Annotated in this window: 87 protein-coding genes and 1 pseudogene (2 of these 88 running past the window's edge); 47 read left to right on the forward strand and 41 right to left on the reverse strand. The window is 52.4% G+C overall.

Annotation, left to right across the window (positions count from 1 at the left end; translation table 11 throughout):
- From E2566_RS05210 to E2566_RS05240, 7 genes are all read right to left on the reverse strand, one after another.
- On the reverse strand, nucleotides 1-833 hold the 5' portion of the coding sequence (locus E2566_RS05210) for a 4-hydroxy-tetrahydrodipicolinate synthase family protein (RefSeq protein ID WP_107171150.1). It extends 85 nt beyond the left edge of the window; only the first 833 of its 918 coding nucleotides appear in the window; the start codon lies at nucleotides 831-833; its stop codon lies beyond the left edge, outside the window.
- A gap of 73 nt (nucleotides 834-906) precedes the next feature.
- The gene (locus E2566_RS05215) at nucleotides 907-1,599 is read right to left on the reverse strand and encodes a TetR family transcriptional regulator (protein ID WP_107171149.1); all 693 of its coding nucleotides are present in this window, start codon (nucleotides 1,597-1,599) and stop codon (nucleotides 907-909) included.
- Between the two features lie 113 nt (nucleotides 1,600-1,712).
- The gene (locus E2566_RS05220; protein WP_420892586.1) at nucleotides 1,713-2,915 is read right to left on the reverse strand and encodes a M20 aminoacylase family protein; all 1,203 of its coding nucleotides are present in this window, start codon (nucleotides 2,913-2,915) and stop codon (nucleotides 1,713-1,715) included.
- A 49-nt stretch (nucleotides 2,916-2,964) separates the two neighbouring features.
- Nucleotides 2,965-4,692: an ABC transporter ATP-binding protein gene (locus E2566_RS05225; RefSeq protein ID WP_107171147.1), complete on the reverse strand. Its 1,728-nt coding sequence runs from the start codon at nucleotides 4,690-4,692 to the stop codon at nucleotides 2,965-2,967.
- Entirely contained in the window at nucleotides 4,689-5,624 is a 936-nt protein-coding gene (locus E2566_RS05230; RefSeq protein WP_107171146.1) for an ABC transporter permease, read from the reverse strand. The genes E2566_RS05225 and E2566_RS05230 overlap by 4 nt, the downstream gene beginning before the upstream one ends.
- 1 nt (nucleotide 5,625) lies before the next feature.
- Nucleotides 5,626-6,612, reverse strand: a complete 987-nt coding sequence (locus E2566_RS05235; RefSeq protein ID WP_107171145.1) for an ABC transporter permease — start codon at nucleotides 6,610-6,612, stop codon at nucleotides 5,626-5,628.
- A gap of 53 nt (nucleotides 6,613-6,665) precedes the next feature.
- On the reverse strand, nucleotides 6,666-8,252 hold the full coding sequence (locus E2566_RS05240) for an ABC transporter substrate-binding protein (RefSeq protein WP_107171144.1): 1,587 nt from the start codon (nucleotides 8,250-8,252) through the stop codon (nucleotides 6,666-6,668).
- Between the two features lie 537 nt (nucleotides 8,253-8,789).
- Here E2566_RS05240 and E2566_RS05245 point away from each other — a divergent pair.
- The gene (locus tag E2566_RS05245) at nucleotides 8,790-11,048 is read left to right on the forward strand and encodes a molybdopterin-dependent oxidoreductase (protein WP_107171143.1); all 2,259 of its coding nucleotides are present in this window, start codon (nucleotides 8,790-8,792) and stop codon (nucleotides 11,046-11,048) included.
- 66 nt (nucleotides 11,049-11,114) lie between these two features.
- The gene (gene tcdA, locus E2566_RS05250; RefSeq protein ID WP_107171142.1) at nucleotides 11,115-11,927 is read left to right on the forward strand and encodes a tRNA cyclic N6-threonylcarbamoyladenosine(37) synthase TcdA; all 813 of its coding nucleotides are present in this window, start codon (nucleotides 11,115-11,117) and stop codon (nucleotides 11,925-11,927) included.
- Between the two features lie 42 nt (nucleotides 11,928-11,969).
- On the opposite strand, the gene csdE is transcribed toward tcdA, so the two are convergent.
- Both csdE and csdA read right to left on the reverse strand, forming a co-directional pair.
- Nucleotides 11,970-12,425, reverse strand: coding sequence for a cysteine desulfurase sulfur acceptor subunit CsdE (gene csdE / locus E2566_RS05255; RefSeq protein WP_107171141.1), 456 nt, complete (start codon nucleotides 12,423-12,425; stop codon nucleotides 11,970-11,972).
- A 3-nt stretch (nucleotides 12,426-12,428) separates the two neighbouring features.
- A complete protein-coding gene (gene csdA / locus E2566_RS05260) occupies nucleotides 12,429-13,634 on the reverse strand; it encodes a cysteine desulfurase CsdA (RefSeq protein WP_107171140.1) in 1,206 nt (401 codons plus the stop codon).
- A gap of 183 nt (nucleotides 13,635-13,817) precedes the next feature.
- Between csdA and E2566_RS05265 the strand changes: the two genes are divergently transcribed.
- From E2566_RS05265 to rlmM, 4 genes are all read left to right on the forward strand, one after another.
- Nucleotides 13,818-14,039, forward strand: coding sequence for a YgdI/YgdR family lipoprotein (locus tag E2566_RS05265; protein ID WP_005975888.1), 222 nt, complete (start codon nucleotides 13,818-13,820; stop codon nucleotides 14,037-14,039).
- A gap of 525 nt (nucleotides 14,040-14,564) precedes the next feature.
- Nucleotides 14,565-15,488: a transcriptional regulator GcvA gene (locus tag E2566_RS05270; protein ID WP_107171139.1), complete on the forward strand. Its 924-nt coding sequence runs from the start codon at nucleotides 14,565-14,567 to the stop codon at nucleotides 15,486-15,488.
- Between the two features lie 74 nt (nucleotides 15,489-15,562).
- Nucleotides 15,563-15,958 (forward strand): DUF423 domain-containing protein, encoded by a 396-nt coding sequence (locus tag E2566_RS05275; protein ID WP_107171138.1) that lies wholly within the window; start codon nucleotides 15,563-15,565, stop codon nucleotides 15,956-15,958.
- The gene (gene rlmM / locus E2566_RS05280; RefSeq protein WP_107171137.1) at nucleotides 15,951-17,051 is read left to right on the forward strand and encodes a 23S rRNA (cytidine(2498)-2'-O)-methyltransferase RlmM; all 1,101 of its coding nucleotides are present in this window, start codon (nucleotides 15,951-15,953) and stop codon (nucleotides 17,049-17,051) included. Before E2566_RS05275 ends, rlmM begins: the two co-directional genes overlap by 8 nt.
- Before the next feature lie 45 nt (nucleotides 17,052-17,096).
- Here rlmM and xni read toward each other — a convergent pair whose 3' ends face one another.
- From xni to queF, 3 genes are all read right to left on the reverse strand, one after another.
- The gene (gene xni, locus E2566_RS05285; RefSeq protein WP_107171136.1) at nucleotides 17,097-17,891 is read right to left on the reverse strand and encodes a flap endonuclease Xni; all 795 of its coding nucleotides are present in this window, start codon (nucleotides 17,889-17,891) and stop codon (nucleotides 17,097-17,099) included.
- Nucleotides 17,892-17,956: 65 nt separating this feature from the next.
- On the reverse strand, nucleotides 17,957-19,321 hold the full coding sequence (gene ppnN / locus E2566_RS05290) for a nucleotide 5'-monophosphate nucleosidase PpnN (RefSeq protein WP_107171152.1): 1,365 nt from the start codon (nucleotides 19,319-19,321) through the stop codon (nucleotides 17,957-17,959).
- 509 nt (nucleotides 19,322-19,830) lie between these two features.
- On the reverse strand, nucleotides 19,831-20,679 hold the full coding sequence (gene queF / locus E2566_RS05295; protein ID WP_107168755.1) for an NADPH-dependent 7-cyano-7-deazaguanine reductase QueF: 849 nt from the start codon (nucleotides 20,677-20,679) through the stop codon (nucleotides 19,831-19,833).
- A gap of 74 nt (nucleotides 20,680-20,753) precedes the next feature.
- Between queF and syd the strand changes: the two genes are divergently transcribed.
- The 6 genes from syd (at nucleotide 20,754) to E2566_RS05325 (ending at nucleotide 26,203) form a co-directional block, all read left to right on the forward strand.
- Complete coding sequence (gene syd, locus E2566_RS05300; protein WP_107168756.1) at nucleotides 20,754-21,302, forward strand: SecY-interacting protein; 549 nt, start codon at nucleotides 20,754-20,756, stop codon at nucleotides 21,300-21,302.
- A gap of 816 nt (nucleotides 21,303-22,118) precedes the next feature.
- Nucleotides 22,119-23,795: an amidohydrolase gene (locus E2566_RS05305; RefSeq protein ID WP_107168757.1), complete on the forward strand. Its 1,677-nt coding sequence runs from the start codon at nucleotides 22,119-22,121 to the stop codon at nucleotides 23,793-23,795.
- Between the two features lie 222 nt (nucleotides 23,796-24,017).
- Nucleotides 24,018-24,464, forward strand: coding sequence for a MarR family winged helix-turn-helix transcriptional regulator (locus E2566_RS05310; protein ID WP_107168758.1), 447 nt, complete (start codon nucleotides 24,018-24,020; stop codon nucleotides 24,462-24,464).
- 92 nt (nucleotides 24,465-24,556) lie between these two features.
- A complete protein-coding gene (locus E2566_RS05315) occupies nucleotides 24,557-24,907 on the forward strand; it encodes a YqcC family protein (protein ID WP_107168759.1) in 351 nt (116 codons plus the stop codon).
- Nucleotides 24,900-25,685 (forward strand): tRNA pseudouridine(65) synthase TruC, encoded by a 786-nt coding sequence (gene truC, locus E2566_RS05320; protein ID WP_107168760.1) that lies wholly within the window; start codon nucleotides 24,900-24,902, stop codon nucleotides 25,683-25,685. Before E2566_RS05315 ends, truC begins: the two co-directional genes overlap by 8 nt.
- Nucleotides 25,686-25,747: 62 nt before the next feature.
- Complete coding sequence (locus E2566_RS05325; RefSeq protein WP_107168761.1) at nucleotides 25,748-26,203, forward strand: flavodoxin; 456 nt, start codon at nucleotides 25,748-25,750, stop codon at nucleotides 26,201-26,203.
- A gap of 104 nt (nucleotides 26,204-26,307) precedes the next feature.
- Here E2566_RS05325 and E2566_RS05330 read toward each other — a convergent pair whose 3' ends face one another.
- The 4 genes from E2566_RS05330 to map all read right to left on the reverse strand — a co-directional run bounded on the left by E2566_RS05330 (nucleotide 26,308) and on the right by map (nucleotide 31,226).
- Nucleotides 26,308-26,697 carry a DUF3461 family protein gene (locus E2566_RS05330; protein ID WP_010284811.1) on the reverse strand — a complete coding sequence of 130 codons (390 nt, stop codon included), beginning with the start codon at nucleotides 26,695-26,697 and terminating at the stop codon, nucleotides 26,308-26,310.
- Nucleotides 26,698-26,751: 54 nt separating this feature from the next.
- Nucleotides 26,752-27,579: a 2,3,4,5-tetrahydropyridine-2,6-dicarboxylate N-succinyltransferase gene (dapD, locus tag E2566_RS05335; protein ID WP_107168762.1), complete on the reverse strand. Its 828-nt coding sequence runs from the start codon at nucleotides 27,577-27,579 to the stop codon at nucleotides 26,752-26,754.
- 28 nt (nucleotides 27,580-27,607) lie between these two features.
- The gene (glnD, locus tag E2566_RS05340; protein ID WP_107168825.1) at nucleotides 27,608-30,319 is read right to left on the reverse strand and encodes a bifunctional uridylyltransferase/uridylyl-removing protein GlnD; all 2,712 of its coding nucleotides are present in this window, start codon (nucleotides 30,317-30,319) and stop codon (nucleotides 27,608-27,610) included.
- 112 nt (nucleotides 30,320-30,431) lie between these two features.
- The gene (gene map, locus E2566_RS05345) at nucleotides 30,432-31,226 is read right to left on the reverse strand and encodes a type I methionyl aminopeptidase (protein ID WP_107168763.1); all 795 of its coding nucleotides are present in this window, start codon (nucleotides 31,224-31,226) and stop codon (nucleotides 30,432-30,434) included.
- Between the two features lie 344 nt (nucleotides 31,227-31,570).
- Here map and rpsB point away from each other — a divergent pair, with 344 nt between their 5' ends.
- The 19 genes from rpsB to tilS all read left to right on the forward strand — a co-directional run bounded on the left by rpsB (nucleotide 31,571) and on the right by tilS (nucleotide 53,133).
- Complete coding sequence (rpsB, locus tag E2566_RS05350; protein WP_010284816.1) at nucleotides 31,571-32,296, forward strand: 30S ribosomal protein S2; 726 nt, start codon at nucleotides 31,571-31,573, stop codon at nucleotides 32,294-32,296.
- A 134-nt stretch (nucleotides 32,297-32,430) separates the two neighbouring features.
- On the forward strand, nucleotides 32,431-33,282 hold the full coding sequence (gene tsf, locus E2566_RS05355; protein ID WP_010296401.1) for a translation elongation factor Ts: 852 nt from the start codon (nucleotides 32,431-32,433) through the stop codon (nucleotides 33,280-33,282).
- Nucleotides 33,283-33,434: 152 nt separating this feature from the next.
- Entirely contained in the window at nucleotides 33,435-34,160 is a 726-nt protein-coding gene (pyrH, locus tag E2566_RS05360; RefSeq protein WP_107168764.1) for a UMP kinase, read from the forward strand.
- Nucleotides 34,161-34,285: 125 nt separating this feature from the next.
- Nucleotides 34,286-34,843: a ribosome recycling factor gene (frr, locus tag E2566_RS05365; RefSeq protein ID WP_107168765.1), complete on the forward strand. Its 558-nt coding sequence runs from the start codon at nucleotides 34,286-34,288 to the stop codon at nucleotides 34,841-34,843.
- Between the two features lie 250 nt (nucleotides 34,844-35,093).
- Nucleotides 35,094-36,290, forward strand: coding sequence for a 1-deoxy-D-xylulose-5-phosphate reductoisomerase (ispC, locus tag E2566_RS05370; protein WP_107168766.1), 1,197 nt, complete (start codon nucleotides 35,094-35,096; stop codon nucleotides 36,288-36,290).
- A 196-nt stretch (nucleotides 36,291-36,486) separates the two neighbouring features.
- Complete coding sequence (gene ispU, locus E2566_RS05375; protein ID WP_107168767.1) at nucleotides 36,487-37,248, forward strand: (2E,6E)-farnesyl-diphosphate-specific ditrans,polycis-undecaprenyl-diphosphate synthase; 762 nt, start codon at nucleotides 36,487-36,489, stop codon at nucleotides 37,246-37,248.
- A gap of 9 nt (nucleotides 37,249-37,257) precedes the next feature.
- Entirely contained in the window at nucleotides 37,258-38,115 is an 858-nt protein-coding gene (cdsA, locus tag E2566_RS05380; protein WP_107168768.1) for a phosphatidate cytidylyltransferase, read from the forward strand.
- Between the two features lie 20 nt (nucleotides 38,116-38,135).
- On the forward strand, nucleotides 38,136-39,491 hold the full coding sequence (gene rseP, locus E2566_RS05385) for a sigma E protease regulator RseP (RefSeq protein WP_107168769.1): 1,356 nt from the start codon (nucleotides 38,136-38,138) through the stop codon (nucleotides 39,489-39,491).
- A gap of 35 nt (nucleotides 39,492-39,526) precedes the next feature.
- Nucleotides 39,527-41,959 carry an outer membrane protein assembly factor BamA gene (gene bamA / locus E2566_RS05390; RefSeq protein WP_107168770.1) on the forward strand — a complete coding sequence of 811 codons (2,433 nt, stop codon included), beginning with the start codon at nucleotides 39,527-39,529 and terminating at the stop codon, nucleotides 41,957-41,959.
- 140 nt (nucleotides 41,960-42,099) lie between these two features.
- Complete coding sequence (gene skp, locus E2566_RS05395; protein WP_107168771.1) at nucleotides 42,100-42,597, forward strand: molecular chaperone Skp; 498 nt, start codon at nucleotides 42,100-42,102, stop codon at nucleotides 42,595-42,597.
- Nucleotides 42,598-42,600: 3 nt separating this feature from the next.
- Nucleotides 42,601-43,623, forward strand: a complete 1,023-nt coding sequence (gene lpxD, locus E2566_RS05400) for a UDP-3-O-(3-hydroxymyristoyl)glucosamine N-acyltransferase (protein ID WP_012773639.1) — start codon at nucleotides 42,601-42,603, stop codon at nucleotides 43,621-43,623.
- An 84-nt stretch (nucleotides 43,624-43,707) separates the two neighbouring features.
- On the forward strand, nucleotides 43,708-44,181 hold the full coding sequence (gene fabZ / locus E2566_RS05405; RefSeq protein WP_170309992.1) for a 3-hydroxyacyl-ACP dehydratase FabZ: 474 nt from the start codon (nucleotides 43,708-43,710) through the stop codon (nucleotides 44,179-44,181).
- Nucleotides 44,182-44,185: 4 nt separating this feature from the next.
- Entirely contained in the window at nucleotides 44,186-44,974 is a 789-nt protein-coding gene (gene lpxA / locus E2566_RS05410; protein WP_107168772.1) for an acyl-ACP--UDP-N-acetylglucosamine O-acyltransferase, read from the forward strand.
- Nucleotides 44,975-44,977: 3 nt separating this feature from the next.
- Entirely contained in the window at nucleotides 44,978-46,129 is a 1,152-nt protein-coding gene (gene lpxB, locus E2566_RS05415) for a lipid-A-disaccharide synthase (RefSeq protein ID WP_107168773.1), read from the forward strand.
- A gap of 21 nt (nucleotides 46,130-46,150) precedes the next feature.
- Complete coding sequence (rnhB, locus tag E2566_RS05420) at nucleotides 46,151-46,747, forward strand: ribonuclease HII (protein WP_107168774.1); 597 nt, start codon at nucleotides 46,151-46,153, stop codon at nucleotides 46,745-46,747.
- Between the two features lie 76 nt (nucleotides 46,748-46,823).
- On the forward strand, nucleotides 46,824-50,306 hold the full coding sequence (gene dnaE, locus E2566_RS05425) for a DNA polymerase III subunit alpha (protein WP_107168775.1): 3,483 nt from the start codon (nucleotides 46,824-46,826) through the stop codon (nucleotides 50,304-50,306).
- 12 nt (nucleotides 50,307-50,318) lie between these two features.
- Nucleotides 50,319-51,278, forward strand: coding sequence for an acetyl-CoA carboxylase carboxyl transferase subunit alpha (accA, locus tag E2566_RS05430; RefSeq protein WP_107168776.1), 960 nt, complete (start codon nucleotides 50,319-50,321; stop codon nucleotides 51,276-51,278).
- Nucleotides 51,279-51,404: 126 nt separating this feature from the next.
- On the forward strand, nucleotides 51,405-51,794 hold the full coding sequence (locus E2566_RS05435; RefSeq protein WP_107168777.1) for a VOC family protein: 390 nt from the start codon (nucleotides 51,405-51,407) through the stop codon (nucleotides 51,792-51,794).
- Nucleotides 51,784-53,133, forward strand: a complete 1,350-nt coding sequence (gene tilS, locus E2566_RS05440; protein WP_107168778.1) for a tRNA lysidine(34) synthetase TilS — start codon at nucleotides 51,784-51,786, stop codon at nucleotides 53,131-53,133. Before E2566_RS05435 ends, tilS begins: the two co-directional genes overlap by 11 nt.
- 128 nt (nucleotides 53,134-53,261) lie before the next feature.
- Here tilS and rof read toward each other — a convergent pair whose 3' ends face one another.
- Both rof and E2566_RS05450 read right to left on the reverse strand, forming a co-directional pair.
- Nucleotides 53,262-53,522, reverse strand: coding sequence for a Rho-binding antiterminator (gene rof / locus E2566_RS05445; RefSeq protein ID WP_012773648.1), 261 nt, complete (start codon nucleotides 53,520-53,522; stop codon nucleotides 53,262-53,264).
- The gene (locus E2566_RS05450) at nucleotides 53,509-53,709 is read right to left on the reverse strand and encodes a YaeP family protein (protein ID WP_015731006.1); all 201 of its coding nucleotides are present in this window, start codon (nucleotides 53,707-53,709) and stop codon (nucleotides 53,509-53,511) included. The genes rof and E2566_RS05450 overlap by 14 nt, the downstream gene beginning before the upstream one ends.
- A 240-nt stretch (nucleotides 53,710-53,949) precedes the next feature.
- On the opposite strand from E2566_RS05450, the gene E2566_RS05455 reads away from it, so the two are divergent.
- On the forward strand, nucleotides 53,950-54,504 hold the full coding sequence (locus E2566_RS05455; RefSeq protein ID WP_107168779.1) for a YaeQ family protein: 555 nt from the start codon (nucleotides 53,950-53,952) through the stop codon (nucleotides 54,502-54,504).
- A 71-nt stretch (nucleotides 54,505-54,575) separates the two neighbouring features.
- On the forward strand, nucleotides 54,576-55,271 hold the full coding sequence (gene nlpE / locus E2566_RS05460; protein WP_205942469.1) for an envelope stress response activation lipoprotein NlpE: 696 nt from the start codon (nucleotides 54,576-54,578) through the stop codon (nucleotides 55,269-55,271).
- Between the two features lie 58 nt (nucleotides 55,272-55,329).
- Here the strand turns inward: nlpE and mutS are convergent, their stop codons facing one another.
- From mutS to fecI, 9 genes are all read right to left on the reverse strand, one after another.
- Nucleotides 55,330-57,894: a DNA mismatch repair protein MutS gene (gene mutS / locus E2566_RS05465; protein WP_205942466.1), complete on the reverse strand. Its 2,565-nt coding sequence runs from the start codon at nucleotides 57,892-57,894 to the stop codon at nucleotides 55,330-55,332.
- A 301-nt stretch (nucleotides 57,895-58,195) separates the two neighbouring features.
- Nucleotides 58,196-58,825: a glutathione S-transferase family protein gene (locus tag E2566_RS05470; protein ID WP_107168782.1), complete on the reverse strand. Its 630-nt coding sequence runs from the start codon at nucleotides 58,823-58,825 to the stop codon at nucleotides 58,196-58,198.
- A gap of 173 nt (nucleotides 58,826-58,998) precedes the next feature.
- On the reverse strand, nucleotides 58,999-59,766 hold the full coding sequence (fecE, locus tag E2566_RS05475; protein ID WP_107168783.1) for a Fe(3+) dicitrate ABC transporter ATP-binding protein FecE: 768 nt from the start codon (nucleotides 59,764-59,766) through the stop codon (nucleotides 58,999-59,001).
- Nucleotides 59,767-60,726 carry a Fe(3+) dicitrate ABC transporter permease subunit FecD gene (gene fecD / locus E2566_RS05480; protein WP_107168784.1) on the reverse strand — a complete coding sequence of 320 codons (960 nt, stop codon included), beginning with the start codon at nucleotides 60,724-60,726 and terminating at the stop codon, nucleotides 59,767-59,769.
- Nucleotides 60,726-61,721 carry an iron-dicitrate ABC transporter permease FecC gene (fecC, locus tag E2566_RS05485; protein ID WP_107168785.1) on the reverse strand — a complete coding sequence of 332 codons (996 nt, stop codon included), beginning with the start codon at nucleotides 61,719-61,721 and terminating at the stop codon, nucleotides 60,726-60,728. Before fecC ends, fecD begins: the two co-directional genes overlap by 1 nt.
- Nucleotides 61,718-62,632 carry a Fe(3+) dicitrate ABC transporter substrate-binding protein FecB gene (locus tag E2566_RS05490; RefSeq protein ID WP_107168786.1) on the reverse strand — a complete coding sequence of 305 codons (915 nt, stop codon included), beginning with the start codon at nucleotides 62,630-62,632 and terminating at the stop codon, nucleotides 61,718-61,720. Before E2566_RS05490 ends, fecC begins: the two co-directional genes overlap by 4 nt.
- A gap of 74 nt (nucleotides 62,633-62,706) precedes the next feature.
- Nucleotides 62,707-65,058, reverse strand: coding sequence for a TonB-dependent Fe(3+) dicitrate receptor FecA (gene fecA, locus E2566_RS05495; protein WP_107168787.1), 2,352 nt, complete (start codon nucleotides 65,056-65,058; stop codon nucleotides 62,707-62,709).
- A gap of 85 nt (nucleotides 65,059-65,143) precedes the next feature.
- A complete protein-coding gene (gene fecR, locus E2566_RS05500) occupies nucleotides 65,144-66,106 on the reverse strand; it encodes a ferric citrate uptake sigma factor regulator FecR (RefSeq protein WP_107168788.1) in 963 nt (320 codons plus the stop codon).
- Nucleotides 66,103-66,624 (reverse strand): ferric citrate uptake sigma factor FecI, encoded by a 522-nt coding sequence (fecI, locus tag E2566_RS05505; protein WP_107168789.1) that lies wholly within the window; start codon nucleotides 66,622-66,624, stop codon nucleotides 66,103-66,105. The genes fecR and fecI overlap by 4 nt, the downstream gene beginning before the upstream one ends.
- Nucleotides 66,625-67,271: 647 nt before the next feature.
- Here fecI and E2566_RS05510 point away from each other — a divergent pair.
- From E2566_RS05510 to E2566_RS05525, 5 genes are all read left to right on the forward strand, one after another.
- The gene (locus E2566_RS05510) at nucleotides 67,272-68,894 is read left to right on the forward strand and encodes an EAL domain-containing protein (RefSeq protein ID WP_107168790.1); all 1,623 of its coding nucleotides are present in this window, start codon (nucleotides 67,272-67,274) and stop codon (nucleotides 68,892-68,894) included.
- A 120-nt stretch (nucleotides 68,895-69,014) separates the two neighbouring features.
- Nucleotides 69,015-69,356 carry a zinc ribbon domain-containing protein YjdM gene (locus E2566_RS05515; protein WP_010285776.1) on the forward strand — a complete coding sequence of 114 codons (342 nt, stop codon included), beginning with the start codon at nucleotides 69,015-69,017 and terminating at the stop codon, nucleotides 69,354-69,356.
- A gap of 138 nt (nucleotides 69,357-69,494) precedes the next feature.
- Entirely contained in the window at nucleotides 69,495-70,565 is a 1,071-nt protein-coding gene (gene mltB / locus E2566_RS05520) for a lytic murein transglycosylase B (RefSeq protein ID WP_107168791.1), read from the forward strand.
- A 79-nt stretch (nucleotides 70,566-70,644) separates the two neighbouring features.
- Nucleotides 70,645-70,767, forward strand: a complete 123-nt coding sequence (locus tag E2566_RS21935) for a hypothetical protein (RefSeq protein ID WP_276308118.1) — start codon at nucleotides 70,645-70,647, stop codon at nucleotides 70,765-70,767.
- Between the two features lie 334 nt (nucleotides 70,768-71,101).
- Nucleotides 71,102-71,827: a sulfite exporter TauE/SafE family protein gene (locus E2566_RS05525; RefSeq protein WP_205942467.1), complete on the forward strand. Its 726-nt coding sequence runs from the start codon at nucleotides 71,102-71,104 to the stop codon at nucleotides 71,825-71,827.
- Here E2566_RS05525 and E2566_RS05530 read toward each other — a convergent pair.
- From E2566_RS05530 to E2566_RS05555, 6 genes are all read right to left on the reverse strand, one after another.
- The gene (locus E2566_RS05530; protein WP_107168792.1) at nucleotides 71,824-72,717 is read right to left on the reverse strand and encodes a LysR family transcriptional regulator; all 894 of its coding nucleotides are present in this window, start codon (nucleotides 72,715-72,717) and stop codon (nucleotides 71,824-71,826) included. The two genes, E2566_RS05525 and E2566_RS05530, sit on opposite strands and share 4 nt — an antisense overlap.
- A gap of 79 nt (nucleotides 72,718-72,796) precedes the next feature.
- Nucleotides 72,797-73,504, reverse strand: a complete 708-nt coding sequence (locus E2566_RS05535; protein ID WP_107168793.1) for a GGDEF domain-containing protein — start codon at nucleotides 73,502-73,504, stop codon at nucleotides 72,797-72,799.
- On the reverse strand, nucleotides 73,491-73,943 hold the full coding sequence (locus E2566_RS05540) for a DUF1987 domain-containing protein (RefSeq protein ID WP_107168794.1): 453 nt from the start codon (nucleotides 73,941-73,943) through the stop codon (nucleotides 73,491-73,493). The genes E2566_RS05535 and E2566_RS05540 overlap by 14 nt, the downstream gene beginning before the upstream one ends.
- A 1-nt stretch (nucleotide 73,944) precedes the next feature.
- Nucleotides 73,945-74,499, reverse strand: a complete 555-nt coding sequence (locus E2566_RS05545) for a SiaB family protein kinase (protein ID WP_107168795.1) — start codon at nucleotides 74,497-74,499, stop codon at nucleotides 73,945-73,947.
- A 13-nt stretch (nucleotides 74,500-74,512) separates the two neighbouring features.
- Nucleotides 74,513-75,757: a SpoIIE family protein phosphatase gene (locus E2566_RS05550; protein WP_107168796.1), complete on the reverse strand. Its 1,245-nt coding sequence runs from the start codon at nucleotides 75,755-75,757 to the stop codon at nucleotides 74,513-74,515.
- Nucleotides 75,758-75,910: 153 nt separating this feature from the next.
- Entirely contained in the window at nucleotides 75,911-77,104 is a 1,194-nt protein-coding gene (locus E2566_RS05555; RefSeq protein ID WP_107168797.1) for an alpha/beta hydrolase, read from the reverse strand.
- A 256-nt stretch (nucleotides 77,105-77,360) separates the two neighbouring features.
- Between E2566_RS05555 and E2566_RS05560 the strand changes: the two genes are divergently transcribed.
- Nucleotides 77,361-78,095: an FCD domain-containing protein gene (locus E2566_RS05560; RefSeq protein ID WP_107168798.1), complete on the forward strand. Its 735-nt coding sequence runs from the start codon at nucleotides 77,361-77,363 to the stop codon at nucleotides 78,093-78,095.
- A 283-nt stretch (nucleotides 78,096-78,378) separates the two neighbouring features.
- Nucleotides 78,379-79,575 (forward strand): mannonate dehydratase, encoded by a 1,197-nt coding sequence (uxuA, locus tag E2566_RS05565; RefSeq protein ID WP_107168799.1) that lies wholly within the window; start codon nucleotides 78,379-78,381, stop codon nucleotides 79,573-79,575.
- 88 nt (nucleotides 79,576-79,663) lie between these two features.
- Here uxuA and pelI read toward each other — a convergent pair whose 3' ends face one another.
- The gene (gene pelI, locus E2566_RS05570; protein ID WP_107168800.1) at nucleotides 79,664-80,707 is read right to left on the reverse strand and encodes a pectate lyase PelI; all 1,044 of its coding nucleotides are present in this window, start codon (nucleotides 80,705-80,707) and stop codon (nucleotides 79,664-79,666) included.
- Nucleotides 80,708-81,284: 577 nt separating this feature from the next.
- Between pelI and E2566_RS05575 the strand changes: the two genes are divergently transcribed.
- The gene (locus E2566_RS05575) at nucleotides 81,285-82,493 is read left to right on the forward strand and encodes a glycoside hydrolase family 28 protein (RefSeq protein ID WP_107168801.1); all 1,209 of its coding nucleotides are present in this window, start codon (nucleotides 81,285-81,287) and stop codon (nucleotides 82,491-82,493) included.
- A gap of 93 nt (nucleotides 82,494-82,586) precedes the next feature.
- Here E2566_RS05575 and E2566_RS05580 read toward each other — a convergent pair whose 3' ends face one another.
- From E2566_RS05580 to E2566_RS22075, 4 genes and pseudogenes are all read right to left on the reverse strand, one after another.
- Nucleotides 82,587-83,756: an HlyD family type I secretion periplasmic adaptor subunit gene (locus E2566_RS05580; protein ID WP_107168802.1), complete on the reverse strand. Its 1,170-nt coding sequence runs from the start codon at nucleotides 83,754-83,756 to the stop codon at nucleotides 82,587-82,589.
- A gap of 11 nt (nucleotides 83,757-83,767) precedes the next feature.
- Nucleotides 83,768-85,906, reverse strand: coding sequence for a type I secretion system permease/ATPase (locus E2566_RS05585; protein ID WP_107168803.1), 2,139 nt, complete (start codon nucleotides 85,904-85,906; stop codon nucleotides 83,768-83,770).
- Nucleotides 85,907-85,945: 39 nt separating this feature from the next.
- On the reverse strand, nucleotides 85,946-87,358 hold the full coding sequence (locus E2566_RS05590; protein ID WP_107168804.1) for a TolC family outer membrane protein: 1,413 nt from the start codon (nucleotides 87,356-87,358) through the stop codon (nucleotides 85,946-85,948).
- Between the two features lie 136 nt (nucleotides 87,359-87,494).
- Nucleotides 87,495-102,123: pseudogene (locus E2566_RS22075) on the reverse strand (Ig-like domain-containing protein).
- A 708-nt stretch (nucleotides 102,124-102,831) separates the two neighbouring features.
- Here E2566_RS22075 and E2566_RS05600 point away from each other — a divergent pair.
- The 5 genes from E2566_RS05600 to E2566_RS05620 all read left to right on the forward strand — a co-directional run bounded on the left by E2566_RS05600 (nucleotide 102,832) and on the right by E2566_RS05620 (nucleotide 109,193).
- The gene (locus tag E2566_RS05600) at nucleotides 102,832-104,478 is read left to right on the forward strand and encodes a multidrug ABC transporter permease/ATP-binding protein (protein WP_107168805.1); all 1,647 of its coding nucleotides are present in this window, start codon (nucleotides 102,832-102,834) and stop codon (nucleotides 104,476-104,478) included.
- Between the two features lie 196 nt (nucleotides 104,479-104,674).
- Nucleotides 104,675-105,724: a type II asparaginase gene (locus E2566_RS05605; protein ID WP_205942468.1), complete on the forward strand. Its 1,050-nt coding sequence runs from the start codon at nucleotides 104,675-104,677 to the stop codon at nucleotides 105,722-105,724.
- Between the two features lie 259 nt (nucleotides 105,725-105,983).
- Entirely contained in the window at nucleotides 105,984-106,505 is a 522-nt protein-coding gene (gene aroL / locus E2566_RS05610) for a shikimate kinase AroL (protein ID WP_107168807.1), read from the forward strand.
- A gap of 140 nt (nucleotides 106,506-106,645) precedes the next feature.
- Nucleotides 106,646-106,930, forward strand: a complete 285-nt coding sequence (gene ppnP, locus E2566_RS05615) for a pyrimidine/purine nucleoside phosphorylase (RefSeq protein ID WP_010298499.1) — start codon at nucleotides 106,646-106,648, stop codon at nucleotides 106,928-106,930.
- Nucleotides 106,931-107,402: 472 nt separating this feature from the next.
- The gene (locus tag E2566_RS05620) at nucleotides 107,403-109,193 is read left to right on the forward strand and encodes a methyl-accepting chemotaxis protein (RefSeq protein WP_107168808.1); all 1,791 of its coding nucleotides are present in this window, start codon (nucleotides 107,403-107,405) and stop codon (nucleotides 109,191-109,193) included.
- 92 nt (nucleotides 109,194-109,285) lie between these two features.
- Here the strand turns inward: E2566_RS05620 and rdgC are convergent, their stop codons facing one another.
- Nucleotides 109,286-110,215, reverse strand: coding sequence for a recombination-associated protein RdgC (rdgC, locus tag E2566_RS05625; RefSeq protein ID WP_107168809.1), 930 nt, complete (start codon nucleotides 110,213-110,215; stop codon nucleotides 109,286-109,288).
- Between the two features lie 289 nt (nucleotides 110,216-110,504).
- Between rdgC and mak the strand changes: the two genes are divergently transcribed.
- Nucleotides 110,505-111,416 carry a fructokinase gene (mak, locus tag E2566_RS05630; RefSeq protein WP_107168810.1) on the forward strand — a complete coding sequence of 304 codons (912 nt, stop codon included), beginning with the start codon at nucleotides 110,505-110,507 and terminating at the stop codon, nucleotides 111,414-111,416.
- A gap of 18 nt (nucleotides 111,417-111,434) precedes the next feature.
- Here mak and E2566_RS05635 read toward each other — a convergent pair whose 3' ends face one another.
- Nucleotides 111,435-115,118 carry an AAA family ATPase gene (locus E2566_RS05635; RefSeq protein WP_107168811.1) on the reverse strand — a complete coding sequence of 1,228 codons (3,684 nt, stop codon included), beginning with the start codon at nucleotides 115,116-115,118 and terminating at the stop codon, nucleotides 111,435-111,437.
- A protein-coding gene (gene sbcD / locus E2566_RS05640) for an exonuclease subunit SbcD (protein ID WP_107168812.1) crosses the window boundary here: on the reverse strand, nucleotides 115,115-115,343 show its end. The gene runs 998 nt beyond the window's last position; 229 of the gene's 1,227 nt are visible here — the last part of the coding sequence; the start codon falls outside the window, past its right edge; it ends in the stop codon at nucleotides 115,115-115,117. The genes E2566_RS05635 and sbcD overlap by 4 nt, the downstream gene beginning before the upstream one ends.

The raw sequence follows: 115,343 nt of genomic DNA on the forward strand, positions 1-115,343 counted from the left end.
CGCAGTGGACGACGCAGGCTACCTGCCGGTAAACCTACCGCCTTCATCAATGATTTCACTGCCACTGGATTGATAGCCGAGTAGGTGTAATGCAGCAGAGGCAATAAATGCTGATAGGCCTTACGGAAGCGTTCCGCATCCTCGCCGTTTTTCCACGGACGAGAAATTTCGGCCAGTTCTGCCGGTGCAATATTGCCCGTCATATTGGCGGTCCCATGGCCTCCCAGCGACATCGTTGGCACCACCAGACCCAGGTTGGGCGAGTCGCAGCACATCACTGAAACATCAGGATTCCCCGCCAGAACCTGTGCGACCTGACCTACGCGAGTCGTGGATTCTTTATGAATGACGTAGTTCGGATGTTTGAAAATACGCAGCAGCGACGTCCAGTGCAGATCCGTTTTCACGCGTGGTGGGTTGTTATAGATCCCCAATGGCAAATCGGTCGCGTCTGCAATTTCCAGAAAGTAGCTTTCGATATCGCTCTCGCTGGCACAGATATAAGCGGGTGCGGCGATAATGGCACCGTCTGCACCGTTGTCATGCGCATAGCGAACATAGTCAATGGTGGTGTCGGTATTGTTACCGGTGCAACCGTAGAACAGCTTCATTTTGCTGCTGCTGTATTGTGCGGTACGGTGGATGATCGCTTTTCTCTCGTCTGGGGACAGCATAGAAACTTCCCCGGTTGAGCCCATAATCAAAACGGCAGCCGTACCGTTGTCTTCCTGGAATTTTAATAACGCCTCAAATGCGCCGAAATCCACACTACCATCGTCATTAAAAGGCGTGATGAGGGCAACAAATGACCCTTCAATTTTTTCTCTGCTCATATCTGTTTCCTGTCGGTTTATGCGTACTACGGATAAATAAAGATCAGAACGATGACTCGCTATCAGTGCGGAGTTAGGAGGCCTCAGTCAGCGGTTCGGCGGTAAAGCCGGCCTCGACAAAACGTAATAAGTGCGACAGCACGCGGTCGTCATCGCGGTTGTCACATAGCCCTTTAGAGAGCAGCGCCAGACGGCCAGAACGCGGATCGGCATCGGTTAGCACGTGCATGGCGGCTCCGCGGGCAAATTCATAGCGCCAGATTACCTCTGAGCGTGACAACGCGGGCAACGCACGCGTAAAGGCATCGATAAAACGGTGGGCGACCTGATCGAACTGCGCCGAAAGCAGGGCGGTGACTTCCAGACCCGGCGTCGCGCGCAGGTGCTGTAATAGGCGCACGACGATGCGACCCCCATCGGGTGTGCGCGCTGTTTTAACCAGCGGGCGCAGTAGCGCATCCAGCAGCGCGGCAACGGGAAGATCATCACCCTGATTGGTTTTCTCTACCTCATCCAGCAGTCGCGTTCTTTCGTCATTTAGCGGGCCGAGAACATGGTCCAGCACGGCACGCAGCAATCCTTCTTTCGAACCAAAGTAATAATTCACCGATGCCACGTTTACGTTGGTGGCTTCGGTGATTTCACGAATAGTCGTCAGTTCACTCCCTTTGCAGGCGAAGATTGTGATGGCTTCACGCAGGATGCGCTGTTTGATGTCCGCTTCTTTTTCTTTGCTTTGCGCTTTGGTTTTCAATAACTCCACCATGATTCATCCTTTTGACTCTCGCTCGACGTCGGGTGCGCAGCCGCCATGCGTTGTTATGTTTAGATCGTGGGGTAATGCGCTGTCGTTCTTGCCTATACCCTGCCTTGATAACCCTAGCTCTTGATAAACCCAGTTCTTGATAAACCCAGTTCTTGATAAACCAGGGTTGCCCAATAGCGGATACCTAATGGGATCAGAGCATCATTAAAGTCGTAGTGTGGGGTATGTAGGTGATGCACGTTGGCCGCACCTTTGTTGCTGTTTCCCAGCATCATGAAGGCGCCGGGGCGCTGCTCCAGCATGTAGGCAAAGTCTTCTGCGCCCAGCAGCGGCGTCATGGCGGTTTCCACCTGTTCGAGTCCAACCACCTGCGCGGCAGCATTAACGGCGAGCTGCGTGGCGTGTGTATCGTTAACTAGCGCGGGATATTGCCGTTCGTAGTGCACGTCGGCCGTGGCACCAAAACCCTGTGCGGTGCTGTGCGCCAGTTCTCGCAGGCGTGTTTCCAGTAGATCGCGAACGCTCGGCGAGTAGCTCCGTCCGGTTCCTTTAAGGATGACGCTATCGGGGATAACGTTCGGGGCATGGATATCGCCGCCCTGAACATGGCCGATGCTGAGCACCGCCGCGTCCATGGCAGGGACATTGCGACTGACGATGGTTTGCAGACCTAGCATAAATTGTGCGGCGGGCAACGTTGGATCGATAGAAAGGTGAACGCCTGAACCGCCGTGTCCGCCGGTGCCGTGAAACGTGACCTGCCAGGTGTCGCTGGCCGCCAGCATCGGGCCGCTGCGAATCGCGAACTTACCGACCTCGATACCGGGCTTGTTATGCAGGCCAAACAGTCGATTGCAGGGGAACGCGGTCAGCAGGCCATCATTTAACATTGCAAGCCCGCCGCCTAATCCTTCTTCTGCCGGTTGGAAAATAAAGTGCACGGTACCTGCGAAATCGGGGTGTAGAGACAAATAGCGTGCGGCACCCAGTAGCATGGTGGTGTGTCCATCATGTCCACAGGCGTGCATTTTTCCAGCATGCACCGAGGCATACGGCAGACCCGTTTTTTCACTGATATACAGCGCATCCATATCTGCCCGCAGGCCGATGCTATCTTCACCGGGATAACGGCCGCGTAAGGTCGCGACCACGCCCGTACCGCCGATGCCTGTAGTGACAGCAAGCCCCCATGCCGTCAGTTTTTCTGCCACCAATTGCGCGGTAGCAAATTCTTCGAAGCCGATTTCTGGGTGTTGATGAATATGGTGACGAATCGCAACCAGCTCAGGTAAAAAATCCTGAATGACCGATTCCATTACCGTTTGGTCAATAAAGGTCGAGGTACTCACTTGTCGTTCACTGTGCTTATCCATGCGCCTGCCTGCTCATCGGCTGTGGGGACACAGACGCTTCGCGCTGCCCGCCGCCGGGGACGGCATCGATCAGTTTGCGGGTATACGGATGCTGTGGCTGATGCCAGATGCTGTGGTGATCGCCGCTTTCCACGCAGCGCCCGTTTTGCATCACCATGACCCGGTCGGCGATATAACGCACCACTGCAAGGTCGTGGGAAATAAACAGCAGCGACAGACCCATTTCGTTTTTTAACTCCACCAGCAGATTGAGAATTTGTGCCTGAATAGAGACATCGAGTGCAGATACGGGTTCGTCGCAAATCACCAATGAAGGACGCACCACCAGCGCACGGGCAATGCCGATACGCTGACGCTGCCCACCGGAAAACTCATGGGGATAGCGATTCAGGCTGCTTTGCGGCAGACCGACGCGATCGATGATCGTGTTGATCGCCTGCTGTCGCTGCGGACGATCGCCAAGGCCGTGCACAATCAGCGCTGTTTCAAGAATATGCTGAATACTGTGGCGTGGGTTCAGCGAGGCGTAGGGGTCCTGAAATATCATCTGTACCCGCTGACGTAACGCTTTCAACCGTGATTCTTTTAGCGTGGTGATGTCTTGCCCATCAAAAACGATCTGCCCGTGTGACGGTGGTAACAGACGCAGAATGGTTTTGGACAGGGTCGATTTGCCACAGCCGGATTCGCCCACCAGACCGAGCGTTTCACCGGGTAAAATAGTCAGTGAAACATCGTCAACCGCCAGCACCTTGCCCTGTGGTGTTGAATAGCGGGTCTGAATATTTTTCAGCGAGAGCAGCGGCTGCTGATTCGTGTCGGTAGCTCGGTGAATCAAGCTGGGTGGCGTCAGCAGTGTAAAATCGGCGCCTCCGTCCGTCGGTGCGTGATGGATTTCCGCCAGCCGATGCGTACGGTAATGCCTGTCCTGATCCATGTGCAGCGATGTTGCTAACAGCCCGTGCGTGTAGCTGTGCTTGGGGGCGAAACGGTGTGTGGATGACTGAAACAGGTCAACTGCCTGTGCTTCTTCTACCTTTTGCCCGGCATACATCACTGCCACACGATCGGCCCATTGTGCAACCAGTCCAAGATCGTGGGTAATCAGCAGCAGGCTCATCGAGAATTCACGCCGCAAATTATCCAGCAGCGCCAGAATTTGTGCCTGAATAGTGACGTCCAGCGCGGTGGTTGGTTCATCGGCAATCAGCAAGCGCGGACGGCACGCCACCGCCATGGCAATCATGACGCGCTGACGCTGGCCGCCAGACAGGTTATGTGGATAGTCATCTACTCGTCTGGCCGGTTCTGGGATCTTGACCAGATCTAACAGTTCGATAGTGCGAGCCCTTGCCTGTGCAGGTGTTAGCGCTTCATGCAGCCGTAGGGTTTCACTAATTTGTTGCCCGATAGAGAGCACCGGATTGAGCGAGGTCATCGGTTCCTGAAAAATCATCGACAGCGCGCTGCCACGCAGTTGACGCATCTTGCGATCCGGCAGGGTAAGCAGATCGTGTCCGTCAAACAGAATGTGACCACTGATTTTTCCCGGTTCGGCGACCAGTCGCATCAGGGACAGCGCCGTTGCGGATTTACCACAGCCGGATTCACCGACCAGCGCCAGCGTTTCTCCGGCGTTAATCGTCAGGTTTAGCCCTCGAACGGCCTGATGGCCGGGAAAATCGACGCGTAAATCTTGAATATCGACCAGCGGCTTCATGCGCTTCTCCCTCGTAAGCGTGGATTCAGGGCATCGTTCAGCGCATCACCCACCAGATTCAGTGACAGTACGGTTAAGACCAGCGCGGTGCCGGGTAGGGCAGTAAGAAACCAAGCGGTACGCAGCGATTCTCGGCCAGCACCGATCATGCTGCCCCAGCTCACGCGGTTCGGATCGCCAAACCCTAAGAAAGATAAAGCGGATTCAATCAAAATGGCCGAGGCGACCATGACTGACGTGGTGACGATGATCGACGGCAGCGCGTTCGGCAGCATTTCCTGAAAGATGATACGCAGGCTGGAAAATCCCTGACTGCGTGCGGCTAACACAAAATCACTTTCACGCAGCGAGCGAAACTCGGCCCGTACCAGACGTGCAATCGTCGGCCAAGCGGCGATACCGATGGCCAGAGAAATCAGCGTTACCGAAGGGGAACCGATGGCGACCAATACCACGACTAGCAAAAAGGTCGGGAAGGTCTGGAATAGCTCGGTGATGTGAACCAGCAGGTCATCCACCCGACCGCCAAAATAGCCCGCCAGCGCACCGACGACGGTGCCAATTAACAGGCTGACCATCACGGCCGAGAAACCGATTTGCAAGGAAACCTGTGAACCATGGACGATGCCAGCAGCAACATCTCGGCCCATCGAATCGGTTCCCAATGGGAAATCAGGATTCTCACCCGGCCACAAGAAAGGCTGGGCGACCATATCCAGCGGATCGCCGGGATACAGTAACGGCGCGAATGTCGCCATCAGAAATACCGTAATCAGCAGCAGCAGACCAGCCATCCCCGCGGGATTACGGATAAATGCACGCACCTCCGGTGACAGGCGAAAAGGCGCTTTTAACGGACGCGTTGATGTTGAACGAGCGCTATCTGCTGCGGCTTTCTTCGGCACCAGGTTTTCAGGAGAAAGGTTATTCATATCAGCGAGCCTTAATTCGGGGATCGAGCCAGGATTGCAATAAGTCCACCAGCACGTTAGCCAAAATGACTAAGAAGGCGGAAAGCAGCAGGACGCCTAACAAGACGTTGAAGTCGCGAGCCATTACCGCTTCCAGCGCCAGACGACCCAGTCCCGGCCAGCTAAAGACCGTCTCGACCACCGCCGCGCCGCCCAGCAGATTGCCGAAGTGCATACCCGCAACGGTCGTGATAGGCAGCAGCGCACAGCGCAGAATGTGCCTGACGGTAACCCACAGCGGCGACAGTCCTTTGGCATGTGCGGTGCGCACGAAATCCTGCTGGGCGATTTCCAGCATGGCCGCGCGGGTCAGACGGGCGTAAATGGCGATAAAAAAACTGCTCAGCGCCAGTACCGGGAGAATGGCATGCTGCAACATATCCTTGAAATACGCCCAGCCAGTCAGGCTTGCGCCGATGGTGATGTTGCCGCCGCTTGGTAACCAATCAAGATGAACAGAAAACAGAATCAGCGTCATCAGGCCGATCCAAAATCCCGGAGTGGAATAGAGCAGCAGCGCGATCAGTGAAAGCAGCCGATCGGGCCATTTGCCCGCCCATACCGCCATTATTGTCCCCAACGTTATGCCGATAACAATGGCGAATACCTGTGATAGCAGCATCAGGAATAGCGTGCCCGGTAGCCGTGATAGGATTAGATCCATCACCGGTGCGTTGTAGCGGGGAGAAAAACCGAGGCTGAACTGCGCCAAGTTACTCAAATAAACCGAGAGTTGTTGCAGTATGGGCTGATCGAGACCGAATTGGGCGCGCAGGTGTGCCATGGTCGCTTCGGTTGCATTGCCTGACTCGCCGGCCAGCACATCAACAGCGTCTCCCGGCACCAACTGCAACAGGAAAAACACCAGAATGATAATGCCAATCGCTGTTGGCAGCGCATGAAGCAGGGTACGCCACAGTACGCGCCCGATTCGTTCTACTTTATTCATCACATACCTTCATGAGAGTCCCCCTGCCAGCGCAGGGGAATGCTGTATTACGATTACTGATCCAGCCACACGTCGGCCAGGCTTCCGTTAACGCCCTGAATATCCGTGACGACGTTATGCACACGCTTGTTGTAAATGGTCTGGCGCTTAATCTGGAGCAGGTTCAAATCAGGAATATCCGTGGCGATGATGCGTTGGAACTGTTTGTATAATTCCACGCGTTTTTCAGGATCGGTTTCCACCGCAGCCTGCTCAAGCAGACGGTCGACTTCCGGGTTGCTGTAATGTGAGCCGTTGCCGAAAGGCACGCCCGGTTGATAGGTTTTTGACCAGTACAGGCGCTGGACACCCACGGCTGGGTCGAACAGGTTCGAGATGGAACCATTGTTGAAGTCAAAGTCGCGGTCGGTATAAACGCGCTTAACGAAGGTGGCGAAATCCTGAGAGCGAATGGTGACGTCAATACCGACTTTAGCCAGCGACGATTTGAGGTATTCCGCGACGCGTTTGAAGCTGTCGCCATAAGGCATGAAATCATGTACCAGCGTGAAGCGGATACCGTTTGCCTGACGTGGGAAGCCTGCTTCGTCCAGCAGCTTGTTCGCTTTGGCAATATCGAAACTGTAAGGTGACGGTGTTGTATCGTGGAACTGTGCCAACTCCGGCGTAATCGGCGTTGGTGAGCTTACCGCATAGCCGTACCACACCACGTTTTTCAACACATCGATATTGATGCTGTGCGCAATGGCCTGGCGAACCTTCAGATTCTTCAGATAAGGGTTATCCAGATTGAATTCGATGCGCGTTTGCGTTGGGCTGTAGCCATAGCCAGCCGTTTCAATACCCAACTTGGGGTTCTTCTTGATGCGTTCAATTTCACTCAGCGGAACGGGAGAGTCACTTCCCAGATCCAATGCGCCGGTTTCAAGCGCAATCGTGCGAGTGGCGGCATCAGGGATGATTTTCACCACCAGTTTATCGACGTATGGCTTGGGGCTGTCCCAGTAGTTCGGGTTGCGTTCATAAAGGATATGGCTGCCACGCACCCATTCCTTGAACACAAACGGGCCAGTACCAATCGGCGCGGTATTGTGAGGATTAGACAGAATGTCTGTACCTTCGTATAAGTGCTTCGGCACGATAGGCGCTTCGTTGGCGGAGAACGCGCTCAGCAGATAAGGCGCGGGTTTTGACAGTTCCAGGATCGCGGTATACGGATCGGGTGTCTTCACTTCGGTGACGTTGGCAAAGGTGCCCTGACCGCGTGAATTGTATTTTTTGACGGTCAGAATGGAAAACGCAACGTCCGCAGACGTGAAGTCTTGCCCATCATGCCATTTCACGCCTTTACGCAAATGGAACGTATATTGTTTACCATCCGGGCTAACTGACCAACTGGTCGCAAGTTGCGGGGTCGGTTTCATATCAAAATCGTAATTCAGTAGCCCTTCAATCACTTTGGCGTTGATCTTCATTACCGCGCCGCTGGTGCTAACCAGACTGGTTAAGACCGGTGGCTCAGGCTCGGCCAGAAAATTCAGCGTGCCGCCGCGCTTGGGCGTCAACGTTTCCGCCTGTGCGGCAAGGCCGAAGAGCGAAGAGGTCAGAATCAGCGCTGACAAGAAGAAATTTTTTTTCATATTTCCCATCCGTATGCAGAGGGCAGAGGTGTGCGCTCCGCCTTTATTTTTTTAATGGCGTGTTTTGAATGATGTGTTTTGGGTGACAAAAAACCGTTCTCTTCAGGAGGAAGAGAAATCAGGCTGAATTAAGTCAACATCGGGGCAGTAATGAAATAACGTCATTACCGTTGCTGTGTGGCGTAATGGTTTTCATGCTGTGTTCCTGGTTTGAATAACGAACAAAGAATAAAATTGCCTGAATTTTAAAGCGGGTCACTTAAGCCTCATTTTAGGAGAAACACGGGGATGGGATTCCCGCAGGGACACCTCGCCCCGTGGTCGCTCCGTGTATCTCGGTTCTTAAACGATCGGCATTATCCTGAACCACCTCTTTATTTTCTGGTTAAACCCTAGCCCAACATGCGTTTTAAACGAACGTTTAAATATGGATAACGAATGCCGAATTATGCATAAGCTATTCACGCTTCTTGCTGTTGGGGAGGTGGATAATTCAGGTTATTATCCACCCTGCTAATTACTTATCCTGAGGTTGTCATGGCGATTAAACGTTATCCACATCTTGCGCATTGGGGCGCGTTTACCGCTGTGGTTGAAGACGGAAGGCTGATTCGATGCGAGCCGTTTGCGGGCGATCCGGCCCCTTCCCCCATGCTTGATTCCATCGTGCCGCTGGTGTATTCCGACCGACGTATTCGTCGTCCGTCTGTACGCCGTTCCTGGCTCCAGAAGCGAGAAAACAGCGATAAAACGCTGCGCGGTCGGGAGGATTTTGTTGAGGTGGATTGGGACGTGGCGCTCGATTTGGTCGCGCAGGAAAATCGCCGTATTCGCGATCGCTATGGTGCAGACGGCCTGTTTGCCGGTTCCTACGGCTGGTCGTCAGCCGGGCGTTATCACCACGCGCGATCTCAGGTGCGCCGCTTCTATTTCTCCGGCGGCGGCGCGGTCGACCAACAGGGAAATTACAGCTGGGGTGCCGCACAGTTCTTCCTGCCTTATGTGATAGGCACCTTCCATCCGCTGACGGGCAAGGTGACTGAATGGCGTAGCGTTGCTGAACACTGTGATATTTTCCTCGCGTTTGGCGGCTTGGCGCTGAAAAACGCGCAGGTAGCCTCCGGCGGTGCCGGGCACCATACGTTGAAGCCTGCATTGGAAGCGCTGGTGGCGAAAGGCATTCCGGTTATTAACATCAGCCCGATGCGCGACGACTGCCCTGAATTTGTGAATGCCGAGTGGATTCCCATCCGCCCGAATACTGATGTCGCACTGATGCTGGCGCTGGGCTATGAAATTCAGCGTTTGGGCGCTGACGATAAGGACTTCCTGCAACGTTACTGCGTCGGTTATGAGCAGTTGAGTGACTATTTGCACGGCCAAGGCGATGGCGTGGTGAAAACCCCCGAATGGGCCAGCGACATCACGGGCATTCCTGCCGATCGTATCCGGCGTCTGGCGCAACAGCTGATTGGCGTACGCAGCTTTATTACCTGTTCTTACTCCGTGCAGCGTGCGCACCGTGGTGAACAGCCGTACTGGATGATGATCGCGTTGTCTTCCATGCTGGGGCAGGTGGGGCTACCGGGCGGTGGCTTCTCCTTTGGACACGGTTCGATGAACAGCGTTGGTAACGAACGGATTTCAACGCCTGCGCCCGCTTCGCCGTCCACGCCGAACGCAGGACGGGCTATCCCCGTGGCGCGTATCGCGGATATGTTACTGCATCCGGGAACGCCTTATACCTTTCAGGGTGAAACCCATACTTATCCCGATGTTCACCTGATTCACTGGGCGGGCGGTAACCCGTTCCACCATCATCAGCAACTGAACCGTTTGGTGGACGGTTGGCGTAAGCCGGATACGGTGATTGTGCAAGATATCGTTTGGACGCCAGCCGCGCAGATGGCCGATATCGTGCTGCCCGTTACCACCACGCTGGAGCGTAATGATATCGGTGGGTCGTCCCGCGATCGTTTTATTTTTGCCATGCATCAGGCGATTGCGCCGCAGCATCAGGCGCGTAACGACGTGGATATCTTCAGCGAGCTGGCGGAGCGCTTGGGATATAACGCCGCGTTCACGCAAAACCGCAGCGAGCAGCAGTGGCTGGAACATCTCTATGACGAATGTCGCTCAAAGCAGCGAGATATCGCTGACAGTTGGCCGTCATTTGAGGCGTTCTGGCAGCAGGGTTATGTGGAAATCCCGATGGATGAAAAGCCGTTTGTATTCTTTGAGGATTTCCGTCGCGATCCGCAGCAGCATGCTTTGAGCACGCCAAGTGGTAAAATTGAACTGTTCAGCTCAGCCATCGCCAGCTATGGATACGCCGACTTTGCGCCGCATCCTGAGTGGCAACCTCCCGTTGAATGGCTGGGAGCAAAAAGTACGGAAGAGTGGCCGCTGCACTTTATTTCCATTCAGCCATCTGACCGTTTGCACAGCCAGTTAGCTGCTACACCGCAGGTTGCCGCGAATAAGACCGCAGGAAAAGAGACGTTGTACATGCATCCGCAGGACGCTGCCGCGCGAGATATCGTCGACCGTTCACAGGTGGAAGTCAGAAATGCGCGTGGTCGTATTCTGGCTGGCGTACAGATTACCGATGGCGTAAAACCGGGTGTAGTGATCATGTCCACCGGTGCCTGGTTTGAGCCCGGTTTCGGCCAGAAAACGTGGCATCCGGTTGAACAATCAGGTAATGCGAATGTACTGACGCTGGATATTGGCACATCGCCGCTGACGCAGGGGCCGAATGCCATGAGCTGTCTGGTGGATGTGGTGCGGGTTTAGCGCTATCCTGAGCCGCTTTTTCGCTGTGTTATTTTCCTGTGATTTTGTTTTCGTAAGGTTGGTTGAATGAATACGCAATTATCCGAAGCCTATTTGCAACGCTTCGGCGGCACCGCGCGGTTATATGGTCAACAGGCGCTGGCGCTGTTTTCTCAAGCTCACGTTTGTGTCATTGGCATTGGTGGCGTCGGTTCCTGGGCGGCTGAGGCACTGGCGCGTACCGGCATCGGTGCGATCACGCTGATCGATATGGATGATGTGTGTGTCAGTAATACCAACCGCCAGATTCATGCCTTGCGTCAACATACCGGGCAGTCAAAAACGGAAGTGATGGCGGAACGTATTCTGGCGATCAACCCGGAATGCAACGTCACCTGCGTGGATGATTTCATCAGTGCGGAAAACGTGGCGGAACTGCTCGACCAAAACTTTAGCTATGTGATTGACGCCATCGATAGCGTGCGCCCGAAGGCGGCGCTGCTGTCATACTGTCGCCGCTATAAGATCCCAGTCGTGACAACCGGTGGGGCGGGTGGGCAGATCGACCCAACTCGGATTGAGGTCGTCGATCTGGCCAAAACGATCCAGGACCCGCTCGCCGCTAAGCTGCGTGAACGGCTGAAGCACGATTTTAACGTGGTGAAAAACAGCAAAGGAAAACTGGGAATCGACTGTGTGTTTTCCAGTGAACCGCTGGTTTATCCGCAGCCTGACGGTTCCGTCTGCGCATCTCGCAGTACGGCTGATGGCGTGATGCGTATGGACTGTGCGTCTGGCTTTGGTGCCGCAACGATGGTTACCGCAACCTTCGGGTTTGTTGCGGTATCCCATGCGCTGAAGAAGATGATCGCGAAAATGGACAGGACAGCTGCGGCGTAAGTGCTAAAGAGCCTCTGCTATGTAGAAATAGCCTGAATGCTTCTACTTGGCGGCGGCCTCTTGTGCTGCAATGTCTCTGATTCTGGCGGCCATCGCTGTCAGCCCGCTTGAACGCGAAGCGCTGAGCTGAGCACGTAACCCCAGCGTATCAAACAGCGCCAATGGATCGTGCTGTAATAGCGTTTCTGGCGTTTTTCCCTCAGCGGCGGTTAATAATACTGCCAGTAATCCCCGCACAATGCGCCCGTCGCTGTCGCCGTAAAAATGTAGCTTGCCATCCTCTTGACGTTGATAACCCAGCCAGACACGATTTTCACAACCGGATAACGCAATATCCTCGGTTTTTAGTGCATCCGGCAGCGCTGGCAGCGCTTTTGCCAGCAAAATGAGCTGCCGATAGCGATCTTCCCATGCGCGGCAGGTATCGAAGCGCGCCTGCAACTCGGCAACGGAGATGTGGTGGCCAAAAGGATGCGTCGTGTTAGTTGATTTGGTCATGGTTTAGTCGATCAGTAATTCAAGGGCGTTGCCCACCGCAGCGATCAGCGCAGCAACATCTTGTTGGTTATTATACGGGGCAAACGAGGCGCGGAGCGTACCGCTGACGCCGAGTGCGTCCATTAGCGGCTGTGCACAGTGGTGTCCGGCGCGCAGTGCGATGCCGCTTTCGGCGAGTAGTGTCACCAGATCGCTGTGGTGTACATCGGCAATGTCAAAGGACAATACGCTGGAATGCGGGTTACGGAAACTGCGAAAACCGGGAAACTGCGCCAGATGTGTTTCGGCAATCTCTGCCAACTGCCGACTGTGCTGCTCTGCGGTGTGCCAATCCAGCGTGGTCAGCCAGTCTAAGGCCGCAGACAGACCGAGCACGCCAGCAATATGCGGCGTTCCCGCTTCAAATCGCTGCGGGATCGCCTGTGGCACGAAGCCGTCAAAGGACACTTGCGTCATCATCTTCCCGCCGCCCTGCCACGGCATCATGCTTTCCAGCAAGGCGGTTTTGCCGTACAGCACGCCGATTCCGGTGGGCGCATAAAGCTTGTGCCCGGAAAACGCGTAGAAATCGATATCCAGCGCCTGTACATCAGGTGGACAGTGGACGATACCTTGTGCACCGTCAACCACCACTACCGCGCCATAGCGATGAGCCAACGTAATTGCGCGCGCCAGATCGGGCTGACCACCCGTCACATTTGACATTTGGCCCAGCGCCAACAGGCGAGTTCTTGGCGTGATCAACGTGGTTAGCAGCTCAATATCCGGTAAGAAGTCTGAACCGATCGGTAACTTCACCACGTTCGCGCCTGTTTGCTGTGCCACCATGAGCCACGGAATAAGGTTAGCGTGATGCTCCGCTTCGCTAACGATAATCTCATCGCCCGGTTGAAGGCGAGGGCGGGCATAGCTCTGTGCGACAAGGTTGATTGCTTCCGTTGTGCCTCTGGTCCAGACAATTGAACGTGGATCGTTTGCATGGAGTAAGGCTGCGACGTGTTCACGAGCGCCTTCAAAACGCTGGGTCAGCGCCTGCGCGCCGCGATGCTGGCTGCGATGCACCGTGCCACTCTCGCTGCAATAAAACTGCTGCACTGCATCAATAACAGGCTGCGGTTTCAGCGCGGTCGCGGCGCTATCAAGATAGACCGTCGAATGTTGGAGTGCGGGAAACTGTTGGCGAAAAGTAGCAGGGTTAAACGGTGTCATTTGCATCCTCTTTTGGAGGGCAGATCCTGTCCCATTTTGTCAGGAGAGACAAGTTTAGGACTATGCCTAATCCGATTTTATGGAAAAAAAAGCAACTATTGCTACGCTTTAAAGTGTTAATTTTCAGGATTTCCTGATGCATAGGGTTAACTAGAAAACATTTAAATTCATTGGGAGCTAACTATGAAGAATAAAATTTCTATTTTTGCCGCCATCGTGATGGCGTTTTCTCTGGCAGCCTGTTCGAGTAATTACGTCATGCATACCAATGACGGACGTACCATCGTCGCAGAGGGGAAACCGAAGGTTGACGATGAGACGGGTATGATCAGCTATACCGACGCTTACGGTCAGCAGCAGCAAATTAACCGAGATAATGTGAAAGAAATGGCGAAAGGGAAGTAGTACTGTTTGCCCGTCACCTGCCAAGCCGAGCCAGATTTAAATAAGGCTATCGTGGCGTTAAGGTGTGAAACGTAAGCAAAAAAAGCACCGCAATTTGCGGTGCTACACAAAAAATCACTTTGGACAGACAGGGTAAATGTACAGGAAGTGAATAGGGTAGACTCGCTACCACATCTGCAAAAGGCAGACAAACAAATAGCAAACACAACATCACAACCACAAGCCAAAAGCACCTCAGGTCACCCATCCGCACTTTTCGTTCCGGCTCAGGAAGTTGCGCTAATATAGGTATTTGCTGGTACATCCTCAATGGACAAATTATAATGTCTCGGATTACAAAAACTAATAGATGTACCCGTCATCTTTTTGTTGCAGAGAGTCTGGTTGTTGCTGATGGTATTCATCGCTTAGCCAGCTAATTGGCTGGCGATCTTTCCCGTCATCGCCTTTCTGCATCTTAAGATTTAATGGGTACGAATGTGCCTGATAAATCGCTGACCTAGCGTAAACAAAAAGATTTCATTCATGTCAAAACGTCTACCTCCGCTCAACGCATTGCGCGTTTTTGATGCGGCGGCTCGCCATTTAAGTTTTACCAAAGCGGCAGAGGAATTGTTTGTCACGCAGGCTGCCGTCAGCCACCAAATTAAATCCCTGGAAGATTTCCTGGGGCTTAAATTATTCCGCCGTCGTAATCGTTCCCTGTTACTGACGGAAGAAGGGCAAAGTTATTACCTTGATATCAAAGAGATCTTCTCATCGTTGAATGACGCCACTCGTAAGCTGCAATCTCGCAGCGCGAAAGGGGCATTAACGGTGAGCCTGTTGCCCAGTTTTGCTATCCATTGGCTGGTGCCGCGTCTTTCGAGCTTTAACTCCGACTATCCGGGAATCGATGTTCGTATTCAGGCGGTGGATCGCGATGAAGATCGTTTGGCGGACGATGTGGATGTCGCCATTTTTTATGGTCGAGGAAACTGGCCTGGGTTGCGGGTGGAGAAACTCTACGCTGAGTATCTCTTGCCGGTTTGCTCACCGGTATTACTGACAGGGGATCACCCGTTGAAGACGCCGGACGACTTGGCGGCACACACACTGCTGCACGATGCGTCGCGCCGTGACTGGCAATCCTACACGCGCCAGCTTGGCGTGCAAATTAATGTGCAGCAAGGGCCAATTTTCAGCCATAGCGCGATGGTGTTGCAGGCGGCGATTCACGGACAGGGCGTGGCGCTGGCGAATAATGTGATGGCGCAGACGGAACTCGAAGCCGGGCGACTGGTGTGTCCGTTTAACGATGTATTGGTGAGCCGGAATGCTTTTTATCTGGTATGTCATGACAGTCAGGCAGAACTGGGTAAAATAGCCGCCTTTCGCCACTGGATTCTGGCGCGGGCGGCCAGCGAGCAGGAAAAATTTCGCTTCCGCTATGACAGCGGTACGCGCTGAGGTCGCATCGTTGACTATCGAAAATTGATGGATCGAATAATTTACGCAGGTCACTACGATAATAGGTAACTACGATGAATAGTCGTTTCATGCTGATGTTTGCCGCTATCAGCGGGTTTATTTTTGTCGCGCTAGGCGCGTTTGGTTCCCATGTCCTCAGCAAAACGCTGGGCGTTACGGAACTAGGGTGGTTGAAAACCGGCCTTGAGTATCAAGCATTTCACACGCTAGCGATTTTGGCGCTGGCGGTTGCGATGCAACAGCGAACCAATCTGTGGTTTTACTGGAGCAGCGTGTTTCTGGCGTTGGGAACGGTACTCTTCAGTGGAAGTTTGTACTGCCTGGCGCTTTCTCATCTGAAACTGTGGGTTTATGTGACGCCGATTGGCGGAGCCTGTTTTCTGGTGGGATGGATATTAATGTTGATTGGCGCACTGCGTCTGAAGATAAAGGCTGAACGCCATGAATAAAGTCATTTTGTATTGCCGCCCTGGATTTGAGAAAGAGTGTGCGGCAGAGATAACCGAAAAAGCCACGCAGCATAATGCCTTCGGCTTTGCGCGGGTAAAAGAAAACAGCGGTTACGTCGTATTCGAATGCTATCAGCATGAAGACGCCGACCGTCTGGTAAAAACGCTGCCGTTCCATGAGCTGATTTTTGTCCGTCAGATGTTTGTCAGCGGTGAACTGTTGCGCGACCTGCCGCCGGAAGACCGTATTACACCGATCGTGGGTATGTTGACCGGAGCCATTGAACGTGCCGGGGAGCTGCGTGTTGAAGTCCCTGACACCAATGAAAGCAAAGAGCTGATGAAGTTCTGCCGCAAATTCACCGTGCCATTGCGCGCCGCGTTACGCGAACATAACATTCTGTTGGGCTATGAAAAAGCCGATCGGCCGGTACTACATGTACTGTTTATTGCGCCAGGCTGCTGCTATGTCGGTTACTCTTATAGCAATAACCATTCACCGTTTTATATGGGCATTCCACGACTGAAGTTCCCTTCTGATGCGCCAAGCCGTTCGACACTTAAGCTAGAAGAGGCGTTTCACGTCTTTATTCCTGCTGATGAGTGGGATGAGCGTCTGGGCAGCGGAATGTACGCAGTGGATTTAGGTGCATGCCCCGGCGGTTGGACTTATCAGTTGGTCAAACGCAGCATGATGGTTTATGCGGTAGACAACGGCCCAATGGCACCAAGCCTGATGGAGACAGGGCAGGTAATGCACCATCAGGCGGATGGCTTCCGTTTCGAACCACCGCGCAACAATGTGTACTGGCTGGTGTGCGATATGGTGGAAAAACCCGCCAAAGTCACGAGCCTGATGAGTGATTGGTTAATTAAAGGCTGGTGTCGTGAAGCGATATTCAACCTGAAGTTACCGATGAAGAAGCGTTACGAAGAAGTGTCGCAGAATCTGGCGCTGCTGCGTGAACGCCTGAGCGAAAATGGGATTAATGCGGAAGTGCGTGCTAAGCATTTATACCATGACCGCGAAGAAGTCACTGTGCATGTGCGTCGTTTTTGGAGCGCGGTGCCAGGCCGTCGCGACGAGCGATAGTCGTGTGCTGATGCGTACCTGGAGCTATTCAGGTGCGCATCCGTATTAATCCTGCCGTGAGTAGGAGTGTGGTTGAGCGTTATTCTGCACAGGTAACCTCAACTGTTGCAGATTACCATTAAGCGTTAAATCGGTACGCAGTGTGGCAACCTGACGGCTGATTAACGCCATTTCTTTATGTTGCTCCAGCTTCTTACGCCACTTCTCTGGCACCGTATCTAACTGCTGATATAGCGACTCCAGACTTCCTGCCTGTTGTAAGAGCTGTGTGGCACTTTTAGGGCCGATACCCGCAACGCCCGGAATCTTGCTGCTGCTAATACCTGCCAGCCCCCAGTAGTCTGTGAGCTGCTGCGGTGAAACACCAAATTCCTGTTCGATAAACGGCAGATCCAGCCAGCGTTTCTGAAAGTAATCTCTGATCTGAATGTGTGGTGCCAATAACTGGCAGTAGCCTTTATCGGTCGACACAATCGTTGCCTGATGACCCGCGGATGACAGCTTGACGGCCAGTGTAGCGGCGAGATCGTCGGCTTCATTACCGGGGCTATGCCAGCTTGCTACACCAATGGTGGCAAATGCCGCTTTAATCTGCGGGAGTTCCTGTTTCAGATTATCCGGCATTGGCGTGCGTCCCGCCTTGTAGTCCGGCAAAAGTTGGTGACGCCAACTGGTATCGCGATCTTCATCATCAAAGACGGCCACCGCGTGGGTAGGCTGGCTATTTTGTATGAGCTGATGCAGCGCATGTTGGCACGCTGTGATACAGGGCGAACCTTGTACCGCATGAATGCGACGTATCAGATTGAGCGCGTCGACAATCAGCAAATGGACGGGCATCGCATCATTCCTGAAAGAAGGGGGGAAGCTAAGCTTCCCCACGTAGGTGTTGGTTGAGCGAACGGTTATGAGCAGATTTCGTAGCAGGGAATATAGGCGCTGCCGGGCAGCTTCATGCGCTGCTGTGCGACAAAGCCCTGTAGCAGGGTATCCATGCTTTTCATCATCTGTGGGTCGCCATGAATTTTGTACGGCCCGCGTTGCTCTATCGCCTGAATACCGACTTCCTTCACATTACCGGCCACAATGCCGGAGAATGCCCGACGTAGCGCGGCAGCAAGCTCTTCTGCGGGCTGATTCGGATGCAGGTTGAGATCGGCCATGTTTTCGTGGCTAGGCTCAAAGGGCAGTTGCAGATCGGGTGCAATCCGCAGTGACCAGTTAAAGCTGTAAGCGTCACCTGTGTGACGACGGCTCTCTTTCACCAGCGGCATGGCTTTCTTCATCTGACGGGCGACTTCTGCGGCGTCATTAATGATGATCGAATAGTAGCGACGTGCCTGACGGCCTAGTGTGCCAACGATGAATTCATCCAACACGCGGAAATAGTCGGCGCTTTCTTCCGGCCCGGTCAGGATAATCGGCAACACCTGCTCGCTGTTTTCTGGGTTCATCATGATGCCCAGTAGATAGAGGAACTCTTCCGCTGTTCCAACGCCGCCAGGGAAAATAATGATGCCATGCCCGATGCGAACAAAAGCTTCCAGGCGCTTTTCGATGTCCGGCATGATGATCAGTTCATTGACCAGCGGGTTCGGCGGTTCGGCGGCGATGATGGAGGGTTCGGTCATGCCGATGAAGCGCCCTTCTTTGTAGCGCTGCTGTGCGTGGCCGACGGCGGCACCTTTCATGGGGGCTTCCATCGCGCCCGGACCGCAGCCCGTACAGATATTCAGTTCACGCAGACCGAGTTGGCTACCCACCTTGCGGGCATACAGATATTCGATCTCATTAATCGAATGCCCCCCCCAGCAGACCACCATGTTCGGCTCTTCGCCGACGTGCAGCGCCTTGGCATTACGCAGGATAGAAAATACCAGATTGGTGATATGGGCGGAATTTTCCAGATTCAGATTCTGATAGCGACCTGCGCTGGCGATTTGGCCGTTGACGAACAAAATGTCGCGCAATACGGCGAATAGGTTAGCTTGCAAGGCTCGAATGATATTGCCATCAACAAAAGCGTCTTCCGGTGGGTTCACCAGTTCCAGTTTAACGCCGCGTTCACGGCGTAGCACGTTGATATCAAAGTCTTCATAACGAGACAGCAGCTCTTTGCTGTTATCTGTCTGGCTACCGGAATTCAGTACGGCGAGGGAACAGTTGCGAAACAAACGGTAGAGGTCGCTGCTGGCCGTGCTTTTCAGCATGTCGACTTCCAACTGCGATAACAAATCCATCGATCCCAATGGGCTGATATGTGTAATCAATTTTGCTCCTTGAAACGCAATATAATCGCGATGCCATGCTGGCTGCCGAGAGCACGATCCGTTGTTGCACGCTCGACGTTTCAGCACCATGGCACGAATGTCATTCATTTAAGCTGCTATGCGAATAAGTTAAATACAGCGAACCTAAATGAAACCTACTTGAGCACCGTTCAGACGTTATGGATCTTGTGTTGTCTGGTATACCACCTTAACGCGCTGCCATCATTTTTTCCAATGTTGACGCCAGTCTCTCCCCTAACTTGCGTGACGCCACGCATATACCCGTCATACTTCAAGTTGCATGTGCGTTGGCTGCGTTCAAATACTCGGCCCGTCGTGGGCCTCGCCCTGAAGGGCCGCTGCAAGCAGCGTTCAAATCTGCTCCCGGCAGATTTGTCACCCGAATCACTTACTTGAGTAAGCTCATCGGGATTCCTTCGCTTGCCGCCTTCCTGAAACTCGAATTATTTAGGGTATCTTATCGTGCGGAGCTGCGATTTATCGGTCGGTTACTGGCGCGGCAGGCGGCCATTTGGTGCATTAAACGGGTAGTTACTGCGCCACGGGTTGATATCCAGCCCGCCGCGTCGGGTATAGCGCGCGTAGACGCTGAGTTTTTCCGGCTGGTAGTAGCGCATGATGTCGTTAAAAATTCGTTCCACACACTGTTCGTGAAATTCGTTATGATGGCGAAATGAAACAATGTAGCGCAGCAGCGCTTCACGATTAATGCGGTTGCCGCGATAGTGAATTTGTACTGAACCCCAGTCGGGCTGATGGGTGATCAAGCAGTTGGATTTCAGTAGGTGGCTGACCAGCGTTTCTTCAACGACAGGGGCATCCTGTTCGTTTGTTGCCAGGTAGTCTGCGCTGAAGTCGTAACTGTCGATCTGAATGTCTTGATCGTCGATGCACTCCCCCGTGAACCCGGCTAACGGTTGGCCTTCAAGCTCACTGAGTTTGAAAAGCGTAACGCTGACGTCACCCTGTGCACAATGTGCCAGATCGTTGGCTAACGTTGTGCGTACACTTTCCCAACTGTCGAATGTCGTCTGGTTAAAGCTGTTCAGATACAGTTTAAAACTTTTTGACTCAATCAAATTCAGGCTTTCTGCATTAAGGTGCATTTCACCAACGGCTACCTGAGGCACGCCGCGGTTGTTCAGCCAGGAGAGCTCGTAGAGTGTCCAGATATCCTCGCCATGAAAAGGCAGGCTATCAGGGTAAATGCCGAGTGGATCGCGGTTCAGGCTACGTGGCACGGGTTGCAGAAGTGCAGCATCATAGTGGTCGTGATAAGGCGTGGGTTTGCCCAGTGTTAGCCCGCTTAGGGCCTGGTGCTTGTCATAAACGGACATGCTGTTACCTTGATGTGATAAGTAAGCGTGATGGCGAATAGTGTAACCTGACTAAAAGAGTGATGAGAAAAATTATGGATCATGAAGTTGTTTCGGCGCTAGCGGCGTTTACCCAGCGTTATGTTGACTGTTGGCAGCAGGAGAAGGGGCATCTGCCTGCCAGTGAAGCACTTTACGGTGTCCCTTCCCCGTGTATTGTCGAAAATCATGAAGATACGGTTTACTGGTCGCCGCAGCCTTTTGTTCCTTCAGCCGCATTGGATGGGGTGGAGCGTGCGCTGGAAATCAGTCTGCATCCAGATGTTCACGCTTTCTACACCGCGCAGTATGCCGGGGATATGGCGGCGCAGTTTGATTCACTATCTTGCCAACTACTGCAAGTGTGGAGTGAAGAGGATTTCACCCGTATGCAGGAGAACCTGATTGGTCATTTGTTAACGCAGAAGCGCCTTAAACTCACGCCGACGCTGTTTTTGGCAACGACGGATTCTGAGATGACAATGGTGTCGTTGTGTAATGTTTCAGGGGAGATCGTTCTGGAAGCGTTCGGCACGAAAAAGCGTCAAATCTTAGCCCCGACGCTGTCGGCCTTCCTTTCAAGCCTTAACCCGTTAGCAGTCTAATGGTTAATCGAATTTCACTTTCTGCTTTGTAAGAGATCTCTTACATTTGCTGTAAGAAATGTCTTATCTTTAATGTTGGAAATACGTTTCATTTTTATTTTTCCATTATTAATTAGCGAATTATAATAAAAAATAGCAGTATTGCTTAGGGTGTGATGAGAAAGATTGTCACTTACCCCTTGCCGAAAGCTGACAATTAATACATCTTATTACTTAAGTTAGTAACCGGTTACAGTGTGTGTAACAGTGACTATCGGTAACAAAATACTGTTACCGCAATCAGATTGTTTTAGGAAGAGACATTGTTTTAGGAAGAAACAGTCGTTTCAGGAAGAAGCACAGTTTTCAGGAAGAAACACGATTTCAGGATGAAATCAGGGACACCTCCAGGAAGGAGACCGAGAGCCGATTAGGAATGTCGGTGGGGCAGGAGCCTAAAGGGATTGAATCACGGAAGATACAGGATGGAAACGTCAGGACGAAAGTGGGACGCCAGCAAGGATTGTGGGTCAGGAAGACCAAAAAGGAAAAGTTTTCACGGATGAGCAGGGATGCAAATGTGTAGCGGGATAGCTATAAAACGAACGGGGGGTACTGAGCAATCAGTACCCCCAATTTTTTGCCTGTAAGACAAGTCTTTCCCTCCCTGAACGCATTGATGCTGCACCCATGCTACGAAGAAAAAATGTTTAAAACGTCATGCCTGAAGGACTGCTGAAGGTTGAGCCTGCGTCCAGAATTTGCAATTAGTCTGAAAATTTACTAATTTAGCTTTTTAGTAATTTATCGGACTATTTAGCAAAGGAAAACGCAGTGATGAAATTCAATGTAAAAATGCTGTCAGTCACGCTTGGCTTGTTTACCAGCCATGCTTTCGCACACACCGTCTATGAAAATGCACGGATTTATACCGTTAACGATCAACAGCCAACGGCCTCAGTTCTGGTCGTGGATCAGGGAAAAATTATCTATGTCGGTGGACGTGATGGTGCGAAGCCATTTAAAGCGACCGCTGCTGAGTCGGTTGATTTAGAAGGAAAAACCGTACTGCCTGGTTTTATTGAGAGTCACGCTCATCCAGCAACGGTAGCTGTGATGGAGGCGGGCGATTTTGTGTATGTTGACGGTGCGGCAACGCTGACGCAGATTCTTAGCCAATTAAAAGATTATTTAACCGCACATCCGAACGCGAACTATTTGTTGGCACAAGGATTTAACGTTGCTTCACTTGGTTTACCACAAGGAGTGCTGCCGACGACTGCTGATTTAGATACGGTGTCCACGCGTGTTCCGATCGTAGTTTATGACAGCGGCATGCATGCGGGGTGGGCGAATAGTGCAGCGTTGAAGGTTGCCCACGTCGATGCGACTACGCCTGACCCTATTCCTGGGAAACACTATTTTGAGCGCGATAACAAAGGTAATCCTACAGGCTTCATGCATGAAAGCGCGATGCACCTTGTTGTCGACGCGCAGCAATTTAACGTGGTAGAAAACGTTGCTGAGAAACTTCAACCAATTCTAAAGACCTACCACTCGCTGGGGTTTACGGCGATTACTGACGTTGGCGATACGTTTAGCACGACAGTGGCTGCCATTGCCCGCTTAAACGAGCAGGGGAAACTGAAGGTCTATTATCAGCGCGGCTATTTTTATGATGCTGCCAAATCGACCGAACAAAATATTGCCAGTCTTAACGTCCTGCGTGAAAAATATCACCAGGGCAATTTGTCGATGAATCTGTATAAGCTATTTATGGATGGCACGATTGAAATGGATTCGGGGGCGATGTACCTGCCTTATCCCAACGGCAAGGTCGTCGAACCCTTTTTAAGCCAGAAACAGATTAACGACAATGTCGCCGCGGCGTTGAAAGCGGGTTTCTCAGTGCATGTACACGCGATAGGCGATAAAGCGCAGCAGTCGATTTTAGACGCCTTTGAGGCTAACAAAAAAATTAACCCGCATTTGGCTCGCGTGATTGCCCATAACCAAGTGTTTGAGCCACAGGGTGTGCAGAAATTTGCCGCAATGAAGGACAACCTATTCCTGCAAACGACACCAAACTGGACGGTGGTCAATGAAAAAGATGAGACCAAATCCAAAATTGGTAATGACGCTTATCACCACCAATATCTGCTCGGGCAAGCTGCGCGTGAGGGTGTCGCGGTAACCTTCGGTTCAGATTATCCCGCCAATACCTTTGATGCAGTGAACCCGTTCAGCCAGATGTATCATGCCATCAAACGCGGCCAGCCAAATGCTGGCTATCTCCCCCCAACTGAGGCGGCAATGACATTCGCTCAAAGCTTGCAGGCTTATACGATTAATGGGGCGAAGCAGCTTGGTATCAGTGAGATAACTGGGAGTCTTGAGAAAGGGAAAAACGCGGACTTTATTATTGTGGATACCGATATTGGCGGTGCAGACTTGGAAAAATTGAAAAATACCAAGGTGTTGGCAACCTATTTCAAAGGGGAAAAAGTGTACTAAGGCACACGGTATCCAATATACTTTGGCCGCGTGGAAAGGCAGCAACCGCATGAATTCCCCGGAAGCTGCCATTTCCCCAATAGCACGAAGCCTATGGATGGGCCGGATAATCATATCAACGCACCTGTAACCCGAAATGTGTCGGGTAGGTCGTGTATGCGGTGATTGGATTTCATTGCCTTGGCGATTGTGAACGATTAGCCCATTTGTAGGATATTTCACATGCATCGATTAGATGAATTAGGCAGACAGCTCAATCACCTCGATAACTTGTTTCAACAATGGATGAAGAAGCTGGGTTTTAATCAGAATGCCTTTGCGGTTCTGCATTCTTTGGCTGTATCTCCAGATGGAAAATGTACGCAAAAATATATTTGTGAGCGATGGAGCTTGCCTAAGCAAACGGTGTTTAGCATCTGCAAGTTATTCAAAGAACAAGGTCTGATTGACATCGCTGAAAGTGAACACGACAAGCGAGAAAAGGTCCTGACGTTAACTGAACTGGGGAAAAAACGCACTCAGCCGATTTTGACGCAATCGCAGATATTAAGTGAACGTGCTTTCGGGGCTTTGGGCCAGGAACAAACGCAGCAGCTTTTCGCCAATTTAGAGGGATTCTGCAGGGTGTTTGAACAAGAAATGGATAATGTTTCAGGGGCTAGTGAGTAGTCGAGCGGCCTTCTTTTACTGGCGATTGGGTCAGCTTGATATCAATGCTATGCTTGCCGCCATTATTGTTGGCTTCAAGGGCGAGAAACCGCATGAGTAGAGAGAATCAGGTTCGTCAGTCATTATTCGATATTGAGCGCGCATTGAGGGAAAGCCCTTTCTGGCAGGTTGTTCCACCGGAAGATGAGGCGTTTAACAGCACTGAGCCCTTCAGCCTTGATACCATGCGTCCTGAAGAATGGTTGCAGTGGGTTTTTTTGCCGCGTATGCACGCTTTGTTGGACAGCGATTTAGCGCTGCCTGCCGAGCTGGCGCTGCTTCCCTATTTTGAAGACGCATTAGAAGGCACCCCAGAACAGACCGCAGCGGTTTTTTTGCGTCTCAAGCAGCTCGATGAGCTATTCAATCCCGATGTACAGGATGGCGCAGTGCACGATGCTTGAGATTATTTATCAGGATGAGCATCTGGTTGCCGTCAACAAACCCAGCGGTTGGCTCGTCCACCGCAGTTGGTTGGATCGCAAAGAGAAGGTCGTGGTGATGCAGACCGTGCGCGATCAGATTGGTCAGCATGTGTATACCATTCATCGCCTCGATAGGCCAACATCCGGCGTGTTGTTGCTCGCGCTGTCCAGCGACGTGGCACGAGCGCTATCTCAGCAGTTTGAATCGCACCAGATGCAGAAAATGTACCATGCTGTTGTGCGCGGCTATGTGATGGATGATGGCGTAATCGACTATGCGCTTACCGAAGAGTTGGACAAGATTGCCGACAAGTTTGCCAATCCTGATAAAGCGCCACAGCCTGCCGTCACGCATTATCGTTCTTTAGCGCAGGCGGAGATGCCGGTTGCCATCGGCCGTTACCCTACGGCGCGTTACAGTTTGATGGAACTGAAGCCGCAGACTGGGCGTAAACACCAGCTACGCCGTCATATGTCACATCTCCACCATCCGATTATCGGTGATACTGCACACGGCGACCTGCGACACAATCGAGGTATGGATACGCACTTCTCCTGCGGCAGGCTCATGCTGCATGCCAGCGAATTACAGTTGAATCATCCCGTGAGCGGACAGCCATTGACGTTGCAGGCACGCTGGGATGCGCCGTGGCAGGGGGTGATGAGGCAGTTTGGCTGGCAAGGGATTCTCCCTGAGTTTGAAGGGGTTGAGTTTCCTGCCGAGTCAGGTCAGGATAGCGAGCATTTTGTTGAGTAATCTCTGTCGAATTACTCTTACTGCCGTATTAAATACATCGAATTAAAAAGGGAGTCAGAAGCATGGCGCAGATTGGTATTTTTGTTGGTACGGTCTACGGGAATGCATTGCTGGTGGCCGAAGAAGCCGAAAATATTCTTAAGGATCGTGGCCATGAGGTTAAGGTCTTTGAGGATGCGACGCTGGAATCCTGGCTGGACTACCGTGAACATGCAGTGTTAGTTGTGACGTCGACGACGGGGCAAGGCCAACTGCCAGATTCTATTGTTCCGCTTTACGCGGCTCTGCGGGACAAAGGCGGCTATCAGCCCACGTTGCGCTATGGCGTCATTGCGTTGGGCGACAGCAGCTACCCGAATTTCTGTGCGGGCGGCCATCTTTTCGATACGTTATTGCAGGAAATAGGTGCTAAGCGCCTGGGCGATGTTTTGGACATTGATGCCGTCGAACATCCTGAACCAGAAGTGATTTCATGCCCGTGGGTCGAAGAATGGGCTGATTTGGTTGATGCACAGTGATGTCACGCTGAGATAAGAAACGGGAGCTAACAAGGCTCCCGTTTTCGTTGCAGCCCATCATCGCAGTGTGTTCTCGCGGCGGTGGAATTTAGAAATGACCGCGCTTAGCGATTCTTGGTCAATTTCTCTAAATCTGCTTCGATTTCGGTGATCTTGTTGGACACGACGCTTTCCAGATGACGCAGATCGTCGAGGATTTTACGTTTCAGATCGACTTCAACTTGCTCCTGCTGACAAATCTTGTCTAGTTCATCAATCACATAGCGCAGGTTTGGGCTGATTTCGTTGATCTCTTTATAGCCCTGTCCGCTGTTGTCGGCCACGATAGTCTTGCGCTGGCGTGGATATTTGAACTTCACGCTTTTAGCAAAAAACTCGCCCTTATCCTTACGGAAATAGATCTTCAGGATGTCGTTGTTGGCTTCCTGACGCAGGCTATAGCGATCGATATCATCGGGATTGGTAATGCCCAGGCTTTTTAGATTGTCATACATAGCGTCACCTTCTCGGTAAAAAAACGGCGGGTTAATTAGCCCGCCGTTTCTAGTTTAGTCGATGGAGCGTAATAACTCATTGATACCCACTTTACCGCGGGTTTTTGCATCCACTTTCTTCACAATGATGGCACAGTACATGCTGTGACTACCATCTTTGGATGGCAGGTTGCCGGAAACCACAACGGAACCCGCTGGTACACGGCCATAGTGAATTTCGCCCGTTTCACGATCGTAAATACGGGTGCTTTGGCTGATGAATACGCCCATGGAGATAACAGAACCTTCCTCAACGACAACACCTTCTACCACTTCAGAACGCGCACCGATGAAGCAGTTGTCTTCAATGATAGTTGGGTTAGCCTGTAACGGTTCCAAAACGCCACCGATGCCGACACCGCCAGACAGGTGAACATTTTTACCGATTTGGGCGCAGGAGCCGACGGTTACCCAGGTATCAACCATCGTACCTTCATCGACATAAGCACCGATGTTGACGTAAGACGGCATCAGCACGGTATTACGTGCGATATAAGCACCGCGACGTACGCTGGCTGGCGGTGCAACGCGCACGCCTTCACGTTGGAAACGCGCTTCATCATAGTCAGCGAATTTCATTGGCACTTTGTCGAAAAAGCGCGTTTCTCCGCCTTCGATAAGTTGGTTATCGTTAATACGGAAAGAGAGCAGCACGGCTTTCTTCAGCCACTGATGGGTAACCCACTGGCCGTCGATTTTTTCTGCAACGCGCAGGGCGCCGCTATCTAACAGACTGATGGCCTGATTAACGGCTTCACGCGTGACGGTGTCTGCGTTTGCCGGAGTGATTTCTGCGCGGCGCTCGAAAGCCGTTTCAATGATGTTCTGTAATTGTTGGTGCATCCTGATTTCTCTTTCCTGATTGTAAAAATTAACTCAATGGTACTTTATCGTTTGGGTTAAGGGCTTCTGTCAACCGTTCTTGCAATTTAAGGCGCAAATCCGGCTTCAATGCTCGCCTGTCGCTGTCGGCCAGGATGAAAAGATCCTCTACCCGTTCGCCGATTGTCGAAATACGTGCACCGTGTAGCGACAGATTAAGATCGGCAAAAATTTCACCGATTCGTGCCAGTAGCCCCGGTTGATCGAGTGCGCTGAGCTCCATATAGCTGCGCCTGTCCGTATGCGTTGGGAGGAAATTGACTTCGGTTGGCACGCTGAAGTGACGCAGTTTAGGCGATGGCCTACGCACCCGTGGATGTTGGTAGTGTCGGTGGGTCAGCGACTGCTCCAGCGCCTGACGTATCATTTCATGCCGATCCTGCGCCAGCGGGCTGCCATCCGGCTCCAGCACGATGAACGTGTCCATCGCCATACCGTCACGGCTGGTAAAAATCTGCGCGTCGTGCACGCTGAGGTTGCGTCTGTCTAACTCACCGGCAACGGCCGCGAACAGATAAGGTCTATCCGGGCTCCAGATGAAAATTTCGGTGCCGCCGCGGCTAGCCTGATGGCTGATCAGCACCAGCGGTTTGTTGGTATCATGTTCCAGCAGATGGCGTGCATGCCAGGCAAGCTGATTTGGCGAATGGCGCAGAAAATAATCGGCCCGACAACGGCTCCAGATATGGTGCAACGCCTCTTCGTCAATGTTATCCATACGTAGCAGCGCCAGCGCCTGTAATCGGTGATGCCGGACGCGTTCGCGTAAATCCGGCGTATTTTGCATGCCGCGGCGTAGCTGTTTCTCGGTAGCGAAATAGAGTTCACGCAACAGGCTCTGTTTCCAACTGTTCCACAGCGTTTCATTGGTGGCGCAGATATCTGCAACCGTCAGACTCACCAGATAGCGTAAACGGGTTTCGCTCTGTACTTCCGTAGCAAATTGCTGAATAACCGCGGGATCTTGAATGTCGCGGCGTTGCGCAGTGACGGACATCAGCAAGTGGCAACGCACTAGCCAGGAAACCAACTGGGCTTCACGTGAGTTCAGCCCGTGCAGCGCCGCAAATTCCAACACATCCTGCGCGCCGAGTTCAGAGTGATCGCCCCCACGGCCTTTGGCGATATCGTGGAACAGCGCAGCCAGCAGCAATAATTCGGGCTGGGGCAGGCGAGGGTAGAGCTCTACGCACAGCGGGTGCTGTGGTCGCGTATCCTCGTCGGCGAAGCTTTCCAGCTTGAGCAGAACGCGAATCGTGTGTTCATCCACCGTATAGGCGTGAAACAGGTCAAACTGCATTTGGCCGACAATGTTCCCCCACAGCGGCATATACGCCCACAGCACGCTATGACGGTGCATCGGCAAGAGTGCACGGCTTACCGCATGTGGGTGGCGCAAAATATTCATGAACAGCTGACGCGCTTCTGGGATAGTGCAAAGCGGGCTGGCGAGATGGCGACGTGCATGGCGCAGTTGGCGCAACGTGGTGGAATAGATGCCGCTGATCTCACGGTTGCGCACCATCAGGTAGAACATGCGCATGATGGCTTCTGGTTTTTTGATAAACAGATTTTCATCACGCAGATCCACCAGATTGCCGCGTAGCTGAAACTCATCGTCAAGCGGGCGCGGTTTTTCACTTGCATCCAGCGCCAGAATCGCTTCGTCAAAGAGCTGTAACAGCATCTGGTTCAACTCGCTGACGCGACGCGTCATGCGGTAGAAATCCTTCATCATGCGTTCGACTGGCGTGTTGCCTTCTCCCTGATATTGCAACAGCTGTGCGACGTTAAGCTGCCTGTCGAACAGCAGTCGGTTGTCGTAGCGCGGCAGGATCAGGTGCAGGGCGAAGCGGATGCGCCACAAAAAGCTTTGGCATTCGTTGAGCTCTTTACGCTCGGCCTCTGTCAGAAAGCCGAAACCTACCATTTCGTTGAGCGATGTCGCGCCAAAGTGGCGTCTTGCCACCCACAGCAGCGTGTGAATGTCACGTAGCCCACCTGGGCTGCTCTTGATATCGGGCTCCAGATTGTAGCTAGTGCTGTGATAGCGTTGATGGCGCTCCTGCTGTTCGACAATTTTTGCCGGAAAAAAGGTGGAGGACGGCCAAAATTCATCGCTGAATACGTGTTTTTGCAGCGTGAGAAACAGGGCAACGTCGCCGCATATCATGCGGGATTCAATCAGGTTGGTCGCGACGGAGATATCCGCACGCCCTTCTTGTAAGCACTCTTCTAGCGTTCTGACGCTATGGCCAACTTCCAGCTTTAAATCCCACAGTAGAGTAATGAATTGGCCGACGCGCTGGGAGTGTTCTTCACTAAGTTCTGTCTGGCTCAATACCAGTACGTCGATATCGGAAAGCGGGTGTAGTTCACCGCGGCCATATCCACCGACGGCGACGAGTGCGGTTTGAGCAATATTTTCAAAACCATGGAAGTACCACAGCCGCTGCAACAGGCGATCGATGAACAACGTTCTGGCATCAATCAGCTTTTCCGCGCTGACGCCGGAGCGGAATTCTGAACCGAGCCAGAGTTGGAAGAGCTCCAACTGCTGTTTTAACGCCTGACAGTTCAACATGTCATCTGCGTAGGTTAGCGGTGAAGCGGGGGGCTGTGCCGCAATAGTGTTTACAGGGCTGTCTGGTGAGGACGCATCAGGTGGCGTATTGTCTGGCGAAAAGCGTTTATCTGTCATAGCGCAGCCCATAAAAAAACGCAGAGCGCGTTTTTCAACGTCGCTTGCGACGGCCCGAAGGGGGCGTGCTTTCTGCACGCCATAAAAAAGCCGGCATCTGCCGGCTTAGTGTTTACTGTTCATGCGTGATGATGTTGGGGATGGTGTCATCCTTTCGCAACGTCATTATTTCGCAGCCGTTATCGGTTACCACAATAGTATGCTCGTACTGTGCCGACAAGCTGCGATCTTTGGTTTTTACTGTCCAACCGTCTTTCATCGTACGGATGCGGTAATCACCTGCGTTAAGCATGGGCTCGATCGTAAATGCCATACCCGCCTGCAACACCACACCGCCGTCATCTGCATCGTAGTGCAGAACCTGTGGCTCTTCATGGAAGCCTTTGCCGATGCCGTGACCACAATACTCACGTACTACGGAGAAGTTATTCCCTTCCGCAAACTGCTGGATCGCTTTACCCAGCGTGCGCAGGCGAATACCCGGCTTAACCATCTTCAGCGCCAGATAGAGGCTTTCTTGAGTGATGCGACAGAGGCGCTCGCCCAGAATGGTAGGCTTACCCGCGATAAACATTTTTGACGTATCACCGTGAAAGCCATCTTTGATTACGGTGACGTCGATGTTGACGATATCGCCGTCTTTCAGGATTCGCTCTTCGCTAGGAATGCCGTGGCATACCACTTCATTGATGGAAATGCAGACGGATTTCGGGAAGCCGTGGTAGCCCAGGCAAGCAGAAATAGCCTGCTGCTTGTTGGTGATGTGATCGTGACAGATTCTGTCCAATTCGGCGGTGCTCACGCCCGGTACGACGTGAGGCTCGATGATTTCCAGGACTTCGGCAGCCAGACGACCAGCTACGCGCATTTTTTCGATGTCTTCAGGGGTTTTGATTGAAATTGCCATTGATAATTGTCCGCAGGTGCCTGTTAAGCACGAAAATTAAGAGCGATAACTAATAACTTATGTTACCAGCCATGCCGCTGGCTTGCCAAATTATCATTCTGATTTGTAGACCATTGAATAACAAATGTTGGTGTCGCGGGGGGATTTATGGTATAAAGCGCGCCGATGATCCGGCTGGATAGCGGTTATACGGTATTCAACCACATCGACTAAACTCACTTTGTGTAAATAACACACACATGTCGGCACGTTCGCCGGGGTGCTCCTGAGGTGTTTCACCGGATGGGGTCGGCGCAATGGGACATGTGGAGGCATAACCCCATACTTAATTAATAGAGGTAATCATGGCAACTGTTTCCATGCGCGATATGCTCAAGGCTGGCGTACACTTTGGTCACCAGACCCGTTACTGGAACCCGAAAATGAAGCCATTCATCTTCGGTGCACGTAACAAAGTTCACATCATCAACCTTGAAAAAACTGTACCAATGTTCAACGACGCTTTGGCTGAGTTGAGCAAAATTGCTTCTCGCAAAGGCAAAATTCTGTTCGTTGGTACTAAGCGCGCAGCAAGCGAAGCGGTAAAAGATGCGGCCAACAACTGCGATCAGTTCTTCGTGAACCATCGTTGGTTGGGCGGTATGCTGACTAACTGGAAAACCGTTCGTCAGTCCATCAAACGTTTGAAAGATCTGGAAACCCAATCTCAAGACGGCACGTTCGACAAGCTGACCAAAAAAGAGGCGCTGATGCGCACTCGTGAACTGGACAAGCTGGAAAACAGCCTGGGCGGTATCAAAGATATGGGCGGTCTGCCAGACGCGCTGTTCGTTATCGACGCCGATCACGAGCACATCGCAATCAAAGAAGCTAACAACCTGGGCATTCCAGTATTCGCAGTGGTTGATACCAACTCCGATCCAGATGGCGTTGACTACATCATCCCTGGTAACGATGACGCAATCCGTGCAGTTAGCCTGTACCTGAGCGCTGTTGCTACTGCTGTCCGCGAAGGCCGTTCTCAAGATCTGGCTGTGCAGGCAGAAGAAGGCTTAGTCGAAGCTGAATAATAAGTCTGGCTCGTCGAGCCCTTATTAACCAGGTAGTACTAGTTTGGTTAGGGGCCTTTTTATGGCCCCTTTTTCACTTTTAAAGCTGTTTGGTCGTGACGACCGGGCAGGACAAATCTTCCGAGGATTTTAGAATGGCTGAAATTACCGCATCCCTGGTAAAAGAGCTGCGTGAGCGTACCGCTGCAGGCATGATGGAATGTAAGAAAGCGCTGGTTGAAGCTAACGGCGACATCGAGCTGGCAATCGAAAACATGCGTAAATCTGGCGCGATCAAAGCTGCTAAGAAAGCAGGCAACGTTGCTGCTGACGGTGTGATTAAAACTAAGATCGACGGTAACTACGCTGTGATCCTGGAAGTTAACTGCCAGACCGACTTTGTTGCTAAAGATGGTGGTTTCCAGGCGTTTGCTGACAAAGTGCTGGATGCTGCGGTTGCAGGCAAAATCACTGATGTTGACGTGTTGAAAGCACAATTCGAAGAAGAGCGTGTTGCACTGGTTGCCAAAATCGGTGAGAACATCAACATTCGCCGTGTTTCTGCTCTGGAAGGCGAAGTTCTGGGTAACTACCAACACGGTGCGCGCATCGGTGTTCTGGTCGCTGCTAAAGGTGCTGACGAAGAGCTGGTTAAACACCTGGCTATGCACGTTGCAGCAAGCAAACCAGAATTCGTTAAGCCAGAAGACGTGTCTGCTGAAGTGGTAGAGAAAGAATACCAGGTTCAGTTAGAAATCGCGATGCAGTCTGGCAAGCCGAAAGAAATCGCAGAGAAAATGGTTGAAGGCCGTATGAAGAAATTCACCGGCGAAGTTTCTCTGACTGGCCAGCCTTTCGTTATGGACCCAGCCAAGTCTGTTGGTCAACTGCTGAAAGAGCATAATGCTGACGTGACTAACTTCATCCGTTTCGAAGTGGGTGAAGGTATTGAGAAAGTTGAGACTGATTTTGCTGCTGAAGTTGCAGCAATGAGTAAGCAGTCTTAATAGTAAAAAAGAGCCGCCAGTTGGCGGTTCCTTTTTATCCAGCCCCAAGAGTTTTAGTTCGCTTGGTTTCCTTCATTCAGATAGGAGCCAAGTGGAACAGTGTTGATTTTACAACCCCCCAATACGACGACAGCCTGTAGGATAAGAACACCATGGCAACCAACGCAAAACCCGTCTATCAACGAATCCTGCTGAAGCTCAGTGGCGAAGCTTTACAGGGAACTGAAGGTTTTGGTATCGATGCGAGCATTCTGGATCGCATGGCTCAGGAAGTGAAAGAACTGGTTGAGTTAGGCATTCAAGTCGGTGTGGTTATCGGCGGTGGTAACCTGTTTCGTGGCGCGGGTCTGGCTAAAGCGGGTATGAACCGCGTTGTGGGCGACCACATGGGAATGCTGGCGACCGTCATGAATGGTCTGGCAATGCGTGATGCGTTGCACCGTGCCTATGTGAACGCTCGCCTGATGTCTGCGATTCCCCTGAATGGCGTCTGTGACAACTACAGCTGGGCGGAAGCGATCAGCCTGCTGCGTAATAATCGCGTGGTGATTTTCTCCGCCGGAACCGGTAACCCTTTCTTTACCACGGATTCCGCGGCTTGCCTGCGCGGCATTGAGATTGAAGCGGATGTCGTATTGAAAGCGACCAAGGTCGATGGTGTCTATTCTGCCGATCCGGTAAAAGATCCTGCGGCGACGATGTACGAAACGCTAACCTATCAAGACGTGTTAGAACGTGAACTGAAAGTGATGGATCTTGCTGCGTTTACGCTGGCACGTGACCATAATTTGCCGATCCGTGTTTTCAACATGAACAAACCTGGCGCACTGCGTCGTGTTGTCATGGGTGAAAAAGAAGGGACGTTAATCAGTCAGTAACTCAAATTATGGGGTAATATATTGTCAGTATTGCGCCATACGCCAGCCTAGCGCTGGTATTAATTATTCACCGGGTCATGCACTGACATGGCCTGCCAGGCAACCAGTTTTCAAGGGTTCACACCGTGATTAATGAAATCAGAAAAGATGCTGAAACGCGCATGGACAAATGTGTTGAAGCGTTTAAAAACCAGATCAACAGAATCCGTACTGGCCGTGCATCGCCTAGTATTCTTGATGGCATTCAGGTTGAATACTATGGCAGTGCAACGCCATTACGCCAACTCGCTAACGTCGTGGTAGAAGACTCCCGTACGCTGGCGATTTCGGTATTCGATCGTACGCTTGGCCCAGCGGTTGAGAAAGCGATCATGGCCTCCGACCTCGGCCTGAACCCGTCTTCTGCTGGTACCGTAATCCGTGTTCCGTTGCCACCGCTGACGGAAGAACGTCGTAAAGATTTGATCAAAGTCGTTCGTGGCGAAGCAGAACAGGGGCGTATCTCTGTACGTAACGTGCGCCGTGATGCTAACGACAAATTTAAAGCTCTGTTGAAAGACAAGGCGATCAGCGAAGATGAAGAACGTCGTGCTCAGGACGACGTGCAGAAATTGACTGACAACTTCATTAAGAAAGTGGACGCCGCACTGGCAGAAAAAGAAGCGGAGCTGATGGAGTTCTAATCAGCTTGCTAGATAGTGCGTCGCAGGAAACGGGGGCTTGCCCTTTTTTCCGGCGGCGCTTTATTTTTAACTATTACCGTAGTTATGCAATGAATGGGTGAAGGCTAGCCCCTCTGGGCAGTAAACAATTTTTTGCTATGCATATGCCTGCAACGATCGTGACTGTGATCAATCGCAGAGATATATCATGGTAATCGTCTCAGACTCGTGTACCTTCCTGTCATCGAATCCGGTTATTCAGAGCATTTTAATGAAGCAACTGACAATTCTTGGTTCCACTGGCTCTATTGGCGTCAGTTCGCTGGCGGTGATTAAAGCCAATCCCGATAAATTTGCCGTACGCGCGCTATCTGCTGGATACAACGTCAAGCTGATGGTGGAACAATGCCTCTCTTTCCAACCTGCTTATGCCTCAATGGCTGATGAAGCTTCTGCAATTGCCCTGCGCCAGCAGTTAGCGGAATACGGTTGCAAAACAGAGGTTTTGGCTGGGGAACAAGCGGCATGTGATCTTGCTGCATTGGATGGTGTCGATCAGGTCATGGCTGCGATTGTGGGTGCCGCTGGGCTATTGCCAACATTGGCTGCAATCCATGCTGGAAAACAGGTGCTGTTGGCAAATAAAGAATCGCTTGTCACCTGTGGACGCCTCTTTATGGACGCCGTGGCGCAAAGTGGCGCACAGCTTTTACCGATTGATAGTGAACATAATGCGATTTTTCAGAGTTTGCCTGAGCAAATTCAACGCCAATTAGGTTACGCTTCATTGTCGCAGCATGGGGTCGAACGTATTATTTTGACCGGTTCTGGTGGACCTTTTCGCGAAACGTCGGTGTCGGTGCTGGCGGACATGACGCCGGATCAGGCGTGTGCGCATCCAAACTGGTCAATGGGACGCAAAATTTCGGTTGATTCTGCCACGATGATGAACAAAGGGCTGGAGTATATCGAAGCGCGCTGGTTGTTTAATGCTTCTGCCGAACAGATGGAAGTGATTATTCATCCGCAGTCGGTCATTCATTCTATGGTGCGTTACCGTGATGGCAGCGTTCTGGCGCAGTTGGGCTCGCCCGATATGCGTACGCCGATTGCCCATGCAATGGCTTATCCTGAACGTGTGACGTCGGGCGTAAAATCGTTAGATTTTTGCCAAATTGGTGCGCTGACATTTTTAGCGCCGGACTATGCGCGCTATCCTTGTTTACAGTTGGCGATTGATGCCTGTAATCATGGTCAGTCGGCCACCACGGCATTGAACGCAGCAAATGAAATTGCGGTAGCGGCATTTTTGCAGTCGCAGATACGCTTTACGGATATTGCGGCGGTAAATCGTCATGTTATTGAACAGCTTACATTGCCAGAACCCGGCAGCGTTGATGATGTTCTGTTCATCGACAACTGGGCCAGACAGGTCGCAACACAGACTCTGACACATTACGCGCGATAGCCCGGATAGACCCGTGGCACGATTTGTTCATGTGCGGTTGAGGTGGTATAGTCTGCGCCACTCAATGGTTGATTATGCGAATGTATAATCGACTGTGATGCTAAGCCGTGATCGTTCACGGCTTTTTTTGCGCTAACGGGGTCTGATGTTACGGAAGGACTGTTGTATTTCTTGCTTGAGGAAATAAGTACGCGTTATGCCGTCCGATAATCAAAAAAATACTCACGATCTGCCACCCGCCGTGCCGCGGCATGTTGCTATCATCATGGATGGCAATGGTCGCTGGGCGAAAAGCCGGGGGAAAATGCGGATTTTTGGCCACAAGGCTGGTGTAAAGGCTGTGCGGCGTTCTGTCAGTTTCGCCGTGAGCCAAGGGCTTGACGCACTGACACTTTATGCATTTAGCAGTGAAAACTGGAACCGTCCAGCGCAGGAAGTCTCCGCACTCATGGAACTGTTTGTTCGGGCGCTGGACAGTGAAGTGAAAAGCCTGCACAAGCACAATGTCCGCCTGCGGGTGATTGGCGATATCGGCCGCTTCAGCCCGCGCTTACAAGAGCGAATCCGTCGTTCAGAGACGCTGACAGAAAAGAATCAGGGGCTCACACTCAATATTGCCGCGAATTATGGCGGCCGTTGGGATATTATTCAGGGAGTACGGCAACTTGCAGAACAGGTGCAGGAAGGCATTCTTCGCCCTGATAGCATTAATGAAGCGTCATTATGTCAGTACATCTGTCTGAATGATCTGGCTCCGGTTGATTTGGTGATCAGAACCGGTGGAGAACACCGCATCAGTAATTTTCTTCTGTGGCAAATTGCTTATGCTGAACTTTACTTTACTGATGTCCTCTGGCCTGATTTCGATGAACAAGTCTTTGAAGGTGCGCTGAATGCTTTTGCACAACGCGAGCGCCGCTTCGGGGGAACAACACCTATCGATGCTGATGCATCCTAGGGGGAACTTTTGCTGAAGTATCGCCTGATTACTGCTTTTATTTTGATCCCGATTGTTATTGCTGCACTGTTCTTGCTGCCGCCTCTGGGGTTCACGCTTGTTACGCTGGCTGTTTGTATGCTGGCTGCATGGGAATGGGGGCAACTGGCGGGTTTTGCCTCTTATGGTCAACGCCTGTGGCTCGCGATCTTGTGTGGTTTCTTGCTGGCGCTGATGCTGTTATCGCTCCCGGCCTACCATTATTCTGTCCATATTCCGCAAATCAGTATCGCACTCTGGTCATCACTGGTGTGGTGGGGTGTTGCGCTGTTTTTGGTTCTGTTTTATCCGGCCTCAGCCTCATTTTGGCGTCACTCACGCGCATTGCGGCTTGTGTTCGGCATCATGACGATCGTGCCGTTTTTTTGGGGTATGGTCGCGCTTCGCCATTACAATTACGCGATTAATCCCTTCGCGGGTGCCTGGTGGCTGCTGTACGTGATGCTGTTGGTGTGGGGAGCAGACAGCGGTGCTTATATGTTCGGCAAACTGTTTGGCAAGCGTAAGCTCGCACCAAAAGTCTCGCCGGGCAAAACCTGGGAAGGCTTTCTCGGCGGTCTGGCAACCTCTGCGCTAATCTCTGTGCTGTTCAGCCTCTATGCGCCGTTAACGGTAGCGCCAGCGACGTTATTGATTTGTTCTATCGCCGCTGCGCTGGCCTCGGTATTGGGTGATTTGACGGAAAGCATGTTTAAGCGTGAGGCTGGCATCAAAGACAGTAGCCATTTGATTCCGGGGCATGGTGGTGTGCTCGATCGTATCGACAGCCTGACAGCTGCGGTTCCTGTGTTCTCTTGCCTGATGCTGCTGCTGTTTAAAGTGGCTTAGAATAAAGCGGTAGAGCTATTATGTTGAGTTTTTTCTGGAATCTTGCCGCGTTTATCATCGCACTGGGTGTGCTTGTCACCGTCCATGAATTTGGACATTTTTGGGTGGCGCGACGCTGTGGTGTGAAGGTGGAGCGCTTCTCCGTCGGTTTCGGTCGCGCACTATGGCGTCGCCGCGATCGTACCGGTACGGAATTTGTGATTGCGCTGATCCCGCTTGGCGGCTATGTGAAGATGCTGGATGAGCGTGTTGACACGGTAGCGCCAGAATTCCGCTATCAATCCTTTAACAGCAAAACGGTCTGGCAGCGTGCAGCTATCGTCAGCGCGGGTCCGATTGCCAATTTCCTGTTTGCCATTGTGGCGTATTGGCTGGTGTTCATTCTCGGCGTGCCGGGCGTACGTCCTGTCGTCGGTGAAATACTGCCCAACTCCATCGCAGCGCAAGCGGAAATGTCGGCAGGAATGGAACTAAAGTCCGTTGATGGTATCGAAACGCCTGATTGGGATACCGCGCGTCTGGCAATGATTGGTAAAATCGGTGACAGCGATGTCGTGATCGGAACCGCTCCTTTAGGTTCTGACCGTATCGTCCAGAAAACCCTGGATTTACGCGAATGGCAGTTTGAGCCGGATAAGCAAGATCCAGCGGCTTCGCTCGGGATTATCCCACGCGGTCCGCAAATCGAACCGGTACTGAATCAGGTGCAGGCTGGATCTGCGGCGGAAAAAGCAGGTTTGCAAGTCAGAGATAGGATCGTTAAAGTCGACGGGCAAGCTTTAGCGCATTGGCGTGATTTTGTCATCGCCGTGCGTGATAACCCCGGACAACCTATCGCTCTGGAGGTGGAACGAAATGGCGCAATAGTGCCGTTAACGTTAACGCCAGACAGCAAATCTGTGGGAAATGGCAAAGTTGAAGGGTTGGCCGGTGTTATGCCAAGCGTGACGCCGCTGCCCGAAGAATACAGGACTGTGCGCCAGTATGGGCCGTTCAGCGCTGTCTATCAGGCAACAGATAAAACCTGGCAACTGATGAAGTTGACCGTCAGTATGTTAGGCAAACTGGTTATGGGTGATGTTAAGCTGAACAACCTGAGTGGTCCCATTTCGATTGCTCAGGGCGCAGGAATGTCAGCAGATTATGGATTGATTTATTACCTGATGTTTTTGGCCTTAATCAGCGTCAATTTAGGGATCATCAATCTGTTTCCTCTGCCGGTATTGGATGGTGGACACCTGCTCTTTCTTGCGGTTGAAAAGCTGAAGGGTAGGCCGGTTTCTGAGCGTGTGCAGGACATTAGCTATCGTATTGGCACAGTATTGCTGATGTTGTTAATGGGACTCGCACTTTTCAATGATTTCTCTCGTCTCTAGGCGCGGGATTAGGTTAGGAAAAACGCATAACAACGATGGCGATCAAAAAGTTGCTCATAGCGTCGCTGCTGTTTAGCAGCGCAACCGTATACGGTGCAGACGGGTTCGTAGTGAAGGACATTCATTTCGAGGGCCTGCAAAGGGTTGCCGTCGGGGCGGCACTACTTAGTATGCCTGTCCGCGTTGGTGATACCATCGGTGACGATGATATCGGAAACACCATCCGTGCCTTGTTTGCGACCGGAAATTTTGAAGATGTTCGTGTCCTGCGCGATGGCGAAACGCTGATTGTGCAGGTGAAAGAACGTCCGACAATCGCCAGCGTCACGTTTTCCGGCAATAAGTCAGTCAAAGACGACATGCTGAAAGAAAACCTGGAAGCTTCGGGCGTTCGCGTTGGTGAAGCGTTAGACCGCACCGCGCTCACTAGCATCGAAAAAGGACTGGAAGATTTCTACTACAGCGTGGGTAAATACAGTGCGTCGGTGAAAGCCGTTGTCACGCCACTGCCGCGTAACCGCGTAGACCTGAAGCTGGTCTTCACTGAAGGCGTGTCTGCCCAAATCCAACAGATTAATATTGTCGGTAACAAAGCATTCAGTTCCGACGAATTGATCTCTCGTTTCCAACTGCGTGATGAAGTGCCGTGGTGGAACGTGGTCGGCGATCGTAAATACCAGAAACAAAAATTGTCTGGTGACCTCGAAACCCTACGCAGTTTCTATCTGGATCGCGGCTATGCACGTTTCAACATTGATTCCACTCAGGTGAGTTTGACGCCAGATAAAAAAGGTATCTATATCACCGTCAATATGACGGAAGGCGAGCAGTACAAACTGTCTGGCGTCTCGGTGAAAGGTAATTTGGCGGGTCACTCTGCGGAAATCGAAGGGCTGACGAAAATCGAACCTGGTGAACTCTACAACGGGACAAAAGTGACCCGCATGGAAGAGGACATCAAGAAACTGCTGGGTCGTTATGGCTATGCCTATCCGCGTGTAGTAACACAGCCGGAAATTAATGACGCAGACAAGACGGTGAGATTAAACATCAACGTTGATGCAGGTAACCGTTTCTATGTGCGTCATGTGCGCTTTGATGGCAACGACACGTCTAAAGATTCTGTTTTGCGCCGTGAAATGCGCCAGATGGAAGGTGCCTGGTTAGGTAACGATCTGGTTGAGCAGGGTAAAGAACGTCTAAACCGACTGGGATACTTTGAAAGCGTTGATGTAGAAACGCAGCGCGTTCCCGGTGTGGCCGATCAGGTTGATGTGACGTATAAAGTCAAAGAGCGTAATACGGGTACATTCAACTTTGGTGTCGGCTTTGGTACGGAAAGTGGCGTGAGCTTCCAGGCGGGCGTTCAGCAGGATAACTGGCTGGGAACGGGGAATTCTGTTGGTATCAGTGGGACTAAAAACGACTACCAGACGTATGTCGAGCTGTCGCTGACTGACCCGTATTTCACCGTCGATGGCGTTAGCCTCGGTGGTCGCGTCTTTTATAACAAATTTGAAGCGTCCGACGCCGATCTCTCTGACTATACCAACGTGAGTTATGGCGTTGGCAGCACCTTGGGTTTCCCGATTAACGAGAATAACTCACTGCGCGTCGGTCTGGATTATGTCCATAACGATCTGTCGGATATGAGACCGCAGGTGGCAATGTGGCGTTATCTGAACTCCGTGGGGGTCAACCCAGACGTTGTGGTGGGTACTAACAATAAATCCAGTGCGGACTTCAAGGCTAACGACTTCTTCCTGAATACCGGATGGTCGTATAACAATCTGGATCGCGGTTACTTCCCGACCAAAGGGACGCGCGCATCGGCGAATGCCAAGATCGCCGTGCCGGGCTCGGACAACGAATACTACAAACTGACGTTTGATTCGGCGAGCTACTATCCGCTAACTGATAGCGGTAAATGGGTGGTAATGGGCCGTACGCGTGCAGGCTTTGCCGATGGCATCGGGAGTAAAGAAGTGCCGTTCTACGATAACTTCTACGCCGGTGGCTCCAGCACGGTACGTGGCTTCCAGTCGAATACGATCGGCCCTAAAGCGGCGTATTATAACTGTACTACGGGCGCAACGTCTTATTCCAATTGCCCAATTGATAAAACCAATTTGGACGATGCCGTGGGCGGTAACGCGATGGCCGTGCTGAGTGCGGAATTGATCGTACCGACGCCGTTTATTAGTGACAAATACGCGAGTTCCGTACGGACTTCCTTCTTTGTGGACGGTGGTACGGTATGGGATACCAACTGGAAAAATACGCAAGCAACGATTGATGCTGGCGTGCCGGATTATAGCAAGGCGACCAACTTCCGTGTTTCCAGCGGTATCGCGTTACAATGGATGTCTCCGCTTGGGCCATTGGTCTTCTCCTATGCCCAGCCGGTTAAAAAGTACGATGGAGACAAGTCGGAACAATTCCAGTTTAACATTGGCAAAACCTGGTAGTGTGACGTCCGTAGGTCGTATGCAGGGAATGTTGCATCGCTGTTCATTGGTGTGAATGCTGGAAATTCAGCTAACGCCATGGCGCGATGCCCACCATTAAAGTGTTAAGACACAAATTAGGTTAGGTTGAGGAGTTTATAGTGAAAAAGTGGTTATGTGCCGCAGGCCTCGGTTTAGCATTGGCTGCTTCAGCCAGCGTTCAAGCTGCTGACAAGATTGCCGTTGTTAACGTTGCTAGCATCTTCCAACAATTGCCACAGCGTGAAACCGTTGGCAAGCAACTGGAAAACGAGTTCAAAGGCCGTGCTTCTGAACTGCAATCGATGGAAAACGACTTACAGACCAAGATGCAGAAGTTGCAGCGTGATGGCTCTACCATGAAAGCGAGCGATCGCAGCAAAATGGAAAAAGACGTCATGGCACAGCGCGAGCAGTTCTCAACGAAAGCACAGGCTTTTGAGCAGGACAACCGTCGTCGTCAGACTGAAGAACGCAACAAAATCCTGAGCCGCATTCAGGATGCTGTGAAAGCCGTTGCAACCAAAGAAGGTTATGATGTCGTGATTGACGCTAACGCTGTTGCGTATGTCGCCAATGCTAAAGACATTACTGCTGATGTGCTGAAACAGGTTAAATAATACATGTATTCAATTCGACTGGACGCGTTAGCTCAACAGTTGGATGCACAATTGCACGGTGATGGCGATATCGTCATCACCGGTGTTGCTTCTATGCATTCTGCAAAAACTGGGCAAATTACGTTTCTTTCCGACAGTCGTTACCGTGAGCAACTGGCCGGGACGCAAGCGTCTGCGGTCGTGCTGACGGAAGCGGATTTACCTTACTGTCAGGTTGCTGCGCTGGTAGTGAAAAATCCTTATCTGACCTACGCTCGCATGGCTCAGCTGTTGGATACCACACCGCAACCAGCAACCGATATTGCCCCGAGTGCAGTCATTGCTCCCGATGCGACGCTGGGTCAACAGGTGTCTGTTGGTGCCAATGCCGTCATCGAATCTGGCGCACAGTTGGGTGATGGTGTTGTTATTGGTCCAGGCTGTTTTATCGGTAAAGATGCCCGCATTGGCGCCGGTACCCGTTTGTGGGCAAATGTAACGATCTATCACCGCGTTGAGCTGGGTGAGCACTGTCTGATCCAGTCTGGGACAGTGATCGGTTCTGACGGTTTTGGCTATGCCAACGATCGCGGCAACTGGGTGAAGATCCCGCAGTTGGGAACGGTCAGAATTGGCGATCGGGTTGAGATTGGTGCGAGCACGACCATCGATCGCGGTGCGTTGGATGATACGGTCATTGGCAATGGTGTTATCATTGATAACCAATGTCAGATTGCGCACAACGTCGTGATTGGCGACAATACCGCGGTAGCGGGCGGCGTCATTATGGCGGGGAGCTTGAAAATTGGTCGTTATTGCATGATCGGCGGTGCTAGCGTGATTAACGGGCACATGGAGATCTGCGATAAAGTGACGGTAACGGGAATGGGGATGGTCATGCGACCAATCACTGAACCTGGGGTATACTCTTCGGGTATTCCTTTGCAACCCAATAAAGTATGGCGCAAAACTGCAGCGCTGGTGATGAATATTGATGAGATAAGCAAACGGTTAAAAGCCGTTGAACGAAAAGTCGATAACGTTTAATCACTCGCGTTTTATTTGCGGCCTGCCTGAAGACACCTAATTTAGGGTCTGCGCAGGCCGTGTTGTTGATGGCATCAGTTTTTTATGGACAGGAAGAGTATTTTGACTACTGACACTCATACTCTGAATATTGAAGAGATTTTAGAATTATTACCGCACCGTTTCCCATTTTTGCTGGTTGATCGGGTACTGGATTTTGAAGAAGGGAAGTTTCTGCGGGCGGTGAAAAACGTCTCTTTCAACGAACCCTTCTTTCAGGGGCATTTCCCGGGCAAACCGATTTTCCCCGGCGTATTGATTCTGGAAGCAATGGCTCAGGCCACCGGTATTCTGGCGTTTAAAAGCGTGGGTAAACTGGAACCAGGTGAGCTGTATTACTTCGCAGCTGTTGACGAAGCGCGTTTTAAGCGCCCGGTACAGCCAGGCGATCAAATGATCCTTGAAGTTGAATTCATTAAAGAGCGTCGCGGCGTTGCGCGCTTTAAAGGTGTTGCCAAAGTTGATGGCGAAGTGGCCTGTGAAGCGTCAATGATGTGTGCTCGTCGTCGGGAGTCCTGATAACGTGATTGATCAAACCGCCTTTATTCACCCTAGTTCGATTGTTGAAGACGGTGCCATTATTGGTGCTGGTGTTCATATTGGCCCTTTCTGCTACATCGGTTCTCAGGTTGAGATCGGTGCAGGGACGGTGCTGAAATCGCATGTCGTCGTCAATGGTGTCACTAAAATTGGTCGCGACAACGAAATCTATCAGTTCACGTCAATTGGTGAAGTGAATCAGGATCTCAAATATGCCGGGGAACCGACCCGCGTTGAGATTGGCGATCGTAACCGCATCCGTGAAAGCGTCACGATTCATCGTGGTACGACGCAGGGCGGTGGGTTGACTAAAGTCGGTAGCGATAACCTGTTGATGATCAACACGCATATCGCGCACGACTGCGTAGTGGGTAATCGTTGTATTCTGGCGAATAATGCTACGCTGGGCGGCCACGTTTCCGTCGATGATTTTGCAATTATTGGTGGGATGACGGCTGTGCACCAGTTCTGCATTATCGGTGCTCACGTTATGGTCGGTGGGTGCTCTGGTGTGGCGCAAGACGTCCCGCCGTATGTCATTGCACAGGGTAACCACGCTACGCCGTTTGGCCTGAACATTGAAGGCTTGAAACGTCGTGGATTCGAAAAAGAAACGCTGCATGCGATCCGTAACGCATACAAACTCCTCTACCGTAGCGGTAAAACGCTGGATGAGGTAAAACCGGAAATCGAAGCGCTGGCGGCTGAATACCCCGCGGTGCAGGCATTTACCGATTTCTTTGCCCGTTCTACTCGCGGCATCATTCGTTAATCCATGACATCACGTCCTTTGACTATTGGGCTGGTCGCCGGAGAAACTTCCGGCGACATCCTTGGCGCTGGTTTGATCCGTGCGCTAAAAGAAAAGGTGCCCGATGCGCGGTTTGTCGGCGTTGCTGGGCCGCGTATGCAGGCCGAAGGCTGTGAAGCCTGGTACGAAATGGAAGAGCTGGCGGTTATGGGCATTGTTGAAGTGCTCGGACGCCTTCCTCGTCTGCTGAAAATTCGGCGGGATTTAACCCAGCGTTTCAGCGAGCTTCAGCCCGATGTCTTCGTGGGCATTGATGCACCTGATTTCAATATCACGCTGGAGGGCAACCTCAAACAGCGCGGTATCAATACCATTCACTATGTCAGCCCGTCCGTGTGGGCCTGGCGTCAAAAACGTGTTTTCAAAATAGGTAAAGCGACCAATCTGGTGCTGGCTTTCTTGCCTTTTGAAAAAGCGTTTTACGATCGTTTCAATGTACCTTGTCGCTTTATCGGCCATACGATGGCTGATGCGATGCCGTTGCATCCTGATAAGCTGGCAGCACGCGCGACGTTGGGTATTGCGCCCGATGTGCATTGTCTGGCGCTGCTGCCGGGCAGCCGTGGCGCTGAAGTTGAAATGCTGAGCGCGGATTTCCTCAATACAGCAGTGCTACTGCGTCAGCGTTTTCCCGATCTGGAAATCGTGGTTCCGTTGGTGAACAACAAGCGGCGTGAACAGTTCGAACGGATAAAAAGCAGTGTGGCACCGGATCTGCGTGTGCATCTGCTGGATGGACAGGCGCGTGAAGCCATGATTGCCAGCGATGCGGCGCTGCTGGCATCCGGTACGGCGGCGCTGGAGTGCATGCTGGCAAAATGCCCGATGGTTGTAGGCTACCGCATGAAGCCCTTTACCTTCTGGCTGGCGCAGCGCTTGGTCAAAACGCCATGGGTGTCGTTACCGAATTTGTTGGCAGGGCGTGAGCTAGTGGCAGAGTTGCTACAGACTGACTGTACGCCGGATAAGCTCGCCGCCGCACTGTTGCCGCTGTTTGCTGATACGGACAAAATGGCTGAGCTACGCACAACATTTGTGGACTTGCATCAGCAGATCCGCTGTAACGCCGATGAGCAAGCGGCTCAGGCGGTGCTGGAATTAGTAAAGCCTTATTAATAAAAGCATGTTAATAAAACCATGAGCGAAATATTTATTTACCCTCAGGCGAACTGTATCGCTGGCGTTGATGAAGTGGGTCGTGGCCCTTTGGTTGGCGCAGTTGTGACGGCGGCGGTGATTCTTGATCCGACCCGGCCAATTGTCGGGCTGGCGGATTCCAAAAAGCTGAGTGAAAAACGTCGGCTGGCGCTCTATGATGAAATCAAAGAAAAGGCGCTGGCGTGGAGTCTTGGCCGTGCCGAACCGGAAGAGATTGATCAACTGAATATTCTGCATGCTACGATGCTAGCGATGCAGCGTGCGGTGGCAGGGTTGTCTATTGTGCCGGACTTTGTTCTCATTGACGGTAACCGTTGCCCGGCATTGTCGATGCCCGCTCAGGCAGTGGTTAAAGGGGACAGCCGTGTGGCAGAAATCAGTGCGGCCTCTATTATGGCGAAAGTTACCCGCGATCGTGAGATGGTTGAATTGGATCAACGCTTCCCCGCTTATGGCTTTGCCCAACACAAAGGTTATCCAACGGCTTTTCATCTGGAGAAACTGGCTGCACTGGGTGCCACTGAGTTTCACCGTCGGAGCTTCGCGCCGGTCAAGCGTGCATTAGGCCTGGCGTAAAACATCATCATTCACTCTCTGTGTTGTGATATGACTATTGCAATGCTGACTAATCGATAAATTCTGGGATCTGGATATGGCCGAACCACGTTTTGTTCACCTGCGTGTTCACAGTGACTATTCCATGATCGATGGGCTGGCCAAAGTCGGTCCGCTGGTAAAAAAAGCGGCGGCGCTCGGGATGCCCGCGCTGGCGATTACCGATTTTACCAACCTGTGTGGGCTGGTTAAATTCTATGGCGGCGCGCATGGCGCAGGGGTCAAACCTATCATCGGCGCAGACTTCTATGTCGAAAGCGATGAATTAGGGGATGAATTGGCGCATCTCACTGTGTTAGCCATGAACAATGAAGGCTACCAGAATCTCACGCTGCTGATTTCCCATGCTTATCAACGAGGCTATGGCGCTGCCGGGCCGACAATTGACCGTGATTGGCTGATTGAGCATCAGGAAGGTCTGATTCTTCTATCGGGTGGTCGCCGAGGTGATGTGGGGCGGTTTTTACTGCGTGGCAATCAGGCGCAGGCCGAGCAGAGTCTGGCGTTCTATCAGGAACACTTCCCTCAGCGTTACTATCTGGAGCTCACCCGTACGTCCCGCCCGGATGAAGAAAGCTATTTGCATGCGGCGGTGGAGCTAGCAACCAAGCACGGTTTGCCCGTTGTAGCGACCAACGAAGTGTGCTTTATCAGCACGGATGATTTTGAGGCTCACGAAATTCGCGTGGCCATTCACGATGGCTATACGCTTGACGATCCTAAACGCCCACGTCATTACAGCCCGCAGCAATATATGCGTTCCGAAGAGGAAATGTGTGAGCTGTTTGCAGATATCCCTGAAGCGCTGGCGAACAGCGTTGAAATTGCCAAACGCTGTAACGTAACGATTCGTCTGGGCGAATATTTTCTGCCGCAGTTCCCGACGGGCGACATGACCACGGAAGATTTTCTGGTTGAGTGCTCGAAAAAAGGGCTGGAAGATCGCCTCGAATTCCTGTTCCCCGACCCGGAAGTGCGTGCTGCGCGTCGGCCGGAATATGATGAGCGTCTGGATATTGAACTGGGCGTTATCAACCAGATGGGATTCCCCGGCTACTTCCTGATCGTCATGGAGTTTATCCAGTGGTCGAAGGATAACGATGTGCCTGTTGGCCCAGGACGTGGTTCCGGTGCGGGCTCATTGGTCGCCTACGCGCTGAAAATCACCGATCTGGACCCGCTGGAATTCGATCTGCTGTTTGAACGCTTCCTCAACCCTGAACGTGTCTCCATGCCTGACTTTGACGTCGATTTCTGTATGGAAAAACGCGACAAGGTCATCGACCATGTTGCGGAAATGTACGGGCGTGATGCGGTCTCGCAGATTATCACCTTTGGTACGATGGCGGCGAAAGCGGTGATTCGTGACGTAGGGCGTGTGCTTGGACACCCTTATGGATTTGTCGATCGCATTTCAAAACTGGTGCCGCCCGATCCGGGCATGACGCTGGAAAAGGCGTTTGCTGCCGAACCGCAGCTGCCGGAAATTTATGAAGCCGATGAGGAAGTTAAAGCCCTCATCGATATGGCGCGCAAGCTCGAAGGAGTCACGCGTAACGCCGGTAAACACGCAGGTGGGGTGGTAATATCCCCCACCAAAATAACCGATTTTGCGCCGCTGTATTGTGATTCGGAAGGGAATCATCCGGTTACCCAGTTTGATAAAAATGACGTGGAATATGCTGGGCTGGTGAAGTTCGACTTCCTTGGCTTGCGTACGTTGACCATCATCGACTGGGCGCTGGAGATGATCAACGCTCGTCGTGCGAAGCAAGGTCAGGAACCGATTGATATCGCCGCGATCCCACTCGACGATAAGAAAAGTTTCGACATGCTGCAACGCTCGGAAACCACGGCGGTATTCCAGCTTGAATCGCGTGGCATGAAAGATCTGATTAAGCGCCTAAAGCCCGACTGTTTTGAAGATATGATCGCATTGGTGGCGCTGTTCCGCCCCGGCCCGCTGCAATCTGGCATGGTGGATAACTTCATTGACCGTAAGCATGGGCGTGAAGCGATCTCGTATCCTGATATTGAATGGCAGCACGAGTCTCTCAAGCCTGTACTGGAACCGACCTACGGCATTATCCTGTATCAGGAACAGGTTATGCAGATTGCGCAGGTTCTGGCGGGCTATACGCTGGGCGGCGCGGATATGTTGCGTCGTGCGATGGGGAAAAAGAACCCGGTCGAGATGGCGAAGCAGCGTGGTGGCTTTGAAGATGGTGCTAAATCGCGCGGCGTGAACGGTGAGCTGGCGGTTAAGATTTTTGACCTGGTGGAAAAATTCGCCGGTTACGGCTTTAATAAATCACACTCCGCTGCTTATGCGCTGGTGTCGTACCAAACGCTGTGGCTGAAAGCGCACTATCCTGCGGAGTTCATGGCGGCGGTGATGACGGCCGATATGGACAACACGGACAAAGTGGTGGGGCTGGTTGATGAATGCTGGCGGATGGGGTTAAAAATCCTGCCTCCAGATATCAATAGCGGTCTGTATCACTTCCACGTTAACGACGATGGCGAGATTGTTTACGGTATCGGCGCAATTAAAGGTGTAGGTGAAGGTCCGATTGAGGCCATTATTGAAGCGCGTAATCAGGGTGGCTATTTTAGGGAACTGTTTGATCTTTGTGCCCGCACTGACATTAAAAAGCTGAACCGCCGCGTGCTGGAAAAGCTGATTATGTCCGGAGCGTTCGACCGTTTGGGGCCGCATCGCGCCGCGCTGATGAACGCATTGGCTGATGCGCTAAAGGCTGCCGATCAGCACGCGAAAGCGGAAGCCATTGGTCAGGTGGATATGTTCGGCGTGCTGGCTGATGCACCTGAGCAAGTTGAGCAATCCTACAGCACTGTGCCACCGTGGCCGGAGCAGGTGGTGCTGGATGGTGAGCGGGAGACGCTGGGGCTGTACCTGACCGGCCACCCGATCACCCAATATATTAAGGAAATTGAACGCTATGCCGGTGGCGTACGTTTGAAAGATATGCACCCGACGGATCGGGGTAAAATGACCACTGCCGTTGGGCTGGTGTTGGCGGCTCGCGTCATGGTCACCAAACGGGGTAACCGTATTGGTGTCTGTACCTTGGACGATCGTTCCGGTCGGCTTGAGATTATGCTGTTTACCGATGCATTGGAAAAATATCAGCATTTACTTGAGAAAGACCGTATCCTTATCGCCAGTGGACAGGTCAGCTTTGATGACTTCAGCGGCGGGCTTAAAATGACCGTCCGAGAGTTAATGGATATCAGTGAAGCGCGGGAAAAATACGCGCGCGGGCTTGCTATCTCGCTGACTGACAGGCAAATTGATGACCAGCTATTAAACCGTCTCCGCCAATCGTTGGAACCCCATCGATCGGGGACGATCCCAGTGCATCTCTATTACCAGCGTGAAGATGCGCGCGCCCGACTACGTTTCGGCGCAGCATGGCGTGTAACGCCTGCCGATGCGCTACTGAACGAGCTGCGCACATTAGTGGGTAATGAGCAGGTGGAACTGGAATTTGACTAATATAGGAATACTATGAGTCTGAATTTTCTTGATTTTGAGCAGCCGATTGCAGAGTTGGAAGCGAAAATTGACTCGCTGACCGCAGTCAGCCGTCAAGACGAAAAATTAGATATTAACCTGGACGAAGAAGTCCAGCGCCTGCGTGAGAAGAGCGTTGAACTGACGCGCAAAATCTTCGCCGATTTGGGTGCCTGGCAGGTTGCGCAATTAGCGCGCCATCCGCAACGTCCTTATACGCTTGATTATATTAAGCACATCTTTACCGACTTTGATGAGTTGGCGGGCGATCGTGCCTATGCTGACGACAAAGCCATTGTCGGCGGGATTGCCCGTTTGGATGGACGCCCGGTGATGATCATTGGTCATCAGAAAGGACGTGAAACCAAAGAAAAGATTCGCCGTAATTTCGGCATGCCTGCACCGGAAGGGTATCGCAAAGCGCTGCGCCTGATGGAAATGGCCGATCGCTTCAAGATGCCGATCGTGACCTTTATCGACACGCCGGGCGCTTATCCAGGCGTGGGCGCGGAAGAACGCGGTCAGTCTGAAGCGATCGCGCGCAATCTGCGTGAAATGTCGACGCTGCGTGTGCCAATTATCTGTACCGTTATCGGCGAAGGCGGTTCCGGTGGTGCGTTGGCTATTGGCGTGGGCGACAAGGTCAATATGTTGCAGTACAGCACCTATTCGGTTATTTCACCGGAAGGCTGTGCGTCTATCCTGTGGAAGAGCGCGGATAAAGCGCCGCTGGCGGCTGAAGCCATGGGCATCATTGCGCCGCGTCTGAAAGAGCTGAAACTGATCGATACCGTGATCCCTGAGCCGTTGGGTTCGGCGCACCGTAACGTTCCGGCGATGGCTGAATCTCTGAAAGCACAGTTGCTGGCCGATCTGCTCGACCTCGACGGCCTGACGGAAGAAGAGCTGTTGAACCGCCGTTATCAGCGTTTGATGAACTATGGTTACTGTTAAGTACTGTGGTTATTGCTGACAAGGTAATTGTCTGATTGATGGGTTATCAATCCGGCGACTCGGGCGTTACTTTGAAAATCCGTTGTCAGAAATGACAGCGGATTTTTTGCTATAGGGGGTTAGAGCATGCTGACACTGCTTGATGTCCATCACATTTCGGTGATTGCCGCTGATTATGCACGTAGCAAGGCATTTTATTGTGATGTGCTGGGGTTTACGTTGAACAACGAGGTTTACCGTGAAGCGCGGCAGTCGTGGAAAGGCGATCTTTCGCTGAATGGGCGTTACACCATTGAGCTATTTTCTTTCCCGCATCCCCCATCGCGAGTCAGCCGGCCGGAAGCGTGCGGTTTACGTCATCTAGCTTTTGCCGTGGCGGACGTTGAACAAGCCATTGCCTCGTTGGGGCAGGCTGGCGTCATCTGTGAACCCGTGCGGATCGATCCTGAAACGCAGAAGCGATTCACGTTTTTCTCCGATCCTGACGGCTTGCCTTTAGAACTGTATGAGATCTGATTCTGTGAACCACACTGAACCTGATGATGGATTGATCCAGACGATTGTGGCGCAGACGGCTGGATGCGGGTCAATCCTGCTAGCCTACAGCGGTGGCCTGGATTCTAGCGTACTATTACATCTGCTGGTGGCCGCGCGCCAGCGTGCTGGGGTGACTCTTCGTGCGGCTTATGTCCATCACGGCTTAAATCCGCTGGCCGATAGCTGGGCCGAACATTGTCGCCAGCAGTGTGAACGCTGGCAGGTGCCGTTTGCCTCGCTGCCTGTGACGGTTGAGGCGCAGAACGGCGGCATCGAAGCCGCAGCCAGAGCCGCGCGCTATCAGGCGCTGCAAACGCATCTGCAAGAGGGGGAAACCCTGCTGACGGCACAGCACCTTGATGACCAGAGTGAAACCTTTTTACTGGCGCTTAAACGCGGCAGCGGGCCTGCCGGATTGTCTGCGATGGCGGCTAACACTATGTTGGGTCATCATCGTCTCATTCGTCCGCTGTTAGGGTTTTCTCGTATCCAGTTGGAAGCCTATGCGCAGCGGCATCAGCTTCATTGGATTGAAGACGACAGCAATCAGGATGAACGTTTTGACCGCAATTTTCTACGCCGCCAGATCTTACCGCGACTGACGCAGCGCTGGCCGCATTTCTCCTCCGCCGTGGCACGTAGCGCCCAGCTGTGTGCCGAACAGGAACAACTGATCGATGAGCTGCTGGAGGAGTCATTGCAGGCGTTATGCCAGCCGGATGGCGCGCTGAGCATTGGTGGTCTGCTGCCGCTAAGCCCGGTACGTCGCTTTGCGCTGCTGCGCCGCTGGCTAGCGCAGCAAGGGGCGATGATGCCAGCACGTGAACAGTTGCAGCGGCTTTGGGATGAGGTGGCGACCAGCCGTCAGGATGCGGAGCCGGTATTGCAGTTGAATCAGATGCAGATCCGCCGTTTTCGCCAATTTCTCTACCTGCTACCGCTGGTGCCGTCGCTAAAAGACCGCATTCTGCCGTGGCAACCGACGTCATGTCCGTTATCTCTCCCTGACAATCTCGGTACGCTGTTGCTGGCTGATGGTGGGATCGCGGTTCGCGCGCCGGAAAACGGTGAGGCGGTGAGTATCCGCTTCTCAACCAGCGGAACTGTGCATATTGTTGGCAGAGCACACGGTCGGCAAATCAAGAAACTCTGGCAGGAGCTGGATGTTCCACCCTGGTGGCGTGACCGGACGCCGCTGGTGTTTTATAACGATCAACTGATTGCCGCTGTGGGGCGATTTGTCACGCGAGAAGGGCAAGTTAGAGAAGATCAGCCTGTGTGGCACATTATGTGGGAAAAACAAGTTTGTGAAAAATAAGCCTAGGGGGAAAAAAGCCTAGGGAAGAAACTGATGTTGGTTAGCATTGAAATAAAAACGGACAACTTGCGTTGTCCGTTTGGGAAGCATTTATTCAGCGTTTGCCGCTCAATGAAAGGGACGGTCCGTCAGGATTCGCTGACAACGACTTTCCCGATTTCAGGATGACTGAAACTGACGATGTGGTCGAGGCGCAGTTCGCGCGTTGCACCGGAGGCTTCAATCACCAGATATTCGACCTGTTTACGTGAGATCATATCACTGGCTTTACCGGTCACAACTTCACCATTGCGTAGTTCCAGCGTCAGCGTCAGATTCTGCTGACAGGTGGCTTCCAGGCTATCGTAATCATCACAGTTGATGGGTTGATATTCATTACTCATTGACATAATCACTCACCAATAAGTTAGCGGCGGCAAAAGCGGCCTGTTCCCTGACGGAGGATGGCAACGCCTCATTCGCGGCAATGCCATCCAGGGTTTTCAAAACACAACCCAGCGAATCGGGTATATAGCCCAGATCGCCACTGGCGATCTCTGCGTATAAGCGACGTACTAATTCACAGTATTCTTGCACTATATCCTCCCTTAAAAGCTTAGCTCGGTAGATATTCATGCATCATCACTTGCCGTGGTGCGCGATGTTGTAAGCCTACGAAGATAAACTCTATTTATCAAACCGACTATAGCATAGGGATTAACAGGATATCAGTAGTCCTTAGATGCCTAATCTATCGGATACGTGGCAGATATCACCTTTACTGTGAGGATGGCGCTAACTCAAGTAAACTAGGAGGGAATAAAAACGAGGTCACTGATGGCATTAAAAGCAACGGTTTACAAAGCAGCAATCAATATCGCCGATATGGATCGGAATTTTTTCCACGATGCGAGCCTGACAATAGCGCAGCATCCCTCTGAAACTGAGCAACGCATGATGCTGCGGCTTTTAGCATGGATCTGCCACGCTGATGAAAATCTGCGCTTTACCAAAGGGCTTAGCGCAGATGACGAACCAGAAATCTGGCGACGTAATGATACGATGGAGCTGGAATTGTGGATTGAGTTAGGCCTGCCGGACGAAAAACGTCTGAAGAAAGCCTGCAATCAGTCCCGTGCCGTGGTGCTGTATGCCTACAGCGAGCGTGCGGCACAGGTTTGGTGGAATGCGATATCGAATAAGGTCTCTGGATACAAGAATCTGGCTGTCCGATTTTTAGATGACAATCAACTGGCTCAGCTTGCCGGACTGGTTCAGCGCACCATGTCACTACAGGCAACGATCCAGGATGGTACGATCTGGTTGTCTGACGATAAGAATAGTCTTGAAATAACATTTTCTGAGTGGAAAATTCCTCAGACTCAGGGATGATAACAAGTTGGGTACGTTACAGCGTATTGAGTAAGAACGGGAAAACAGGACAGAGGGACAGAAAAATAATGATGAAAAAACTGGCTATCGGTGTGCTGTTGATTGCGGGGATTTCTGGGTTGATCGGGTGTCATACCCGTTCACAAGTTCAGGAAGAGCCCCTTAAACCAATGGCGCAAAGCTATCGTGGCGTTTTACCCTGTGCAGACTGCGGAGGGATTGATACGTCACTGTTTTTGGAAAAAGACGGGACTTTTGTTCTGCGTGAACAGTATCAAACGACGAGAGAAGGCAACAACACGTTCGCTTCCTATGGGCAATGGCGGCGCACCGCGGACAAGCTGGTCCTGACGGATAGTGCGGGCGAAAAACGTTACTTCCGCCCAGTTGATAGCGCCCTTGAAATGTTGGATCAACAAGGTTTGCCCATCAATTCATCTCTTCCTCGTCAACTGACAGCAACCGAGCAGCCGCTGCCAAATACGCCGATGGTAATGAAGGGAATGTATCGCTATATGGCGGATGTCGCGACCTTCTCTGACTGCGCGACAGGAAAGACTTTTGTGATGGATGACAGTGCGGAGTTGGAAAGAGAATATTTTCGCGTGAGAGAGAAAGCTGCGGAACCGGTATTACTTGTTCTCACTGCGCATTTTGCCGTTATTCCGTCGATGGAAGAGGGGCAAATGGTGAAGGCAGTTGTCCCTAACGGGGGCGATAAAGTACGTATGAAGGCACGAGAAAACTGCGATACACAGATAGACTGATTCGGCATTTAAAAGAAAAAGGCACTGATTTTCAGTGCCTTTTTCGTTCTGACTCGCGTTAGAGCATTTTCTTTAGCTGATAAAGCCAATCTAGCGCCTGACGTGGCGTGAGTGCATCAGGATCAATGGCTTCCAGCGCTTCTATCGCCGGTGACGGTTCATCATTACTCAACAGCGCTAGCTGCGCGCCATCGATATGGCTGGATGACGCGTTATTCGATAACGTTTCCAGCTCTTTCAGCTTCTGACGTGCACGTTTAATCACTTCTTTCGGTACACCCGCAAGTGCGGCGACGGCTAGACCGTAACTTTTGCTGGCTGCACCGTCTTGTACGCTGTGCATAAAGGCAATGGTATCGCCGTGCTCGCGTGCATCCAGATGGACATTCACCACGCCTTCCATTTTTTCCGGTAGGGTGGTTAGTTCAAAGTAGTGCGTTGCAAACAGCGTCATGGCTTTGATGCGGTTTGCCAGATTCTCTGCACAGGCCCATGCCAGCGACAGACCGTCGTAGGTTGAGGTGCCGCGACCGATTTCGTCCATCAGTACCAGACTGTTTTCCGTAGCGTTGTGCAGAATATTCGCCGTTTCCGTCATTTCTACCATGAAAGTGGAACGGCCAGATGCCAGATCGTCTGCGGCGCCCACGCGGGTGAAAATACGGTCGACGGGGCCAATGACCGCCTGATCCGCTGGCACAAAGCAGCCGATATGCGCCATCAGCACAATCAGTGCCGTCTGACGCATATAGGTACTTTTCCCCCCCATGTTGGGACCAGTAATGATCAACATACGACGCTGTGGCGAGAGCGATAGGGGATTCGAAATAAACGGCTCACGCAGTACTTGCTCGACGACGGGGTGACGACCGCCTGTAATTTTGATGCCGGGTTTGTCACTCAGCGTCGGGCAGACGTAATTTAGCGTATCGGCTCGCTCGGCCAAGTTTGCTAACACATCCAACTCGGCCAGTGCTGCTGCACTTTGCTGGAGTTCCGCTAAATGAGGCAACAGCAAATCAAAAAGTTCATCGTAGAGCGCTTTTTCCAGCGCCAGTGCCTTGCCCTTTGAGGTCAGAACCTTGTCTTCGTATTCTTTCAGCTCGGGAATGATGTAGCGTTCGGCATTTTTCAGCGTCTGGCGACGGACATAGTGGATCGGCACCAGATGGCTCTGGCCTCGGCTAACTTGAATGTAATAGCCGTGCACACCATTGAAGCCGACTTTCAGCGTATCAAGCCCCAGTTTTTCACGCTCGCGAATTTCCAGACGGTCCAGATAATCGCTGGCGCCGTCAGCCAACGCACGCCACTCATCCAATTCGGCATGGTAGCCCGGTGCGATGACCCCACCGTCGCGTACCAGCACCGGCGGTGCTTCGACAACGGCGCGTTCCAGCAAATCACGCAGTTCATCAAATTGGCCAATCAGGCTGACCAAACGGCGAACGGAGTCGGTCTCCAACGGCGCAAGCTGTTCGCGAATATCGGGAAACTGCTGGAAAGCGTGGCGCATACGCGCGAGATCGCGTGGGCGTGCTGTGCGTAAAGCAAGGCGTGCCAGAATACGTTCCAGATCGCCGACCTGCCGCAAATAGGGTTGTAAATCGGGCGTGATCTCCTGTAACGCACTGATGGCCTGTTGGCGCTGTTTGAGCGCATCAACATCGCGGCTAGGCATATGAATCCAGCGCTTCAGCATCCGGCTGCCCATTGCCGTCACGGTGCAGTCCAGCACGGCAGCCAGCGTATTTTCCACACCACCAGACAGATTTTGTGTCAGTTCAAGGTTACGACGCGTCGCCGCATCCATGATGATGCCGTCCTGTTGGCGCTCCATCGTAATGCCACGAATATGTGGCAGCGAAGTACGTTGGGTGTCTTTCGCGTATTGCAGCAGGCATCCTGCTGCCCGCAGCGCGAGTTTTGCCTGCTCGACGCCAAAACCGGTTAGATCGCGAGTACCAAATTGCAGGTTAAGCTGCTGGCGCGCGGTATCGGGTTCAAATTCCCACAGCGGACGGCGGCGGAGTCCATGACGATTTTCGATTAAATCCGTGGACTCAAAGGATTCTGGGTAGAGTAATTCTGCTGGATTGGTGCGCTGTAGCTCGGCTGCCATGGTTTCCCGGTCTGCCGGTTCGCTCACGCGAAAACGCCCAGAGCTGATGTCCAGCGTAGCGTAGCCAAATCCCCGGCTGTCCTGCCAGAGCGCTGCCAGCAGGTTATCCTGCTTTTCCTGCAACAGTGCTTCGTCGCTGATGGTGCCCGGTGTGACGATGCGTACGACTTTGCGCTCAACGGGACCTTTGCTGGTGGCGGGATCGCCAATCTGCTCGCAGATAGCGACGGACTCACCCATTTGCACCAGTCTGGCAAGGTAGTTCTCGACGGCATGATGAGGAACGCCCGCCATCGGGATCGGTTCCCCTGCGGAAGCGCCGCGTTTTGTCAGCGAGATATCCAACAGTTGAGAAGCCCGTTTGGCATCGTCATAGAACAGCTCGTAAAAATCGCCCATGCGGTAAAACAGCAGAATTTCTGGATGCTCAGCCTTTAGCCTAAAATACTGCTGCATCATTGGTGTGTGGGCGGTGAAGTCCTTCTCTGTGGCTTCATTCATATTGATTTTACTCAGTCTTAACGCTTTTGTTCGTTCAGATGATAGCGCAGGGTTGGATGGTCAACCTTCCTGATGGCCCGTCACCTGAGCATTGAAATGGAATGCCAGAAGTATACTGGCTGGCAGATGAAAAACATCACCTGCGAGTGCGCTATCTTACCATTGATAGCCGTTATTTGACGTCAACGCGACGTTACCAGACTGAGACAAGGATGCGTATCCGATTTTTCCACTATTGTTGGAGTGCGCGAGGCGGCTCGCAAGTTTTCCCGACATCGGTGTGATGCCTCGCGCTTATTCCTTATTCTGCGTTTGCTTCGATATCCTGGATTTTCCGCCAGCTAGGCAGATTTTTCAGCCGCTGCGCATAGCGTTGAATATTGGGGAAACGATCGGCTGGAACGAGCCGTTCCACGACGGTATTGATAACGAAACCGAGCATAATATCTGCGCCAGTTAGCGTATCGCCCACGATAAATTCTCTTGAAGACAGTGTGTCGTCTAAAAATGAAAAGACTTTATCGAATTCGTTGTCAGCGTAACGTTCAAGGAAATTCAGTGTGGTGCCAGTGTTCTTTTCAAATTCGCCAAAGATCTTCAATAAAACCGGCAACATGGCGGAACTTTCTGCAAAGTGTACCCACTGAAGATAATCAATATATTCGGCTGTGCTTGCATCTGGGGCTAAGTGTTTTGCGTGGCGATTGATCAGGTATTCAACAATCGCGCCGGATTCTGCGATGATTTTGCCATCTTCTTCAATCAACGGTGATTTACCTAAAGGATGTATCGCTTTCAATGATGCGGGTGCCAGATGCGTTTTCTCATCCCGCTGATATCTGACAAGTTCATAAGGTATCCCGGCTTCTTCAAGTAACCAGAGGATACGAACAGACCGAGAATCATTAAGATGGTGTAATTTTAATCCCATATTACGCTTCCTTAAATTCTGATGATTTGAGCTACTACGTGTATTGATTTCAGGTAATACACGTAGGGTAGCGATTCCGATGATTCACGGCTAACAAGGCTATTTTTGTAGGGGCATAAATATTTTTATAAGGTGGTTGTATCTTCTCTGGTGGATAAGAACATGACCTGCGATTACCGCACCACACACATCGGTTGGCCTGATACCGGCTCGGCGTGGATCTCCGCATCGATGCTGAATACCTGTTGCAGTAGCTCCGGTTTCATCACCTCGTGCGGTGACCCCTGTGCTATCACGCGTCCGCCTGCCAGCATGACCAAATGATCGCAGTAGCGGCTGGCCTGATTCAAATCGTGCAGGACGGTCACGACCGTTTTTTCGGCCTGATTGAGTTCGCGCAGCAGTTTCATTAATTCGACCTGATGATTGATGTCGAGATAGGTGGTGGGTTCATCGAGCAGTACGACGGGCGTATCCTGCGCCACCAGCATTGCCAGAAACGCTCGTTGGCGCTGCCCGCCGGACAAATCGGTCAGCCGTCTTTCTGCCAGATCGACAATGTGTGTTTTCTCCATCGCGAGTTGCACGCGCTGACGATCGTCCTGTGATAACCGTCCCCATAGTGATAGCCAAGGGCTGCGCCCGTAGGCCACCATATCACGTACGGTGATCCCCTCTGGCGTGAGGTGGTGCTGTGGTAACAGCGCCAGATGGCGCGAGAGCTGGCGAGCGGAAAACGCAGAGAGCGGTTTTCCATCAAGCAGGATAGCGCCGGACTTCGGGGTAAGCAGCCTGGCGAAACACTTTAGCAGCGTTGACTTACCGCAGCCGTTAGGGCCGATCAGGGCGGTGATTTTTCCGCTGGGGAGCGATAACGACAGGCTATCAAGAATGCGTTTGTCGCCATAGCCCGCCGTCAGGTTTTGTGTTGTCAGTTCCATTTAGCGCATTCTCATAAGAAGCCAGAAAAACCAAGGCGCACCGATAATCGCGGTGAGTACCCCTGCGGGTAATTCCATCGGCGGATTGATCGTGCGTGCAAGCAGATCGGCAAGCAGTAGCACCAGCGCACCAGCAACGGCGGAAGTCGGAAGAAGCCAGCGGTGCCGTCCTCCCACCAAATGTCGGATCAAATGCGGCACCACGAGGCTGATAAAGCCGATGGGGCCGCAGACGGCAACGCTGGTCGCGGCGAGTGCCACGGCGAGTGCCAATCCCCAGAATTGGATACGTCTGATATTGACACCCAGCGTGCTGGCGCGGTCATCGCCCAGCGCCAGTAAATCCAGATCGCGGCAAAAACGCAGGCTGAGTGGAATCAATACGCAAAGGATGGGCAGTGCAACTATGACGAATGACCCGTCGCGTCCCCATAGGCTACCCGTCAACCACAGCAGCGCATTGTTGATATCCTGCGGGCGGGAGAGAATCAGGTAATCGGTGACGCTTGCCCAGGTGGCGGACAGCGCCACGCCGATGAGTGCCAGCCGCATGGGGGATGAGGCTCCCGCGATAAGGCGCAGAATCAGCAGTCCGGCGATGCCGCCGATGAACGCGAGAAGCGGCAACCAGAGCACGGGCAGTGAAGGCACCAGCATCAGTGTACTGACGGTTGCCAGACTCGCCGCGTGGTTTACGCCGAGAATATCCGGTGAGGCCAGTGGATTACGCACAATCCCTTGCACCAGTACGCCGGAAATGGCCAGCGCTGCGCCGACGAACAGCGCCAGCAGCACACGAGGTAAGCGATACTGTGTCAGCACATAATGATGTTCATTGGCGTTGTGCCAGCCGTTTATCAATGCTGACCACGGTAGCGGAATCGCTCCCATACGTAGTGACAGAATGCAGATGGTGAGCAGTATCAGCGCGATCGAAATAAACACCGTGATGGGGCGCATTATCCTCGTTTCCTTGCGAGCCAGACAAAACAGGGGGCACCAATGAGTGCCAGCACGGCACCGGCAGGGAGTTCGCCCGGCCAGGCAAGCGCGCGAGCAAGCAGATCGGCCAATAACATAAACGCCGCACCCAGCAGCATGCTCATCGGGAGCATTTTTCTCTGATCGTAGCCGATCCAGAAACGTGCCAGATGCGGTATTAGCAAACCGATAAATGCTACCGGGCCCGCTACGCTGACGCAGGCTCCCACGAGTATCAGTACCGCCAGATTGAGGAGCAGGCGCAGACGGCCTAAGTTGGCGCCCAGCGTATGGGCGCTCACGTCACCGATATTCAGCAGGTTGAGCTGGTTCGCCATCAGCAGTACAACCGGAGTGACGATGATGACAAAGGGGAAGAGTTGCCAGAATTCCACCCAGCGTGCGTGGGAGACACCGCCCGCCAGCCAGTAAAAAATACCATAGGCGTGATCTTCCGCCAGCAGAAGCGTAATCCGCGTTAAGGCCATGCACAATGCGGATAGCGCGACGCCAGCCAGAATCAGTCGATTGCGGTCGAGTGTTTGTCGCCAGCCACCGCCTGCGGCCATCACCATTAACCAGCAGAGACCACCGCCGATAGCGGCAACAAAGGCAATAGGGTAACCGGATAGCGAAGACGCAAAAGCGCTAGTCAGTGCCATCGCCAGCGCGGCGCCGCTGTTGATACCGAGTAAAGAAGGGGAGGCCAAAGGATTATGGGTCAGGGTTTGAAGCAGAGAGCCGGACAGCGCCAAACTGGCACCGATCAAGACGGCAACCAGACTGCGTGGCAAGCGCAAGTTGAGTACCAGCGTCTCCGGTAGCGAAGACGGCGATCCCGTCATCAGGACTTTTATGGCACTCAATGCGGGAATGGGGATGGCGGAATAACAGAACAGGCTGAGCCAGAATACGCCCAGCAGTACTGTTATCGGCAATCCCCAACGCCAGAACGGATGGAAATTTCCCCTCATTGCTCGCTGCTGATGCTAACGGGCTGATGTTTAAAAATCTTCACTGTATCGCTGCCGATGCGTTCCGCGGCAAAAATACCGCGCATCCGTGCCCAGGCATTGCTGTCGACGGCCGCAATCTGCTGTTTTTGCTGGGCTTCCAACATGTTCCAGAGCGCATCTTGCTGCCAGCGTTTCACAATACTTTCTTCGCGATAGTGCGTCACAATGAGCCACTGTGGGTTAATCGCCAGCAGTTGTTCCAAATTGATGGAGGCCATCGGAGCATTGTTGATAGGTTTCGGCACGCTCAGACCGAGGGCAGCCAGCACGCTGCCGGTGTAGGCCTCGCTGGAATACAGGTTAAACTGCTGCTCGCGCGAGGTGCCAAAGGCGACGCTCGTTCCTTTTGGAAGCTGGTCGGCGTAGGTTTTCATTGTCTCACGATGCTGGGCGAGGCGGGTCTGCATCGCGCTGTCTTTCCCCAGCACCTTGCCGATGATCTCCGCCGAATGCAGGTTCTCTTCATAGGTTTCGTTACGTGATTTCAGCAGCAGTACCGGCGCGATCGCTTTCAGCGCCGCGTAAATACCGCTATGGCGGCTGCTGTCGGCGATAATCAAATCAGGCTTCAGCGCGCTGATAGCTTCCAGACTCGGCTGTGCGCGCGTTCCCACGGAGTGCCACGGCTTAAGATGTTCACGGACTTCCGCCAGAATTCGGTCAGGATCGTTGTCATCGGCGATACCGACTGGGCTGACGTCTATTGCAGCCAGCGCATCGGCAAAAGAAAGTTCCAGCACCACAATGCGCTGAGGCGGTGTGTCGAGGGTAAAGGAACCCTGTTCATCTTGTACCGTGACGGCATGGGCGCGACCCAATCCGAACAGGCAAAGTGTTGCAATCAGTGCAACGCGAATTAGAGCAGACATAGCGTAACTCCATAATGGTCATTATCGTGAACGAGAGTCAGGCCGGGCATTTGCCCGGCGCGAACGTGTGACTGTCAGAATTTCAGCGAGCCCTGCATGTAGAAAGTGCGCGGCTGGCCAGCATAAATCCCTTTGTTGTTGTCATCGCTGTTCGAGCGCGTGTAGTAATCATGGTCGAACAGGTTTTTCACACCAAAGGCCAGATTGAGATCGGAGAGCTGCGGGCCAAAGTCATAGGCCGCACGCGCGCCCCACAGCATAAAGCCGGGGAGTCGTCCGGCGCTGCCATCGGCGCTTTCGGCAATGGTGTTAGCGTTATTGGCGAATTGGCTGGACTGGAACTCACTGTTTAGGTTGAACGTCCAGTTGCCCGGTTGGTAATCGACGCCGAATCCACCCCGGTGTTTTGAAGAGAAGGGCACCTGATTACCGTAGGTATCACCCGCTTCGCGAATTTCAGCATTTACGTAGGCATAGCGCGCATAAACCGACACCGCCTCTAAGCGGGGCGACAGCTCGGCGAGACTATAGCGTGCCTGCGTTTCCAGCCCGGAATGGCGAGTTTTTCCCCGTGTGGTGACGGTGTTGTTGGTCTGATTGGAATCATACTGGTTATTAAAGTTAACCAGGAAGACGCCCATTTCTGCGGTCAGCGCGCCATCGTCGTAGCGGGTACCCACTTCCCAGGTACGTGCTTTTTCTGGCTCCACTTTGCCGCTTTGAGCAGCCTTGCCAATTCGGCTGTACTGTACGGTGCCGAATGATCCTTCAGTGTTCGCATAAAGATTCCAGCTTTCGTTAACGTGGTAGAGCACGTTCAGGGCAGGCAGCGGCGCGTTGTAGCTGACCGCTTCGCCGGTGCCTTTCAGCGTATTGTCCTGATGAGATTTGATGTGCTCGAAACGCATTCCCGGCGTAATCGTCCAGTTGCCAATATCAACGCGATCGTCAATGTACCAGGCGTGCGCCTCTGTACCCGCCCGGGTTTCGCGGTCGATGGGGCTGTTGGTACTTGGCAGCGTCTTGCTCGCGGTATTGGTGAAGTAACGCACCTCATGGGTGGATTCGCTGACATAGCGGTAGCCGACGCCGACTTCATGCGCTGAGGAGCCGAGGGTAAAACTTTGGCTGTAGCGGGGCTCGATGCCACGTACCCAATATTCACGCGGCGACAGGGTAATGATGGAATTCTGTTCCAGATAGCCACTGCGCAGCGTGCGCGTGTAGAAGCCCTGAATATTGAATTTATGCTGCTGATCCGGCTGGTATTGATAGCCCAGACTGGCAAGCTGACGACGCCCCCAGAAGCGATCGTACGGACGCGTTGACTGCCAGCGGTCGGTATTATAATCGGCACGGGATAGGCCGCCTGGCATATCGGCGCTGCCATCATAATATTGCAGCAGGCTGTTAAAGGTGTGTACCTCGTTCGGTGCGTAGCGGCTTTTTAGCATCACGTCGTCAATACGCGTCGCGCTGTGTTCGCGCCAGTCGCTGCCGCGTGTGCCTGAATAGAGCAACGCCGAACCGAAACCGTTATCTGCCGTGCCGCCAACCAACAGGTTGTGGGTTTCTTTCGGGTTGTGCTGTGAGGACGTCGGGCTGTATTGGCCTTCTACGCCAGCATGAATGCCAAACGCTTTCGGGATCGCCCGAGTGACGAAGTTCACGACGCCGCCGACGCTCTGCGGCCCGTAGCGCACGGCACCGCCGCCGCGTACCACGTCAACGGCATCCATATTGCCCAGGGAGATGGGGGCGAGGGACAGTTGTGGCTGGCCGTAAGGTGCAAACGGCACCGGAATACCGTCCATTAGAACGGTGGAGCGGCTAGCCAGACGCGGGCTGAGACCACGAATACCGAAATTCATAGCTAGATCGTGACTACCCGTACCGTTATTTTCTGGCGCATATACGCCCGGCATGCGATTTAAGACATCGCGCATGGTGGTGGCACCGGTCTTGGCGAAATCTTCACGGCGGATCACATCACGCGCGCCTGCATGTTCAAAGACGTCATTTTCACGCGCTTCCCCCAACCAGTCGCCGACGACTGTCAGCGTTTCTTCTGCTGCTGCTGCCGGGATGGGTTCAAGCGTCCAGGCGTTATCGCCCAGCGCTTTCAGTTGCAGACCGCTCCCCGCAAGTAGGGCTTTCAAACCGCCGTCAACGGTGTAGTCGCCGTGCAGGCCGTTGCTACGTTTTCCCTGCGTCAGGCTGGCATCCACTGACAGCGTAATGCCGCTGCGGGCGGCGTAGTGGTTGAGCGCTTTATCTAAATCACCCGCCGCAATGTCGTAGCGTGCAGTGGCAGGCACCGTTGCGGCGTAGGCTATCCCTGTCGTGATACCGACTGTCGGCAGCAAGCTGAGCTGTATCGCCATCGCTAAAGGGGTTGCTTTGCGAAAGGCGCGTAAGAGCGTCATAACGTCTCCATCATCATTTTTGTTGTATATACCTAAGTCGAACGAGAGGGAGAAAAAGGACAATCAAGAATGATAATTTTTTTCGTTATCGTTTAGTTTGCGGAAGGATGTTGACCCAGTAACGCGTAATGTACTGAATTTTAACCGGAAGGGTTTTCTCAATCACGTGTAGAACGGTGTCGGTATTTTTCAGCGGAAAGGTGCCGCTTAGCCGCAGCGTTGCGACCTCTGGGCTACAGCGCAGTACGCCGTGACGGTAACGCGAGAGCGTTTCCATCACCTCGCCGAGCGGTTTATTGCTGAAGCTGAGAATACCCTGCGTCCAGTTGTTATCTTCTTCATCTGTGGATTGGGTTTCACCCAGTTCCCATGCGTTGAAGCGCAGGCTTTCGCCCTGACGCACGATGCGTGTTTGAGTCGGATTGTCTGCCAGTACCACTTTCACCGCATGTTGTTGCACACTCAGTACCGTACTGCCTTTTTCTTGACGTACTGTAAATTCAGTACCCAGTGCGGTCAGTTGCCCTTGTCGTGTTTGCACGTAGAAAGGACGATTGTTGGAGTCCTGTCCGGTGGTTATCGCGACTTCGCCGTACCAGAGATGAATGCGCCGCTGCTGTGGATCGAAACGAACATCGACGGCGCTGTCGGTGTTCAGCGAGAGTAACGTGCCGTCTTCCAGACGCTGCTGGCGGATCGCACCTTTCGCCGTAGTATAGTCCGCCCGCAGGCCTGTTCCGGCGTCAGAACGCCAAAGCTGCCAGCCGCCGCCCACGCTTAACAGCAGCAGCAGGCCTTTCATCACGCGGCGACGGGTGAGTTGAGTATCCTGAAGCGCGCGGTGGGCGACGTTGCCTGGCACGACGTTCATCTGGCTGCGCAGGCTTTCTACCTGTAGCCAGGCCCATTGATGGTCTTGATTTTGTTCATACCACCGTTGCCATTTCTCGGTTTGCTGCGGGCTCACGCGTTCGTCGCTCAGCACCGCATACCAGTGCGAGGCAGAGTGCAGCGCCTGACGTTGAGAATCGGTCAGTGGAAGACTCACAGCCCGTGCTCCAGACGAAACAGCAGGCAATGCTCCGTGGCTTTGGCAACATACTTTTTGACTGAGCTGACGGAAACACTCAGCCGTGCGGCAATTTCACCGTAGGCCATGCCGTCAAGCTGGGAAAGTAGAAATGCCTGCCGTGCTTTGTGGTTAAGGCCATCGAGCATGGCATCCACCTGCTGAAGCGTCTCAAGCTGCTGTTGCTGGATTTCCGGCGAGGGTACAAGCGCCTCCGGCAACTGCGCCAGCCTATCCAGATAGGCTTTTTCCAGCGCATTGCGACGAAACAAATCGACCATCACGCGTTTGGCAACGGTACACAGGAAGGATTTGGGATCGCGGATTGCAGTGAGAGACTCGCCGTTCATCACGCGCAGGAAGGTATCCTGAGCAATATCATCGGCATCAAAAGAAGATTGGAGTTTGCCCGTCAGCCAGTGCTTCAGCCAACTGTGATGTGAACCGTAGAGCGATTCGAGCGTCAATTCAGCAGAAGTGGTGGCGTGGTCAGACATCATGGTCAGAAAGTAGAAACGCGTATCGGCGGTAAATAATAGACGCTATGTTAATATGATAATGGTTCTCATTACAATTAAATCACGGCGAGATATCGACACGATAAACGGGGTAGAAAGCAACTTGCTGTTTTTTAAAGTAAATAGAGGGTCAAATAAGTCTGTTGGCCTTATGCCGTGGAGGCACACCAAGTCAGACGGCTATCAAGGTCCTGAAATTATATACCCTAAATAATTCGAGTTTCAGGACAAAAACGACGAGGCGTTTTTGAACAGCGCTTGCGCTGATCCCGAAGGGGTGAGGCCTAAGGCCGAATAACGCGGCAAGCGAAGGACAAATTCGTCGGGAACGAATTTGACCAGCCAACGGCTGGCCTCCGGTGAGAGACAGGATGTCTCTCATTTCATCCCGATGAGCTTACTCAGGTAAGTGATTCGGGTGACTGACAAACCTGCCAGAGGCAGGTTTGAACGCTGCTTGCAGCGGCCCCAACGGGGCGAGGTACACGCCAGTGTGCTGAGTAACGCAGCCAACGCACATGCAACTTGAAGTATGACGGGTATAATTATTTAGGATATCCATACATTGTGGGGAAGCGTTGTGTGCTATGTTGGATTTCTCGTGATGATGATACGTCGCTCTCCCTATGAGAAAAAACCTGTTAGCCTATTTTCAAACGCTCTATTTTAAGAAAGGTTTTTTCTTATTATCTGCCAGCCTATTTTTTATTCTGGTTTCGCTTTTTGCGTTGGTACTTGAGCTCCATTCGACTTTCACCCTCAAACAGTTTGAAGAGGATGTGGAGACGTTTTCTGACCTCACGCTTGAACACGCTGGCGAAATAATGGTGCAGGCGACCTCTGCACTCGATAATTTAGAAGAATACCGTTCGCCTTATTGCGATACCCCCCACCTCAATGTGCTCCGCAAGGTGGCTTACGATAATGATTACATCCAGGATATCGTCTATATCGACGGGAATCGGCCTCGCTGTTCTTCGATGCTGAACGACATTAATACGATGTTTCTTCCTGCTCCCGATTTTGTTTATAAAAACGCCTATGGGGTGTGGTATAACGTTGAAAGCCCGCTGAACCGCAATAAGAGAATGATTTATGTTGGCGCAACGCGTCACCTTGTGGTGTTGAATCCGCGCTCATTTCTGGATATTCCCTCCTATAGCCATAATATTCAGAGTGCGTTGCTGGAAAGAAAAAAACAGGATGGGCAGGTTATCTTGTCGGATTCGATCGGTGACGGTGTTTTTTCTCGCCTGATAACGGGAGAAAATCGAACCGATAGATTTTATATTGATAATAAATATTATGTCCTGAAACCGCTATCAAACAGCGATCTTGCTCTGGTAGTGAGTGCGGATAAACCTGTGAGTACCGCACGTTATCTGACGATTTTCTTCTCCGCGTTGCCTCTTTTTCTTCTACTTTCCCTGCTGCTTTCCGCGTTGATCTCCCGACGAACGCTGACTATTCAGAGCCCGCGCTATGTTCTTAATCAGGCGCTGAAGCAAAAAGAGTTTGAATTGTATTATCAGCCGATTATTGCACTGAATACCGCTCAGGTTGTTGGGTGTGAAGCGTTGATTCGCTGGCATCATTCAGACGGACGCGTAATTATGCCGGACTCGTTTATCCCTATGCTGCGTCAGACGGGATTGATGAAAGCACTGACGTTATATGTCATTGATGAGGCGATCCAAACGGCCTGCATACTGAGGAAAACGTACCCTGAGATGTTTGTCTCCATCAATCTTGAGGCCGCGGAATTTGAAGATATTTCCATTTTCAATTATCTCGTGGAGCATATTGCTGCACACGATCTTGAAGGGGCGAATATCAATGTTGAATTAACCGAGTCATCAATGATCGAGCCACAAAAAGCTGGGCTGATGGTGGAGCTGTATCAACAGAAAGGCATTGATGTCGCGATTGATGATTTTGGTACTGGCTATGCCGGGCTGTCGTATCTTGAACGGGTCAAAGCCAATACGCTCAAAATCGATAAGTCTTTTGTCTGGAATATTAATAGCCATTGCCCCACCGACATTGTGTTGTCGCATATTGTCAGCATGGCGCACTGCCTTAACCAACAAATTGTTGCCGAAGGCGTCGAAACCCCGATTCAGGAAGCCTATCTGAAAAGTCTTGGTGTTGCCTATGCGCAGGGCTGGCTGTATTCCAAAGCGCTCACCCAAGAGGGGTTACTCGCGTTTCTGGCAACAAGGCGAGAAACCACGTCAGGCGGGCAGTAAAGTCACGATAAACGCTGCTTCACTATCAAAAATGTGCATGAAAGGGTAAAATATCGAGAATAGGGTAGTTAACTAATGATATCTATTGCTTTTTTATTGTGAATTTTTCAGGAGTTTATCATGCAACAGTTACCTCATTGTCCAAAATGCAGTTCTGAATACACCTGGCAAGAAGGCGAAATGCTTAACTGCCCTGAATGTGGAAATGAGTGGTCGGCGGCGGGTGATGCAGCGGCACAGGATGACGTTTTAGTGGTAAAAGATGCCAACGGCAACCTGCTGGCGGACGGCGATACGGTAACGGTCATTAAAGACCTGAAAGTTAAAGGCAGTTCGACGCCATTGAAGATTGGCACCCGTGTGAAAGGGATTCGCCTGGTGGAAGGCGATCACAATATTGATTGTAAAATCGACGGGTTTGGACCGATGAAGCTGAAATCTGAGTTTGTGAAGAAAAACTGATCCTGATGTGATGACGCGCGCGTCAGTCTCCTCTCTGGTTGGCGCGCGGCACTTTTTCACCTCTGGCTGGTTTTTTCACATCAGACAATCCTTTACCATAGCTGATATTGATTTCTTACCTGGCTATACGGATATCTGATGCGTCATCTGGTTCGTTTTCTCCCTCTGCTTGTTTTGCTCTCGGCCTGTAGCAGTCAGCCGTCCTCCCCTCCGGCAGAAGCACCTTCGGGTAATCCTTTCAGCGGTGGTTTTCTACTTGAACCTGCGCACAATGTGCATCCGCTCGGTGGTGATTTCGCGACCAATCCGGCTACTGCCCGGTTTGTCGATAAAATGGTGCTGGAGCACGGTTTTAATCGTCAGCAACTGCATGATGTGCTGGTTCAGGCGAAAAGCCTGGATTGGGTGATCCGTCTGATGGATAAGCAAGCTCCGACATCGCGTCCCCCTTCGGGGCCGAACGGTGCCTGGAACCGTTACCGCAATCAGTTTATTACGCCAGATAATGTGCAGAACGGCGTGGCGTTCTGGAATCAATATCAGGATGCACTACAGCGTGCCCAGGCCATTTACGGCGTTCCGCCTGAGATCATCGTCGGCATTATTGGCGTTGAAACTCGCTGGGGCAGGGTCATGGGGAAAACGCGCATCATTGATGCCTTGGCTACGTTGGCGTTTGATTACCCGCGACGTGCCGACTACTTTGCGGGCGAACTGGAAACCTTTCTGCTGATGGCGCGTAAGGAAGGCAACGATCCGCTCAGCCTGCGCGGCTCTTATGCTGGCGCAATGGGCTACGGGCAGTTTATGCCTTCATCCTTCAAGAATTACGCGGTGGATTTTGATGGCAACGGGCATACCAATCTGTGGGACCCGGTGGACGCAATTGGCAGCGTAGCCAATTATTTCAAAGCACACGGCTGGGTGAAGGGCGCGCCTGTCGCGGTGCAGGCAAACGGTCAGGCACCGCTGCTTGCAAATGGTTTTAATACCCGCTACTCGCTTACTGAACTCCAGGCCGCTGGGTTAACGCCACAGCATTCGCTGGCGGGATACAGTGAAGCTAGCCTGCTGCGGCTCGATATCGGGACGGGATATCAATACTGGTATGGATTACCGAACTTCTACACCATCACACGCTACAACCACAGCACGCACTATGCGATGGCCGTATGGCAACTCGGTGAGGCCGTAGGCCGCGCGCGCTAAGACCAGCGTGACTAAGATATCTGCTTGGTGTGGCAGCCCCATTCTCAGGGGCTGTCTCTTACATAATGCAGGGACGTAAGTGAGGTTTGCCGTTATCCGGCGTAAAAAATTATGCATCGGTGGGCGTGGCCGCCGAGTGAGCGGCACGGATGCCGCGAAAGCCAGTGCCGCGTCGGGAACGCGTCACTGGTGGCTCGATTAGCGGTCATGAACACCGATGGCACCGCTTTAGCGGCATAATTTCCGCCAAAAGCCGGGGTTCATAGGGGGCTGGCGTAGCCCCCTATGTCGGGCGCGTGCTACGAGGTAGCATGAGAATAGCGATATTGTTGCGCACGAAACGGCCTCTGAGCCTGCATATGCATTATGCATTATGCATTATGTATAAAGATGTGACTCCAAGACTCTCAATCCTCCCTTTATCTCAAATTTTCCCTGAATCAGCCTCAATACAATCCGCATAGACACCAGTAGTGCCCTCATTGGACTATTCCTGCGTAGAGTTCTTCCTATGGCGCAACAAACTGAGGCGATAAATGACGACGATGATGGTGGTGTTCCTGCTGGCTGGTGTGGTGAAAGGCGTGATTGGCCTGGGGTTACCGACGATCGCGATGGGTCTGTTAACGCTAGCGATGCCCGCCGCCAGTGCGGCTGGGTTGCTGATTGTTCCGTCACTGGTGACCAACATCTGGCAGCTCGTCTGTGGTCCTGCTTTTCTTAGCCTGATTAAGCGGTTTTGGACGCTATTTATCGGCATTATGGTTGGAACCTTATGGAACGGACTCCCCGCGCTAACGTCATCGTCGTCATGGACGAACGCAGCGCTCGGCGGCATTTTGGTGGTTTATGGCCTGTGGGGCATTGTGGCGACGACCTTACCGCAGCCGGGGCGTCATGAAATCTGGCTCTCACCGCTGGTGGGCTACCTCACTGGCGCAATCACGGCGGCAACAGGCGTTTTTGTGATTCCCGCTGTGCCTTATCTGCAATGCCTGCGGCTCAATAAAAACGATCTGGTGCAGGCGTTGGGGCTGGCGTTTACCGTCTCTACGTTGGGGCTGGCGTTACAACTCACGCGGGGAATGGGATTACAGAATATCGATCTCTGGCAGTCTTTGCTGGCGCTGATTCCTGCGCTGCTGGGTATGATGATAGGACAACGCCTGCGCCACGCGATTAGCGAGCAGGTTTTCCGGCGCTGCTTCTTTATCGGGCTGATGGCGCTGGGTGGATACATGGCGGCACGCGGGCTGGCCTAATCCGCATGCTCTGCGGTAATGAACGCGACAAAATCCTGAACATAGCCGGGCAGCGCGGAAAACTGGCGAACGCAGAGAACCAGATTGCGCGTCGCCCACTCGTCTGACAGCGGAATGGTGTGAATTTCTAGCCGCTCCATCATACGCTGTGCGGCATGTCGCGGAAGAATACCAATGCCAATACCGCTGTGAATTACCTGCGTGACGGCATCGAAACTGGCAAGACGCACGCGATAATTCAGGCGTTTTCCCAACTTTCTGGCATGTTCATCGATGTGTTCCTGCAACGCGGCACCTTCGCTAAGCCCGATAAATTCGGCGTCAGCGATGTCAGAAAGGCTTAGTCGTTTCTTCCCAGTCCATGCGCTATTTTTTGGAACGACGACGACCAGTTCGTCCCTGCGAAATGGTCGGGTTTCTAGCCCGTCGAGTGCAACGGAATCGGCGACAATGCCGAGGTCGGCAGTTTGGTTGCGGATGGCATCGACGATATCGCGGCTGAGTTTTTCATCCACCGCGACGGATATTTGCGGACAGACAACGAGATAGCGGCCCAGCAGAGTCGGTAAATATTCATTCAGTGCCGCAGAATTGCACAATAGCGGTATATGGCCGCGTAGCCCTCTGCCATATTGGTGTAATTCGCTGCGCATATGTTCTACCTGCCGCAGGATTATGTGGGCATGGTGTGCCAGCGAAAACCCTGCGTCGGTGAGCGAAACGCCTGCCTTTGATCGCAGCAATAGCGCTACACCCAGTTCTTCTTCCATCCCTCGGACTCGCTCGCTGGCCGCTTGTACAGTCAAGCAGGACGCCGCTGCGCCGCCGGTAATACTGCCTGCTTTCTGAATATTGAGAAACAGTCGGAGATCGGTTAAATCGAATCGCATAGGGGAATCTGTCTCGGGTGAGCCGATACCTACTATTATGGCCGTGAGCCAGAGCGACGGCAATCGCTCAGACTGCGGCTTATTGAAACTCCACTCTGTTTCTTCCTTTTTCTTTGGCCTGATAGAGCGCGGCGTCTGCTGCACCGTATAGCGCATCGAAGCTGGTCTTCTGTGGCGCCCAACTGACGCCAAAACTGGCGGTGACGCGCTGCTGTGGGAGTACGCTGAGCGGCATCCTGTTGAGATCGTGATGGAGTTGGCTGGCGAGGGCGACGGCCTGCATGAGCGTATGCCCTTCCAGCAGAATAGTGAACTCTTCGCCACCCACGCGACCAATGCTGTTTGTGGTACTCAGGACGTGTTGCACACGTGACACCAGATCGCAAATCACGGCATCGCCAGTCGGGTGGCCATAGGTATCATTCACCTGCTTGAAGTGATCGATATCCAACACGATGAGCGCCGCCTGGTTGCGTTCCAGTGCATGGTTTATGCGTTCAATAATCGCACCGCGGTTATACACGCTGGTCAACGGATCGTGGCTGGCTTTGTATTCCAGTTCGACCGCCAACTTGTTGAGCTGTGCATTTAGGCGATTCAGCTCTTTCTCCGCCCTATCGCTGCGTGAAATAAGGCGATGCGACTCTCGTACCAGCCGCTGGTAATGGTCGGTTAATGCCAGCAGCGTATCGCGATAGACTTCAGCAGGCCTCTCCTGCTGGTTAGCGATGTTGCGTGCGGCGAGCAAAATGTCGTATTCCGGTGTAAACAAGTCAATTGTGCTCATGGTTATCACTCAAAATCGTGCTGTGAAAGGTCAGGGCAGGGAAATCGATGTGGAGTTCTTCACCAAATTCTTCTGCAATATCGTCGTCTTTGTCGTAATACCAATACAGCGCAATCGATAATGTCTGTTCCGCAGCTTGATTCAGCAGGTTGAACAAACTGAACAGCATTTTGGTGCTGGAGCTGTTGAAGTAAATCAGGGATACATGTATTTCGATGCTTGGCAGTACCTCATCGGGTGACATGGTTTCCGCGCAGACTGTCAGTCTGTGTAGATATGCCTGAATCTCAGTGAGCAGCGGGCGATAAAACGCCGCTGCATTCTCAGGATAAGATTCGCCAGAAAGATAAAGACGGTGTGTGTCAAAGTGAAAATCAACAGTCGGGGTACAGGATGTCCCCGAAATATGGAGGTTGCTTATGGTCGTTATATTTTTCATGTCAAATGATTGCCTTCAGATAAAACGTAGATAGCCCCGTTGATGCGTCGGCCCGAAACGTAAACTGGAGTGGCTCACTGGCATCACGTGCGACGGTCAACAGACCCATATCCGCGCCTTTGCTTGATGATGGGGTTTCATCGCGCAGAGAGACTTTGTAGGCGAGTCGGATTTCATCAAGCGTCATACCGCGCAGCGGTTCAAGACGCCCCCGTAGCTTCTCTACATCGTCGGGGCTTACCGGGTTGGCGCATAACAGGAAGTATTTCCCATTTTCGTAACCCAAGCACACGGAGCCATGACGTACCTCAATGGGGTGATCGAACGCGGTTAACTTTGCAGCGGAATAGCGAGTGATGTTTTGTACCATTTCCACGAATGTAGAGAACAGTCGGCGACGGATACCGGCGGGAAGCTGCTTTTTCTCCAGTTGTAGCCTCATGGTTTCAGCCAGTGAACTGATGATATTTTGTGAAAAATAGCCCACGTAATACAGCGTGATGTCATGCTGAGGAGAGGGCGAAAAGAACTCGGTGTATTTGATGTCTGGCATCATTCTGCCTACCTGATTAAACAAAAGTCGAACAATGTCGGAAGCCCCAAAAAGTTAAATCATCTCGTCGGGTCTGATCGCCCTGGTAGATCTTGTGTGCTGATAGCAGTTGGTTAGCCAATTCACGCATTGGCTGGTTTTGATAGTGCTGGAGATGTTCTTGTAACCGCCGTTTCCCAAACATAATCCTGCGTTCTCCGCCGATTTGATCCGTCAACCCATCCGTGGTGGTGAAAAACATATCATTGTCATGCAGCGGCAGTTCGTAGCTTGACCACTGGTAGTCATAAGGCGTTTCGGTATAGCCGATACCCATTCGATCGCACTGGAGCGGCGTCAGTTGCCCGGTCTGGTTTTGCAGCATAAATGCAGGCATCCGTGCGCCGGAAAATGTCAGCGTGTTGCGCGTCATGTCGCAGAACACCAGCATCGCGTCGCAGCCGTCATTAGAGGTAGAAAGCTGGCGAGCTTCGTCACGTTGTCCCAGCGTGTCTTTGATATGGCGATTGATCGCCTGTAATAACTGCGCGGGCAGTATGGGGCCGTGCTGGGTCAGCGCCTGTTCCAATGCAGAAGCGAAAATTAAGGTCATAAATGCGCCAGGTACGCCGTGCCCGGTACAGTCTGCGACGGCGGCAAGCCAGCCGTTTTGATAGGTTTTAAAGGCATAACAGTCACCACCGACACAGTCCCGTGGCTCCCAGGCTAAGCACCAGTCGGCCAGTGTGCGAGACATCGCCTGCGTTGACGTCGTCAGCATCGCGGCCTGAATCACACTGGCATATTCGATGCTTTGCATAATCTGCTGATGTTGGCGTAAGTGCATATCCGATACGGCCTTGATCAGATCAATGCCGAGTCCGATACCGATATAACGCCCATTTTCGGTGATCATAAAGCCGTCCGTTAGCGATTTGTCACCGGTGATCACCGTTTGATCGGCGACGTCGTTTAACGACGCCAGCGCATCGATAATCAGCGGGTTTTTATCCATAAACGCGATGCAGCTCTTTTTGTCATACAGTTCGCGATAAAAAGGACGGGACATTTGGGAGAGAAAAATGTGGCGGTTGATTAAGCCAAAAGGGCGTCCATCCTCGACGACAGGCAGGCTGACCCATTCTTTATTTTTACTGAACAACTGCAATACGGTGGCATTGTCGGTGTCAGGAGAAACATCCGGCAGAGGAATACAAAGATCTCGCGCCACCGGTGTACCCCGGAGGAGTGGTCGGGCGCAAGGAACGGGCATGGCGATCATGGTTAATCTTTGGGCGGATTTATCTTTACGTCAAAATACCCGCCCTTGATGACCAAATGATGACAATTCTCGCCATACTTCAAGCCGCAGATGCGTTGTTCAAAACGTTAACGTTTTGTCCTGCAACTCGACGTATTTAGGGAGACATCTGTGCTATTGCGCGTCCAATACGTTGAGCATGATCTGGTTTTGCCAGTCGAAATACGGGTTGAAGGTCAGGCGTACGTGGGTTTTACCGTTTTCGATATATCCCCAGTCGGAATACCACAGCGTGCTGCGATCCTCGCAGGCCTTCAAGTCGTTATTGGTTTGTCCGTTGGCGCAAATAATGATTGAGCCTGTTTTGCCGTATTCCGTATTTTCTGGTGAAAATAGGAGCGACATATGTGAGAGTTGGCTGATACGCCATTCAGGCAAGGAGCCAGTACGCACTAACATGCGTGAAGAATGGATACCCGCAGGGCGATCGCCATACCAGATTAGACGACTGCGTGGGTTGGTAAACTGGGTATCGAACATGTTGGCAATATAAGTCGTATCGACGACAGAATCATGCTCCGCCAGAACGATTAACACTGGCTTGTCATAAGGTTTTTTGGCCAGCTGTGAACGAACACCTCTGCTGGAATAGTAATATTGGGCGAAACCGTTGGTCGGCACGCGCATATAGCGGGTCGCCAGTTGTTCAGGGTAGCCGGGACGCGGTGGCATCAGCCAGTCGGTAAACACGGATAGCAGCGGTGTCATAAAATCGTATTTTTCGTTGGATTTAATCGCGGGTGAAAACAGCACCAGCCCTTTGATTTCTGGGTGTTGTGACGCGTATTCAAGCACCAAATTGCCGCCAGTGGAAAAACCGCCCAGATAGACTTCATCAACGTCTTTGCTGAGGATTGCAGCCTGTTCGGCAACGACGCTGCGCCAGTCATCAACGGTAACGTGCAGTAGATCGGAGGGGCGCGTGCCGTGCCCTGGTAGCAAAACGGTTCTGACCAGAAATCCCTGTTCGACCAATTTCGGCGTGATGTCAATGAACGAACCGGGGGAATCTCCCAGTCCGTGGACCAATAAAATCGCCTTACGCGGTTGACCCGCGGGACGGGTTTCACTGGGCGTATTCCAGCGTAATTCCAACTGCTTATCTGTGGTTTGGAAGGCGCGATGCTGCTCTACCCAGCGTGTTGTTTCCTGCTGATAGCGCTCGAATGACGGCTGTCCTAATGGCGTAATATCACGTGGATTGCTGTTGCATCCCACGATAAAAAGCACGCCCGGGAGGGCGAATAAACCTACCATCACCCGTTTCCAGATTGGCAACGAAACGAACCGGAATACGTTTATTGTCATTTATTCTCCTTGCCTGCTGGCAACATCAACGTGATAGCGAACGGGATATGGCGGTTCGACAACACTATATCTGAAATTATTTGGCAAGCATGGCGCTCAACGTGCGGCGCGGTGAAGCGCATTGAAAAGGTAACCTGCTGCCTTTAGGGTTTGCGCCGTGGGGCTTCATGTTATACTTCGGACAAATCAGGCGTTTTTTCTGTTTTTTGGTCAGGCCAATATTGCGATGGCCGATGTTGAATAAAGGGATGGCGGTATGCGTTTATATCAGCAGATTGGCGACAATCTTCGCACGGAAATTCTGAAAGGAAACTATCAGATTGGCGATCGCTTGCCTCCTGAGCGTGATATTGCTGAAACCTACAACGTTAGCCGTAGCGTGGTGCGTGAAGCCCTGATTATGCTGGAGTTGGAAAAGCTGATTGAAGTGCGCAAAGGTTCTGGCGTTTATGTCATGCAACTCCCGACTACGCAGGGAAAAGATAGCGTGGTAGACAGCGGCTATGGCCCCTTCGAGCTGATGCAGGCGCGTCAACTGCTGGAAGGTGAGGTAGCCGCATTTGCTGCGATGCAGGCGACTAAAAGTGACATTGTGAAAATGCGACAAGCCATTGAACAAGAAAGGGCATCGCTTGAGAACGGTAGCGTGGATGAAAGCGCTGATGAGCAATTTCATTGCCTGCTGGCGCAGTCTACTCAAAACAGCGTCTTAGCCAATATGGTGTATGAGGTTTGGCAAGCACGTAAGCGCAGCCCAATGTGGCAGGGAATCCACTCCCATACTGATGATTTCAGCTATCAACGCCAGTGGTTGGACGATCATGAACAGATCCTGCGAGCCGTGTCCCGTCGTGATGTGAACATGGCGCGTCAGGCGATGTGGCAGCATTTGGAGAACGTAAAAATTAAACTGCTGGAAATCTCGAATGTGGACGATCCGGCCTTTGACGGCTACCTGTTCGAGTCCGTTCCCTCCCGCCTGGAATCTTAATTTCCCCATTATCCTCTTTTCTGTGTGGATTTTCTCTCTGACATCATACCGATGTACGGAGAGAAAGATGTCAGACCAAATAATCCATCCTTGACGTACCTTTCATTTTTATCGTCTATTTATGCAAGATATTAGTCCAAAAAGCGGATTTTTTGTGTAATTGGTCAATCAATTTGCACGTTTCGTTTGACAGTCTGCCCCGGTGAGGTAGGCTTTCTCTCATTTATTGATGAAAAAAGTGACGAAAACAACCATCTCACTTGGCAAAAAAGGGTAACTCGGTATGGAACAAACCTGGCGTTGGTACGGTCCGAACGATCCTGTTTCACTGGATGATGTTCGACAAGCGGGAGCAACCGGCGTGGTGACGGCATTGCACCACATCCCCAATGGCGAAATCTGGTCGGTTGAGGAGATTGAAAAGCGCAAAGCCGAACTGAAGGCGAAAGGGCTGGTGTGGTCGGTGGTCGAAAGTGTGCCGGTTCATGAAGAGATCAAAACCCAAACGGGGAATTATCGACAGCATATTGCTAACTATCAGCAATCTCTGCGAAATCTGGCGCAGTGTGGCATTGATACGGTGTGTTATAACTTCATGCCTGTACTGGACTGGACGCGAACCGATCTGGAATATGTGCTGCCGGATGGTTCAAAAGCGCTACGTTTCGATCATATTGCCTTTGCGGCCTTTGAATTACATATCCTGCAACGTAATGGTGCCGAAAAAGATTATACGGCGAATGAGCAAGCACAGGCTGCTGACTACTACCGTGGTATGAGCGAAGAGGATATTGCACGTCTGACCGGCAATATTATTGCAGGCCTGCCGGGATCTGAAGAGGGCTATACGCTGGAGCAATTCCGTGGACGTCTGGCGGAATATGATGGTATCGACCATGCCAAACTGCGCGAGCACCTTGGTCATTTCCTGCGTGAAATTGTGCCCGTCGCGGAAGCTGCCGGTATTCGCCTTGCTATTCACCCTGACGATCCACCGCGTCCGATCCTTGGGCTGCCGCGTGTGATGTCTACCATTGACGACATGCGTTGGCTGAAACAGACGGTCGACAGCCTCCATAACGGCTTTACCTTTTGCACGGGTTCTTACGGCGTGCGGATAGATAACGATCTGGTTAACATGCTGGAAACGTTTGCCGATCGCGTGCATTTCACCCATCTGCGCGCCACCTGCCGTGAAGACAATCCTAACTCGTTCCATGAAGGGGCGCATTTGCAGGGAGATGTGGACATGGTGGCGATCATCGACGCCATACTGGCCGAGGAACTGCGGCGTCAGAAGGCGGGCGATCGCCGGCCAATCCCTATGCGCCCAGATCACGGGCATCAGATGCTGGACGATCTGAAAAAGAAAACCAATCCTGGCTATTCGGCAATCGGTCGTTTGAAAGGGTTGGCGGAACTGCGCGGTGTTGAGCTGGCGCTGAAGCGCACACGGTTTACCGAATTGCAGCAGGGCTGATGAAATGAAACAGACCGTGCTGGAATAAGCACGGTCTGTTGGCGTTTGATGCGAAAGAACCCCAGAGGAGTGCGTTCTACTGGCTGAGTTACAGGGCTTTTACGCTTGAACGGCTGACTTTGCAGTTCTTGCTATCCCAGAATTCGCCATATTTCTCAGTCTTTCCTTTCCCTTTTTCGATGCCTTTAAACTCTTCACATACTTTAGGAGTGCCAGCTTTATAGTTTTTAATACGCAGATCGCGGATTTCAGCGACATCACCAAAGTTGCGGTTTACACCAGCGATACTGTCGATGGTGCCGTTAACGGTTGCGCTGATGATAGTGAGGTTGCGTGGGCCACCGTTGTTGGTACAGTCACCGCAAGAACGCCACAGTTTGCCGTGTTGGCCAGTCAGGGTGAAGTTACCCTGTACGATCGTGTGGCTGTTTTTGGCATTCTGTTGCAGCACTTTGTCCGGCTTGCCGCCAGGGCCATTGGTGGTGTTATGTGCAATACCGCCGACGATGGTCATGGTTTTACCCAGGTTGGTTGCTGCATCTTCACAAACGTCTTCCCAGATCACGTTTTCAATACGGCAGTTGCCTGATTTACAGTGGATACCGTCAGAACCGCCTTTTTCAGAGATACGCAGGTTCTTGATGGTCGCATTTTCCAGCGTGATAACAGGAGGCTGTTTATCACTGTCTCCACTACAACTCAGACCTAGAGTAATACCACCGCAGTCGACGGTTTTATCTTTAATTACCGCTCCCGCTTTACATTCTGAACTGGCTGCCTTCAGTGAGGCGGCGCGCAGTGGTGCTGGTGCCGTTGAAGCGGCATTAGATTTCAGGACACTATTATTGCCGCTAACGGTATCCACCCAATACCAGTATTCCGAATTCGGATTGGCGGTTAAATCGGTAAAGGTTCTATCGGTAGAATTGAGCTCTGCGATTTTTTCGCTGCCAGCCTGATTATTACTGGTACTGCGATACACATCCTGACGAACTAAATTACCTGCATCGGTAGACCAGCTTAAATAGGTGGCATTGTCTTTTTTCAGCAGCATTAGCATGGTGTCATCAGCTTGAGCCTGAAAAGAAAAAGCAGCCGTACATAAAAATATCGGTGTTAAATACTTAAACATGTGTTTTTCCTTGTAAATTAAACGGATATTTTTTCTCTTTATTTAGAATAAATAAAGAGGGAGTCCTTGCGCATCGAGAGGAAGTATATAGCAAGGAATATAAAGTGAATAATAATTCGTCGAAATTGTTGAGGTTAATCAGGTTATTTAATTTAGTCTGTTATTATTTTATATTTAATTTTGTTCTTCGTTTATTATATTTAATTTAATTATTCTCGATGAATTAATCGATATTAGGAAGGTTCTTATTAAAGAATAAGAAAAATGAATGTCGTGAAGAGAGATAAAATGTTACCACTCGCTGCCTGTGTGGCGTGACGGGATTCGGTTTGTTTCCACGTTCTGTTGATACTTCATTTAATTTTCTGGTGATAATTTAATCACGCATGAAAAAGAATGCCTTTTCTAAAAAATAGGCAAATTTTTATGTAAATGGACTTTTTATTAATCTACATATGCATGTTCGACAATTTTTAGTTTCTATAAAGGCGTTTTATTTTTCTTATTAATCCAAAGGGAAATGGAGTTCCTTTTTAGCCACAATAACGTTGCGGATATCTATAAGGTAAGGTTTGACATGGAATATCAATCAGGCAAGCGAGTTTTATCATTATCACTGGGCCTTATCGGCCTGTTTAGCGCATCGGCATTTGCTTCTGACTCACGAACGGTGAGCGAGCCGAAAGCACCGTCTTCTTGTACGGTGCTTAAAGCGGACAGCAGTACGGCAACCAGTGTTATTCAAAAAGCACTGAATAATTGTGATCAAGGAAAAGCGGTAAGATTGAGCGCGGGAAGTTCTTCCGTCTTTCTCAGCGGTCCACTTTCCCTGCCTTCGGGCGTCAGCTTGGTAATCGACAAAGGGGTGACCCTACGGGCTGTGAATAACGCCAAGTCTTTTGAAAACGCGCCGTCGTCCTGTGGTGTGGTTGATAAAAACGGTAAAGGCTGTGATGCCTTTATTACCGCTATCAGTACGACAAACAGCGGAATCTATGGTCCGGGCACCATTGATGGGCAAGGGGGCGTGAAACTTCAGGACAAAAAGGTGAGCTGGTGGGAACTGGCTGCCGATGCCAAAGTGAAAAAATTAAAACAGAATACCCCTCGTCTGATTCAGATTAATAAGAGTAAAAATTTTACGCTGTATAACATTTCTCTCATTAATTCCCCGAATTTCCATGTGGTGTTCAGCGATGGTGATGGTTTCACCGCGTGGAAAACCACGATCAAAACGCCATCTACCGCCAGAAATACCGATGGTATCGATCCGATGTCATCAAAAAATATCACCATCGCCTACAGCAATATTTCGACGGGTGACGATAACGTCGCGATCAAAGCCTATAAAGGTCGGGCGGAGACGCGCAATATCTCCATCCTTCATAACGACTTTGGCACTGGACATGGTATGTCGATCGGCAGTGAAACCATGGGGGTTTATAACGTCACGGTCGATGATTTGAAGATGAACGGCACGACCAACGGCTTACGCATTAAAAGCGACAAATCCGCTGCCGGTGTAGTTAATGGTGTTCGGTATAGCAATGTCGTGATGAAAAATGTGGCGAAACCGATCGTGATTGATACGGTGTATGAGAAAAAAGAAGGAAGCAATGTCCCAGACTGGAGTGACATTACGTTTAAAGATGTGACGTCTGAAACCAAGGGCGTTGTGGTGCTGAACGGTGAGAATGCCAAAAAGCCGATAGAAGTGACGATGAAGAATGTCAAGCTGACCAGTGACAGCACATGGCAAATCAAGAACGTTACCGTTAAGAAGTAGTTTGATTACTACGTTGTTTTGTCATTACAGCGCCGCACGGGAAACCGGTGGCGCTGTTGTTTGTCAATTACGCTCGTTCTACCATGCGTGAGTTTAACGTTCACGCAGTGCTTCATTAACCTTGTTCAGCGGTTTAATCAGATAGTCCAGCACGCTTTTCTGGCCCGTTCTTATCTCCACGCTGGCGACCATACCGGGCACGATAGGGAATTTTTCCCCAGCTTTGTTGGCCAACTCCGCCTGTGTGGTTCGCACATAGACCCGATAATAAAACTGGTCGCGCCTGACTTCGTCCTGAAGGGTATCCGGCGACACGCTTTCGACTTCGCCCGTTAAGTTGCCGTAGATGGACGAATCATAGGCGGTAATTTTTACCGTGGCCGGTAAACCCGGTCGGATATAGGCAATATCGCGTGGGTTGATGCGGGTTTCGATCAGCAATTGATCTTCCAGCGGTACGATCTCCATCAGCTTGCCGCCCGGTTGCAGCACGCCGCCGACAGTTGTGACCTGAATGTCTTTCACAATGCCGCGCACTGGTGATGTGATAGTGGCACGCTTGAGCTGGTCGGCTTTTCCGCTGACCACTTCCCTTTGTGCTTCCAAATCGGCGTTGTTTTTAACCTGTTCTTCCCGTGCCCGCACCGCATACTGGTTGCTGGCTTCGTCGATTTTGCCACGGATTTCGCTAATCTGGCGGCGTAACCGAATGACCTCGACGGCGCTGGCGGCCCCGCGCTGCACCAGCGGCTCCGTCATGCGCAGCTCCTGCTCGACCAGTCGCATCGACTGTTGCAGGTTGGCGATGGTTTCATCGCGATTGCGCAGGCGTGATTCATAAAGCTGACGTTCACGTGCTGCCAGCGCGGGCTCTTTCAGGGTTTCCGCGCTGAATTTTAGCGGTGCACCGCTGAGTTCGGCGTGCAGGCGTTCAGCAGACGCCTGTAACGTCTGTACACGGGAGAAGGCTTCGCCGTAGACGGACTGAAAGCGGTTGATGTCCAACTGCGCCAACACCTGTCCCTTTTCGACAACATTACCCTGTTGTACATACAGCTGACCGATGATCCCGCCGTCCAGACTTTCAATCACCTGGGCGCGAGTCGAGGGCGTCACCTTGCCGGTTCCGACTGACACTTCATCCAGCACGGCAAAGGTGGCCCAGACAAAAAACACGACCAGCCCTAGCAGGCTGAGCCAGATAATGACGGAAACGCGTCGACCCTGGCGTTTCAGGTCATCATGGATGGTGATGCTGCTCATTGTGTTTCTCCTTACGCCACGCTCTGTGCGCTCTCTGCCGGTTTGCTGATGGCCTTCAAAATCTGGTCACGCGGGCCGTCTGCCACGATGCGCCCACCATCCATGACGATCACGCGGTCAACCAGCCTGAGCAACGCCGGGCGGTGCGTCACCAGCACCAGCGTGCGACCCGTGAGCCAGCTGCTTAACTGGTGAATAACGTGGCCTTCCAACTGCTCGTCCATGGATGCGGTCGGTTCATCGAGCAGCACAATCTGAGGATTACGTAGCAGCATCCGGCTGAGCAGGATCATTTGCCGCTGCCCGCCGGATAAGCCGCGACCGCCTTCATGAATAATGCGATCCAGACTGGCGGCGTCCTGTTGGATCAGGCTGAGCGCGCCGCTAATGCGCAGCGCCTGTAACAGCTCCTGTTCGGTGGCATGCGGGTTGCCGAGCATCAGGTTTTGCCGCAGGCTGCCGAAGAACAGGCGGGAATCCTGCGACAGAAAACCCAACTGGCGGCGAACGTCTGCCGGATCGATCTGGCTGATGTCAACGCCATCAATGATGACCTTGCCGCGCGTCGCGGTTGCCTGGCTGGCAAGCAGCTTGAGCAGGGTGGATTTACCCGCACCGACCTTACCCAGCAGCGCCACTTTTTCACCCGGCTTGATGTCCAGTTTCCCGATCTGCAAGGCGGTGTCGCCCTGTTCAGGATCGTAGCTGTACTGTACGTTGTGGAGCTGGAAATGCCCTTGCAGGATTGGGCAGTGCGCCATTTTTCCGTCTTCTGGCCGATCCAGCGGCTTTTGCAGAATGTCATCCAGCCCGGTCATGGCGGTTTTGGCGTGCTGCCAGCGGGAAAAGACCATTGTGAGCTGCATGAGCGGGGCGATAGTACGTGAAGACAGCAGACTACAGGCTACGAGCGTACCGGTGGTGATATCGCCCGCGAGCACCAGATAGCTTCCGAATACCAGCATCCCGGCATAGGTTAACTGCTGGACGGTCGACGCCCAGCCGCTGAGCCGTGCCCCCCAGACGCGTTGCTTCATCCCGATAGCCGCGCTGACGTCGTGTGTCTGCTCCCACTGGCGCTGGAAGTAGGGTTCAGCCTGTAACGCTTTGATATCCTCAATACCTTCAATGGACTCGACCAGCACCGCATTGCGTAAGGCGCTTTCGCGCATGCCTTCCTTGGCGAGCTTCGCCATTGGCCATTGCAGCATCAGGCCGGGGATCACAATCAGCGGGATCGCCAGCATCGGGATCAGCACCAGTGGACCGCCGATCATCGCCATGATGCCGAGAAACAGAAAGACAAACGGCATATCGGCGGCGGCACCGACGGTCGTAGAGGTCAGCAATTCACGTACCTGATCGATTTCCCGCAGTTGTGAAATAAACGAGCCGGTGGATTTTGGCCTGGCCTCATTTTTAATCGCCAGCGCGCGGGCAAACAGCATACCCGATACGTGCAAATCGATGCTTTTGCCCATCAAATCGGAGACGACGGTGCGTGACAGGCGGATAGCATATTCTAATGCGGCAGCCAGCAGCACGCCGAAAAACAGCACCCACAGCGTGGGGATCGACTGTGCCGGAATGACGCGGTCATACACCTGCATGGAGAACAAAATCCCCGCCAGCGCCAGAACGTTACCCACGATAGACGCAAGAGAGATTTCCCCGATCTGCCGTTTTGCGCCGCGAAAGTGCTGCCAGAACCAGTGTTTGCGGTACGGCTTGACGAAATCATCAATGCGGGTATCGCGGCCACGCTCGGCTATGCCGACTAGCACGATAATGCCCTGGCTGTGTTTAATGAGTTCAGCCAGTTCGGCTTCACGCCGAAGATCACCGCCGTCATTCAGCCAGTAGGTGGCTATCCCCTCGTCATTCAATGATTCGATGACGATGACGCTGCCGTCGTCAGTTTCCGCCAGTACCGGTAACATCTTGTTGCGCCAGCGGATTTTCTCCGTGTGCCGCAGGCTGATGGTTAATCCCATCAGGTGGCTGATTTGTTCTAACTGGCGGGCGATGGGGAGCTGTTCGTACCAGCGCATTTGCTGGCGTACTGACGGGATATCGACCACCTGCCCGTAGTGTGCAGCGGCACGCGCCATGGCGGCAATCCAGATCTCAGTGTTGGTTACTTGTGTCATTGATATTCCTGCATGTTCTTACCCGACAGGCGAGCCGGCTTACAGCGACGGTAGCGTCTCGCCACTGGCTTGATAACGTTCAATGCCCAGCATATCCAGCAGATTATCGACGGCGGCGGCGTAGTTAACCGCAGCCTCCCAACCGTCGTATAACGCACCGATGCGTGAGGTGTCGGCCTGTAGCACGTCTTGTTCAACGCTAAGCAGGTCGTTCAGGCTGCGTTTGCTGAGTTTGTATTCATCCTGATAAACGTTGCGGGTGTAGGTGGCGCTGGTGATTTGCTGCTGGCTGGCTTTTTCACGCTGCTGCGCACCGATGAGATCGGCGTAGGCCGTTGCCGCTTTCTGGTTCATATCCAGCTTTGCTGCTTCGACTTCGGCCTGTGCGGCCTCTCGTGTACCTGATGCCGCATCAACACGTGCGCTGACGGCACCGCCCTGATACAGCGGGGCTTCCACAACCAGCTGTAGCTGATCGTCCCAGTAATTACGCCGGTCGGTTTTATAGCGGGTACGCCCTGCCTGCACGGCAATAGTCGGCCAGTGCTGGGCTTCCGCCTGACGAATGCGATGGCGCGAGGCTTCCTGTTTGGACTGGGCGCTCAGTACCGCATTACTCTGCTGGTAGGGCAGCGCTTTGAGCGTAATCTTTTGTTGCAGCAGCGCCCGTGGCAGATCGGGCAGGGTAGTGGGGATTACGCCAGTCAACACGCTGAGCTGCGCCAGCGAGGAGCGCTCCAGCGCACGATATTGTTCCAGCGTCGCCCTCATGCCTGCGATGCGGGTTTCGGCTTGCAGGATGTCGGATTGCGTACTGAGACCCGCCTCGGAGCGGAGCGTGGCGGTATCTTTGACCACGCTAAGTGAGGCGATATTGCGCTCCGCTGCCTGGTTTAGTTCCTGATAGCGTTTGACTTTCAGGTAGGTGAGCAGGGTTTGCTGGCCGACTGTGGTCATGACACCGTAGAGCTGGTAGCGATAGGCATCGGACAGGCTGTGTTGCTCATCAATACTGCCGCCTGTCTTGCCGAAATCGTACAGGAGCTGTTTCAGCGTGATGCCCGCAGTGGCGTTGTTGCTCATCGTGCCGCTGGTATCACTTTGATCTGAACGGCCGACATTGCCACTCAGGCCGATTTGCGGGAACCAGGCGCTTTGCGCCACGCGCAGATCGGCGTCGCCAACGCGAATTTGTGCGGCAGCCTGGGCGATTTGTGGGTTGCGGGCAAATGCACGGAGAATAGCCTGTTTGAGATCTAGGCTGTTGATCTGTTGTTCTGTCGGTGCGGCGGACCAGTCAAACGCGACGGCCTGAGCGAATGTCGGTGGGCTATAGAGGGAGGAAAAGCCCGCACAGGCTAGCCCGAGTGCCAGTACATAACGCGGTGTGTGAGTAAAAAAAGCGCGATTGCGCGGAAAAAACATGCCCCTGATAAAAAATGGTTTGTGCATCAATTGCCCCTGTTTTCATTACTGTCTGTTTTAGTTCCTTTAAAAGGGCGGCCAGCCTGTTAGTAACAGTGGTTGTTTTTCCCTAACTGACCTCCTCTCAACGCCTCCCCCTACCAAGGGGGAGGCGTTAACACCGTTACACCATATTGACGAGCAGGCCTTGCTGCACCAGTACATCTCCCAGGTTGTTGGCGCTATCCAGCGATGAATGGTGGTAGACATCAAAGTGTTGCCCGTCAATGTCGCGCTGTCCTACCGTGCTCCAGGCACCATCGCCGGGGATCAGGTTCACCTTGCTGCCTTCTCCTCCGACAATCAGCAGGTCATCTTCGGGGCGATCGGTGACATTCAGGGCGCGGTCAAGATCCAACGTGATGCTGTTGGTGCCGTTTTGGCCTAAATCGAAGATCTCTACGTTGTCGATTTTCAGCCCCAGCGCCGTGAGGTCCAGATTGAGCGAGGTGCCATCGAGAAGCAGGGTATCGATGCCGTCACCGCCGTCGATGTGTGTGAAATCGAGACTTGAGAGGGTGATAAGGTCATCGCCCTCGCTGCCTGTGATCTCTGCCCCGGTCTGCACGCTGCCGTCAGCCAGATTGATGACAACGCCGCCAATGGCATACACGCTGTTTTCAACTTCAGTGCTGGCGTTATTGTCGATGGTTTGTGTCTCGCTGAGCGTGGCCGCCGCCATTTTCGAGCTGACATGGAGGGATTGCACATCGGTACTTTCCCCAGTATCAAGCTGTTCACTGGACAGCGAGGACACCTGAGCAAGGCTGCTATCGTCCGTATCCAGCGCCATCATGCTCATCAGCGGTAAGCCGAGTGAGATACCGGACGTTAATCCGGCGGAGACCCCGGTGAAGTTACCTGCCTGATCGGTAACAGAAGCTTCTACCGCTGTTCCCAACAGCGCGGTCAAGATTGCCCCCACGTTGAAAACGTTGATACCCAATAGCGAGCTGCTGAAATTCGCGCTCCACTTGCCATCGGCACCGACAGTACCCTGTAGCGTTTGGCCGAGCAGGGTGACGGTCACCTTGGCACCTTGTTGCACATAGCGAGATGTCCCGCTGACGGTGATGCCATTTGCCAACAGGCCAACGGTGTTGCCAATCAGTGACCCGACCGCATCAATACCCAACTGCGGCAACTGGTGCGTTTTCACGATGACGTTGCTGCTGGTGCTGTTGGTGTTGCCATAGCGGTCAGCGACGGTGACGCCTACGGTCAAATTGCCATCGGCGATGTTGAGCAAATTGGCGCTCGGCACGCTGATGCTCCAGGTACCATTGCTGGCGACGGCTGCGCTGAGCACCAGTCCACCTACGGTCAGTGTGACGCTACCGCCAGCTGCGTTGGTCGTTGTTCCGCTGATGATCTGGTTGATGCCCGCTTCGGCCAGATTCAGGTAGCCGTCCCCGCCAAACAGAGAGCCCAGGTTGACCGTTGGCAATGCGTGGACGCCCACGCCGACCGAAACCCCGGCGCTGGCACTTTTTCCTGCCGCGTTGGTCAGAGAGGCGCTGAGGGAGAGCGTGCCGTCAGTCAAATTGTTGAGATCGAGTGAGGGCAGACTCACAGACCAGTTGCCATTGCTTTGCACCACGGCAGAGTAGGTCTTGGCTCCCAACGAGATCTGGATGGTCGAACCTACCGCATTGGTACTGGTGCCGCTGATAATCTGCCCCGCCGCCGCCTCGACTGCATTCAGCAGGCCGTCACCGCCAAAGAGTGAATTGAGCGTCAGCGTTGGCTGGGCGTTAATCGCCACGTTCAAGGCCCCCGTACTCTGACCTACGTTACCCGCCGCATCTACCAGCCGGACGCTAACGTTAGTCACGCCATCGGTGAGGGCTTTCAGGTCTAGGCTTGGGATCGGCAGGCTCCAACCGCCGTTCGCGCCAATCGTCGTGGTATAGGTTTTACTGCCTAGCGTGACGTTGATCGCTGTACCGGCTGCCACATTGGCCGTTGTCCCACTGATGGTTTGTGCGCTCAACAGGCTGGTGAGATCCAATACGCCACCGTTGAACAACGGATTAAGGGTGATGGTTGGCGGCAATATGGAGACATTGAGTCCGGTACTGATGCCATTGCTGTTGCCTGCCGGATCGGTCACCGTCGCACTGACGGTGAGATTGCCGTTGGTCAGGCTGGACAGTTGCAATGGCGTTACGCTGGTGGTCCAGGTGCCGTCATTACCAACGGTGGCGTTCAACGTTAGCGATCCGATGCGTATCACCACCGACGATCCTGCAATCGCATTGGTGGTAGTGCCGCTAATCGTCTGTGTCAGCGCGGCCTCTGCGGCATTGAGGAAACCATCGCCACCAAACAACGAACCAAGACTAATCGTTGGCAAGTTTTTGGCAATGATGTTGATGGCATTATTGACCGTGCCAATGTTGCCGGAGGCGTTGGTGACGGAGACGCCAAGCGTCGCGCTGCCATCTACCAGTGCGCTAAGATCGGATGGTTGCAGCGTCAGGCTGAACACGCCACCTGCGCCGACGGTCGACAGGAACGTTTTACTGCCCAGAGTCACGGTAACCTGCGATCCCACACCGGCATTGGTGACGGTGCCGCCGATTATTTGTGCTACCACAGCTTCTGCTGCATTAAGGAAGCCATCGCCGCCAAAGACCGGGTTCAGCGTAATCACTGGCTGGGCAAAATCGAACTTGATGCCGGCACTGCCGTTGGCGGTATTGCCTACGCTGTCTGTCGCGGTCGCGGCTACGGTGAAATCACCGCTACCCAGACCTTGCAGGATGCCCAGCACGCTTGGGGTGACGGCAACGCTCCATTTGCCATCTGTGCCGACAGCGGCCGTGGCGATTTGTGAACCCGCAATGCTCAGCGTAATGGTTCTGCCTGCCAGACCGGTGGCGGTACCGCTGAGAGGTTGGTTGACCAGAAGGTCACCCAGATTCAGCACGCTATCACCAAAAACGGGATTGAGCGTAATGCTCGGCAGATTCTTGATGATTGTTGGAACATTGACGATCTGGCTGGTGGTGTTTCCTGCATGATCGGTGACCGCAACGCCTACCGCTAAGGTCCCATCCTGCAAGGCCTGCAAGTCGAGTGCAGGAACAGACAAGCTCCAGGCTCCGCCTGCACCGACGCTAATGCCGGTGTAAATCTTGTTGCCCAGCGTTACGGCGACCGTTGCACCCGCAGCGATATTCACATTGCTGACTACACCGCTGATAATTTGGTTGGTAGCGATATCTGCCGCATTCAGCGCGCCATCGGTGAAGGCCAAAACAGAATCAATGACTGGCAGGGATTTCAATACGTCGATGTTGATCAACTGGTTTTTCACGTTGCCGTGCGAGTCGACAATATCAACGTTAACTGCCAACAAGCCGTTACTCAGGCCGGTAAACAGATTTGGAGCAAGCGCGACGCTCCAGGCACCGTTGGCGCCCACGGTGCCTTCCACCGTCGTGCCTAGTACGGTGACCTGGACTTTCGCCCCAAGGTAGTTGCCCGTTGCGTTACCGCTGATGACCTGCGTCACCAGTGATTCAGCCAGGTTGAGGATGCCATCGTTACCGAAGATATTATTGATTCCGGCACCGAGCGTCTGGTTCAGCGCGACGTCCAGCGTGGCATCAACGTGTGTGGTGTTGCCGGAGGTATCGGTCAGCGTTACGCCGATGACCTGTGCACCGTCTGTTAGGCTTTGCAAATCAACAGACAGCACGGGGATCGTCCAGGTTCCGTCAGGGCCGACGGTGGTCGTGCCGACTAACGGCCCTGCGGTTAGCGTCACGGTGGCACCTATTTCGCCTGTCCCTTTAATCGCTCCTCCAGCCAGCGCCTCAGCCAGCGTCAGAATATTGTCATCGAACAGCGTGACGCTGAGTAGCGGAATGGCGGTATCGACGTTAACCGTCTGCGTAGTGGTGGTGCTATTTCCCGCTTTATCGGTGAGCGTTGCTGTGATGGTGTGGCTGCCGTCGGCTAGCAGTGCCAGATCGGCGGCGGGAACATTGACACTCCAGGCACCTGTTGCGGAAACCTGGGCGCTGTAGGGTTTCCCATTCAGGCTAATCGAAACGATTTGTCCTGCTTCTGTAATGGATGCCGTGCCAGTAATCGCCTGCGCCGTGCTCATTTCCGTTGCACTGAGCACGTTGTCCGAGGCAAAGGTGACGATGTCCAGTGTAGGGGCTACCGTATCGACCAGTACCGTTTTGGTGCTGTTTATTGTCGGGGCTGCCGTCACGCTTGCCGTGACACTAGTATCACCGTTTGTTGTGAAGTAAGTACTGGCGGAAATGGTGATTTCCCATACGCCACTGGCATTGGTCGTGGTGAAGAGCGGGATTCCCCCAATTAACACGGTTATTGGGGTCATGGGCGGAATATTAGTAACTTGTCCGGATATGGTGACATTACCGTTTATCTCAGCCGCGTTGATAATATCGTCACCTGCGATGGGGTCGATCACCATCGTCATTGGCGGTGGCGTCAAGTTGACATTGAATCCTTCACTGGCTTGCGCTGCCGGATTGCCCGCTTTATCTGTCGCATCTGCGGTAATGGTATGCTGCTGCCCATCAGTCAAAAGCTGCAAATCGGCTGATGGGATCGTGGTACTCCATGAGCCATCTGCAAGGATTTTTGCGGTGTAAGGCTTTCCATTTAGCGTTACCGTAACGTTTTGCCCGACTTCCAGCCCGGTCGAGGTGCCGCTGACCGTCTGTGTCGTCCGGCTTTCGGTATAGTCAAGGCCGTCCAGACCAGCGAAAGCAGTAATGGAGACAGTGGGGGCAACTTTCACGGCGAGAATGGCCTGAGAATTCAACGTGGCGCTGTTACCCAGACTGTCCGCTGCCGTAATGCTGATATTGTGTGTACCGTCGGCAAGATCGGCAAGTTGAGCGGGCGTGAGCGTTGCGGTCCACATGCCTCCACTCATCAACTGTACGACAAGCGGTTGCCCTCCAAATGTGACGTTCACACTCACCGCGTCACCTGCGTTACCGCTTAACGTTCTGCCCGCCAGCGTGCCGGCGTCGGCAATATTCAGATAACCATCGTCAAACGGCGTATTCAGCGTAATGGCTGGTGGAGTGAGATCGCTGGTAAAGGCGATCGGTGCTGAGCCTACGTTGCCCGCCGCATCAACGGCGGTTACCGTGATGGTATGCTGGCCGTCGACCAATGAGTTCAACGCATTCGGCGGCAGTGTAACGGACCAGTTGCCCGCATTATCCACTGTTGCGGTGTAGCGAATACCGTTGAGGTCAATCTCCAGTTTTACACCTTGTCCACTACCGCCAACCTGCGTACGGCCAGAGAAGGTGAGTGCAGAGGCTGCCTCGGCACTGCTCAGAATATTATCGATACCAAAGGGGACGACATCAATAAGAGGGGCTGGCAGCGTCTGCGCTGAACTGACATCGAGCGAGGTGCTGGTATTGGTGTTACCCACCCAGTCGGTGACCTTGACGCTAATGCTGTAATTGCCTTCGGTGAAGATGGCTAAATCGGCAGGCGACAGCTCTCTGGACCAGCCACCGAGCCCGTCAGCGGTGGCGGTAAAGGTGGTGTCTACCAGCGTAGTTTTATTGGTCACGGTAACGATGACTTCCTGACCCGCGCTGGTAATACCGGTTTTACCGGTTAAGGTCTGAATGGCCTGAATTTCAGTGGCGTTAAGGATTCCGTCGCCAAACGGCAGATCCAATGTTGCCGCAGGCAGGGTGGTGGTCAGCACACTCGCCGTGGCTGTTGTGGTACTGGTGTTACCCGCAGAGTCGGCCACAATTACGGTGAAATTCACCGTACCATCCGGCAGGTCGATCAGCGTCTGACTAGCCAGAGACAGCGTCCAACTGCCGTCGGCATTGACCGTCGCAGGAACGTTCGTGCCGTTGATGCTGACCGACACGGTTTGCCCCACATTACTGGTAAGCCCTGTTTGTCCAGATAGTGTCGCGCCCGGTAGCGCATCCGCCAGACTCAGTTTGCCATCGCCGAACGGCGTGTCCAGTGTAGCGACAGGCACGCCGACAATCACGCTGGTGAACGTGTCGCTGCCTGTTCCCGTATTGCCTGCGTGGTCAGTCACGGTCACGTTGATGGTGTGTGTGCCGTCACCGAGTGAAGTCAAATCGGCAGCAAGCAATGTCACATTCCACTGGCCATTGGCGGCAACGGTGGCGCTGTAGGTGTGGGTTAGCGTGCCGTTGGTGATCGAGACAGACACGCTCTGACCAGGATCGAGGAGCCCCGTTGTGCCTGTCAGCAGTTGATCCACAGTGCTTTCTGCCTGATTGAGCACCCCGTCAACAAACGGTGGAGTGATACTGATGGAGAAATTAGTGTGGATGACAACGTCCAGAGCGCCGCTGGCACTACCGGTATTGCCTGCGCTGTCAGTGACCGTTGCGCTGACCTGAACGTTACCATCTGCCAGTATGCTAAGCGCATTGGCTGGAATAGTGGCGCTCCAGAGTCCTCCCGCGAGGGTCACACCTGTTACGGTGTAAGCCCCTATCGTGACCTGAATCGCTGTCCCGACGGGCAGGTTGGTGTAACTGCCGCCAATGGTGGTTTCCGTTGCCAGTTCCGCACTAGTGAGAACATTGTTGTCATAGAGAGAATCTAGCGTCAGTGTTGGAAGCGACTGTGTTTTTAGCGTGATATCGATACTGGTGGCACTGGCATTGCCTGCACCATCGGTCACGCTGGCTGCCAGTGTTTTCACGCCGTCGCCCAGCGCCAGCAGGTCGTTCGCCGCAATGGTGATTTGCCAGATACCGTTGTTGTCAGCAACAACACTATAGACAGCGGTACCGACTTTTATGGTGACTTGAAGACCGGCTTCGGCCTTGCCGCTCAGCGGTAGCCCAGCCAGCGCATCCGCCAGCCCGATATCGCTGGTATCAACCAGCATGTCGATGGACAGTAGCGGTGGGACGGTATCGACGGTAAACGGATGGGTTGTCGTGGCCGGGTTCTGTGCAATATCACTGACTGTTGCCGTCACATTCTGACCGCCCTGCGGCAGATTTTGCACATCACTGGCGGGAACCGTCGTGCTCCAACTGCCATCGGCGCCAACGGTAGCCAGATACGTTTTGCTATTCAACGTCACCGTGACGCGCTGTCCTGCGGAAACATTCGTTGTTGAACCTGAGATGAGCAGATCGGACTGGCTATTCTGTGCGCTGATAACGTCGTTACCCGACAGTGTCGCAATCGTGATGCTTGGCAGGTTGGCGGCATCGGTGATGACGGTAATCGAGTGGGTGGTTGAACCCGGGTTGCCGCTTACGTCGGTCACGCTGGCGCTCACGGTTTGCTTGCCGTCAGGCACGTTGCCGACGTCCGTAGCGGGAACCGTGGTGCTCCAACTGCCATCTGCCCCCACGGTGGCGAGGTAGGTTTGGCTGTTTAGGGTAATAGTGACCTGCTGGCCCTGCTCTACATTCTGGCTGCTGCCGCTGATCGTCAACGGCTGGCCTGATTCTGCCAGGTTGAGGTAGTCATCGGTTGAGAGTGTGGCTATCGTCAGGGTCGGAGCTTTGGCCGGATCGGTATCCAGCGTAATCGAATGGCTGACGGTGCCGATATTGCCTGCGGCATCGGTCAAGGTGGCGGTGATAGCCGTGATGCCGTTCGGCATGTTTTGCAGATCACCTGCGGGTACGGTGACACTCCAGGTACCATCTGCCTGTGCCAGCCCCTGATAGATCTGCCCATTGATAGTCACGTTGACAATGATGGGACGACCGCTGTCGTTGATGGGGGATGTCCCCGTGATTTGCAGCGGTAGCAGGCTTTCTGCGATGTTGATGATATCGTCGACGCCGATCGGGTTGATGGTCAACACCGGAGGCGTCAAATCCACGTTCGCACTGCCCTGAACGGTAGAGGTGTTGCCCGCTGCATCGCTAACAGTAACGGAAATGGTGAGGAGACCGTCTGCTTGTGTCGTCAGCATGGATGGTGGCAGTTGAAGGCTCCAGCTACCGTTGTTGTCAACTGTACCAGAATAGACCGTGGTGCCAACGGTGATGCTGACAGTTTGACCTGCCCCGTGCAGGCCTGTGGTGCCGGAAAGCGTCTGTCCTGCCTGTGCGTCACTCAGGTTCAGGTAGCCGTTGCTAAATGGCATATTCAGCGCTGCGACTGGTGGGTTATTGATACTGACACCTAACTGCTGAGTACCTGCGAGCGCATTACCTGCCTGATCGACAGCGGTGACATTCACCGTGATGACACCATCGCCCAACGCTTTCAGGTCGATGGAGGGGAATACCTGCACTCCAGGTACCGTCTGGTTGCACTTGTGCCGTATAGGTTTTTCCGTTCAATATGACGTTGACATCCGTGCCCGGTGCCACGTTGACGGCACCGCCGCTAATCGTAATGCCGTTTGCCGCTTCCTGCACATTCAGCTGGTTATCCCCGGTGATTGGCGCAATAGACAGCCCGCTCGCATTGGTATTAATCGTGACGGTACTGCTGGAGGTGGCGGTATTGCCGGAGGCATCACTCACGCTAGCGGTAATGGTCTGGCTGCCATTAACCAGCAGCGCCATATCGGTATCCGAGATCGTGGTGCTCCAGTTCCCATTTGACAGAACCTGTGCGGTATACGCCTTGCCATTGAGGCTAATCGTCACCGTCTGGCCTTGTTCCACATTTTTACTGGTGCCGCTAAGTATTTGGCTGACTCGCGCTTCTGCACCGTCAATAATGTTGTTGCCAGCGAAGGTACCAATCGTGATGACGGGTGCATTTAGTGGGTTGGCATCGACGCCAATAGTTTGTGTCGTGGTAGTCGTATTGCCTGCGACATCAGTCAGACGTGTCACGATGCTGTAACTGCCATCGGACAAGGTGCTCAGATCGGCAGATGGAATACTGATACTCCAGGTGCCGTCATTGCCGACGGTACCGCTGTAGGTTTTTCCGTTCAGCGTTGCCGTCACGGTTTGTCCCGCACTGGAGGGTGAGGCGGTGCCGGTTAGCGACTGATCGCTCAGTACTTCGGTGCTATTCAGAATGTTGTCGTTGGCAAAACTGGCCGTCGTCAATGTAGGCGGTGTGCGAGCCACGGTAACATTGCTGGTTAAGGTACTGCTGTTTCCGGCTGCGTCGCTGACATTAACCTGCAAGGCTGTGGTGCCGTTCGGCAGGTTTTGCAGGTTGTTCACAGGCAAAGAAATTGTCCAGTTACCTGCCGCATCAACGATCCCGGTGTACGTCACGCCGCCGAGTACGGCGGTGACGGTTTGCCCTGGTGAGGCGATACCGGTTGTACCGCTGAGCGTCTGGATAACGCCAGCCTCTGCGGCATTGAGTATACCGTCGCTGAATGGTGTGTTCAGCGTCAGTGTCGGGCTACTGTGGGTGAATACATCAATGGTACGGCTACCGCTTAATATATTCCCCGCGTTGTCTACCGTGGTAACGGTTAGGGTTGATGAACCGTCGGCCAGCACGCTGACATCCGCCGCAGACACGGTGATGCTCCAGGAACCGTCTGATTGTATCGCCCCACTGTAGCTTTTCCCGTTCAGCATGATTGTGACGGCGGTGCCAGCAGCCACGTTCTGGCTGCTGCCGTTGACGGTGAGATCTTGCGTGGCTTCTGCTTGATTCAGTTTGTCATCGCCTGCGACGGTATCGATGGCGATACCGCTCAACGAGGTATTCACGGTAATTGTCTGACTGAGCGTTGCCGGGTTACCGCTGAGATCGTTGACGCCAATGGTTACGGTATGGGGGCCTTGTGCCAGATGGATAAGATCGACAGACGGCACGCTGACGCGCCATTGACCGTTGCTGTCAACTGTTGTCGTGTAGGTATTATCGCCGAGTGTCACGGTAACGCGCTGCCCCGCTTCGACATTCAGGCTGCTACCGCTAATGATTTGTGCGACGTTGATTTCACCACCATCGATGATGTTGTTGAGTGCGATGGCGTTGACGGTGAGCAGAGGCAGGTTGGCAGGATTAGCATCCAGCGTTAACGATCCTGTGCTGGTCGTGCTGTTACCGGATGCCCCGGTCAATGTTGCCGTAACGGTATAACTTCCGTCAGCTAATGCCTGGAGGTCGGCGGCGGGAATAGGGGTACTCCAACTGCCGTCAGCCTGAATTTGCGCCTGATAATTTTTATTGTTGATAGTGACAATAACGGAGCGTCCGGCATCCGCTTGTAGTGCATTACCGGAGATCAATTGATCGTTCAAACTTTCGGCTGCGTTGATGATACCGTCGCTGGTCAGCGGTTTCAGCGTCAGAAGGGGACGAACCATATCGACGGTAATATCACGGGTGTTCTCGATGCTGTTGCCTGCGGAATCAGTCGCTTCTACGCGGATGGTTTGTACGCCGGTTAGCAGGGATTGCAGGTCGGTGGCTGGAAGTGCCGTACTCCAGTTACCCTGGTTATCCACCGTAGCCGTATAGGTTTTGCCGTTCAGCGTGACGATGACGCTTTGGCCTCCTCCGCTGATTCCGGTTTTCCCTGTCAGGTTCTGCCCGCTGGTCGATTCGATGATATTGAGTATTCCGTCACCGAAAGGCTGGTCAATGGTGGGCTGTGGCAGATTATTAATGTGGATATCAATATTGCGGCTGGCTGTTACAGGAACATCGCCGGGGTTGGCGACGCTGGCGGTAATGGTCGCTGTGCCATCCGGTAAGGCGAGCAGATCGCTGCTGCCGATCGTGACGCTCCAACTGCCGTTTGCGGCAATCGTACCCGTGTAGGTTTTGCCATTGAGTGTAACGGTAACGCTTTCTCCCGTAGTGACGTTGACCGTAGAACCTGAGATGGTTAGTGGTTGTGATGCTTCGAGACGATTGAGCTGATTATCAAGTGCGACAATGCTTATGGAGATACTGTCATTGCTAATATCGACATCGGACCAGATTTCATGGTTCCCTTCGTTACCAGCCATATCAGTAACTTGCGCAGAGATAGAGACCGTTCCCTCGCTAAGCTCTGCCATATGCTCAGCCGGAATTTCCACACTCCACTTTCCGTCGTTCTGGATCGCGGCGAAGTAGAACTTTTTGTTGAGGAGAATGGTGGCAATCTGACCCGTTTCCACATTCAAACTAGAGCCCGTTAACCACTGGCTGACTTTAAGGTCGGCTGCGGTGATCGTGTTATTCTCACCGATGAAAGCGTTCACGAAGATGGTTGGTTGGAATGCCGGATCGGCGCTAAGCGTAACGGACTTCTCTACGCTAGTCGTGTTCCCGACTGAATCGGTGAGCGAAGCGGATAGCGTGTAGCTGCCATCTGCCATACCGCGTAGCGCGGCCGTCGGTAAACTAATACTCCAGTTGCCATTGCTGCCAACAATACCGGTATAAAATTGTCCATCAAAAGCGATAATGACGGTGCGGCCCGCTTCGCTCACCGAAGCGGTGCCGTTAACGGTCTGATTACTTTGTGATTCCACCAGATTAATGGTGTCATCACCCGCAATTGTACCGATAGTCAGGGTCGGTGCTGTGAAATCGGTATGGCTGACAAACGTATGGCCAGCCTGATTGCCTGCGGCATCCTGTGCGGTGACCAGCAGCGTGTTGTCACCTTCTGGTAGCTGCTGAAGATCGGCCGCTGGGACAGTGACTTTCCAGTTGCCTGCCGTATCAACCGTTCCTGTGTAAGATTTACCGCCGAGAGACAAGGTGACGCTTTGTCCCGTACCGCTGATGCCCGTGTGACCAGTAATCGTCTGGCTGACCAGCGCCTCTGCACCGTTTAGGGAACCATTGCCGAACGGGGGATCAATTGTCGGTTGAGGCAGAGTATGAATATGTACACCGAGCGTCTGCGTATCCGTTGCGGCACCGCCAGCCACATTGACGCTGGCGCTGACGGTGGCATTGCCGTCTGATAGAAGCTGAAGATCGGCACTGGGGATTTGCAGCGTCCAACTGCCGTCAATGGCAACGGTGGTGGTATAATTTTTCCCATTCAGCGTAATGGTAACCGTCTGTCCCACAGGAACATTGGCGGTATTGCCGCTGATCGCCAGCGGCTGGAGCGATTCTGCCCGGTTTAACAGGTTATCGCTGGCGATGATGTTGATGGCAATACTGTCGCCAGATTTATCGACGCTGATATCTCGGCTTCCGCTTGCTCCGTTGCCTGCTTTGTTGCTTACACTGGCGCTAATACTGTGTGCACCGTCTGCCAGTAGGGCGATATCCGCAGTTGAAACATTGATGCTCCAAACTCCCCCGGATTGCACGGTAGCAAGATAGGTTTTTCCATTTAGGCTAATGGTAACAACTTGTCCAGCCTCAACGTTGACTGTTGTTCCGCTTAACTGCTGGTTGACTTTGGCTTCCGCGCCGTCAATAACGTTGTCGTCTGCGAAGTTATTGATGCTGATAGTTGGGGCTGTGGTTGTACCGCTGTCAATGGTGAGCGGGCGGGTAACCGTTGTACTGTTGCCTGCGGCATCAGTCAGCGTAACGGTCAGATTCTGGCTACCGTCAGCGATAGCCACTAGATCGGCCGTTGGCAGAGTGACACTCCAGTTTCCGTCGCTGCCGACGGTGGCGGTGTAGGGTTTGTTATTCAGCGTAACGGTGACTGGGCGGCCAGCTTCGCTCAGTGATGCCGTTCCACTGATGACTTGATCGACCGCCAGTTCCGCGCCGTTGAGGATATTGTCCTGTGCGATAGCGGAGACAGTGAGCGTGGGAGGGATAGTATCCACGCTGATATTCTGCGTCAGAATGGTTTCGTTGCCTGCAATATCGCGGACAACAACCTCCAGTACGCTAACGTTGTCCGATGGCAGGTTTTGCAGCACGTCTTTAGGGATCGTAACCGTCCAGTGTCCGTTGGTATCTACCGTTCCGGCAACGTAATACCCGCCAATCGTCAGGCTGACGGTTTGACCCCTGCCGCTAATTCCGGTTTCTCCACTGATTATCTGATCCTGCGCCGCTTCGGCTGCGTTTACGACGCCGTCGCTGAACGGCGGGGTCAGTGTGATGGACGGAAGCGTGTTGATGTGCACATCCAGCGTATGGTTGACGGTAACGGTATTACCACTGATTCCTTCTACGCTGGCAGTAATGGTGTTACTGCCGTCTGACAGTTGAAGCAGGTCGGCACTGGGAATGTTCACCGACCATGTGCCGTCTGTCCCCGTTGTTGCGGTATAGGTTTGTATCGTCCCTGCGACGTTGAGACTGACGGTAACGGTTTGACCTGCGGCAACGTTAGCAGTCGTCCCGCTGACCGTCAGTGGCTGTCCCGCTTCCAGGGCATTCAAGCGATCATCTGTTGAGACGATGCTGATGTTGACCGCTTCGGCGCTGGTGTCTACCGTAATGGTTTGTGACGGTAGTGTGGTGGTGTTGCCGGCTTTGTCCGTCAGCGACGCTACCAGACTGTAGGTGCCGTTGGTCAGCGTTTGGATATCGCCGGAAGGAATGAAAACGCTCCACGCGCCGTCGCTCTCTACGGTGGTCGTGTAGGTGATGCCGTTGAGTGTGACTGTCACGGTCTGTCCTACATCCGATAGAGAAGCCGTACCGGAGACAAACTGTGAGGATTGCAGTTCGTCGGCGGTGAGCAAATTGTTTCCAGTAAACGGTGACAGAGAGAGTTCCGGCGGTGTGGTGTCGACAATAATGGTGCGGTTGACCACGGTAATATTGCCGGCGTTATCGGTAACCGTGAACGACAGAGCATGTTCGCCTTCGCTCAGCGCACGTAGGTCCGCAGCAGGAACGGTTAATGTCCAGTTACCCGCAGCATTAATAGTGGTGCTATAGGTTTTGCCATTCAGCGAGATAGTGACATTCTGGCCCACTTCACCCGTTCCGTTAAGAATCTGACCGTTTGCCAGTTCTCCTACGGTGAGGTAGTTATCTCCCGTAAATTTATCGACGGTTAAATGCGGAGGCAGGGTATCAATAGTGAGATCGAGGATTTTTTCGTGGATGATACCATTCGCGCCTGGCACGCTTACTTTTAATGCATAAATGCCGTCTTCCAGTCCGGTAAACGCATCTGCTGGCAGAGTAAATTGCCAACTGCCGTCGGCGGCAATAGTCGTAGTGTAAACCACGCCGTTCAACGTGATGGTGACGATTTGCCCCGCGCTGACGCCAGTGGTTTTCCCGCTGAGGATATGAGGTAGGCCAATTTCTGTACGGTTCAGCCCGTTATTGCCAGCGAAGGCATCAATAGTTAAAGGTTCTGGCTGCGGTGGCGGTGTGGTGGTGTCGTCATTACTCGACGATGCCACGGCGACGGCGACCCCTGCGACAGCGGCTCCGCCGAGAGCGACAGCGCCCAGAACGCTGCCCAGCGTAGCTGTTGATAGCGTGCTGGCGGTACTGCCAATCAGTAATGATGTCATATCGCCCAGTGCGGCGTATTCTGGCGTAAGGGCAATGGCTTCTCCGGCTAGCGCCGCGCCTTCTGCGGCTGCCGCGCCGGAGAACTGGGCGTGGATCAGTCGAGTTCCATCATCAAAAACCAGCTCACTGTGATAGCCCGCAGCATCCAGGGTGAAGAAGCTCTCATAACGGACGGTGGTACCGTCTTTCATGTGCAAGATAAGATCGTTGCCAACACGCTCATAGCGAGACACCATATCTGGTGTGCCATGAATCCGGACAGTGCTGCTTTCCAGCAGTTCGACGTGTGTTGCTCCTTGAGGAACCGCACTGATGAACTGACCACCATGACGTGACAGGATATTTGCATTTCCCGCAATAACATTCATATCTGACATGAAATAGCCTCTTACTTATCTGCAACCATCGTCTGAATACTTCTCCCGGCAGATCGAGTGCTGTGTGGAGAGGTACGGGTATATGCGCAACCAAAAAGAGGAGCGCTAAATCTGACCTGGTTTAGAAAAAAATAGTAAGAATGGCTAAATTGAGTCGTGCTTCATCCCCTTTCCATGGGGAATTTATACGGTATAAGACTTGTCCGATTCTTGATATTTATAGGTGTGGCTTAGCTAAAAATCCAATTTTTTTGAAATGTTTTGAAAATAAAAATCATGACAATATTCTTACGTATTAAATGGCTTAGCGGACTCATACCCTTACTTAACCATTACTACGATAATTATAATGTTAAATTACCATCACTTAGCGTTATGGATGTTGCGGCGCGACGTTTTTTGCGCAAGTTTGAGTAAAACAAGGCAAGGTACTCACTACGAAGATTGTGATTTTATTTGTATTTATTGTATCAGTTTGTGTTTGTTGTTTTTTTGCGATGGGATATGAATGTTATCGATGGTAACTATGGGAAATTATAAAAAATTATGATTATTCATCATGGTTGCTAATGGGGCTATCGGTGGCACTGGGCTCGTGTTTGAGGATGTTGAGTTTGGTATCGGGTTGGATATGAGAATTATTCTTGATATCACGGGTATCCCTATTACACTGCGGGCAATGGTTTTCATGATAGAGATTAGGTTGTTATGGAGTTGCTCCGCATTGTTTATCAACAATATCGCTGGCCATTTCTTGCCGTTATCATTTTAAGTTTGCTGAGTGCCGCATTGGGTATTGGGTTGATTGCTTTTATCAATCTGCAATTGATTGAAACGGTCAATCAATCATTAAGCGTATTGCCGCAATTTCTGGGGTTGCTGCTGCTTTTGATGGGCGTGACATTGGTGTCTCAACTGGCGTTGACCACGCTCGGACACCATTTCGTTTATCGTCTTCGTGGGCAGTTCATCAAGCGTATTCTGGATACTAACATTGCGCGCATTGAGCAGATTGGCAGTGCCCAGTTACTCGCCAGCTTGTCCAGTGATATCCGTAATATCACCATCGCGTTTGTACGACTGCCGGAGTTGATTCAGGGCATTGTGCTTACGATCGGCTCAGCGGCTTATCTGGCGTGGCTCTCTCCCAAAATGCTGGTGGTGACGTCCGTCTGGATTGCGGTAACCCTTTGGGGCGGATTTATGCTGGTGTCGCGCGTCTACCGTCATCTTACTCAGGTTCGGGAAGCGGAAGACCGCCTCCAGAAAGATTACGAAACCGTGATTAACGGACGTAAGGAACTGACGCTCAATCGGGAACGGGCACAGAAACTGTATGAAGACGTTTATCAGGCCAATGCGCAGGATTATCGACAGAATGTTATTCGCGCCGATACCTTCCATCTCAGTGCAGTGAACTGGTCAAATATTATGATGCTGGGCGTGATTGGTGCTGTCTTTTTCATGGCAAACAATCTCGGCTGGGCAGATACCAATATTGCCGCGACGTATTCACTCACGCTGCTTTTTTTACGGACACCGATGCTGCAAGCCGTTGGCGCACTACCCACGTTACTGAGTGCACAAGTCGCGTTTAATAAGTTGAAACGTCTTGATCTGGCTGGCTATCAGGCATCTTTTTCTTCTGCGATAGCTCCAACTGACTGGCACACGCTGGAACTGCGTGATGTGGTATTTCGCTATGACGATTCCAGATTTGAAATTGGGCCAATCAATCTGCTGATAAAGCGTGGTGAACTGGTATTTCTGATTGGTGGGAACGGGAGTGGGAAATCTACGCTGGCGATGCTGCTGACTGGGCTTTATACCCCCGTTTCCGGTACGTTATTGCTGGATGACCGTCCGGTTACGGGAGAAACGCGAGGGGACTATCAAAAGCTATTTTCTGCCATTTTCACCGATTTCCACCTGTTCGGGCAGATGATAGGGCCTCAGGGAACGGAGCCTGATACGACACTGGTTGATGGGTGGCTTGATCGCTTAAATATGCGGCATAAATTGACGCTGGAGAATCATCAGGTGATGAATTTACAGCTCTCACAGGGACAACGTAAGCGTGTGGCACTCTTGTTAGCTGTCGCTGAACAGCGGGACATCTTACTGCTAGATGAATGGGCTGCCGATCAGGACCCGCAATTTCGTCGCGTATTCTACCTTGAGCTGTTACCGCAGTTGCGTGCATTGGGGAAAACGATTGTGGCGATTAGCCATGACGATCACTACTTTGAACACGCCGATCGCCTGCTTGAAATGCATCAGGGTACGCTGTCAGAACTGACGGGGACAGCGCGTGAACAGGCCTCGCAGGATGCCGTTGCACAGATTAGCCGCTAGCGCCAATCTAGGCAGCCTCGCGTCGTGCTGTGACCGCTAGCGTGAAGTCTGACTGGCATATATTAATTCGTTGAATTCTGGGGCATTATAAGCGCCAATGTTGGCAGGCTGCCAACAGAGTGAGTGTTTTTTTACTTACAGATCAGATACCTGACGTTTCTGATCTGCCACTTAACTCAATAAGTTGGTATAGGTTATGAAAAGGATGTTTAACGCATTATTCGTTGTTGTTTTTGTTTGTTTTTCGTCTCTGGCGAATGCGGCAGAAAATTTACCTAACATTGTCATTCTGGCAACGGGCGGTACGATTGCGGGGTCCGCAGCGGCCAATACGCAAACCACTGGATATAAAGCAGGGGCATTGGGCGTAGAGACGCTGATTCAAGCAGTACCAGAGCTGAAAACGCTTGCCAATATCTCAGGTGAGCAGGTTGCTAGCATCGGTAGTGAAAATATGACCAGCGATGTTCTGCTGAAGCTGAGTAAACGCGTGAACGAACTGCTGGCACGCAGCGATGTCGATGGCGTGGTGATTACGCACGGTACGGATACGCTCGATGAATCTCCTTATTTTCTGAACCTGACGGTGAAAAGCGACAAACCGGTAGTCTTTGCCGCTGCAATGCGTCCGGCAACGGCAATCAGCGCTGACGGCCCGATGAACCTGTACGGCGCAGTAAAAGTGGCAGCGGATAAAAACTCCCGTGGCCGTGGAGTGCTGGTGGTGCTGAACGATCGTATCGGTTCTGCCCGTTTCATCAGCAAAACCAACGCTTCTACGCTGGATACGTTTAAAGCGCCAGAAGAAGGTTATCTCGGCGTGATTATCGGTGACAAAGTTTACTACCAGACGCGTCTGGATAAAATTCACACCACGCGTTCTGTGTTTGACGTGACCAACATCGATAAATTGCCTGCTGTCGATATTATTTATGGCTATCAGGACGATCCAGAATATATGTATGACGCCTCCATTAAACATGGCGTAAAAGGCATCGTATATGCGGGTATGGGGGCAGGTAGCGTATCCACGCGTGGCGATGCTGGCATCCGTAAAGCGGAAAGCAAAGGCGTGGTTGTTGTGCGTTCCAGCCGTACTGGCAGCGGTATCGTACCACCGGATGCAGGCCAACCTGGTCTGGTTGCCGATTCTCTGAGCCCGGCAAAATCACGTATTCTGCTGATGTTGGCACTGACGAAAACGACGAACCCAACCGTGATTCAGGATTACTTCCACGCTTATTAATCGGCTGAGCGGTTTTTAGTGTGATAGCCCCGCCTTTAAACGCGGGGCTTTTTGCTTCTGTTCATTTCAGCTTTTCGTTCCCACTGAGAAGTCACTTCCCTCTCTGTCGATTTTATCGGTATGATTCAGTCCACGACAAAGTAGGTAATCACCCCATTATCTTTGATACCCGAAATCGTTCGAGTTGCAGAGCAATCAATGTGCGTGCAGCTTGAAATATGACGGAACAGGTGAGTAAAAAAGAAGGATTCGTCATTACATGACACACCCCATTTTTATGGTTGGTGCCAGAGGCTGTGGGAAGACTACGGTAGGGCATCAATTGGCACAGGCGCTAGGATATGACTTTGTCGATACCGACCTGTTTATGCAGCAAACGACCAATATGACAGTGGCTGATGTTGTTGCACAGGAAGGATGGCATGGCTTCCGCCAGCGTGAAAGTCTGGCGCTTCAGCAGGTGACGTCTAACCGTTGTATCGTTGCGACAGGTGGCGGTATGGTATTGGCTGAAGCTAACCGGCGTTTTATGCGCGATCGCGGTATCGTTATTTACCTCCATGCGAATGCCGAATTGTTGGCTCAGCGGTTGGAGGAAAACCCGCAGGATAACCAGCGGCCTACGCTGACAGGTCGTCCTATTGCCGAAGAAATGGCTGACGTACTGGCTGCGCGTGATGCGCTTTATCGTGGAGTTTCGCATCACGTTATCGATGCATCGCAGGCACCCGAAGCGATCGTGGCAAGCGTGTTGAAAGCGCTACGTTCATCGGCTGCGTAGGGCGGTCAATGAAGGTCACTGGTAAAATAATCGTCAGTCAGTGTTACTGAGCACTAACTTTCAATGAATAGATCGTGACAGTGGCTCGACTCTCCTTTTAAGATGAATTTCCTGAATTTTTTGACGATAGGTGCCGCGCTATGCTGAATGTAAATGAGTATTTTGCAGGGAAGGTCAAGTCAATCGGTTTTGAAGGCGACAGCATTGGCCGCGCCAGTGTCGGTGTTATGGATGCGGGTGAGTACACGTTTGGAACCGGACAACCGGAAGAAATGACGGTCATCACTGGAGCATTGAAAGTGCTGTTGCCGGGCTCACCGGATTGGCAGGTTTTCACTCCAGGAGAAACGTTTTTTGTTCCGGGAAAAAGCGAGTTCAATTTACAGGTGGTCGAACCGACCTCTTATTTGTGTAAATATCTGTAATTTCACTTCTCCTTACCAATAAAATGAAAATCGGTTTTCCATTATGAATGGGAAACCGATTTTTTATTGTCAGCTATTTTTTATTCGCCAGATGTTTCGTTTACCACTACCGGATATATGAATTTTTTTATTTAATTATGCTGATTAATTAATAATACAAAAGAATGGTGTAATAATTAGGAATAATCCCTGATTTGTTAAAATACAATAGAGTAGGTTATTTTCGATAATTTTATGCTATGTGAAATGATTGGTTTTTTATTCTTTTAATTATTTTTTATTTGGTTTTTTATTCTGGATTGTTGGTTTGATTCTAGTTTTGTATCTCTTTTGATTTTGACTGCGTAGTTGAACGTATTAATTGAAAATCAGCTATTTAAGATAAATAGCCGCTATATAGTGTGATCGCATTCAAGTTTTATTTCTCGATGCCGTTATGGATAGTATAACTATTCTACGCAAAGAGTATTTTATGCTGAAAACGACGCGCTCCCGCATTCTTGCGGCCTGTTCGACCATTGTTGTGCTTTCACTTGTTATCAATACCTTTCTAAATTACACCATCGCCAATAACGCGAATAAGGCATCGATCCAGAATACGCTGGATGCAGTAGCGACTAGCCACAGTATAGCGATTAGCGACTGGGTTGCTTCTAAAACGCTGATGATCTCTGCGTTGCATAATCGTGTTACTACCGATGAGGAACCGATTCCTCTGTTTAAACAGATTGCGGCATCCGGCGGGCTTCTGAATGTGTACATGGGCTATGCCAACGGCACAGCTAAGTTTGCCGATCCCGGCGGTATTCCTGCTGATTACAACCCTACTGTCAGGCCTTGGTATCAGCAGGCGGTGAAAGAGGGCAAACCGATAGTGACTGCACCCTATGTTGATGCAGTGACGAATACGCTGGTGGTCTCTTTCGTTGCTCCGGTACTGGAGGGAAGTACGGTTAGAGGCGTAGTCGGCAGCGATGTCACGATGAAAAGCGTGATTGAAAACGTAAAAGCGATTCACCCAGCCAAAGATAGCTTTGGTGTTCTCATCGAGCGTAGTGGCCTGATCATTGCGCATCCAGATGAAAAACTGACGCTGAAAAACATCACTGACATTGCCCCAGCGATTAACCTGAGCGACATTCTTTCAGCAGATAGCGCCCGTGATGTGGATTTTTCTGGGTCGACAAAGCTAGTTGTGGCAAAACCTATTACTGGCACAAACTGGTACATGCTGGTGGCGTTGGATAAAGCCGAAGCTACTGCGGGTATGCGTTCACTGCTCTCCACATCGGTTGTTACGCTGGTTGTTATTGCACTGCTGGGAACGTTGATTATCGGCGTCATCATCACGTCAACGCTCAAACGTTTGCTGCAAATCCGTGACGCAATGGATGATATCAGTAACGGCAACAACGACCTGACGCAACGCCTGCCGGATGAAGGGCATGATGAAGTGTCGCAGATTGCCCGCTCATTTAATATTTTTGTCGATAAGATCAGTCAGGTAATGATTCAGATCCGGGATATCAGCGCATCGCTTCAGGTGGCAGCGGATGAAATCTCAGCGGGGAACAACGATCTCTCTGCGCGTACTGAGTCTGCGGCGTCGAGCATTCAGCAAACGGCAGCATCGCTGGAAGAAATCTCTGCGGCGGTGACGCAGTCAGCAGGATCGGCGCAGCAGGTCAATGCTAAAGCGCTGCTGCTGTCGAAAGATGCAGGCACGGGCGGAAAAGTGGTATCTGATGTGATTGTCACGATGGAAGAAATCGTGGTCGCGTCGGGTAAAATTGGCGATATTATCGGTGTGATCGATGGTATTGCATTCCAGACTAACATTCTGGCACTTAACGCCGCAGTAGAAGCAGCACGAGCGGGTGAGCAGGGGCGTGGTTTTGCCGTTGTCGCGGGTGAAGTTCGCAGTCTGGCACAGCGCAGTGCGCAGGCCGCAAAAGAAATTAAAGAGCTGATTGAATCGACCGTCTCCAGTGTGACATCGGGTTCGGTGCAGGTGCGTCAGGCCAGTGACACGATGAATGAAATTGTTGGTGGCGTGTCTACGGTGAGCTCGGTGATGTCTGAAATTACGCATGCGGCGGATGAGCAAATGCGTGGTATCAACGAGATCAACAAAGCGGTAGCGCAGTTGGATTCGATGGTGCAACAGAACGCCGCGCTGGTGCAGGAATCTGCTGCTGCGTCTGGGGCGCTGCAATCGCAGGCTGAAGAATTAAACGCTGTCGTTGGGGCGTTCCGGGTCTAGCAGGATTCGAGACTGGAATGTATTGCCCGCCAGAACGGTGGCGGGCAATCACCGACAGTATTAACCATCGGTAGCATTAACGATTGAACGTATTAACGTTGGGCTTCACCGCCCAACGCTTCAATCAGATTCGCAATCAATGCTGCCAGTTCGCTGGTCATCAAAATGAAGTCGGCATCAAACCGCTGAGCAAAATCTTCCCGATCGATATCGTCATTCTGTTCCCGCAACGTATCGGAGAACTTCAACCGTTTTACTGAACCATCGTCAGACAAGACCAGTTGAATGCGCTCCTGCCAGTCCAGCGCCAGCTTGGTGACCAGTTTGCCAGCTTCAATGTGTACGGCGATTTCATCGCAGACCAAATCCTGTTTTTTACAGCGGATAACGCCGCCGTCTTCCAGAATGGCTTTTAGCTCTGCTTCGTCTTGTAACGCGAATCCTGCCGCCGGTTCACCGGAACGCACCCACTCGGTCAGCGTCAACTCGATAGGGTTTTCCATCGTCAGTGGTACAACAGGCAGGGAACCCAATGTTTTGCGCAGCAACGCTAGCGTATCTTCCGCTTTTTTGGCACTGGCGGCATCGACCATAATCAGGCCGTTAACCGTATCGATCCACAGCCAGACCTGGCTGAAACGGCTGAATGCACGCGGCAGCAGGCTATGCAGCACTTCGTCTTTCAGTGAATCTTTTTCGGTCTTTTTCAGCTTACGGTGCTGCTCTGCTTCCAGACGCTCGATTTTGGCCTGAAGGGTTTGCTTGATGACAGGGGAAGGCAGGATTTTTTCTTCTTTACGGGTGCAGATAACGATTTGCCCATTAACGACGTGCGTTAAGGCATCGCTATGCGATCCCATCGGCGATACCCAACCCGTTTTCATCATATCCTGACTGCCGCACGGGGTGAACGCGAAAGCGCTGAGCCGTTTTTCCAGTTCGTCCGCAGACAAAACGTTATCTTTGGACAGCACGCTGTCCCGGCTTAGGCGGTAAATCATTAAGTTTTTAAACCACAACATGGTGTTATCCCTGACTGGGCGCGCAGGTTTGCACGCGGGTTTGTAATGTTGCGCGCATGATAACGAATTCGAGGCCGTAATGTGGAATAAAATACCCGAATTCAGAGGAATACCCGTCACGCTTTGGGTTGCAGCTGATTGGTTTCTCTGGTTATACCCGTCATACTTCAAGCGGCATGTGCGTTGGCTGTGTTACTAGAATTATTTAGGGTATCTATCTATAAATAAGAAAGTTTTCAGGTCAGTGGCAAATTTACTCGGGCCTATTTACCACACGTGGGGAGACATCATGAGAATCGGTATCGATCTGGGCGGGACGAAAACAGAAGTCATTGCGCTGGATGACGAGGGAAAGGAACGTTTTCGGCAACGTATGCCGACGCCAAGAAATGATTACCCGGAAACTCTGCGGACTATCGCCACGCTGGTGGAGATGGCTGAAAAAGCGATTGGCTGTCGTGGCAGCGTTGGCGTGGGGATTCCCGGTACGCTGTCGCCGTTTACCGGCAAGGTAAAAAATGCCAACTCTACCTGGCTCAATGGTCAGGCGCTGGATCTCGATCTTGCCACGCTGTTAAATCGACCCGTGCGGGTTGCGAATGACGCGAACTGTTTTGCTGTTTCAGAGGCTGTTGACGGTGCTGGGGCAGGGAAGCAGGCCGTCTTTGCAGTCATCATCGGCACTGGCTGTGGGTCGGGCATTGCGTTGAACGGTCAGGCTCACGTCGGCGGTAACGGTATTGCGGGTGAATGGGGGCATAACCCGCTGCCCTGGATGGATGAAGATGAGCTGCGTTATCGGCAGACCGTGCCCTGCTACTGTGGCAAGTCCGGCTGTATTGAATCCTTTATTTCCGGTACGGGATTTTCGGTAGATTATCAACGCCTGAGTGGCCAGCCGCACAAGGGCGAGGCGATCATTACCTTAGCGGAGCAGGGTGATCCCATTGCGGAGCTGGCATTACAGCGCTATGAGCACCGTTTGGCAAAATCGCTGGCGCATGTGATTAACCTGCTTGACCCTGACGTCGTGGTACTGGGAGGCGGAATGAGCAATGTGTCTCGTCTTTATCAGACCGTGCCGGAAAAGATTAAACAGTGGATCTTCGGCGGTGAGTGCGAAACGCCTGTACGCCAGGCGATACACGGCGACTCCAGCGGGGTTCGCGGAGCCGCCTGGCTTTGGCCGAAGACGAAGTAATTGCAGATCGAATGATGGCTAAACGGCGTACTGTGGTGCCAATCGGCTGACGCCTAGTCCGTTAACCTTCTGCACTTTGATCTGTACTGGAATGCGTTCTTTCATGGCTTCGACATGACTGATGACGCCGATGATTTTACCGGAGGCGTTGAGGTTATCGAGCGCATCCAGTGCGATATCTAGCGTTTCGGCATCCAGCGTACCGAAGCCTTCGTCCAGAAACAGCGAGTCGATGCTGGCTCTGTGGCTGACCAGATCGGATAGCGCCAACGCCAGTGATAGACTCACCAAAAAACTCTCGCCACCGGATAGCGTTTTTGTATCGCGCTCGGCATCTGCCTGCCAGGTATCCATCACCAGAAGTTCCAGCTCGCCACCGGGTTTCCGTTTTAGCTGATAACGATCGTGCAGGCGTGAAAGCTGGATATTGGCGAGGTAGATCAGATGATCCAACGTTAGCCCCTGAGCAAACTTGCGGAATTTATGCCCGTTTTGTGAGCCGATTAGCGAGTTTAGCGTATCCCAATCGTCACACATTTTCTGGCTTTGGGCGATCTCGTTAAGCAGAGCGTGTTGATTCTGGCGCTGTTGCCGATCGTCAGATAGCTGACGTTGGCATTCACCCTGCTGCCGGAGGTTGGCTTTCAGTGTTTCATCTTGTTCTGAGAGCTGCTGTTGTATCGATGTCTGCGTTGCTTCTTCTGGTAGGGGGTCAGGCCGTTTTTGTTGTTGCTCAAGTAATGCCTGTTCAGCCTGCTGGTGAAGCACTGCTGCCTGCTGCAAGCTCTGATACAGCTTCTCCTTCAATGCCTGCAAAGTCTGTCGTTCCTGTTCATCAAGCAGCGCATTCAGGAAGGCGGCTTCATCAGCAAAAGCACTTTGCTGCAAAGCCTGAGTGAATCGTTCAGTCGCACTATCGCGTTGATGCATGCTCTGCTCATACTGCTGCTGCGTGCGGGTCAGTTCTCCCGTCAGGCGGCTCAACGTCGTTTCGGTTTGCTGACGAGCTGATAGGGCTAGTCTGAGTGCATCGTCGTACTGCTGGCTGGTTCGCTGTAGCTGTTCGCGCACGGTAGCGATCTGCCTGTCCCCAAATAACGCCAGCCGCTCTTGTTGGTTCGCGCTGAGTAACGCGAGGTGCTGTTCCAGGTGCTGTTGCTGCGTTTGGAACTGCTGTTTTGCCTCGGTCACGCTGCGATTCAGATGCTGAAAATCGCTTTCCAGTGTGGCTAACAGGGGGATTAAGCGAGACTGCTCCTGTTCTTTGGTTTTCCAATCTTGCCATTCGCTCTCGCGCTGAACCAGCCAGCTATCCTGAGCGCCATCTTCCGGCAAAAGGAGACCTGCATTTGCCAGCGTCTGCGTGATTTCCTGAGCGAACTGCGTGAGCTGCTGCTGCACGTTTTGCAGCGACTGGGCGGTTTCTTCCTGCGTGACGCGTAGCGAGGTCTGTTGCTGGGCGTTTAGTGCAATTTTTTGGTCGAGTTCTCGCAATAATGTCTCTGAGGCGGTCAGTGAATCCTTACTTTCCTGCCACCGCTTTTGCTCCTGTTCGCGCACGCTAATCTGCTGGCGAATATCCTGTTCTTCGACCTCGCGTTGTGCAAACCAGGCAGCAATCTTGTCCTGCTCTTCCAGCGTATAGTTAACTTGTAAGCGCTCACTGACATCTTGCCACTGTTGCAACAGCGTTTGATGCTCGCCATCGTTCTGAGCGATATCCTGTTGCAGCTGTTCCCGCTGCTGCTCTAGTGAGGTCAACCGTGCTGTCGTATTCGCCAGCGCCGTTGTTAACTGACTGACCTCCTGGCGTAACGCCGTCAGGCGATTTTGAGTTTCAGATGGTTGTAATGCCTGATAGCGTTCAATCGCCGGGTGTTCAGTTGAACCGCACAACGGACAGGGATCGCCAGCCTGTAGTCGCTGTCTTTCGGCTTCCAATTTAACGATGCGTTCTTCCTGACGGTACACCGTTTCCAGATCGTCGAGATGCTGAGTGCGCTGCTCGTGTTCAGACTGTTGCTGTTTCTTTAAGATTTCTGACTGACTGATATGCCCTTGTATCTCATCTTGTTTGGCGAGGTGCTGCTGCTGACGGGCGTGAAGACGTTGGTATTGGTCGCTGATTGTCGCGAGCTGTTGGCGTACGGTTCTCTGGGCGCTGAGTTGATTAAACCGCTGGTGCAGCGCGGAAAGCGGCTGCTGGGTTTCCTGATTTTTCCGGGTCTCATCGTGTAGTGTGAACAACTCGCGCGCGGCATCAACGACCGTTTGTTGTTCGCGCTGTTGTGCCGTCAGTGTTGCCGCTTCTTGCTGGAGCGCTGTTGATTGTTCGGTGTGCTGTATCTGTTTTTGGCTTAGCTTCTGTTGCTCGTCATTAAGCTGGCGCAACTGCCGAAACTGGGTGCGCCACAGAGGAAGTTGTTCTCCCCACTGCTGATGATGTGCGTGTTGCTGGCGATAAGATTGAATCTGTTCAATCTGCTGTTTTGCCTGCTGCTGTTCCGCTGCTATCTGCGTTTGTTTGCTTTCGTCGGCTTGCAGGCGACGCTGTGTTTTTGCCAGTTCGTCCTGCTGCTGGGTTTTTTGCTGTTCCAGTGTAGCGATACGATGGTCAAGCGGCACAACCTGTTCGTTGATCAACAACTCTTGTTTCTGACGTTCCCGTTTATGCTCATTCGCGTTCTGCTCCGCCTTTTCTTCCTGCTGGCGTAGCGTCGCCAAAGCCAACTGTTCTGCGCCCTGTTTCTCAGTCAGTTGTTCAATCTGCTGGGCGAGTGTAAGGGACTCCTGTCGATAGCGCTCCTTTTCCTGGTGTAGTGGCCTTAGCTTTTCTGCCGGCTCGCTGTTGGCTAACTTATCGAGCTGCGGCTTGGCCCGCTGAATGGCTGATTCGGCGCTTGCGTGTTGTAACTGCGTGCTGGTTAGCTGCGTCTGCCGCTGCGTCAATTGCTCAAACCAGCGCAGCATAGTCAGTACTTGCTCACGCTCGGCGTTGCCCTGTTGCTCCTGCTGGAGCAGCTCAGCAAGCTGTGTTTCTACCTGCTGACGCTGCTCATCGGTTAACAGCTGAATACCTGACGCGCGCGCCTGTAGCGTGCTCAGCGCGATGTTTGCCTGATTGTATTTTTCATAGACACGTTCGGAAATCAGTCCATAAATGTCTGTGCCAGTCAGTTCCTCCAGCAGTTCCGCTCTGTCGCTGGCTTTTGCGTTGAGAAAGGCGGCAAATTGCCCCTGTGACAGCATCATGGATCGCGTAAAGCGGCCAAAATCCAGTCCGGTGATCTGTGTGATCATGTCTTTCTTATCATTGAGCTTTTCACACAGAATTTTGCCACCGTCAATGAGGGCAAGTTCGGCCTTGGGAGACTGCAAGTTACGATTTGGATCATTTCTTGCCCGACGCTGGCTCCAGAAGGCACGATATCCCACGCCTTTAACCTCAAACTCGACCTCGGCGAGGCACTCGGCGGTGTTACGAGTCATCAGATCGTTATTAGTAGCGGAAAGCTGACCCAACCGTGGTGTTTCGTGATACAGCGCCAGACAAATGGCATCCAGCAGCGTGGTTTTTCCTGCCCCTGTTGGGCCGGTAATGGCAAACAAGCCGTTGCTGGAAAACGGCTCTTGAGTGAAGTCGATCTTCCATTCGCCTTTCAGCGCGTTGAGATTCTTTAAACGCAGACTGAGGATTTTCATTTGGCAGGCTCGCTATTTTCCAATTCATCAATAACCTGAGTAAACAGCGAGCGCACACGCTGTTGTCGGCTCTCTTCCATTTCAGTCTCCGTGGCCAGACGACGTTCAAAAACGTCATGCACGCTCAATTCGTTTAGCGTTTCCTTGTCCTGTCGGATCATCGCCTGCAAACGCTGTTCGCGCGTGCGGCGCAGCAGAAGTACCTCAACGGGCAGATTTTCGGTC

This window comes from Pectobacterium punjabense, assembly GCF_012427845.1.
Classification (GTDB): Bacteria; Pseudomonadota; Gammaproteobacteria; order Enterobacterales; family Enterobacteriaceae; genus Pectobacterium; species Pectobacterium punjabense.

Bases quoted from the DNA above. Each gene is read 5' to 3' on its own strand.
- E2566_RS05215 (WP_107171149.1), bottom strand. From the start codon at position 1,599: ATGGTGGAGTTATTGAAAACCAAAGCGCAAAGCAAAGAAAAAGAAGCG.
- E2566_RS05220 (WP_420892586.1), bottom strand. From the start codon at position 2,915: ATGGAATCGGTCATTCAGGATTTTTTACCTGAGCTGGTTGCGATTCGT.
- E2566_RS05225 (WP_107171147.1), bottom strand. From the start codon at position 4,692: ATGAAGCCGCTGGTCGATATTCAAGATTTACGCGTCGATTTTCCCGGC.
- E2566_RS05230 (WP_107171146.1), bottom strand. From the start codon at position 5,624: ATGAATAACCTTTCTCCTGAAAACCTGGTGCCGAAGAAAGCCGCAGCA.
- E2566_RS05235 (WP_107171145.1), bottom strand. From the start codon at position 6,612: ATGAATAAAGTAGAACGAATCGGGCGCGTACTGTGGCGTACCCTGCTT.
- E2566_RS05240 (WP_107171144.1), bottom strand. From the start codon at position 8,252: ATGAAAAAAAATTTCTTCTTGTCAGCGCTGATTCTGACCTCTTCGCTC.
- E2566_RS05245 (WP_107171143.1), top strand. From the start codon at position 8,790: ATGGCGATTAAACGTTATCCACATCTTGCGCATTGGGGCGCGTTTACC.
- tcdA (WP_107171142.1), top strand. From the start codon at position 11,115: ATGAATACGCAATTATCCGAAGCCTATTTGCAACGCTTCGGCGGCACC.
- csdE (WP_107171141.1), bottom strand. From the start codon at position 12,425: ATGACCAAATCAACTAACACGACGCATCCTTTTGGCCACCACATCTCC.
- csdA (WP_107171140.1), bottom strand. From the start codon at position 13,634: ATGACACCGTTTAACCCTGCTACTTTTCGCCAACAGTTTCCCGCACTC.
- E2566_RS05265 (WP_005975888.1), top strand. From the start codon at position 13,818: ATGAAGAATAAAATTTCTATTTTTGCCGCCATCGTGATGGCGTTTTCT.
- E2566_RS05270 (WP_107171139.1), top strand. From the start codon at position 14,565: ATGTCAAAACGTCTACCTCCGCTCAACGCATTGCGCGTTTTTGATGCG.
- E2566_RS05275 (WP_107171138.1), top strand. From the start codon at position 15,563: ATGAATAGTCGTTTCATGCTGATGTTTGCCGCTATCAGCGGGTTTATT.
- rlmM (WP_107171137.1), top strand. From the start codon at position 15,951: ATGAATAAAGTCATTTTGTATTGCCGCCCTGGATTTGAGAAAGAGTGT.
- xni (WP_107171136.1), bottom strand. From the start codon at position 17,891: ATGCCCGTCCATTTGCTGATTGTCGACGCGCTCAATCTGATACGTCGC.
- queF (WP_107168755.1), bottom strand. From the start codon at position 20,679: ATGTCCGTTTATGACAAGCACCAGGCCCTAAGCGGGCTAACACTGGGC.
- syd (WP_107168756.1), top strand. From the start codon at position 20,754: ATGGATCATGAAGTTGTTTCGGCGCTAGCGGCGTTTACCCAGCGTTAT.
- E2566_RS05305 (WP_107168757.1), top strand. From the start codon at position 22,119: ATGAAATTCAATGTAAAAATGCTGTCAGTCACGCTTGGCTTGTTTACC.
- E2566_RS05310 (WP_107168758.1), top strand. From the start codon at position 24,018: ATGCATCGATTAGATGAATTAGGCAGACAGCTCAATCACCTCGATAAC.
- E2566_RS05315 (WP_107168759.1), top strand. From the start codon at position 24,557: ATGAGTAGAGAGAATCAGGTTCGTCAGTCATTATTCGATATTGAGCGC.
- truC (WP_107168760.1), top strand. From the start codon at position 24,900: ATGCTTGAGATTATTTATCAGGATGAGCATCTGGTTGCCGTCAACAAA.
- E2566_RS05325 (WP_107168761.1), top strand. From the start codon at position 25,748: ATGGCGCAGATTGGTATTTTTGTTGGTACGGTCTACGGGAATGCATTG.
- E2566_RS05330 (WP_010284811.1), bottom strand. From the start codon at position 26,697: ATGTATGACAATCTAAAAAGCCTGGGCATTACCAATCCCGATGATATC.
- dapD (WP_107168762.1), bottom strand. From the start codon at position 27,579: ATGCACCAACAATTACAGAACATCATTGAAACGGCTTTCGAGCGCCGC.
- glnD (WP_107168825.1), bottom strand. From the start codon at position 30,319: ATGACAGATAAACGCTTTTCGCCAGACAATACGCCACCTGATGCGTCC.
- map (WP_107168763.1), bottom strand. From the start codon at position 31,226: ATGGCAATTTCAATCAAAACCCCTGAAGACATCGAAAAAATGCGCGTA.
- rpsB (WP_010284816.1), top strand. From the start codon at position 31,571: ATGGCAACTGTTTCCATGCGCGATATGCTCAAGGCTGGCGTACACTTT.
- tsf (WP_010296401.1), top strand. From the start codon at position 32,431: ATGGCTGAAATTACCGCATCCCTGGTAAAAGAGCTGCGTGAGCGTACC.
- pyrH (WP_107168764.1), top strand. From the start codon at position 33,435: ATGGCAACCAACGCAAAACCCGTCTATCAACGAATCCTGCTGAAGCTC.
- ispC (WP_107168766.1), top strand. From the start codon at position 35,094: ATGAAGCAACTGACAATTCTTGGTTCCACTGGCTCTATTGGCGTCAGT.
- ispU (WP_107168767.1), top strand. From the start codon at position 36,487: ATGCCGTCCGATAATCAAAAAAATACTCACGATCTGCCACCCGCCGTG.
- rseP (WP_107168769.1), top strand. From the start codon at position 38,136: ATGTTGAGTTTTTTCTGGAATCTTGCCGCGTTTATCATCGCACTGGGT.
- bamA (WP_107168770.1), top strand. From the start codon at position 39,527: ATGGCGATCAAAAAGTTGCTCATAGCGTCGCTGCTGTTTAGCAGCGCA.
- lpxD (WP_012773639.1), top strand. From the start codon at position 42,601: ATGTATTCAATTCGACTGGACGCGTTAGCTCAACAGTTGGATGCACAA.
- fabZ (WP_170309992.1), top strand. From the start codon at position 43,708: ATGGACAGGAAGAGTATTTTGACTACTGACACTCATACTCTGAATATT.
- lpxB (WP_107168773.1), top strand. From the start codon at position 44,978: ATGACATCACGTCCTTTGACTATTGGGCTGGTCGCCGGAGAAACTTCC.
- rnhB (WP_107168774.1), top strand. From the start codon at position 46,151: ATGAGCGAAATATTTATTTACCCTCAGGCGAACTGTATCGCTGGCGTT.
- dnaE (WP_107168775.1), top strand. From the start codon at position 46,824: ATGGCCGAACCACGTTTTGTTCACCTGCGTGTTCACAGTGACTATTCC.
- accA (WP_107168776.1), top strand. From the start codon at position 50,319: ATGAGTCTGAATTTTCTTGATTTTGAGCAGCCGATTGCAGAGTTGGAA.
- E2566_RS05435 (WP_107168777.1), top strand. From the start codon at position 51,405: ATGCTGACACTGCTTGATGTCCATCACATTTCGGTGATTGCCGCTGAT.
- tilS (WP_107168778.1), top strand. From the start codon at position 51,784: ATGAGATCTGATTCTGTGAACCACACTGAACCTGATGATGGATTGATC.
- rof (WP_012773648.1), bottom strand. From the start codon at position 53,522: ATGTCAATGAGTAATGAATATCAACCCATCAACTGTGATGATTACGAT.
- E2566_RS05455 (WP_107168779.1), top strand. From the start codon at position 53,950: ATGGCATTAAAAGCAACGGTTTACAAAGCAGCAATCAATATCGCCGAT.
- nlpE (WP_205942469.1), top strand. From the start codon at position 54,576: ATGAAAAAACTGGCTATCGGTGTGCTGTTGATTGCGGGGATTTCTGGG.
- mutS (WP_205942466.1), bottom strand. From the start codon at position 57,894: ATGAATGAAGCCACAGAGAAGGACTTCACCGCCCACACACCAATGATG.
- E2566_RS05470 (WP_107168782.1), bottom strand. From the start codon at position 58,825: ATGGGATTAAAATTACACCATCTTAATGATTCTCGGTCTGTTCGTATC.
- fecE (WP_107168783.1), bottom strand. From the start codon at position 59,766: ATGGAACTGACAACACAAAACCTGACGGCGGGCTATGGCGACAAACGC.
- fecD (WP_107168784.1), bottom strand. From the start codon at position 60,726: ATGCGCCCCATCACGGTGTTTATTTCGATCGCGCTGATACTGCTCACC.
- fecC (WP_107168785.1), bottom strand. From the start codon at position 61,721: ATGAGGGGAAATTTCCATCCGTTCTGGCGTTGGGGATTGCCGATAACA.
- E2566_RS05490 (WP_107168786.1), bottom strand. From the start codon at position 62,632: ATGTCTGCTCTAATTCGCGTTGCACTGATTGCAACACTTTGCCTGTTC.
- fecA (WP_107168787.1), bottom strand. From the start codon at position 65,058: ATGACGCTCTTACGCGCCTTTCGCAAAGCAACCCCTTTAGCGATGGCG.
- fecI (WP_107168789.1), bottom strand. From the start codon at position 66,624: ATGTCTGACCACGCCACCACTTCTGCTGAATTGACGCTCGAATCGCTC.
- E2566_RS05510 (WP_107168790.1), top strand. From the start codon at position 67,272: ATGAGAAAAAACCTGTTAGCCTATTTTCAAACGCTCTATTTTAAGAAA.
- E2566_RS05515 (WP_010285776.1), top strand. From the start codon at position 69,015: ATGCAACAGTTACCTCATTGTCCAAAATGCAGTTCTGAATACACCTGG.
- mltB (WP_107168791.1), top strand. From the start codon at position 69,495: ATGCGTCATCTGGTTCGTTTTCTCCCTCTGCTTGTTTTGCTCTCGGCC.
- E2566_RS05525 (WP_205942467.1), top strand. From the start codon at position 71,102: ATGACGACGATGATGGTGGTGTTCCTGCTGGCTGGTGTGGTGAAAGGC.
- E2566_RS05530 (WP_107168792.1), bottom strand. From the start codon at position 72,717: ATGCGATTCGATTTAACCGATCTCCGACTGTTTCTCAATATTCAGAAA.
- E2566_RS05535 (WP_107168793.1), bottom strand. From the start codon at position 73,504: ATGAGCACAATTGACTTGTTTACACCGGAATACGACATTTTGCTCGCC.
- E2566_RS05540 (WP_107168794.1), bottom strand. From the start codon at position 73,943: ATGAAAAATATAACGACCATAAGCAACCTCCATATTTCGGGGACATCC.
- E2566_RS05545 (WP_107168795.1), bottom strand. From the start codon at position 74,499: ATGATGCCAGACATCAAATACACCGAGTTCTTTTCGCCCTCTCCTCAG.
- E2566_RS05550 (WP_107168796.1), bottom strand. From the start codon at position 75,757: ATGATCGCCATGCCCGTTCCTTGCGCCCGACCACTCCTCCGGGGTACA.
- E2566_RS05555 (WP_107168797.1), bottom strand. From the start codon at position 77,104: ATGACAATAAACGTATTCCGGTTCGTTTCGTTGCCAATCTGGAAACGG.
- E2566_RS05560 (WP_107168798.1), top strand. From the start codon at position 77,361: ATGCGTTTATATCAGCAGATTGGCGACAATCTTCGCACGGAAATTCTG.
- uxuA (WP_107168799.1), top strand. From the start codon at position 78,379: ATGGAACAAACCTGGCGTTGGTACGGTCCGAACGATCCTGTTTCACTG.
- pelI (WP_107168800.1), bottom strand. From the start codon at position 80,707: ATGTTTAAGTATTTAACACCGATATTTTTATGTACGGCTGCTTTTTCT.
- E2566_RS05575 (WP_107168801.1), top strand. From the start codon at position 81,285: ATGGAATATCAATCAGGCAAGCGAGTTTTATCATTATCACTGGGCCTT.
- E2566_RS05580 (WP_107168802.1), bottom strand. From the start codon at position 83,756: ATGAGCAGCATCACCATCCATGATGACCTGAAACGCCAGGGTCGACGC.
- E2566_RS05585 (WP_107168803.1), bottom strand. From the start codon at position 85,906: ATGACACAAGTAACCAACACTGAGATCTGGATTGCCGCCATGGCGCGT.
- E2566_RS05590 (WP_107168804.1), bottom strand. From the start codon at position 87,358: ATGCACAAACCATTTTTTATCAGGGGCATGTTTTTTCCGCGCAATCGC.
- E2566_RS05600 (WP_107168805.1), top strand. From the start codon at position 102,832: ATGGAGTTGCTCCGCATTGTTTATCAACAATATCGCTGGCCATTTCTT.
- E2566_RS05605 (WP_205942468.1), top strand. From the start codon at position 104,675: ATGAAAAGGATGTTTAACGCATTATTCGTTGTTGTTTTTGTTTGTTTT.
- aroL (WP_107168807.1), top strand. From the start codon at position 105,984: ATGACACACCCCATTTTTATGGTTGGTGCCAGAGGCTGTGGGAAGACT.
- ppnP (WP_010298499.1), top strand. From the start codon at position 106,646: ATGCTGAATGTAAATGAGTATTTTGCAGGGAAGGTCAAGTCAATCGGT.
- E2566_RS05620 (WP_107168808.1), top strand. From the start codon at position 107,403: ATGCTGAAAACGACGCGCTCCCGCATTCTTGCGGCCTGTTCGACCATT.
- rdgC (WP_107168809.1), bottom strand. From the start codon at position 110,215: ATGTTGTGGTTTAAAAACTTAATGATTTACCGCCTAAGCCGGGACAGC.
- mak (WP_107168810.1), top strand. From the start codon at position 110,505: ATGAGAATCGGTATCGATCTGGGCGGGACGAAAACAGAAGTCATTGCG.
- E2566_RS05635 (WP_107168811.1), bottom strand. From the start codon at position 115,118: ATGAAAATCCTCAGTCTGCGTTTAAAGAATCTCAACGCGCTGAAAGGC.